We start from the raw sequence: 115343 nt of genomic DNA on the forward strand, positions 1-115343 counted from the left end.
TGATATCTACGACCCAGATGTGATCACCGAATTCGCCAAAAAAGTGCGTGATGAAGAATCACTCGAGCTACTGGTTTGTTTAACCGTTGCCGATATCTGTGCGACTAACCCTGAGCTATGGAACAGTTGGAAACGAACCCTGTTAGCTGAGCTGTTCCACTCAACGCAGCGAGCACTGCGCCGCGGCTTGGAAAACCCTGTCGATGTCAGAGACCGTATTCGTCACAACCAACAAATGGCATCAGCACTGCTGCGTAAAGAAGGCTTCACCGCTCGTGAGATTGAAGTGTTGTGGCAACGCTTTAAGGCCGATTATTTCTTGCGTCACACACATAAACAAATCGCTTGGCACTGTGAGCACTTACTTCGCCTAGAAGACCCAAGCCAACCGTTAGTGCTGATCAGTAAGAAAGCGACGCGCGGTGGCACAGAAGTGTTCGTTTATTGTAAAGACCAAGCAGCACTGTTTGCGACCGTGGTTGCCGAACTCGACAGACGTAACTTTAACGTTCATGACGCGCAGGTCATGGTTAGCAAAGATGGTCATGTTTTGGATACCTTTATCGTACTAGACCAGCACGGCGAAGCGATTGATGAAGCAAGACACAAAGCCGTTGCTAAACATCTGACTCATGTATTGACTGATGGCCGCCCGACTAAGATTAAGACGCGTCGCACGCCACGTAACTTGCAACACTTTAAGGTCAAAACCTTAGTTGAGTTCCTACCAACCAAGAGCAAGAAACGTACCTTGATGGAGTTAAGAGCTCTTGATACGCCGGGGTTATTGGCTCAAGTCGGTGCAACCTTTGCGGAGCTAGACATCAACTTGCACGGTGCCAAAATCACCACCATAGGTGAGCGAGCAGAGGATCTGTTTATTCTGACCAGTGAAGCGGGAGGAAGGCTGTCTGAAGAACAAGAACAGGCACTAAGAGAACGATTAACCGAGCACGTTTCTGAACTCGCACCTTAGAAAGCGAATTCAGTCTAAAAACAGGTTTAATAACCAAATAAGTGTGGGCAAAGATAGAGAGCGATCTTGCCCACAACTTACAATCAATTCACAGGTATCAACTATCTAGCTCGTCGTTAGGCTGCTACATTGATCAAGTCAATTACATAAAAGTATTACATTCATAACCTAGAGGTCGCTTATGTATCCAAACCTCACTGGCTTAGGTATCCACGAACCTAAACAGATTGAACGTTACTCCCTTCGCCAAGAAGCGCACAAAGATATCCTGAAGATTTACTTTCGTAAGCAGAAAGGGGAACTGTTCGCGAAAAGCGTTAAATTTAAGTACCCACGACAAGTAAAAAGTGTGCTTGTTAGCGGTGGCAATAATCAATACAAAGAAGTGACAGAGATTAACCGCAACCTCACTCTTGTGATTGATGAACTCAACAAAATCACCAAACCGACGCCAACGGCTGAGGTGGATGTGAAGCAGAAGATCCTTACCGACTTACGCCATCTAGAGAAAGTGGTATCAAGCAAGATCGCTGAGATCGAAGCTGATCTAGAAAAGCTAAAATGATCCCGCGACTAACTATTACTGTTAACTAACCAACATTAGTTATGCCGTTAAGGTTATACAGATACAAAAAGGGCTGATATCACTATCAGCCCTTTGTTTTTTATTCTATTTTCTCTATTCACTTAGACTGGAGATTGCCTAAACACGCGAGACTTACTTAGACAAGCAAGTTTGAGCATCGATTAAGTTAGTATCCCACTCAAAAGTTTCAAGCAACCTTAACCACGTTTCATCTAGGTTAGCCTTCATCACTAACTCCTTCTTTGTAAAAGGGTGGATGAAGCGTAGCTCAGAAGCATGCAGTAACAAACGGTGAGAGTCTAAATCATCACGAAACAGTCGGTTATGCTTACCATCACCATGCGAAGTATCACCCACGATTGGGTGTCTTAGGTGAGCCATATGACGACGCAACTGATGCTTGCGACCTGTCTTTGGCATCATCTCAACCAAGCAATAACGACTGGTTGGGAAGCGGCCTGTTGAATACGGCACTTCAACTTTCGCTAACGGCTCGTAAACGGTAATAGCCTCTTGGGGTTCTTTATCTTCTTTCACGAACTTGTCTGCGATCTTATCCAACTCGACCTTGAGTGCGTAGTCGAGCGTATCGCCCTCTTCTATCCAGCCACGCACAATCGCATGATAAGTCTTTTGCATCTCATGGTTGGCGAACATCGGCATGACTTCAGAGGCAACCTCACTCGACAATGCAAACACCAAAACACCGGATGTAGGTCGGTCTAAACGATGCAAAGGAAATACATGCTGACCAATTTGGTCACGCAGTGTTTGCATAACAAATTGAGTCTCGTGTTTATCCAACCATGAGCGATGTACTAGCATACCTGCAGGCTTATTCACCGCGACAAAATACTCATCTTGATAAATGATCTCTAACATTACGCGCATACCTCATCAATGCTCAGAATCGTCACTAGCAGTTCGACTTTGTCTGCCTCATTTTTCCACACTTCACCAAAATAAGGATGGATAGCAAAGCCTTTCGGTAGGCTCATTTGGGCATCCATCATTGCGTTGATCTTAACGATAAAGATCCACTGCAACCACTCTTCCGGTTGTAACGAATCAATCCCGAAAGGTTCAACGCTCGCCAGAGCTTCATCCGAAGGCGGAAGCGTGCTCCATAGCGAACATTGGCGCATTTGTTCTTCTAGTTGTTGAAGTAAAAGAGGTAACTTTGTGGCTGCTGTCATTTTTCACCAAGTTATTTATCTAGTGACCTTGAAATTGGGGCATAGAGTACCATCTATTTAGGAAAGAAAGTTAGGAGCTTTATTACTATGGAAACGATTCACACGCTCACTCAGTTACTAAAGAATAGCGGTTGCCAGTACGATATCTACGACCTAGGTCGCCGTATTCAGAAGATCGACAACACCTTATTCTCTGATGTTGAGCAAGGGAAACAGCCGTACCCATTTCCACTTCAGAAACAAGCTCACTTAGCGATTAGTTACTGGAACGAACACAAGCAACCTTGGATCTGGTTCCTAAAATTCAAACTGGACGAAAGAGGCCTATTACATCAAGGTGATGTCGGCAATTTCCTTAAGTTTGTTATCGAAGCGATGGGCACACGTTTGAACGGTGAGATCAGCGAAGAGCAACAACAAAAGCTGTCAAACAACCCATATACCTTCAAGCCTTCAGAAGACAAAATGGCCGTGTTCCATAGCCAAGTAAGAGCAGGTTTAGACCTTGCAACGAGCCAATACTACGAACACGCTCAACACTACTTCACAGGCGATCTAGGCTGGGACAACTGGAAAACCGTTGGCCTACAAGGCATCACTGATATGTGTGCTCGTTTAGGCAGCCAACAAAATGGTGTCGCGATTCGCAAAGCATTGAATAAGCTGCCTTCAGAACCTCTATACGCGACTCTCGGGGCGCTTGAGCATACGCAAATCAATGACAAGCTCGCTCAACGCTTACAAGAAATGGCAGAGAATGAGATTAACAGTCAAGAGCCAGATCTGTTCTTACTGTCAGCACTGGTACGTGCCCTTTCTGGCGCAGAGCAAAGCACAACCAACGCCGTAATTAACCAAGTTCTGGCTAGCCCGCGCTTAAGCCACCAAGAAGTATTGATTGGTTTGGCTGGTCGCAGCTGGCACGCACTGCAAGATCCTGCGATTGCTGAGCAGTTCTTGCTGCGTCTCGCACAAACGGGCAACCAAAACTTGTTCAATCAGTTATTTGCAGATTTAGTGATGATTCCGACACTGAGAATGGTATTTTTACCATTATTGAACTCGAACCCATCACCAGAACTCGCCAATGCACTTGTAGAATTACAACAAGCGGCTAAGTCGCAATAGATACCAGACAGAACAGCTCAGTAGCTCATAACAAAAAGCTCAAATCACGAACGGAATAGAGAGATAAAAGGAAGTATGGATTAAATGATAGATAACTTATTGGCTATTTTGATGCTGTGCTTCTTTTGCTTTCTGTTTTGGCAACAGCGCAGGCAATCCGAGCTTGCGAAAGCTGCCATTGCGAGAAAATGTAAAGAGCTCGACTTACAGCTATTAAGTGTTGCCTTTAGTGGTCATAAACTTAAGATGCGCCATGAGCTCACCACCATTTGGCGCTGGCACACCGTGTATCAATTTGAGTTTTCAGCGTTAGGTGATGACCTGTACCAAGGGAAACTGACCATGGTGGGCTTCCGTTCTATGCGGTTTGAGCTACAGCCTCATAGAATGTAACATCGCAATACGCGGTATAACTATATTCATGATAAGGGCCAAACTGATCTTGTTTGGTCTCTTTAAATGCAAAGCCTAACTTTTCAAGTAACTTAATTGATGGGTTATGACCAACATTAACGGTCGCGACAACATTCGTTAGGTGTTCTTCAAAACAAACCAAACTAAAGAAAGGTTTTAGCACTTCACTAGCAAGGCCTTGATTCCAAAACTCCTTGTCCAGAATAAATCCCAGTTCATGCTTCCCTTCTTCAGACGAAACAAACAAATGCCCGAGGTATTCGCGGGTTTGGTTGTGGATAATGGCTCGGCAAAAACCAACGTTGTCGTTCAGTATTTCTTGAAATAGGTGTTTTGCAGAGGCAATAGAATGCGGCCCGTTCATTTCAGCACGATTGATGGGGCAGCAATTCAACTTGATAAAGTCATGTTCTAACTGCTCGGTATAAGGTACCAACAGCGTTCTTGAGGTTGCTATCGTCATAAAACACTCCTTGTGTTGACCATTAGCAGAAAAGCAGATGTCGCGTGCTTAGATAAAAGCTCCTGAATTAAAGAGAGCCCCTAGATAGAGAAAAAGCCTTAGGAAAAGAAAAGCCCCGACACCGAAGTGTCAGGGCTAGGGTCTTACTCGCAGCAGTCCGGCTACTAATTAATGCTCCATGCATCATCCATAATAGTGGCTGTAATCCTTCAGCTCTTTCCTTTACTTCGCCGTCCTAGCGGTGTCCAATCATCCTGAAAGCTAACAATCCTAGTTAGCGCACATCACTTGTTCCGTGAGCGGTGTCCTTTACATCGTCCTGATGCTAATCCAACCCTTTAATCCTAAAGGTGTCCATTGTCATTCCGTTGCAGCTAACTTCCTGTTAACTGACTGTATCCCTACAATGTCCTTACGCTCCATGCTTGATCACTCAATCCTAAGTAACCAAATCTTCATCCTGAAGATAACCAAATCCTTGGTGCTTTCCTGTTCCGTGTCAGAATCCTTCCGACAAGGTTTAATTTACGCGATTTAGGATTTCGGACAATAGATTTGCATCACATTTTGAATTCAAGAAAGTTGTTAATTATATGAAACAATTAAAATTCAACAACTTAACCATGTGCACATCAATCTCTCTAGCGATGTATTCGTGTTATCTCACAACCTTTGTAAGAGATCTCTCACAAGCCATGGGCGGTTTTATGATTCGCTATCATTCACCAGAGCGAGTAAAATGACTAAAGACTAAAAATGGAGATCAACATGCTGACAAAAGATGTTTCTGAAGAGTTGAAATCAGTGCTTGAAGGACTGCAAGCGCAAGGGAAAGAGCCGACAGTTGCTTTAGTTAAGGCTCGTATGAGCACATCCGTTCCGATGCCCGCTTTAATCACGACCATCAAGAGCTGGAAAAGCGCAAATCGTGTTCCTAAAGTTGAAGTCGCGACACAAGAAGAGCCAGCACTTGATCGTGTTAGCCAACTGGAAAAGCAAATCCTTGAACTCACTGCTCGCGTTGCCATGCTTGAAGCTAAACTAACTGATCAATAAGGCAACTGAGCAATAAGTTGACCGATAAATAAGCTAACAGAGAAATAGAACACTATGAAGATATGGGTTGATGCGGACGCTTGTCCAAAGGTTATCCGAGAAACAATCGTACGCGCAGCTGAGCGCACAGGGGTTGAATGTACCTTTGTGGCAAACCATCTGGTTCCCGTTCCTAAACGCAATAACATTCACTCAATTCAAGTGCCAAGCGGGTTTGATATTGCTGATGATGAAATCGTAAAGCGCACTGAACCCGGCGATCTTGTGATTACATCCGATATCCCTCTGGCTGACGAAGTGATCACTAAAGGTGGGCAAGCACTCAGCTCTCGTGGTGAGCTTTACACCAAAGAGACCATTAAAGCGCGTCTGAACATTCGTGACTTTATGGATACCATGCGCTCAAGTGGCATCCAAACGGGTGGACCAAGTGCCCTTTCTCAAACCGACCGTCGTGAGTTCGCAAACCACTTAGATAGAATTCTAGCCAAACGCTAGCTGGCTCATCCGAGCTTAACCTAGTTCTATCTCTCCATAAAAAATCAAAAAACCTGCAAACAATGCAGGTTTTTTTAATATCAATTAGAAGAAGGTTTCCCCTACTCTACAACTAAGGCGTGTAGTACGTTGCAGCGCCTGGACCTACTGGTAGACCGAATACGAATACCCATAGGTAGAACAAGATGCTCCAACCAAACATGAATACCATTGAGTAAGGCAACATTGTCGCGATCAGTGTACCGATACCTAGGTTCTTCATGTAGCGAGTTGCTACGGCAAGGATAAGACCGAAGTAGCTCATCATTGGTGTAATGATGTTGGTTGTTGAATCACCGATACGGTAAGCCGCTTGAATCGTTTCAGGTGCGTAGCCTACTAGCATTAGCATTGGAACGAAGATTGGCGCTGTTACTGCCCACTGTGCAGAAGCTGAACCGATCATCAGGTTAATGAAACCACACATTAGGATGAATGCGAAGAACAACATTGGACCCGTTAGGCCGATATCCTGAAGGAATGTTGCGCCGCCTACAGCAACCACTTGACCAAAGTTCGTCCACTTAAAGAAAGCAACAAACTGTGCAGCAAAGAATACAAGAACGATGTACATGCCCATTGAAGACATCGACGTTGCCATTGCATTAATCACATCACGGTCATTCTTCATTGAACCGGTAATTTTGCCGTAAACAAAACCAGGAATAGCAAAGAATACAAAGATAAACGCGACGATACTTTTCAGGAATGGAGAGCCTGAAATCGTGCCCGCCTCTGAACGTAGAACACCGTCAGCAGGAACAACAGTCCAAGCTAAAAGCGCACTCACGATTAATACAGCGACACCCGCCAATCTAAGGCCTTTCTTCTCAATAGCAGTAAGCTTACCCATTGAGTCATTTGAAAGATCTTCAGACGCGTCTTCGACATTGTATTTACCCAGTTTAGGTTCAACAATCTTCTCTGTTACCAATGCGCCGGCAATCGAGATAAAGAAGGTCGAAATAAACATGAAGTACCAGTTTGATTCAGGGCCAACAGAGTAAGATGGATCAAGCATTTGTGCTGCTGTTTCTGTGATACCAGAAAGCAGTGGATCAACCGTACCGATAAGTAGATTTGCAGAATAACCACCAGATACACCAGCAAATGCTGCCGCTAGACCTGCTAATGGGTGACGACCCAATGAGTGGAAAAGCATTGCTGCAAGAGGGATAAGTACTACGTAACCCAGCTCTGAAGCCGTGTTAGAGATAATACCGGCAAATACCACGGTTACAGTAACCATGCGCTGAGATGCGCCCATTACCATGCCGCGCATTGCCGCAGATAATAGACCTGAGTGCTCAGCAATCGCAACACCTAGCATTGCAACAAGTACAGTACCAAGTGGCGCAAAGCCAACAAAGTTCGAAACTAGATTCGTTACGATGAGTTGTAAGCCTTCAGCATTAAGTAAGCTTACAACGTGGATCATACCATCAGCAGCACGACCACTAGCACCTTCAGGGCGAGGGTCCATGACAGACACTTCAAAGTAACCAGCAATACCTGAAGAAACTAGGATTGCGACACAGAAGATAGCAAAAAGAGTGATTGGGTGGGGTAAAAGGTTCCCCAAATATTCAACGCTGTCTAAAAAGCGTGTGAAAATAGGTTTTTTTGGTGCGTTGTTTTTTATTGAAGCAGATGAACTCATCTGTTCCCTCCTTGTGTAGTGATTCCTGTGCAATTGTGACAAAGATGTTCAAATTGCCAGCGAAGGGTACGCGACAAAAATATCAATTAGAAATTCAAAATGTTACAAAGTGTGTAACAAACGACGACTTTTAACTCTATTTGAACAATTAATTAGCAAATAAATCTATATTAAACACAAAAACTAGATTTATAATTTACAACAACGCATTCACTAGAAATATAACTCACAATATAACCCATTGATTCACTTGAAAATAAAATACATCGTACGTTAAATACACACTCGATATCCGGTTAAGTTCCTCTCGAAGGAAAAGAAAAACAGACAAATGAATGAAGTTTGACTTTCCCCTCGTTTTTACACACATGTCACATCATATTGACGGTTATTTTTGAACCGCTTTAAATCTTGGATTGGATTTACAGATCACATAGTGACGCCCTCTACGCTTAACTATCTGGCAATCAGGGTGACGGCTTTTCGCACTTTTAAGTGATTTAACAACTTTCATTATTTAGCTCCCTTACCTAATTGACCAAAACGACGAGTGAAGTTCGCAACGCGTCCCTCTTTATGTAGCACTCGTTGTTTGCCCGTATAGAAAGGATGCGACTTTGGCGACACCTCAATCGTGAAGTAAGGGCAAGTATTGCCGACTTCCCATTCGATAGTACGGTCTGTTTTTAGCGTTGAGCCGATTAAGAAGTACTCATCGACACTGGTGTCATGAAAAACCACGGGACGGTAATCTGGATGGATATTCGGTTTCATTGTATTCCCCTTAAATAACCAACTTGATATGTTATAACACTACAAGTGACAATTGTTATCAAAAGAAAAACAAGCGATTTTATGATATTTTTCCGTCTTAATCGTAATCAGAGAACACCCAACTATGTACACAATTGAACCTGTTGGCTTTATTGAGTCTCCTTATAAAGAGAAGTTCGCTGTGCCAAGGCAGCCCAGGTTGGTACCCACATCCACCTCAAGAGTCAGATTGGTTGATGCAGCAAACTGCCTTGAGTCTGTTCGTGATATAGAGCAATTTAGCCATGTTTGGTTACTATTTCTGTTCGACAAGAACCTTGAAGCAGGCTGGAAACCAACTGTGAGGCCACCTCGCCTTGGCGGGAATGAACGTATTGGTGTATTCGCGTCACGTGCCACATTCAGACCAAATGGAATTGGCATGTCTGCGGTTGAACTAAAAGGTGTGTCTCAAGAGAAAGGACAGACTTGGTTGGATCTCGGCAGCGTCGACTTAGTAGACGGTACACCGATCATCGACATCAAGCCTTATATCCCCTATTCAGATTCGATTCCGGATGCATTGGGAGGGTTTGCCGCCGATGAACCAGAAGTGCTCGACGTTAACTTTTCGCAGCAAGCGCAAAGTAAGCTCGCAAGCCATCCACAAGCGCGCCATATCATTCAGGTGATCAAAGAAGTATTAGGCCAAGATCCGCGACCTGCCTATAAAAAAGGCAAGCCTGACAACAAGGAATATGCGGTAAATTTGTTCAATCTTAACGTGAAATTCGTGGTTGAAACGCTTTTCATCAATGTAACTGACATTGAACGCTTTTGAGATCCCAAATAGGCTGATATTATATGCGGCTATATCAGATTTGCTGTGGTTACGAACGACAGCAAGTTTTCTTTTATCAATGATGAAACGGATACCATAGAATGCGTACCAGTAACTACCTTCTTTCTACTCTGAAAGAGACTCCAAACGACGCAGAAGTTATCAGCCACCAGCTGATGCTACGTGCAGGTATGATCCGTAAGCTAGCTTCAGGTTTATATACTTGGCTACCTACTGGTCTACGTGTACTGCGTAAAGTCGAAAATATCGTTCGCCAAGAGATCGATAATGCAGGTGCCGTTGAAATCTTGATGCCCGTAGTTCAACCGTTTGAGCTTTGGGAAGAGACTGGCCGTTCTGAAAAGATGGGGCCTGAGCTACTTCGTTTCACAGACCGTCACTCTCGTCCATTTGTTCTTAGCCCAACAGCTGAAGAAGTGGTAACGAGTCTAGTACGTAACGAGATCAGCTCTTACAAACAGCTACCTCTAAATCTGTACCAAATCCAGACTAAATTCCGTGATGAGCGCCGCCCTCGTTTTGGCGTAATGCGTGCACGTGAATTCTCTATGATGGATGCGTACAGCTTTGATATCGACAAAGAAGGCTTAGAAAAGTCTTACCAAGCGATGCACGATGCTTACTGTAAAGCATTCGACCGTATGGGCCTTGAATACCGTCCAGTATTGGCAGACTCTGGCGCAATCGGCGGCAGCGGCTCTCAAGAGTTCCACGTTCTTGCTGAAAGCGGCGAAGACCTAATCGCATTCTCAACTGAGTCAGATTACGCAGCAAACATCGAAAAAGCAGAAGCACTTGCTCCTACTGAAGATGCAGCAGCACCAACTCAAGAGATGGAACTGGTTGATACACCAAATGCGAAAACTATCGCAGAATTGGTAGAGCAACACGGTCTAGCAATCGAGAAGACTGTTAAGACTCTATTCGTTAAAGCATCTGATGAAGTAGAAGCAGATATCATTGCTCTAATCATCCGTGGTGACCACGAGCTTAACGAAGTGAAAGCAGAAAACCTTCCACAGGTTGCTTCTCCATTAGAGATGGCTTCTGAAGAAGAAATCCGCGCACTTGTTGGTGCAGGTCCTGGTTCACTTGGACCTGTTGGCCTAGAGCTACCATTCATCGTTGACCGCTCTGTTGCTGTAATGAGCGACTTTGGCGCTGGTGCAAACGTAGATGGTAAGCACTACTTCGGCATCAACTGGGGTCGTGACGTTGAGCTTGCTCAAGTTGAAGATCTACGTAACGTTGTTGAAGGCGACCTTAGCCCATGTGGTCAAGGTACTATTCAGCTTAAGCGTGGTATCGAAGTGGGTCACATCTTCCAACTAGGTAATACTTACTCTAAAGCAATGAACTGTAACGTGCTTGGTCCTGATGGTAAGAGCGTAATCCTAGAGATGGGTTGTTACGGTATCGGTGTTTCACGTGTTGTTGCATCTGCTATCGAGCAAAACCACGATAAATTCGGTATCACTTGGCCAGACGCACTAGCGCCGTTCCAAGTTGCTATCGTACCAATGAACATGCACAAATCTGAGCGCGTTAAAGAAGCAGCTGAGAAGCTATACGCTGAATTAACAGCTATGGGTATCGAAGTTTTATTCGATGACCGTAAAGAGCGCCCTGGTGTTATGTTTAAAGATATCGAGCTTGTGGGTATCCCTCACACTATCGTTATCGGCGATCGCAGCATGGACGAAGGTAACTTCGAATACAAAAACCGTCGTACTGGTGATAAAGAAGCTATCGCAATGGACACGGTTATCGAGCACCTTAAGGCTCAACTAGCTTAGTAATCCGATTACTGACTAGATAAACATTGAAAGGCTGCCGTTAGGTGGCCTTTTTTGTGCCTGTCATTTCGCTTCAAACTCCCTTCTATTTATCAGTAGAGTAAATAACGTAAGTTAATCCCCTGTTCATCTTTAAATCCGTATATTGGTGTCATCAACTTTTTGGACATGCTCACCATTGGAGGTATCGATGGATATCAAAAGCTTACTGAACCAAGCACTTAAATCAGATCTCGTAAAACAAGGTACTCAGCAACTTTCACAAGGGTCTTCAAGTTTAAGTGGCCTTTCTCAAGGCAGCAATAGCAAGAGTAGCAGTAAAAGTACACTCGGAGCCTTCGGTGCAGGCGCAGTTGGCGGAGGACTGTTAGGTGCGTTAATGGGCTCTAAGAAGACTAAGAAAATGGGTAAGAAAGCGGCTGGGATTGGCAGCGCAGCAGCACTGGGCGCTTTGGCTTATAAAGTCTACAACGACTACCAGTCCAAACAAGGCCAGACACCTAACGCCGAACAGGCTCAGTTTGATGAAAATGATGCAAACCACAGCGTGCTGATTCTACGATCGATAATTGCCGCGTCTAAAGCTGATGGCCATGTTGATGAAGAAGAGATGGCTAAGATAGAGCAAGCCGTCGAGAATATGGGCGCTGATTATCAACTGACTAAATTGGTCTCTGAAGAACTGCATAAGCCACTCGACCCAAGCGAAATCGCTCAACTGGCAACGTCACCTCAACAGGCGAGTGAGATCTACTTAGCCTCTTTGATTGTGGCCGACGAACAGAATTTCATGGAAAAGGCGTACCTGAAAGAGCTCGCGAAACAGCTCAATCTTGCTGATGAAGTCACCTATCAACTTGAACAACAAGTCTCTGGCTAATCGGCAAGTACCAAACGAAGCCGTAAAGAACGGCCTAAGCAGCGAGCTAACCAAGTGAGATATTGAGCAAGGACAAACTAACTCTGAACTTAATCAGATCCACTTTGTTTTTGCTTATCTCTATGTGTATATTGAGATCAGTTATCATTTGGTTAGGTATAAAAATGAAAGTATACGATTGTTGTGATTTGGTGCGTGAACTGTATTCTCAAATTGGCAGTGGCGACCAAGGCTATATCCCTAAAGCGATCACCTGCGCAGTAAAAACATTGAATGACCTTGCTGCCGATGAGTCTCTTCCTAAAGAAGCTCGTGAACGTGCAGCCTTTGCCGCTGCTAACTTACTGATTTCAGATTTCGAGGACTAATATGAACCTCGCTAACTTTGAAAAAATGGATCCAGTGATGTTGATGAGCATCGTCAACATGAAGCTTCGTGACGACTTCGGCGGTGATTTAGATCGAGTGGTCAACTTCTACGAGATCGACAAAGCAGCATTGATCGCAAAGCTCGCGTCTGCTGGTTTTGAGTATCTTCCAGAAGCTAAACAGTTTCGATAGTCGTTAAAAAAATCTTCCTATTTAAAGGCCAACCTCTGTGTTGGTCTTTTTTTGTTGGTGATACGTAACAAGTAAACATGCAGTAAACCCGTTATAAATTATCTGTCTGCACCTATACTTTTATATCTTAGAGTCAACGAACGCGCCTTGAACCAAAGCGTATTGTTGTATAGGCTACCCAAACTAGCATATAAAACTCATCACCCAACTTGATGATAGTGAAGGATTAACAATGAAAAGACTCGGACTTTTAGCCGTTATCGCAGCCGCACTCACCGCAGGTTGCGCTTCAAATACTCAGCAAGACAACTTTCGCGAAGCCTCTTTTGAGCTGTGTAATACTGAAGTCGATATTTACTCTGTAAGCCATGATGAACGAGTTCGTATCGTCTGCTCTGATGGCTCTAAATTCGCTCTGAAAAGCGAAGATACACTAGAAGTGATGCGTGACATCAACATCGACTACTGCGATGGCGAAGGCCTAGGTAAGTTCAGTGAAAGCCGCCACTACTACTCTTTCAAGTGTAAGTCAGGCACCCTACTTAGCATCAAAAAGTAGAATCGACACAATCAAAGAACAAAGGGTTAATGTGAAAGCATTAGCCCTTTTTAGTACCCGCTTCTCTTCACTCTCATTCGCTGATCACCAGACACAAAAAAGGCTCCTATTAAGGAGCCTCTAGTATCATCGTTTTTCAAAGTAGTTGTTTGAAATTCTAGGAGAGCACGCGGAGCTTACGAATGTAAGTGAGCATGCTCGACAACGAAGTTCAAATCACTACGAAGAAAAATTAAGCATAAACAGGTAGACGCTTACAGATTTCTAATACTTTTGCTTTAGTCGCTTCGATAACAGACTCATCACCCATGTTATCTAGGATGTCACAGATCCAACCTGCTAGCTCTTTCGCGTCTGCTTCTGAGAAACCGCGACGAGTGATAGAAGGAGAACCGATACGGATACCTGAAGTAACGAATGGGCTACGTGGGTCGTTTGGTACTGAGTTCTTGTTTACAGTGATGTTTGCTGCACCTAGTGCTGCATCTGCTTCTTTACCTGTGATGTCTTTGTTGATTAGGTCAACTAGGAACAGGTGGTTCTCTGTAGAACCTGAAACGATGTTGTAACCACGAGCTAGGAATTCAGCAACCATTGCTTTTGCGTTAGCAACAACGCGTGCTTGGTATTCTTTGAACTCTGGCTCTAGAGCTTCTTTGAACGCTACTGCTTTACCAGCGATAACGTGCATTAGAGGACCACCTTGGCCGCCTGGGAATACTGCTGAGTTCAGCTTCTTGTAAAGATCTTCGCCTTCGTTAGAAAGGATTAGACCACCACGAGGACCCGCAAGCGTTTTGTGCGTCGTTGTAGTTACTACGTGAGCGTGTGGCACTGGGTTCGGGTAAACGCCTGCAGCGATTAGACCTGCTACGTGAGCCATATCTACGAACAGGTAAGCACCTACTTTGTCAGCGATTTCACGCATGCGCTTCCAATCACAGATTTGAGAGTAAGCAGAGAAACCACCGATGATCATCTTAGGCTTGTTCTCGATAGCCAGCTTTTCCATCTCTTCGTAATCGATTTGACCCGCTTCATCGATACCGTAAGGGATGATGTTGTAAAGCTTACCAGAGAAGTTTACTGGAGAACCGTGAGTTAGGTGACCACCGTGTGCTAGGCTCATACCTAGAACCGTATCGCCTGCATTTAGTAGTGCCATGTATACAGCGTTATTTGCTTGAGAACCTGAGTGAGGCTGTACGTTTGCGTACTCTGCACCAAATAGTTCACATGCACGTTCAATTGCTAGAGTTTCAACTTTGTCTACGTACTCACAACCACCGTAGTAACGCTTGCCTGGGTAGCCTTCAGCGTATTTGTTTGTTAGCTGAGAACCTTGAGCTTCCATTACACGTGGGCTTGTGTAGTTTTCTGAAGCGATAAGTTCGATATGCTCTTCCTGACGAAGAGTTTCTTCTTGGATAGCTGCGAATAGATCCGCATCGTAATCAGCAATGTTCATGTCACGCTTAAGCATCTGTATCTCCTGACTCAGATTGTACTGAAAGTTTCAAAAAAACCACACAACGACCGAAAGCAAACGTTTCCGTCACCGTTTTGATGTGACGCATTCTACATAATTTGATCTAGGTCATAAAGAGCTAATTGCAATTTTATCATGCAGTTTTTTCATAATCACAAATAAGATTCATCATGGTTATTTGGCTTATCCAACCAAAGATGGCGCTTACTGTCAATTTTACGCTTTACACCCTGTAAAACGCAGATTACATAGGTTTACCTTAATTTTGCCCCTCAAGCTACCGAAAGCTAAGGTTTTTCTCTACTATGCACGCCTTTATTGGTTAGGTAATTATAAAAACGATGGAAAAACACTCACGTAAAGAAGATTGGGTAGCGATTCTCACTGGCACGTTTTTAGTGGCGTTAGGCGTCTTCTTTTTACAGTCAGCGAACCTGCTTACCGGGGGCACTACTGGCTTGGCTCTGCTTTTGAGTCAATTCTTGCCTGTAACCTTTGGTATTTTGTACTTTGTTGCCAATTGTCCATTCTATTTATTAGCATGGAAACGATTCGGCCGTAGCTTTGCTATTAGCAGTGCGATTTCTGGTGCTTTAGTGTCTGTGTTTGCCGATCATTTATACTTAGTTATCTCGCTAGAAGTTCATAACGAGATCTATTGTGCTGTTGCCGGCGGCTTACTAATGGGCTTAGGTATGCTAATCCTATTCCGTCACCGCTCAAGTCTGGGTGGCTTCAACGTACTGTGCTTGTTTATCCAAGACCGCTACGGTATCTCGGTAGGTAAAACACAAATGGGTATTGATGCATGTATTCTGTTTGCATCGTTCTTCTTCGTATCACCTTGGGTGATTGCCGTTTCTGTATTAGGCACCGCAGTATTGAACATCGTATTGGCAATGAACCACAAACCAACTCGCTACTCGGTGAATTACGCGTCTTAGAGTTCATTACCTGCTCTGTCGTTGCTGGCACTCGATGCTCAAACTTCTCGCAAGTAGACTCGAGGCACGATATTCCAGCCATCACTAAAACAAAAAAGGCTTTGGGGAGCACTCCAAAGCCTTTGTAGAAGCCCAATCCTTTAAGGGGAATAAGAATCAAGCTTCTTAAAATGAAACAAGGTTAACCTTCAATCAAGAGAATACGAGTCTCGTAAGGACGTAAGACTTGATGATGTAATGCAACTGAAGTGTTCGCTTGTTGATAGTTAGACAACAGACTCTTCGCCTTAGTCATATCAAAACGTTCCGGTAAAACGCACTCCGCCTCTTCACCATAATAGTTGTTAATACACAGCAAGGTTTGCCCTTCGTTCTCACGTGCATATGCAAAAATGGATGAGTGATCAGGCAATAGATCTTGATAGCTGCCATCTGTAATCACTGGCACTTGTTTACGTAACTCAATCAAACTCTTATAGAAATAGAAAACAGAGTCTTTGTCTTCCAGTGCTTGCTCAGCGTTAATCCCAGGGTAATTATTCGCTACATCAAGCCATGGCTGAGCTTGTGAGAACCCTGCGTAAGGCTCACTGTTCCATTGCATTGGTGTACGAGAGTTATCACGAGACTTCTGCGCCAAAATCGCCATCATATCTTCATGAGCCACACCATCACGGTTCACCATGATGTCGTACATATTGGTACTCTCAACATCACGATACTGGCTAATTTCAGTATAGCTAGGGTTAGTCATGCCAATCTCTTCACCTTGATAGATATAAGGTGTGCCCTGCATCATGTGGACAGAAGCGGCGAGCATCTTGGCTGATTCAACTCGATATTGCTGATCGTTACCTAAGCGACTCACCACTCTTGGTTGGTCGTGGTTACACCAGAATAGTGCGCCCCACCCTTTGCCATTCAATCCCGTTTGCCAGTGGTTAAAGATCGATTTGAGCTGTAAGAAATCAAACGGCGCATTGGTCCACTTCTCACCATTGGTGTAATCGACCTTAAGGTGGTGGAAGTTAAACACCATCGATAGCTCACTGTTATCAACGTTTGAGTATTGCTGGCAGTGTTCCAACGTGGTTGAAGACATCTCGCCTACGGTCACGCTGCCGTACTTCTGAAATACGGCTTCGCTGATCTCTTTCAGGTATTCGTGTACACGTGGACCATCGGTATAGAAACGACGGCCATCACCGATATCATCATTAGGAAAGTCTTGCTGCTTCGAAATCAGGTTGATCACATCCAAGCGGAAACCATCAACGCCCTTTTCTGCCCAAAAGCTGATAACGTCTTTCACTTCTTCACGTACAACCGGGTTCTCCCAGTTGAGGTCAGCCTGTTCTTTGGCGAATAAGTGTAGGAAGTATTGCCCAGTCGCCTCATCTAGTTCCCACGCATTACCACCGAACTTAGACTGCCAGTTAGTTGGTGCTTGACCATCTACGGGATCTTTCCAAATATAGTAATCGCGGTAAGAGCTGTTTTTGTCGCCCAAAGCAGATTGAAACCATGCATGCTCTGTCGAGGTGTGGTTTACCACGATATCCATCACGATACGGATACCACGTTGGTGCGCTTCAGACAGTAATAAGTCGAAGTCTTCCATGGTGCCGAATTGAGGATTAATCGCGTAGTAGTCTGAGATATCGTAACCATTATCGATCATAGGAGATGCGTAAACCGGGGTTAGCCAAATCGCATCGACACTCAAATGTTTGAGGTAATCCAGTTTCGAAATGATCCCTTTGATGTCGCCAGTACCTTTACTGCCACTGTCACAAAAGCTCTTTGGGTAGATTTGATAGATGGTTGCGGTTTTCCACCAACTTTCATCATGCTCAGTCATCGCCATCTCTAACACTCACTTACCAGAAAATATAAAATAAAAACCACCATGCAAATCATGGTCGAATAGCCGTTATAACTAAAAGAAAAAGCTATAACTAAGAGAAAAAGCGATGGCTCACTTTGGAGTCATCGCTTATTTAATGCATTACGCGTTGGCGGTTTCTAGCTCGCCTTTCATCTGTGCTCGTTTATAGAAGAACAGTGTTAACGTGACGGGTAGTACAATCGCCACCAGCATCGCAATTAAGTAAACAGACCAATATTGCGGTTGAATCGATAAGATACCCGGCAAGCCACCAACACCGATACCATTCGCCATCACACCTGCACTACCACAGATTGCAGCCGCTGCAGCACTGCCGATCATTGCGCTCAGCATTGGGAATTTGTATTTAAGGTTGATGCCGTACATCGCAGGCTCCGTCACACCTAAGTAGGCAGAGATTGCAGCTGGAACCGAGATGTCTCGTTCACCTTCGCGTTTACTTAAGATAATGATGCCAACAACCGCTGAAGCTTGTGCAATGTTTGATAGTGCAATCAAAGGCCAAATTGGTGTCCCGCCTAAGTCTTGCATCAGTTGCAGATCCACCGCGTTGGTGGTGTGGTGAATACCCGTGATAACCAAAGGTGCGTATAGGAAACCAAAAACCACTGAACCAAGAATCGCAAAATCACCTGTCATTGCAGCTTTAGCCGCGAATGCCACACCATCGCCTAACATACGACCGAATGGGCCAATGAAAGCGTGCGCTAGAATCACAGACAAAATAATCGATACAAATGGCACAACCACTAGGTACAAGTAAGCAGGGACGATACGCTTAAGATTGGTTTCAATGAACGCCAAAGCCACACCCGCTAACATCGCTGGGATCACCTGAGCCTGATAACCGACCTTCTCTATCACGAACAGCCCAAAATCCCATACCTCAGGTACCGATTTACCTATCATGTATGCGTTCATGAGTTGTGGTGAAACTAAGGTCACACCGAGCGTGATACCCAAAATAGGGGTTCCGCCAAGCTTCTTAACCGTAGCCCAACACACGCCAACCGGTAGGAAGAAGAAAATAGCTTCGCCGATCAACCATAAGAAAGAGTGAACGGTTGCCCAGAATTGACTGATTTCAACGAGGGTTTTGCCGTCGAACATGCGAATGTCGCCAATCACATTACGGAAACCAAGAATCAAACCACCTGTAATGATGGCAGGCAGCAGTGGTACGAAAATTTCGGCTAAATGGGAGATACCACGCTCAAGGAAGTTCATGTTTTGACGAGCAGCCAGCTTCGCCTCATCTTTTGATGATGCCTCTTTACCTGTCTGTTCAATCAGAAGTGCGTACACTTCATCAACTTCAGTGCCAATCACAACTTGGAATTGGCCTGCATTAGTAAAACAGCCTTTTACTAGCTTCAGTTTTTCGAGTTCAGCTTTGTTGGCCTGCTCTGTATCGTTCAATACAAAACGCAGTCGAGTCAGACAGTGGCTGACACTCGCAATGTTTTCTTTACCACCGACTAACTCGATAAGACGCGCAACGTCTTGCTTCGCTATCTTACTCATACTACCCCACCCTGGTTTCATTCAATTACTAATCTAAACCATGCAAGCTATAATCACTCAGACTTAGACTTATGGGAACATTCCCAATTACGGTTATTATAATGCCCGTATGAATGATAAATTAAAATGGGAACAATCCCATTAATTGAAAGAGATCACACTCTAATTTTAATCTAAGCCGTTCAATTTCGCTTAATTGAGTGGATTATAGAATAGGAGATTGCGTATGATGAGAGATCTCTGAATTGCCTAAAAGCTGAGAGATCAATAGATTAGCAGCCAACTTACCTGCAGATTGGTAACCAGGATCAATGCTAAATACTCGTGGGAATAAGAAAGAGAGAAGATCATTACCACCAACGCCAGTGACGACCACATCTTCACGTTGTAGTTCTTGCAGACGCTTGATTACACCAAGAGCCAGCGTATCACTGGCACAAACGATCGCTTGAGTCGCGGGAGTTAACACCTCATCCACCAGCTGATAAGCACTTTCGTGATGAAGTTGACCAGTACGATAGTTTGCCACTGAACCTGTGTTTTCACACCAATCGAGATAAGCCTTAAGACGCAGTTCACCGGTTGATTTATCACTAGGATCAACCCCGATAAAGCCAACGTCAGAGATCCCTTGATCCGATAAATGCACCAACGCACTATTGATCACCTGTTGGTTATCATAGTTAATCGACGTCACGTTCTCGGTATCCAGAGCAATCACCACCGCTTTGTGTTCCCAAGCTTCGATTGCCGGAATATCGCAGTCAGTAAAACCAAATACAATAATGCCATCAACGTTACGACGCTTTAGAACTTGCAGGTGCTCATTGGCTTTATCTCTATCAAGTTGGCTTTCCATGATCACGACATCGTAATCCGCTCGATACAACTCGGCCAGCATCGTGCTAACGGCTTTGTTTTCAGAGGGAGAGTCCAAACGAGAGATAATCACGCCGATGACTTTTTGGCTGCCACCGCGCATCGATTGCGCAGACTTTGAAGGCGTGTACCCAGATTCTTGAATTACTCTTTCTACCCTTTCACGGGTTTCAGGTTTCACTTTTGGATCATTGGTCAGAACGCGTGATACGGTTGACTTACCAACACCGGACAGCTTTGCAATATCAAGAATAGTGAGTTTTTTGCTCATAAAAAGTCTAACGTTAAAGGGAAGAGAAGAAAAAGTGAGGGTAGATTCCCTCACTTAACTGTTTGTAAATACTAGCAGTTCTTACTATGACTTACTTTTGGCAATTTCGATAGACTACGCGACCAAGTTCTAGACGCGCATTGTCACCTTTCGTGCGCAAAGTGATGCTGTTAATCATCTCTGAAGTGCCATCATCTAAGATGTATTTGGTTCCTGAGCCCGCTGGAACTTGAGTCAGGCGGTATTCATTATCAGGCAAGCGTAGTACCGCTTTTTCATTATCAAGGTAAGACACATCAAACGAGACGTCAGACTCACATTGATAAGTCGCGAATTGATCATTCGATGTTGCGCTATCAGTCTCAGGGGCTGCTGATTTAGAGCACCCAACCAATGCTACTGTACATAGAGATGCTACCAACATAGCTTTCATACTTCGTTCCTCATCTTTATATAGTCAACGACACTTAGCCTATTCACAGGTTCGAACAAACCTAATGTAAGTGCCTAATGATAGGTCCATACCTTAGTGATAAATAAAACGTTTAGCCTTTTAAGAAAGCGGGTACGTCTTTAATGCTATCAAGTACCACGCTAGCCAACGCTTCACCTTTTTCAGTGATGGGTTTACCCGTTCTTACCAAGACTTTAGTACCAACACCTGCTGCTTCTGCAGCCATCATGTCTTCCGCTTTATCGCCGATCATGACCGAGTTAGCCATATCAATCTTCAGAAAGTCACGAGCAGAAATGAACATGCCTGGCTTTGGCTTACGACATTCACAATCTTGCTTGTAGTCACCAATACCGTGCTCAGCGTGGTGAGGACAGTAATAAATGCCATCGAGCTCGACACCATTATCAACAAAGTTCCAATCCATCCACTGCGTTAAAGAAAGAAAACGGTCTTCACTAAACATGCCGCGAGCAATACCAGATTGGTTGGTCACTAGCACCAATAAATAACCCATATCTTTAAACGCTTTCGCCGCTTCAAACACACCATCGATGTATTCAAAGTCATGCTCATCATGTACGTAGCCGTGATCAACGTTAATCACTCCATCACGATCTAAAAAAACAGCAGGTTTAGACAAAATTTTGTTCTCTATCAACTCTCTATTAATCATTAATTATTACACGCTTTATTTGCTTCATCACTATCTATTTAGTTTTGCGTTCGTTAACGATTTGTTTCTAGCTTAGCCATACAATCGACGTTTAGCCGTCTAGACGTAAAAATATCTATTGACTTAGATCATAGAACACCATAGCATCGTCTGTAAATCGAGCGAGCTATCGACATATTATTCTGTTCTACCTGCACGGGTTTCTCTATGATTAAAGTGAATCAAGTCAACAAGGTTTTTTATCAAGGCACTAAAGAAATCAATGCCTTAATTGATATCAACCTCCACATTCCTCAAGGTCAAATCTTTGGAGTCATCGGCTCTTCTGGTGCAGGCAAAAGTACCCTGATCCGTTGTGTAAATATGTTGGAAGCTCCGACCTCTGGTGAAGTGATTGTTGACGGTATCGACCTAACAAAACTCAGCAAATCAGAACTTAGCGAAGCGCGCCGTAACATCGGCATGATATTCCAGCACTTCAACCTGCTGTCTTCTCGTACTGTATTTAACAATGTAGCACTGCCTCTAGAACTTGCTGGTAAAGATAAAGCGATTATTGAAGCGAAAGTCAGCGAGTTACTTGAACTGGTTGGCCTTGCTGATAAGCGTGACACCTACCCGGCAAACCTAAGTGGTGGTCAAAAGCAGCGTGTGGCGATTGCTCGCGCACTGGCCTCTGACCCGAAAGTACTGCTATGTGATGAAGCCACCAGCGCATTGGATCCAGCAACAACTCAATCTATCCTTGAGCTGCTGCGTGAAATCAACCGCAAGCTGAACATCACTATCCTGCTTATTACACACGAGATGGATGTGGTTAAAAGCATTTGTCACGAGGTTGCGATCATTGGCGGCGGTGAATTGGTAGAGAAAGGTACAGTCGGTGACATCTTTGCTCATCCGAAGACAGAGCTAGCGCATCAGTTTATTCGCTCAACGTTGGATCTGACGATCCCTGAAGATTACCAAGCACGTTTGCAAGAGACTCGCGTAAACAGCAGCTACCCGCTGGTGCGTCTTGAGTTTACTGGTGCAACGGTTGATGCTCCGCTAATGACGCAAATCGCACGTAAATTCAATATCGATGTCAGCATCTTAAGTTCTGACCTTGATTACGCCGGTGGCGTGAAGTTCGGCATGATGGTCGCTGAACTGTTCGGTAATGAAGCAGATGATAATGCTGCTATCCAATTCCTACGCGACAACAATGTAAAAGTAGAGGTGCTTGGTTATGTCCTTTAGTTTCAACGAGATTGCTGACTGGATCAGCCTTAACGGTAACCTTCTATTAGGCGCAACAGGCGAAACGCTTTACATGGTTGCTGTTGCAGGCATTGTTGGCTTCGCGGTCGGTATTCCACTAGGCGTGATTCTGCATACGACTAAAAAAGGTGGCCTGTTAGAGAACACCAAAGTAAACAAGATTCTAGGTGCGATTGTGAACGTGGGTCGTTCAGTACCTTTCTTAGTTTTGATGGTTGCGATTATTCCACTGACTAAGATGCTGATTGGTACTTTCATCGGTACAACAGCAGCGATTGTTCCACTGACGATTGGCGCTATCCCATTCGTGGCTCGACTTATCGAAAGTGCACTACTTGAAGTACCAACAGGTCTAGTGGAAGCGGCCCAATCAATGGGCGCAACACCAACACAAATCATCAATAAGGTTCTGCTTCCAGAAGCACTACCGACTATCATCAACTCAGTAACGATTACGCTAGTGACTCTGGTGAGCTACTCAGCAATGGCCGGTACTGTAGGCGGTGGTGGCCTAGGTGATGTCGCGATTCGTTACGGATTCCACCGCTACGATGTGACCATCATGGCTGTGACAGTAGTGATGTTGATTGTGCTGGTACAAATTATTCAATCAATCGGTGATTCATTAGTTCGCCGCGTTGACCACAGATAAAGACTCACACATAAAGAGTAGAGTCGTCTGAACCTAATTAAATAGATTTATTAAAAGGAGATTATTATGAAATTTAACCTTAAAGGTTTACTAACTATCGCAGCAGCAGCTTCAGCGCTAGTTCTAGCAGGTTGTGGCGATAAAGAAGTGGATACTTCTAAAGTAAAAGTTGGCGTAATGGCAGGTGCAGAAGCGCAAGTTGCTGAAGTGGCAGCTAAAGTAGCGAAAGAGAAATACGGCCTAGACGTTGAACTGGTTACTTTCACGGATTACGTAACACCAAACGCAGCTCTAGATGATGGTTCTATCGACATCAACGCATTCCAACACGCACCGTACCTAGATCAGCAAGTGGCTGACCGTGGCTACAAGCTAACTATCGCTGGTAACACGTTTGTTTACCCAATTGCGGGTTACTCTAAAGAAGTGAAATCGGTAGACGAAATCCAAGACGGTGCTCGTATTGCTGTACCAAACGACCCTACAAACCTAGGTCGCTCTCTACTTCTTCTTGAGCAACAAGGTCTTCTTGAACTTCGTGAAGGCGCAGGTCTTCTAGCTACAGTTCGCGACATCGTGGGTAACCCTAAGAACCTAACGATTGTTGAACTAGACGCAGCTCAACTGCCACGTTCTCTTGATGATGTTGCTCTATCTATCATCAACACAACTTACGCGAGCTCTATCAACCTGACTCCACAAAAAGATGGCGTATTCGTTGAAGACAAAGATTCTCCTTACGTAAACCTAATCGTTTCTCGTGAAGACAACCTAAACGCTGAAAACGTACAAAACTTCGTTAAAGCTTACCAAACTGAAGAAGTGTACAACGCAGCTTCTGACATCTTCCAAGGTGGCGTCGTTAAAGGTTGGTAATCAACTAAACGACAGCACTGTATAGATACCCGAAGGGGCTGACATAACGTCAGCCCCTTTTTTAATGATAAAGATTTGCTAGAAAGTAAAGCATCTCAGATTTAAGCGAAACAAAGTCGATTACTTCAGGTGATCCCAAGAGATGTTTGACACCAATCGGCAGTCATCACACTTGAAATAGAAAATATCGTGGATAGGCGCATCTAGCAGCCATTCACCACCACATTGCGGGCATTTGCGCTCTTTTTCATCTTTCAGGCTGATCCCACCGACACGGTATAAGTAATAGTAGGTTGGAACCTTAGTCAGATACTCAATGCGCCCTCTTAGACCCCAACCGCGTTTAAACAGCACACTCTTCGTGTCACTGATCTCGGTTAGCGTTGCATGTTCCGCGCGACAACCACCACCCATTTGTACTTCATCACAGGCTTGCCATTCGGTCTGCCATTTCAACACGGCTTTATGGTCGCCATTGAAGGTAGGTGGATTGCGATACAAAGGGATTGGTAGCAAGCTATCGCCACTACGCAGCGGTGAACAGGTGTGCACGAATGTCGTGTATAACACCTGCCAGCTTGGTGTTTCATCTTCTGCCACTTCTTCTGAGTTCAGATCTCGACCTAGCAAACGCATTTTAGGCGCTAGTAGGCTCGCGTTAGACAAGCGATCAAAACACACTTTCACAAAGTCTGAGTGATTCCGCGGGTGCAAGCTATCTTGCTCCGGGCACACAACGCGAACATAGAATTCCCCATCGCCCATCACGATTGGGAACTCACGACCTAACACTTGTCCGTTATAACGAAGTGCATCCATTAAGCCATTAACCGCCTTGTCGACAGCGCTTACCGTTGTGTTATCAAAACACTCAAATTGAAGTTCTAGTACGTACATCTATTTATACCGCTGGTTGTAGCTTTTCTAAAAATTCTGCCAATGTCTCGGCGAGCACATCACGATTTTTGGTACCTAAGCGCTCCAAAATCACGTTACCCGTTAGGTTACAGATAGAGATAACATCCAGCTCAGCATCGGTCGCGGCAATGAAAACCGTTGGTTTTAGCTTCAAGCGACGCTGAGTTACTAGGTGACCCAAAATGTTTTCTTGTAGGCATTCGAAGTCTTCATCACTCCAAATCTGTAACAGAGTCAATTCGTTACCATCGAAAGTTGCGTTCATATCTGCGCTGAATTGTGCGCCGTAGAAAGTTTTGATGTCTTCATGCAGAGTCAACTCAATACCGGTTTCAACGTTGGTGAAATCCGCGAATTGCTCACGTGGATAGTGCTTCCACAACACGGCATCGCCACTCTTTTCTTCTACGCATGGCGATTCGATGTCCACCAACTCCTCATTACGAGGTAAGCTTTGGTGTTTCTGCTTCCACGCGTCAACGTATCGCTGACTAAAAGAAAGTAGTGCGTCTTGAGCACGTTGAGTCATGAAAATCTCCTAAACACAAAATAATAAATAGAATCCGAGCCCTTTCCGCGCCGATTAAGCGATGACTTAATGACAGGGTAAGGGGGATTCAGTAAAATCGACCCCATTCTAATCGAATTTGAAACGAAAGTATGAGCAAATATTCTGACGCAAAAGAGCTAGCGGGTTTAACCCTTGGCCAAAAAACTGAGTACTCTAACCAATACGATGCAAGTTTATTGCAGCCAGTACCTCGTAGCCTTAATCGCGATGATCTTGCGCTAAACGGCGAGCTGCCTTTTGTTGGTCATGATATTTGGACGATGTACGAGCTTTCGTGGCTAAACACCAATGGTCTACCACAAGTAGCGGTGGGCGAAGTTTTCATCCCAGCCACCAGCCAAAATTTAATTGAATCAAAATCTTTCAAGCTGTACCTAAACAGCTATAACCAGACTCAATTTGAAAACTGGGATCAAGTAACCGAGCGCCTGACCCAAGATTTGTCTGCATGTGCAGGCGAACCTGTGATTGTGAATGTAAACTCAGTAACCGACTACACGAACCAACCTATCGTGACGATGGAGGGTGACTGTATCGACAACCAAGATATCCAAATCACTAGCTATGATTTTGAAGCGTCGCTGCTTGAAGGCGCTGCTGGCGAACAAGACGTTGAAGAAACACTGCACAGCCACCTATTGAAGTCGAACTGTTTGATCACCAATCAACCGGATTGGGGCAGCGTTGAGATCGCATATTCTGGTAAGCAAATTGACCGTGAAGCTCTGCTACGCTATTTAGTTTCTTTCCGTGAGCACAATGAATTCCACGAACAATGTGTTGAGCGTATCTTCACTGACATCATGAAATACTGTGCACCTTCGAAGCTAACTGTGTTCGCACGTTACACACGTCGTGGTGGTCTGGATATCAACCCATACCGTTCAACAGAGCAAGATAGACCAAGCCACAATAAGCGTATGGCTCGCCAATAATCAGGCGAGAACCACCCACACTTATTTGAACCTACCAAATCTTTAAAGGGACATTGAAATGCGTTGGTTATACGTTGTTAGTCTATTTATTTTAAGCTTAAGCACATCGGTCAATGCGTCGGTTTATTCGTCGGCGCTACTCAATGAAGCCAATAATTTGGTTGAGATCGATCCGAGCCAAGCAAAACAAATGGCCAACAGCTACCTAACGCTGCGTGTCCTTTCTGATCAACGCGAGAAAAGCCCTTCAGCTATTTCTCGCGAAGAGACAGACTCCTCGATTCGAACACCAAACAGCAGTATCGATGCGTATAAGATCTTAGCCAAAGCGGAATACAACCTTGGCAATATGCGTATTGCGATTCAGCACATCGACAAAGCCTCCGAGCTAGCGCAAACCTATAAGCTTGATTACCTAAAAATAGATCTTCAGATCCTAAAAGTTCGCTTACTTTGGCTGAGTGATAGAAAATCAGCCAAAGCAAAATCAGAGCTCACTAACATTGAAACAAATCTAGAGTCGGTGAATAAAACCTTACGCTTAACGGAAGGCATTACCTATCGCTTGATCATGTTGAAAGCCGACATCGCCTCTTACGACAACAAGATCGATGAAGCCGAAAAGTTCTATCAAGAAGCCAAAACCTATCTCGATCAACGTTACTCTGAAAAAGTCACCATCGACTACCATATCTCCGTCGGCGAGTTTTATCTGACTCACAAAGAGTACAACCACGCGTTATCCGAGTTGTTGTATGGCTACTGGAAATCAGTAGAGGGCAATCTAAGTTCACGTTTGGCCAAGGTCAACCGCCTACTTGCGCAGCTTTTCTTTGAGCGCCAAGTGTTGGATAAAGCGTTAGAACACCTATCTCAAGCCGCTGATTTCTATGACAACTTTGAAAACTCGCCTGTCTTAGCACAAGTGCTTAAGAAAATGGGGGATGTGTACTTCTATCAAGGGAAATATAACCTTGCCTTGGTACACTTCTTCAACGTTCTTGATCACGAAAGCACTGACCGAGATATCCACCAAGTCATTGATATCCGACTAAGTCTATCGGCGACCTACTTACGCCTTTATAACTACCCTCTAGCAGAACAGTACCTAACCCGTGCCCTTGAGCTGCTGGAATATACCGACATTCCAAAGCTGGAAGGCCGTGCTGCACTGTTATCTGCAGGGTTAGCGTATCACCTACAAGAAAGCGAAGACGTGATAAAGCATGCGACACGTGCACTTGAGATCTCACGCCAGATAGAGAACATGCGCCTTTCACAACGCTCGTACTACTTACTTTCTTTGGGTTATGAACAGGCAGGTCGTCCACAGCAAGCATTGGCAAACCTCAAGCAATACAACAGCCTTGTCTCTCTAGAGCAGCAAAAACTCAACCGTGTTGGCGAAGACGCGTTCCGTCAACAGAAAGAATTTGCCGAACAAACCCTGCACTACGCAGGCCAAGCGCAAGAGCTAGAAAAGTACAAACTAGAGCATCGCAAGTTCCAGAAAATATCGTTCGCCCTATTCTTGTTCAGTATTATCTTGTTCTTCTTTGTGCTTCGCCGTGGCTACCTCATTCAAACCTTAGCCAAAGAAGTCGACTCACTACGAACAGACCTGTTTACGCACTCACGATCTAAGCTCCCGAACCTCAGAATGCTGAATGCCAAGCTGTCCAATTCGCTAGAACAAACCAGCCAGACCTTCGAACAGTGGCAACTTGGCGAATTGATTCATGAGCCACTCAACGACCGCTTACGCTTCGTGATGATTGATTTACCGTTCTTACGCAATATGTACACGCAGAACGGTTACAAAGCCGGTCTAGAACTGGAAGACGCTTTCGGTGAATTCCTAAAATCTAAGCTTGAAGGCCCAGCTCGTGTCTACCACTTCTCGGATGCGAACCTGCTTTATATCGAGCCAAACGCGGACCGTGATTTGTCGCCTGAGGACATGTTCAGAAAGATTCAGTCTTGGGTGAATGACTTCGAAACAGAGCGAAACATCAACCGAACGGTCCGTATGGGCATCGCTGACTACCCATTCTTGCCACGCGCTTACACCGCAATTAACGATCAAGAGCTGCTCGACGTATTGTTGATGTCGACCAATCTCGCCCGTGAGATCAGTCTCAAAGAGCGCAGTAGCCAATGGGTCTATCTAAAAGCTATCGATAATGCACCAGCAGCGAGCCTTGCAACTGGTAACATAAGAGAAGCGTGTAAACATGCGATTAATCAAGGGTTAATAAAAATACAATCCTCGTACCAGAATGAGGACAACATCAAAAAAATGCTAAAAGATGACTGATTTGCGAGCGGTTAAGAGCAGCAAGTCGTGACCTTATTTTTAGTTTTGTTATTATCGATGTAACGGAATTTCATCAAAATGATCGAGATCGGTCTACGCGGCGCTAATAAATACATCTATGGGCATTCTTGAAAAAGACATTCAGGCGCAACTCCACCAGCTGAAATCTCAGTTGGAGCAGGTCCGTTTGACGCAAAGAGACACCTCGTTCAAGTTTATTAGAGAACAGAAAGTTCTAAAGCGTATCGTCACGTCTTTAAGTGATGCATGTGTTGGTAGTAACAGCCATTTAGATGAAAACCTCATTGCCCTTAGGGAAGAGCTAGAAAAGCAAAAAGACATTAGCTCAATGATCCCAAAACTGGCAGTATTAGAAAGGATGCTTAAGCAGAAAACGTTGGCTATGGATAAACAGAACGGGTATCTGGACGATAGCATTAAGCACAGTGGGGAAACGCTGCAGCGCATAACTGGCCTTCCAGCACAGCTCAAACGCGACCTACGAAACTTACTTAGCTTCTCCGAATGCAATGGCAGTCAGAAAGTCGACCACGCCATGAAACTTCTCGGTATTTATGAGCGTGCCATAAAGATTATGGCGAATAACTCACGCACTCATTTTGCCGACGTTACGCATTCTCCGGAACAAGAACTCCTTTCCGACCTATCAAACGAATTACAACATCTGATCACTGAACTCGATTTCGAGGGTGAATCGGGTGATTTGCTTACCGATATTCGAGCGAAACTGCTACTGGGTGTTTCCACACAAAATCTGCTTGAGCTGACACTTCAGATCCTCAAACTGGTAATTGAAGGCACCAACCTAGAGCGTAAGAAGTCTGAACAATTCATCGATCAGCTTAATTCTTCTTTAGCGTCCAGCATCAAAACGGCAGACCAAAATGCCGACCAGAGCCAGAGCTACTTTGAGCGCCGACAAGGTCTAAACTCTGAGTTAAATGAACTAGTCACTAGAAGCCAAAGCTCGGTAGATAAAGCGAAAGATATTGATAGTTTAAAGCTGTCGATTAATCCGCTACTCAGTGAAATCGCCTCTCTTTCGGAAAGGCTGAACCACGCAGAGCAAAAAGAACAAGCTCTGATAGAGAGAATGAGTTACGGAAAGACTCAGTTAGATTCACTCTATGAAGTGACGCAAGATTACCGTAAGCGCTTGGAAGATCAGGCTCAGCGTATGCTGCTTGATCCTCTAACCAAGGTTTACAATCGCACTGCCTTTACTGATCGCTTAGAGCTTGAGTATCGCCGCTGGATCCGCGCTCAACACTCGCTACGCGTAGTACTGCTCGACATCGACAACTTCAAAGCAATTAACGATAGCTTTGGTTACACCGCGGGCGACAAAGCACTCAAGATCATCGCAAGAACTATTACCAAAGAAGCAGGCACCACCGATACTGTGGCACGTTTTTCAGGTGAAGAGTTTGTGTTATTGCTGCCAGAGCAAACCGATGAATATTGCCATCAGGTGATTCAGAACATTCAAACTCAAGTAAGCCGCCTGCCCTTTAAATTCCGTGACCAGCAAATCACGATCACTTTATGCGCGGCAAGTACTCAGTTTAAAGAGTCAGATACACCTGAAGAAGTGCTAGAGCGACTCAATAAGACTCTAAATAAAGCAAAACAACGCGGTACCAACCAACTTGTTTGGCACTAGGCCAGCCCTAGATTTAATTTATTTCATTTTTTCAAATACTTATCACATACCATTTCCCTCAATGTTTGCTAAGCTAATGATTAACATTCGCTTAACAAGCATTCATGGCAAGCAACGCTGTCGTATCCGTTTCGTCTGGTTAACTCTCTCCTACCTTTAACCAAACACTTTCAACGTTTGCTTCTCACTCTCGAGCCAGAGGGTCACTTCAACGTCCCCTGCTCTTTTCAACAAGGAGGCACTATGATCACTCATATCAGCCCTGCCGGTAGCATGGATTTACTCTCTCAACTTGAGGTTGAGCGTCTTAAGAAAACCGCGTCTAGTGATCTGTACCAACTGTATCGCAACTGTACGTTAGCGGTCCTGAACTCGGGTAGCCATACCGACAACTCCAAAGAGCTACTCGACAAGTATCAATCGTTTGATGTTGAGGTAGTGCGACGTGAGCGTGGTATTAAGCTCGAACTAAGCAACCCACCAGAGCATGCCTTTGTCGATGGTGAAATCATCAAGGGTATTCAAGAGCACCTATTTTCAGTGCTGCGTGACATTGTTTACGTCAACATGCACTTAGCCGATAACCAAAGGCTCAACCTGACTAATGCCACTCACATTACTAACCTTGTGTTTGGTATCTTGAGAAATGCAGGTGCGTTGACGCCAGGCATCGAGCCTAACCTGATTGTATGTTGGGGTGGTCACTCAATTAATGCCACTGAATACCAGTACACTCGCGAAGTGGGTAATGAACTGGGCCTACGTGAGCTGAACATCTGTACCGGTTGTGGACCGGGTGCGATGGAAGGGCCAATGAAAGGCGCGGCTATTGGTCACGCTAAGCAACGTTATACTGATCATCGTTACTTAGGGCTGACAGAGCCTTCAATCATTGCCGCTGAGCCACCAAACCCGATAGTAAACGAACTGGTGATCATGCCAGATATCGAGAAGCGTCTTGAGGCATTCGTTCGTATGGCGCATGGCATCATCATTTTCCCAGGCGGCCCCGGCACGGCGGAAGAGCTGCTGTACATCTTAGGGATCATGATGCACCCGAATAACGCCGAACAACCAATGCCGATTGTCCTAACTGGCTCGAAAGAGAGTGAGGCTTACTTCCGCTCAATCGATAAGTTCATTGGGGAAACTCTAGGGCCTGATGCGCAGAAACATTACGAGATCGTGATTGATGACCCAGCACGCGCTGCGAAAATCATGAAACAAGCGATGCCAGATGTGCGTTCTCACCGTAAAGAGACCGGTGATGCCTACAGCTACAACTGGTCACTGCATATTGAGCCTGAGTTCCAACTGCCATTCGACCCAACACACGAATCTATGGCGGCGCTTGATCTTCATATGGACCAAAAAACAGAAAGCCTAGCCGCTAATTTACGTAAAGCGTTCTCAGGCATTGTGGCTGGTAACGTCAAAGCAGAGGGTATTCTGGAGATCGAGAAGCACGGCCCATTCCTAATTGATGGCGACAAAGAGCTAATGACCAAGATGGACCAACTGCTGAATGACTTTGTTGAGCAACATCGAATGAAGTTACCGGGAGGGACCGACTACGTGCCTTGCTATAAAATCGCCTCACGTGATTAAGGCGTTTACGTTACCAACGTTTCAACTCACCAAGTGATACGTTACTATAAGGGGCTAGCAGCCCCTTTTTTATTGCCTATTTAGTGGAAACTTATGTCTATCCATCTTGTTATTATCGATGCCTTAAACCTCATCCGACGCGTGCACTCTGTTCAGCCGGATCCAACCGATATAGCAAGAACCATTACCACCACAATTCGCACTCTCAATAAGATTCTGAATGAATCAAAGCCCACCCACATCATCGCGGTATTTGATCACCATTTACAAGACCGTGGCTGGCGCGCAGATGTGCTTCCTGCTTATAAGCAGAATCGTAAACCGATGCCAGAACCATTGATGAAAGGCCTTGATGCTATTCAACAAGCTTGGTGGGAGTTAGGCATTGATTCACTGCTGTCTGATGGCGATGAAGCGGATGATCTCGTCGCAACACTGGCAAAGAAAGTGGCTGACCACGGAGAAACCGTCACCATCGTCTCGACGGATAAGGGCTACTGCCAACTGTTGTCACCAACGCTTCAGATCCGAGATTACTTCCAGCACCGCTGGTTAGATAAACCCTTTATCGAAGCTGAGTTTGGCGTTAAACCTGAACAACTGGCGGATTACTGGGGATTAACGGGCGTAAGCTCAAGCCAAGTACCGGGCATCCCAGGTATCGGGCCAAAAGCAGCCAAAGAGATATTGACCACTTACCCAGATATCGAAGCGGCCTATCAAGCAGAAGATCTGCCGAAAAAATATCGTAAGAAGTTCGACGAACACATCGAATCCGCTCGTGTATGTAAGCAAGTATCGGCACTCAAAACCGATATTGATTTAGGGTTCAACCTGCAAGATATTCGTTACGAAGCAAACGCTTAAGTCGCTGTGACTCGATAATATTGATACAAAAAATGCCCCTTAAAGGAGCATTTTTTATCACTGACACACTAACGTAAATATTAGTGCGGTGAGATGTTTGAAAGCGCCTGAATGTGGACCGTGATCTCTTCGCGATCGTGGTAAAGGTGCTTAGCCTGCATCTTGAACTTCACTTTATTCTCAATCAGGAACACTTTTAGGTTCTCGATATCTTGCAGTACTTCATCGTAACGGCCTTTCATAGGCAGTTTAAGGTTGAACAGTGCTTCTTTCGCCCAGCCTTTGATGATCCACTCACCCATAAGGTGAGCAACACGAGCTGGCTTCTCAACCATGTCACAGATAATCCAAGTTACGTTCTTACGGTCTGGTTCAAACTTAAAGCCATCCACCATGTGGTGCTTAATTTGACCTGTTTCCATTAGGCTGTCTGCCATCATGCCGTTATCAACACAGTGAACGAACATCGAGCGCTTAACCAATTGGTAAGTCCAACCACCTGGACATGCACCTAAATCAACACCCCACATACCTGGAGCCAAACGCTCGTCCCACTCATCACGAGGGATGAATACGTGGAATGCTTCTTCTAGCTTCAATGTAGAACGGCTTGGCGCATCTGATGGGAACTTCAGACGAGGGATACCCATAAAGAACTGGGAGTTGTTCGTTGGGTAAGAGTAACCAACAAAACAGTGGCCCGGAGCGATGAAGCATAAATGAAGCACAGGCTTCTTAGCGTTATCTTTCGCTGTCATCAGGCCTTTACCACGCATCGCTTGACGCATCGGCACGGTAAATTTACGGCAGAACTTCAAAAGCTCTTTTGCTTCGTTAGTATCTGGCGTTTCAATACGGATATCACCACAACGAGGGAAACCTTCTTTCTCAGAAAGCGCCTCAAGAATTGGAGAAATACGGTCATCGGTTGGCAGGTCTTTAATTTCAACAGCCACTGCCAACATTTGACGAGCAAAGATCAGTGATTGGAAATCGATCTCTTTGATCAACTTGTCCGCTTCACCTGCTTGGTAACATTCAAACAATACAAAACCTGTATTGTTCTTTAGGCGAGGAAAACCAAACACTTCCAGTTGTGTTGCCTTGTCTTGAATTTCGCCAGCACATTCTTTTTCAAAACCAGAGCGACAATAAAGTAGTACGTGTTTCACTGAGTTACCTCTTTTATATTCAAAGCAGCGAAGGAGAAGACTCCCCAACCAATGATAAATAGTAGACCACCAAACGGAGTGATAGGGCCAAACCATTTTATTCCTGTCAGTGCCAAGCCATAAAGGCTGCCACTAAAACAAAGGATGCCGATGATAAAGCAAATTGCCGCAATGAAAAAATATTTTTGTGATTTAGCGCCAAGTTTCATCTGCAGCAGAGCGCCACACGCCAATATCGCTAGAGTATGGATAAATTGGTACTGAACACCCGTCTCAAACACGCCTAGCAGATATTCAGACAAGATAGCTTTCAAACCGTGAGCTGCAAAGGCGCCAAGCATCACAGCAACCGCACCAGAGATGCCAGCAAACGTGAGTAAATACTTACTTCTCATTGAGTACCTCTTTGATAAACGCTGATAACTTCTCAACGGTTAACGCAATATTCTGCTGCTCGGTGTAACCAGAACTCTTACGAGGTTTAAAGCTGTGGTCGCCATCGGGAATAAATTCAACACGAATAGAATCAGACAGATCAAAATCAGCAAACTCTTCACGCTTACCAAAGGTATCGCGCTCACCTTGTAAAATGAGGCATGGCTTTGCTAACTCAGCCAGATGCTCACCTTTGTATTTCTCGGGTTTACCTGATGGGTGGAAAGGAAAGCCTAAACACGCCATTGCGGCCACCTTATCAAGTTCAGACAAATGGCTCGCCATACGCCCTCCCATCGACTTACCACCAATCACAAGCTTATCGACATCAACCTGCTCAATAATCTCTTGATAGGCTTCAAGTAGCTTAGGCGCTCTGTCAGGTGGACGACGCTTACCATCTTCAGCACGTTTAATCATGTAAGGGAAGTTGAAACGAATCACTCGTATCCCTTTAAAGGCTAACCCTTTGGCTACCGACTGCATGAACTCATGCTCCATGCCTGCGCCAGCACCATGGGCAAAGATAAAGGTGATGGGATTGTCTTCACCATCAATGATGACGTTATTCATCGAGTAAGTCCTCTTGTTCACTTTGCGCTTTCGCTAGCATCCAGTCGCGGAAGGTAGCAATACGACCCATGTCGGCTTGTTTCTCATGACAAACCACATAGAAGGCGTTCTTACTCACCAACACTTCATCAAAAGGCGCAATCAAACGACCCGCTTCGATTTCAGGCTGCGCCAACACGTTGTTACCCAGAGCAATGCCCTGGCCGTGAGCCGCTGCCTGCAGCACCATGGTTGAGTGACTGAAGATAGGGCCGTGATTAACGTTTACCCCATCGATGCCATTTTGCTTAGCGAACTGTTTCCAATCCTTTCGAGAAGTATCATGCAATAGCGTATGACATGCTAAATCACTGAGAGATTCTAATGGTTTTACTCCTAGCAGCACGGAAGGTGAGCAAAGAGGGATCAAGTATTCTTGGTAAAGCTTATCGGCTCTAAGCCCCGACCAATTACCTCGGCCATAATAGATAGCGACGTCTACATCATCGGTTAGCGAGCCTTCATCCATATCAACGGCTTTGATTCTTACATCAATATCAGGCTCTTGCTGATTAAAGTCAGCGAGCCTTGGTACCAACCATTGAATAGCAAAACTCGGCGGTAAACTGATGGTCAATGCGCCCTTCTCACTTCGCTCCAGCACTTTGTCTGTCGCTTCTGCTAGTGATGTGAAAATATCTTTGATATCTAAGAAGTAGCTTTGACCTTCTTCAGTTAGCAGCAAAGAGCGGTTTCTTCGGCGAAACAGCTTCAAAGATAAGAATTCTTCAAGCGCTTTGATCTGATGACTGACTGCCGCTTGAGTAACAAACAACTCTTCTGCAGCACGCGTAAAACTCAAGTGTCGAGCTGCAGCTTCAAACACTCTTAGCGAGTTTAATGGGGGTAATCGACGAGACATAGTTACTCTCTAAATAAGCATTAGTTTTTTTTATCTGAAACATTATAATTTGTCCATTGCCTAGCAGCCAGAGAAATTCTATATTTCATCCCGCAGCAGCTAGCCTGAACGGCTTGATTCTCTCTAGAATCAATTGGCTTAGCTCCTGCGATGTTGTGTTTGCAAACTCGTTCTTTTCGAGTTGGGTAGAGTTCTACCAAATGTTTTGTTGCAGTTTATACTGAAACGAGGCATGTACTTCCTGTATTTATTTTGACCTGTCTGTCAAATTTGTTTACACCGCCTTATGGGCGGTGTTTTTTTATGTGCAAAGAAATGTAACAACAAGTTTATCAATAGCTGTGCTAATTAATCTTTATTATTTTTCATCGCCAATCACAGAATCAGACACCCACTCAAATAATCAACTGAACACATACAAATAGCACCATTGAGTTGCACTAAAAAGTAACAGAATACTTCAAGATACTCACACTTCTTCGGTACTTATAAACCCGTTTAGAACACACTCTTTCTATCAATCAAAAATTTCAAAGCTGAGCATGACGATAGCACGCCCAAACTCACGCCTCTGTCTGACTACTGTAAATCATTCACAATAGAAAATAAAAAAGCCGCTTACTTTTCAGTAAACGGCTTTGCAAAATGATTAACGCTTGGTCAACACACCACTATGGGCGGTAAACCTTAACGTTATGGAAGCCCTGCTCTTGTAGGTAAAGTGCCTGTAGACGGCTCATTACACCACGGTCACAGTACAGCAAGTACTCTTTCGCTTGGTCTAGGTCGCCAAACTGAGTCGAAAGCTTGAAGAATGGGATGTGTTTAATTTCAACACCCTCGATCTCTAATGGGCTTTCGTCTTCTTCTTCTGGGCTACGGATATCAAGAACGATAGCGTGCTCAGCAACAGCTTGAACTTGTTCAACTTCAGGCGCTTGCTCTTGGCTCTCTTTCTCGATGTCACGGATATCCATAACACGAGCGTTCTCGATCACTTGATCCAGCACTTCAAAGTTAAACTTAGCTTCTTCTGCTTCCAGTTTGCCTTTCTTCGCTTTCACTGTTGGCTTCTTAGAAATAACACCACAGTACTCAGGCATTACCTTAGCGAAGTCTTCAGTACCGATGATACGAGAAAGGTCGATGATGTCTTCTTTATCCCAGTTGATCAGTGGACGAAGGATCAAAGTGTCCGTCACGTTGTCGATATGACGCAGGTTAGTTAGCGTTTGGCTAGAAACCTGACCAAGAGCTTCACCCGTTACTAGTGCTTCGATACCGAAACGCTCTGCAACCATACCACCAGCACGCATGAACATACGCTTAAGAACAACGCCCATTTGGCCATCTTCAACGTTCTCAAGGATTTCAGCAACCACAGGTTCAAAGTCTACAGAAATGAACTTCACCTTTGCAGATGAGCCGTATTTATTCCATAGGTAGTGAGCCACTTGTTTAACACCAATCTCGTGCGCTGGGCCACCAAGGTTGAAGAAACAGTAGTGAACCTTAGAGCCGCGTTTGATGTGCAGGTAGCTTGAAACACCAGAATCAAAGCCGCCAGAGATCAAGCTCAGTAGATCTTCTTGAGTACCAAGAGGGAAGCCACCGAGGCCTTTGTGACGAGCTAGAACTTGGTTTAGCTTGTCGTTAACCACTTCAACCTTAACGGTTACATCAGGGTTCTTAAGTCGAACTTTCGCTGACTCAACTGCTTGGTTTAGACCGCCGCCTACGTAGCGCTCAAGTTCAATAGAGGTAAAGTCATGCTTACCACGACGCTTAGCACGTACAGAGAAAGTCTTGCCTTCAATGTCAGCACGGCTGCGTTCTAGTACTTGCTCGTAAATATCGTGCAAGTCTTTGAATTCAGACTGTTGAACTTCAAGAGAGTGGTGAATACCTGGAGTGTGAGTCAGAGCCTCTAACACTTCTGCGTAGTACTGGTCACTCTCAGACGTCACTTCAATATGATCGCGACGGTTGAATACCGCAACACTTTCACAGCGACGTTGAATAACGTTACGAATGTTGCACTCTAGAATCCTTGTGAAGCGCTTACGCACCGATTCACTTTTTACAAAAATTTCCGGATGGGGCTTAACAATAAATTTCATAGTACTTTCACAACATTAATGTTCAAAATTTTGAAAACGCTCATCGCCAAGTAAATTAGAGAATTTACACAGCACTTGAAGCAAGAATAGATCATATCTAAATCTAAGGGCGCGAATTATACATGAGAAAGTGAAGCAAGGAAAAGAGTGCTTGCTGTAACACCATCATTAAACCGCTTGTTATTAACAGTAGCAGGTTTCGAAACGACATAAATGCCGCAGAGAGAACCATTGAAGACCAGCAAACAAAAAGCCCAACCTCATTATAAGGTTGGGCTTTCGATGCTATCTGCATGCTACCGTGTGTACACGTATCGGCTATTCATTAATAACAGGCACTTCGTCACTGTAAAGCGGCTCGCCCTGCATGATGCTGATTTCAACGCGGCGGTTGAGGCTACGTTGCCATTCAGTATCGTTCGGCTCGACTGGCTCGGTATCCGCCATGCCGCGTACTCTCAAGCGTTGATGAGAGAAACCACGCACCTTTTCCATCTCTTGAGCAACAGACACTGCTCGCTGTGATGACAAGTCCCAATTAGATCGATAAAGCTCGGAATCAAGACGTTGATTATCGGTGTGCCCTGAGATTCGAACGATACCCGGAACATCTTTCACCAACTCAGCAACCTGTCTCACCAAAGGTCGGAACTTAGGCTGTAGGAAAGCAGAACCCGATGGGAATGCACCCTTCTCACGAATTCGAATCACAATCTGCTGGCCAAGGTTTTCAACTTCAATCGCGCCTTGGTCTATCTCTCGCTCCAACGCCTTCTTGATGCTTTCCATCAAGGTTTCCATCTCTTGCGATTGAGCTTCAGCTTGTTGTTGCTGTTGGTCTGACTCAGAGTTTTGATTGTCGTGAGTCGAAACCTCTGGCGACTTGCCTCCGGTCATCTTGCCTTGATCACGCATGGTACCGCCAGCACGCTCAGATTCACCTTCATGAAACTCAAGCGTTTGCTGCGTAATATCAATCGTCTGCTGCATGATCACATCAATCGGTGTCGGCTCTGGACGACCAGGTCGAAACTCTTGTGCAATGATGCTGGTGCCTTTAGGAATGTCTTTCACTTCCAAGCGGTTTTGTACACCAAACGCAAATTTCATCGAGCCAGCGATCTGTTTGAACTTCAGTACGTCCATCTCAGAGAATGAGAGCAGCAGTACGAAGAAACACATCAGCAGTGACATCAAGTCAGCAAATGTCCCCATCCATTGAGGCAATCCCGGAGGAGGACATTTACATGGATTTTCTTCATCCATCTTCAACTCCTCTTACGCAGGTTCACCATCAATCGTACGCTTACCTTCGTTTAGGTAGCTCTTCAGGTAACCATCGATTACTCGTGGGTTCTGACCATCTTGAATCGCGAGTACGCCATCCATAACCAAACGACGGTTGAGTGTCTCTTGGTCACGACGCAGCGCAAGCTTGTCGGCAATTGGGAAGAACACCATGTTCGAAAGAATCGCACCATATAGGGTGGTTAAAAGTGCCACCGCCATCGCAGGGCCGATCGCTTTTGGATCATCCATGTTAGAAAGCATGGCAACCAAGCCAACCAAGGTACCAATCATACCCATCGCGGGTGCTACATCACCAAATGCAGAGAACACCTTCGCGCCCTGCTCATGACGCTCTGTGGTTAATGCGATGTCTTTTTGCAGTGCAGCACGAACTACATCTCCATCATGGCCATCCACCAAAAGATCGATGCCCTTTTGCATGAAACTGTTGTTAATTTCCATCTCTTCCAGTGCTAAAAAACCACCTTTACGAGCCGCATCAGCCATCTCTACAACTTTCGCAATAAGATCTTCAGGCTCATCCGCTTTAAACATAAAAGCTTTGCCGGCAATCTTAGTCGCGCCAAAGAACTGTCCCATGGTGAACTTCATCAGAACAACAAACGTTGAACCACCAACCACGATCAATATGGATGTCGTGTCATAGAACATCCCGAGGCTTCCACCTAGGATCATTGCCATGATTACAAAGGCAAATCCACCAATCAAACCTATTAGGGTTGCTAAATCCACTGAGCACTCCTCATGCTTTTTTGTAGCTCTATGTCGACGATAATCTTTTTATCGGCAAGACTATAAGATCTTTTAGTAAATTCTTGGCCTAAGTATCACACTTTTGCTTTTTGTATCACAACTATTACCCGCTTCCCCGTTCTCGAGCAGTCATAAACTCGATAAAGGTGAGGTTATTAGATGAAAGTGGCTTCAAGCCTCTTAAAAACGAACTTTCTAGCAAAATTTATTGGTTACATTTGACCATCTCAACGCCCTAAGGTAACGTTCGTTCATCTTTCCAAACGCAGATTTATTATGGCTACTAAGAAACCTGAAAATATGAGCTTTGAAGCGGCAATCGAAGAGCTCGACGGCTTGGTTGATCAACTAGAAAACGGTGATCTAGCTTTAGATGATGCGCTGAAAAAATTTGAACGAGGTATCTCCCTCGCTCGTGCCGGTCAAAGCAAACTAAACGATGCTGAACAGCGTGTTAGCATCCTACTGCAAAATGATGAAAACGCAGAACTTAGTGACTTTAACCCACAACCAGAATAACGAATTGTATGAGATCCCCTATGATCGAGACTTTATTGTCTTATCAGGCACGTAATAACGAGCAACTGAACCTTTGGCTTGATCGCCTGCCACACCAAAATCAGAACCTGATCAACGCAATGCGTTATGGGTTACTTTTAGGCGGCAAGCGCGCGCGTCCATTTCTTGTCTATATTACAGGGGAGATGCTCGGTTGCACCGCTGAAGAACTCGACACTCCAGCTTCTGCAGTCGAATGTATTCATGCCTACTCTCTGATTCACGACGACCTGCCAGCAATGGACGACGACGAACTGCGTCGTGGCCATCAGACCTGTCACATCAAATTCGATGAAGCGACCGCCATTTTAACGGGCGATGCCCTACAAACTCTCGCATTTACTATACTTGCGGAAGGTACATTAAGTGCTGACGGTGAAAGCAATCGCGTTCGAATGATTCAACGCCTAGCCGAAGCCTCTGGTGCACAAGGTATGTGCATTGGACAAGCACTTGATATTGAAGCTGAAAACCGCTCTGTCACGCTAGAAGAGTTAGAAGAAGTTCACCGCAATAAAACGGGCGCGCTAATGAAATGTGCGATTCGTTTAGGTGCTCTGGCTGCTGGCGAAAAAGCGTTTGAAGTGATGCCTCAATTAGATAAGTACGCCGATGCAATCGGGTTAGCCTTCCAAGTTCAGGATGATATTTTAGATATCATTAGCGATACCGAAACTTTGGGTAAACCACAGGGCTCTGACCAAGATTTGAACAAAAGCACCTACCCTTCTTTGTTAGGTTTAGAGGGCGCTCAAGAAAAAGCGCAAACTCTGCTTCAGGAAGCGCTTCAAGCTTTGGCTGCAATCCCATACAATACCCAGTCACTCGAAGAGTTCGCCCGATACGTCATCGAGCGCAAGAACTAAGACAATAAGCGCGCATTACCTATGACTCTTGATATATCAAAGTACCCAACTCTTGCTTTGGCTGATAAGCCAGAGGATTTGCGTCTACTTCCAAAAGAGACGCTTACACAGCTTTGTGATGAATTACGTACCTATCTTCTTAACTCGGTGAGCCAGTCAAGTGGTCACTTAGCGTCAGGCTTAGGTACAGTAGAGCTGACAGTTGCTCTGCACTATGTGTACAACACGCCTTTTGACCAGTTGGTTTGGGATGTTGGTCACCAAGCATACCCGCACAAAATTCTTACAGGTCGTCGCGACCGCTTGTCGACTATCCGTCAAAAAGATGGACTGCACCCATTCCCATGGCGTCAAGAGAGCGAATACGACACCCTTTCTGTTGGTCACTCTTCAACGTCGATCAGTGCTGCACTTGGTATGGCTATCAGTGCGAAGAAAGAAGGCAAGAACCGTAAAGTCGTGAGTGTGATTGGTGATGGCGCGATTACAGCAGGTATGGCATTTGAAGCCATGAACCATGCGGGCGATATTCACAATGACATGCTGGTTATCCTGAACGATAACGAGATGTCGATCTCTGAAAACGTAGGTGCGCTAAACAACCACCTAGCTCAAGTTCTTTCTGGCAGTCTTTACACGTCAATTCGTGAGGGCGGCAAGAAAGTGCTATCAGGCGTTCCGCCGATTAAAGAGCTGGTTCGTCGTACAGAAGAACATCTAAAAGGCATGGTAGTCCCTGGCACCATGTTCGAAGAGTTAGGCTTTAACTACATTGGCCCAATTGATGGTCACGATGTCAATGAGCTGATTAAAACGCTTAAGAACATGAGAGACCTTAAAGGTCCTCAGTTCCTGCATATCATGACTAAGAAAGGCAAAGGCTACGAGCCAGCTGAGAAAGATCCAATCGGTTACCACGGCGTACCGAAATTCGATCCAGCACACTCAAGTCTGCCTAAGAGCACCAGCTCTAAACCAACGTTCTCTAAGATTTTTGGCGACTTCCTGTGTGATATGGCCGCGCAAGATCCTAAGCTGATGGCGATCACGCCTGCAATGCGTGAAGGCTCTGGCATGGTGCGTTTCTCGAAAGAGTACCCAGAACAATACTTCGACGTAGCGATTGCTGAGCAGCATGCTGTGACCCTAGCAACCGGTATGGCGATTGCGGGTGATAAGCCGATAGTCGCTATCTACTCGACGTTCCTACAACGTGGTTACGATCAACTGATCCACGATGTGGCTATCATGGACTTACCGGTCATGTTCGCTATCGACCGTGCTGGTCTTGTCGGCGCTGATGGTCAAACACACCAAGGTGCGTTCGACTTAAGCTTTATGCGTTGTATTCCAAACATGGTGATCATGGCGCCAAGCGACGAAAACGAATGTCGCCAAATGCTTTACACTGGCCACCAGCATACAGGTCCAAGTGCCGTTCGTTACCCTCGCGGTAATGGTATGGGTACTGAGATACAAAATAAATTTACCGCGCTTGAGATTGGTAAAGGTCGTATGGTTCGCGAAAGCGAAAAAACAAAAGATGGCTCGAAAGTCGCTATCTTAAGCTTTGGTACTTTCCTTGAGAGTGCACTTCAAGCCGCTGACGTCATCGATGCGACAGTTGCAGATATGCGCTTTGTGAAACCACTCGATGAAGCTCTGATCAAACAACTTGCTGCTGACCACGATGTACTGGTAACTATCGAAGAGAATGCGATTGCAGGTGGTGCGGGCGCAGGTGTGATTGAGTTCTTGATGCAAGAGAAACTGCTGATGCCAGTATTGAACCTTGGCCTACCAGACAAGTTCATTGCTCAAGGTACGCAAGGCGAACTGCATGAAGAGCTTGGTTTGGACGCGAAAGGCATTGAGAAGTCTATCACTGACTATCTTGCCAAGTAGCTTTAATACGTAAGCTCGTAAGCTCCGCAAACAAAAAAGGTTGGCCCTAGGGTCAACCTTTTTAGTATCTGCTAATTAGTTTGGTGTATCGCCAACTAAACCTTAGCCCTTCAGTTAACTCACACTAACCAACCTGCGAAATGTGCCACGGCATACAACGAAATAGCCGCCATAATACCCGCTACAATATCGTCAATCATGATACCCAAGCCGCCGTGAATTCGCGCATCTAGCCAACCAATCGGCCAAGGTTTTACCATGTCAAAGAAGCGGAAAAGCACAAAACCAGTCAGAAGCCATTTCCAGTCATCGGCAGGGATATTCAGCATAGGCACTAAGCTCATGGTGATCCAAAAGCCCGCAAACTCATCCCAAACGATAGAACCGTGGTCATGCACGCCCATATCATCAGACGTTACTTGGCAGATCTTAATACCAATAATGCAGCTTACCACCACCACGGCAACGTAAGCAGGAAACGGTAGCTGAACCAACAATAGGTACAACGGAATTGACGCAAGCGTGCCCATTGTGCCGGGAATAATAGGCGATAAGCCACTGCCAAAACCCGTTGCTAAGAAATGCCAAGGATTTTTAAGAGAAATAAGAGAAAGTGGGTTTGTCATCAATTAACCTTAAAGTGATCGTAACCAGTTAAGTTCCAGCTTAGTGGTTCACCATTATTGTGTAATTCAAAATATTCTACAGGTCTTATCTGGCCAATGCAGGTGACTTTTGTACCAGTGTGTGACAAAGCACTTTCCAGCGACCCTTTATTCTCTTCTGGTACAGTAAAGCACAGTTCGTACTCTTCACCACTCGTTAGCGCATATTGCTGAGCTGAAGTGATATCAGGAGCGAACTGACGTAACTCTGGAGAGATAGGCAGCGTGCTTACATCAATACTCGCGCCAACTTGAGAACGCTTAAGGATATGTTTTAAATCAGCAATAACGCCATCAGAGATATCAATCGCAGATGAAGCAAGGTTCACTAGAGCCTGACCCGCCAACACTCGTGGGGCGCTCACATAATGTCTCTCTTCAAGCTCAGCAGCATAGGGCTTCGCTCTGTTCTGCTCAGGGTTAAGTAACACTTCTAAGCCAGCTTTGCTGTCACCTAGATTACCTGTTACGTAAATCCAGTCGCCCACTTTCGCGCCATCTCTGCGCAGCGCTCGTCCTTCAGGAACAAAGCCCTGTACCGTCAGTGTCAGGCTTAGTGGACCTTTGGTTGTGTCGCCACCAATTAACTGAATACCAAAGTAGTCTGCGAGTTTAAAAAAGGAGTCACAGAAGGGAGCAAGCCATGCTTCATCGATTTCAGGCATGGTTAAAGCAAAAGACACCCAAGCAGGCGTCGCGCCCATTGCAGCAAGGTCACTGATATTGGAAGCCAACGCTTTGTGTGCCACCCAAGCCGGATTCGCCTCAGCTAAGAAATGGGTACCAGCAACTAAGGTGTCCGTGCTGATCGCTATCTCAACATTGCCCGGCGCTTTGACCAAAGCACAATCATCGCCAGCAGCTAGAAGAACGTCTTTACGTTGTGGTTGTCGATTTACAAAATATTTTTCAATCAGGTTAAATTCGCCAGACATCACATGCCCTATCTTTAGTCTCATAAAAATCGCCGTAATTATGGATATTACAGAAATTTAGTTACAAAAAAGGCCAGCATAAAAGCTGACCTTTAGATTCAATATACGAACGTCTTATTTCTTACGAACGTGCGGTGCAGCTTTATCAAGCACACCGTTAACAAACTTATGGCTGTCTTCTGCTGCAAATACTTTTGCAAGCTCGATAGCTTCGTTGATAACCACTTTGTATGGTACATCTTCGCGACGAGTCATCTCGTACATAGCTAAACGTAGAAGCGCTAGTTCCATCAGATCCAGATCTTGCATAGGGCGAGATACGAATGGACGAAGCTTGCTATCAAGTTCCATGTGGCTAAGAGCAACACCAGTTAGTAGGTCGCGGAAGTATGCAACGTCTGTTTCTGGCATAGCAAGAGCAGGCTCTGCAGCATGATGCTCTTCTTCATCATACTTACCACCAGATAAGAACTGTTCTTCAACGGTAGCAATATTTTCTTTAGTAATTTGCCAAGAATAAATTGCTTGTAGAGCAAATTGACGTGCGTTACGACGTGCGGCTGGTTTCACACTGGCCCCCATTAGGAATCGATTTCAGAAAGAACGTTGATCATCTCAAGTGCGCTAAGTGCTGCTTCTGCACCCTTATTACCAGCCTTGGTTCCTGCGCGTTCAATAGCTTGATCGATCGTATCAACAGTAAGAACACCAAACGCTACTGGAAGAGAATATTCCAGAGACACTTGTGCCAAACCTTTATTACATTCACTACAAACATAGTCAAAGTGAGGTGTACCGCCACGAATTACTGTACCAAGAGATACAATCGCATCGAACTTACCTGTTTTTGCAACGCGCTGCGCTACAAGTGGAAGTTCTACTGCACCAGGGCAACGAACAACAGTGATGTTGTCTTCGCTTACTTGTCCATGACGCTTTAAAGTATCGATTGCACCAGAAAGTAAACTTTCGTTAATAAAACTGTTGAAACGAGCAATAACGATAGCAATTTTTGCATTTGGCGCTGGGAAGCCACCCTCGATCACTTTCATAAGCCTTCCTTTAACTATTTTCATCAAGTGAGAATCGCCGGATTCTAGCACAAAACTGTGAGCAATATCTAATGGTAATTTAGAAGAACAGACACCGGCAATGTAAAGATGATAATGCAGCGCTGATCCCAAGCATATAGGAACAGCGAGTAACCAAGTTTGTGTGTTGAACACGTTTTGAGTCGGACTTGGCTACTTTGCTCTTTTGGCAAGATTTATCACCAAAAGAGCCACTGAAATCATCGGTAAATTATGTTGCTACAAACGGAGAAACGTCTGCTTGCTAACGCATGGTTTATTCGCAAACGTACTCAACAACGTTAAGGCCAAAACCACCCAATGCGTGGTAACGCTTAGTGCTTGAAGAAAGCAGACGCATATCGTGCACACCTAGATCTTGAAGAATCTGAGAACCGACACCAACACGACGCGAGGTACCCTGCTTCTTCGCCATAGTTGGCTGCTCGTTCTTGTCTTGCGCTTCGAATGTCTTCACTTTGTGAATCAAAGAATCAGACGACTCTTCGTTGCCAAGAATAACCAACACACCGCCTTCGTCGCCAATACGCTTCATCGCTTTATCTAGCGACCAGCTGCGTTCAGTACCACGGTCTGAATGAAGCAGATCGGTGAACGTGTCATGCAGGTGAACACGTACCAAAGGAGCACCTTCAGATAGGTCGCCTTTTTGCATCGCGTAGTGGATCTGGTTATCAATTGTATCGCGGTAAGTCACCAGCTCGAAATCACCAAACTCTGTTGGTAAATGGCATTGTGCTACACGCTCAATCGTTGTTTCTGTATTGTTGCGGTATTCAATCAAGTCAGCAATCGTGCCTAGCTTGATGTCGTGTTTTTCAGCAAACACTTCAAGGTCAGGGCGACGAGCCATAGTACCGTCGTCGTTAAGGATCTCAACGATAACCGATGCTGGCTCGCAGCCTGCAAGACGTGCTAAATCACAACCTGCTTCTGTGTGTCCTGCGCGAGTCAGAACACCGCCATCTTGCGCTGTCAGTGGGAAAATATGACCAGGTTGAACAAGATCAGCCGCTTTCGCATCTTTCGCCACTGCCGCTTGAACCGTCACTGCACGGTCTGATGCAGAGATACCCGTTGTTACGCCCTCTGCCGCTTCAATCGAAACAGTAAAGTTAGTGGTGTACTGTGCGTTGTTATCTTGAACCATAGGCGCTAGACCCATGCGGTTTGAACGCTCTTTGGTTAGCGTCAGACAAATTAAACCACGGCCGTACATCGCCATGAAGTTAATCGCTTCTGGCGTCACATGTTCTGCTGCCATGATCAGATCGCCTTCATTTTCGCGATCTTCATCATCCATCAGGATAACCATTTTTCCTAGGCGAATGTCTTCAATAATTTCTTGAGGAGTACTAATTGGCATTGTTCTATATCCTTTGAAATGGTTCTGCTTCCTAGAACCGACACTATTTAAACCTGATGATATTGCTTCGCTTTACAAAGTCTCGCTTAACGCACTTTGTATCAACGGTTAGGCAAAACCATTCTGCTGTAAGAATTCCATCGTTAATCGAGATTCAGGCTCAGATTCTTGTTGCTGACCTTGCAGTAAACGCTCCATGTAACGTGCTAATACATCAACTTCTAGATTCACTTTACGACCGACATTGAATTGGTCGATGGTGGTTTCTGAAGAAGTATGAGGAACGATAGTCAGCTTGAATGCGTTCTTACGTAAATCGTTCACAGTCAGGCTAATGCCATCAACTGTTACTGAGCCTTTTTGAGCCACGTATTTTGAGATTTCTGCTGGCATTTCTACCCAGAATTCAATCGCACGGCCAACTTGGTTACGTTCAACAATCTCACCCACGCCATCAACGTGACCAGACACTATATGTCCACCGAAACGCGTGGTTGGTAACATTGCTTTCTCAAGGTTAACTTTATCGCCCGCTTGGTAATCGACAAAACCCGTTTTTTTCAGGGTCTCAAGCGAAAGATCTGCACTGTAGCTGTGGTCGTTATATTCAACAACTGTCAAACACACACCATTGGTAGCGATACTGTCGCCTAACTTAACGTCAGCCATATCAAGCTTACCAACATTAACCGTTACGGTGATGTCTTCTCCGCGGGGAGTGATTGCACTCAATGTACCTACGGCTTCTACAATTCCTGTAAACATTTTAAAACTCTTTTTGTTGTCAACGACACGTATGCAGTTGGAGTAACTATTTCCACTGTGGTTTCGTTACTATCTGTTTCGAAATACGGGTTTCGCAACGATGCGAATATCCACACCAACCTGTCGAACATCTTTAATTTCTAGGTCAATAACGTCAGACATTGAAGTGAGCCCTAATGCACCCATCAAACCTCGTCCGTCACTGCCCATAAGTTTAGGTGCTAAATAAAAGATTAGCTCATCCACCAGCTGCTCTTCAATCAAGCTTTTTGCCAATGTTGCGCCCGCTTCGACCCAAATATGGTCGATATGATTGGCAGGTAATTGACGCATCAGATCGTGCAAATCGAGCTGACCTGCATCTGTGGTTGCGACTTCAATATCAGCAGATGCTTCGGCAACTCTCAACACCGATGTTGGAGTCTGGAATAACTTGAGTTCAGGACGCAGTTGGTTTTGACGATCAAGAATCACGCGAATCGGCTGACGCAGCTCGTCTTCAGCGTAATGACCTTTGATACTGCTTGGCAACTCTGCCCAACGAACATTCAACGACGCGTTGTCTTCAATCACCGTCTGGCTAGTTGACAACACAGCGCCTGATTTTGCTCGGTAGTTCTGAACATCACGACGTGCTTCTGGCGATGTGATCCACTGGCTTTGGCCATTTTCCAATGCCGTTTGCCCATCAAGGCTAGCGGCCATCTTTAACTGAACGAATGGCATGCCAGTTTGCATACGCTTGATAAATGCAGGGTTCAAGTCGAGAGCGTCTTGCTCTAGCAAACCGATTTCAACCTCAATACCCGCATCGCGTAGCATTTTGATACCACGACCTGCGACTTTTGGGTTTGGGTCCTGCATGGCACAAATCACTTTGGCTACTTGAGCCTTAATCAAACCTTCAGCACAAGGCGGCGTTCGACCGTAATGAGAACAAGGCTCTAGCGTGACATAAGCCGTCGCACCTTTTGCTTTGTCGCCTGCCATTCGCATGGCATGTACTTCAGCATGAGGTTCGCCAGCTTTGGCATGAAAACCTTCACCAACGATCTGACCGTCGGTTTGTACAATGACACAACCCACATTAGGGTTTGGCGCAGTAGTGTAAATGCCGCGTTTTGCTAACTGAATAGCACGCGACATCATTTGAAAATCTAGGGGAGTAAAGTTTGACATGATTGAGGAGTTAATCCTCTAATTTAGCGATTTCTTCGCCAAACTCTCGGATGTCTTCAAAGCTGCGGTAAACAGAGGCAAAACGAATGTACGCCACTTTATCCAATTCTTTCAATTGGCCCATCACAAGATTACCAATCATCTCGCTTGGTACTTCACGCTCACCAGTTGCACGGAGTTGTGACTTAATCGTACTGATCGCAAGTTCAATCGCGTCAGCACTCACTGGGCGTTTTTCTAGGGCGCGCTGTACACCACCCACCATTTTATCTTCATTAAATGGTTCGCGGTTTCCATTCGACTTTATGACTTTAGGCATCACAAGTTCTGCCGATTCGAACGTAGTAAAACGTTCACTACATGCAAGGCATTGACGGCGACGACGAACCTGATGGCCATCGGCTACCAGTCTTGAATCGATTACTTTAGTGTCGTTCTCTGAACAAAAAGGACAATGCATATCACCTCCAAATAATTGAATATCAGTGTAACGGAATTGCCAAACGTTAGGAAAGAAAAAGGGCCAATTAAGGCCCTTTTGTGTGGTGATTCATTGATTATTGCTACTCGACCGCCATTTCAAAAATGAGCTGAGGAGTAAAATTAACGACCAGCGTTAACCGCGGACTAAATAGTTCGCTTTACCTACCCATTTGTAGCTTGTCAGCTCTTCTAAGCCCATTGGGCCGCGAGCATGCAATTTCTGAGTAGACACGGCAACTTCAGCACCTAAACCAAACTGTGCTCCATCAGTGAAACGTGTTGATGCATTCACATAAACCGCTGCAGAACCAACAGAGTTAATGAAACGCTCTGAGCTCTCTAAGCTATTGGTCATGATCGCATCTGAATGACTCGCGTTGTGTACACGCATGTGGTCAATCGCTTCTGCCACATCCGCTACCACTTTCACGCCTAGCGTGTAGCTTAGCCATTCAGTGTCAAAGTCGCCTTCAACCGCATCACGTTGGTCTTCAAAACCCGCTAGCAGCGATTTTGCACTGGTATCAGCAACTAAGGTTACCTTGCCGGCTAAACGCTGTTTCAGCTTAGTTAGGAAAGCTTCAGCAACCGCTTCATGCACTAGCAGTGTATCTAACGAGTTACACGCCGATGGACGTTGAACTTTTGAGTTTTCGACCACATCGACAGATTTCTCAAGATCAGCGCTTTCATCAACGAAGATATGGCTGATACCAAAGCCGCCGATGATTACTGGGATGGTGCTGTTCTCTTTACACATCTTGTGCAGACCAGCGCCGCCACGAGGAATGATCATATCCACGTAGTCGTCCAGTTTAAGCAGTTGAGAAACGAGTTCACGATCAGGCTTCTCGATGTACTGAACAGAAGCGGCTGGAAGCTCCGCTTTCTCTAATGCAGACTGGATAACCTTAACCAGTTCCATGTTCGAGAAAAACGTCTCTTTACCACCACGTAGAATGCTTGCGTTACCTGTCTTCAGACACAGAGCTGCAATATCGATGGTTACGTTCGGACGCGCTTCATAGATAACACCCACCACACCAAGTGGCACGCGGCGGCGAGACAGTGACATACCGTTTTCTAGTACTTTGCTGTCAATTTCGCTGCCAACTGGGTCATTCAGGCTAATCACGTTACGAACATCGTTAGCGATACCGGTTAAGCGCTCTTCGTTAAGAAGTAGACGATCGAGCAGTGCGTCAGTTAAACCCGCTTCACGACCCAGTTCGATGTCTTTCGCGTTCGCTTCTAAAATCGTTGTTGCGTTTGCTTCTAGCTCATCAGCGATAATCGCCAATGCTTTATTCTTTTGCGCCGTAGATGCGGTCGCTAGGTGGAAAGCAGCGTCTTTTGCTGCGATACCCATGTTAGTTAAATCCACGTTTAACTCTCCCTAAATTCTGTCTGTCTTTGGATGCAAAAAGGTGATTCACCTTATCATCACGAGCTACTCTTGGATTACAACTAGGTCGTCACGGTGAATGACTTCTGACCCATAATCGTATCCAAGGATGTCGCCAATATCTTTACTGTGCTTGCCTGCAATTTTTGCTAGGTCTTGGCTTGAATAACTGGCGATACCACGCGCAATTACTTTGCCTTTGCTGTCTGTGACTTGGGTAACTTCACCACGAGAGAATTCGCCTTTAACTCGAACAACCCCTTTCGCCAACAAGCTGCTGCCTTTGGTGTTGACTGCGTTTACTGCGCCGTCGTCAACCACGATGTCACCTGCTGAAGCAGGGCCCGCTAAAATCCAGCGTTTACGGTTTTCAAGCGCTTCCGCTAAAGGCAAGAAACGTGTGCCTTGTGGGTTATCACTCAGTGAATCAAACACCACATTTTCAGCACTGCCCGCAGCAATAATCACTTCGATGCCTGCGCGACGAGCAATGTCAGCCGCCTGCAGTTTTGTCGCCATGCCGCCAGTACCCAACGTAGTACCGCTGCCACCTGCGATCTTACGCAGCGTGTCATCAATGGTTTTCACTTCTTTGATGAGCTCAGCATTTGGATCTTTACGAGGGTCAGCCGTAAACAGGCCTTTTTGGTCTGTTAGTAGCAAAAGCTTATCAGCACCGCACAAAATACCCACTAAGGCCGACAAGTTATCATTGTCGCCCACTTTAATTTCGTTGGTTGCTACTGCGTCGTTTTCGTTTACTACCGGAATAATATCGTGCTCAACCAGTGCGTTGATCGTGTCACGTGCATTAAGAAAACGCTCGCGATCATCGAGATCAGCACGAGTCAGTAGCATCTGGCCAATCTTAAGGCCATAGATAGCAAACAAAGACTCCCAAACTTGAATCAACTGACTTTGCCCAACTGCCGCAAGCAACTGTTTGCTCGCCATTGAGTTGGGAAGTGCGGGGTAACCAAGGTGCTCACGTCCTGCTGCAATTGCACCAGACGAAACCATAACCACAGAGTGGCCTTGTTTTTTTAATTCAGCACATTGACGAACCAGCTCAACCATATGAGCGCGGTCTAATGCCAATGTTCCACCAGTTAAGACACTGGTACCCAGTTTAACAACGACAGTTTTACGCTGTGTTGTTGTCCCGCTTTGATGATTTGTTGTCATGAAGTCTTTTATGGATAAAACAAATAAGAGGTGATGTTTTAGCAATCAAAAGGGGAATTCACAAGCAGAAAAGGTGCGAAATCGCACCTTTTTGCTTTATATAGAAGAGTAACCTTTAAAATTAGACGAATTCGACAGACTCTTCGTCTAATTGGATACTGATTTCAAACTTACTTTGAAGTTCATCAACCAGTTTCTTGTGGAAGGCTTCTTGAGTTCGAGAGACCTCAGCGACCGCCTTTTTAGGTAACGGCAAAGAATCCCAGTTACCATCGATGTTGTACTTGCCGATATTGTACTTCGCCGAATATCCCTCTTCCGACTTATCCAATTCCAGCCACCAGCCCCAGAACTCGCGTTCTTCTGGTGATTTTTTATCGTTCACACATACAGACAAGCAATCAAAGATATAGTGGCCTTCTTCTGATTGCGGTTCCCTTAAGTAAGGCCCGATCGCCTTTAAAACATTCAACAAGCGGTAATGCGTAGGTTGTTGTGTCACTTCTGACATATTGAATCTCCATTTTCAATGTTAAGAATGACGTTACTCAGACTGTTATACGTAGAAACTACGCATTTGGATTTTATAAATGACCTCTGAGTATCAGGTACTTAGTTTGTACATTTTTCATGCTTAACTAATTTAGGAGAAATGTCATCTAAATAATTCATCCTCAAGCCACTTTATCGCCAATTCGAGGGATTGCTCATAACCTTGTGTAATTGACTTAGCTTTGATTTTCTTCGCTTTTCCGTAATCACTGTAAATAGCAACCAGTTGATTATCCATTGGCGGTGAAACCGGGTCGCCTTCCAGAGCCAATGCCAAGATAGGAACACTGGTTTTACTGTTTGACAGCAAACCTTGTACCTTGAGTGACCACGCCATCAACTGCCCAGAAAGGCTATTGATATCGACCGCCCCTTTACCAAGGCGCGAAGCCAACACATCTAGATGCATTTTAGGCATCTGCTTAAGTTTGTCTGCATGAACAAAGATATCGTGAATTGGCGCGCCTAAAGAAATACACGCTTTAATCTTATGTTGCTCGAGGAAAGATAATCTCACCATCGCATTGCCACCGAAGCGGAAACCAAACAAGCCGACTTTGTGGTGATCGACCCATGGGATGTTAGGCAATTCATTCAGCACTGCTTGGTGAAGACAAGATGAGTCTTCTGTTAACGGCCAATGTGCACTGTGCCCTATTGATGGCATGTCTACCGTTAACATAGCAATGTTCTTAGGTGCTAAATAATCCCTAAACAGGCGCCACATATCGGTTTGCAAGCTATCTAGACCCGCGCTGACAATTACAACCGGTTGTGGTTTATCTGTCTTGGTTAGATGCAAGTTCGCTTTGATCTTCTTGTTTTGGTATGGAATATCAATCTGCTTGACGATCAACTTAGTGTGCTTGATCGCTTCAGAATACGCTGCGTTGGCCAACACTTGAGCCTGAGCTGCCAAGTTGTCGTTCTTGAGGTGTGGGTAACCCGCAATACTGAAGCACAACGATGCGGAAAATAGCTCTTCAGCCATCTCTTCACCATTCTTCTCATTAGAACGATTTTGATGCTGCATACCCAGCTTGGTCCATTCGTATGCCCAGTTACCACTTCGGTAACCCATGACCGTATCAAGCCACTCATCGGTTGTACGAGAGTTATCTGATGACGCGATGCGAGCCAATACCGCTTCCTGCTCTATTGGATTAACGCCTTGCCATACCCACTGAAGACGTCTTAGGTTTCGATACCATGATGAGTTTTGCTGTTCACGTTTCTCATCCAATAGCGCTTCAGAGCTTGGCATGTATTGTGTCAACATTGAGGTCTCTTTCGCTTGCTTGTGCTTTACAAACAAAGTTTCCGAAAGGTTCGAGCTCGTTTCTTCTGGTTCAGACATTGGGATACTTAATAAGAAATGGTTGTCACTAATAATATAAAAAAAAATGACCCTATAAAGGGTCATTTCTCAAAAAACTAAGTTTACGCTTATTTTGACTTGCGATTTACTGGCTCTACGTAGCTTAGGCTAGTATCCCAAGGTTGCTCAATCCATGTGTCTTGAGCGATATCAACAATGTACTCGTCTAGCAAATCAGCGCCAGATGGTTTTGCACATACAGCGATCAGTTTCGCTTTAGGGTACATTTCGCGAAGCTTACGTGCAGTGTCACCACTATCAACCAAGTCTTCAACGATTAGGAAGCCTTCGCCGTCACCTTCAGGTGCTTTAACTACTGTCATATCACGTTGGTGATCGTGGTCGTAGCTAGAAATACAAATCGTATCTACGTGACGAATACCTAGCTCACGAGCCAAGATTGCACCAGGAACCAAACCACCACGGCTTACTGCCCAGATGCCTTTCCACTGCTCTGCTGGCATTTGCTTTTCAGCAAGTTGACGGCAGTAAGTCTGCATGTTGTCCCAAGTGATAACGAATTTGTTGCTCATAGTATAAAACCTAATAATTTTGTCATGTTATTAGAGGCTATTTCAAACATAGCCTCTTCAGCGATTAAGCAGAAATCTAGACGATTAAGCGAAAATGTATTTAAGAATAAAGATAGCCGACATTACCCACACAGCAGGTGAAACGTCGCGACCTTTACCACTTAGCAGCTTAATTGCAGCGTAAGCGATGAAACCTAGTGAGATACCCTCAGCGATAGAGTACGTCAGCGGCATAAGCAGACATGTTACCACGACTGGTGCTGCTTCCGTAAGATCACGCCAATCAATGCCAACTAGGCCAGACATCATCAGAATTGCTACATAGAAAAGTGCACCTGATGTTGCGTAAGCCGGAATCATACCTGCAAGTGGCGAGAAGAAAAGAGCCAGTAGGAATAAGATACCAACAACAACAGCCGTTAGACCGGTACGGCCGCCTTCAGCAACACCCGCAACACTCTCAACATAAGAAGTAGTATTTGATGTACCTAGCAGTGCACCAATAGATGTTGCTGTAGAGTCAGCAAGCAGTGCTTTGTTCAAGCGAGGTAGTTTGCCGTCTTCTTTGATTAGGTTTGCTTTCGTTGCAACACCAACCAGAGTACCCGCTGTATCGAACAAATCGACGAACAAGAACGCGAATACCACTGAAATCATACCGATTTCAAATACAGCAGAGAAATCAAGCTGCATGAATGTAGGAGCAAGGCTTGGTGGTGTAGACATGATGCCGCCGTATTGAACGTCACCAATAACAATGCCAAGAGCTGTGATAGCTAGAATCGCAATCATTACTGCCCCTTTCACGCCACGGTGAACAAGAGCAATCGTTAGGAAGAAACCAAGTGAGCCTAGGATAGGAGCAATCGCGGTAATGTCGCCCAGTGAGACTTTAGTTGCTGGGTTAGAAACAACGATGCCTGCATTGCTAAGCGCAATAAACGCTAGGAAAAGACCGATACCTGCAGAGATACCAACACGCAGAGACATAGGGATCGAGTTGATAATCCATTCACGGATCTTAAAGATGCTTAAGAAGATGAAGATTACGCCTGATACGAAAACCGCTGCCAGAGCAACTTGCCACGTATAACCCATACCCATTACAACAGCGTAGGTAAAGAATGCGTTCAAACCCATGCCTGGAGCTTGAGCAATTGGGTAGTTAGCAACAAAGCCCATGATGAAACAGCCAATAGCAGCCGCTAAACAGGTTGCTACAAATACAGCGCCATGGTCCATACCAGCATCAGCTAGAATCATTGGGTTTACAAAAATGATGTAAGCCATTGTTAGGAAGGTTGTTAGACCTGCGATGATTTCAGTGCGCACATTGGTGCCATTTTCACTGAGTTTGAATAGCTTTTCGAACATTATCGAATCCTATAAGGGTAAAAAGTAAACGGTTGCGTAATCGATTGGCTGTGGATTATAAAGTTATCAAATAACAAATTCCAGATAGAATTAAGGCTCTAATCGATATTTATCAGAATGCCGTATGAAACAAAGCGATTAAAAATGAAGATATCATCGATAAATAACCATTAAAAACAAACAATTAACAACAATAGACTCACTAAAACTAGTTGGTTGTTTTTTCTACCATCGGTTATTTTCATTGATAATCTAGCCAGTAAATTCTGAATTCAAACTCACAATAGTTATGTATTTTTCAACAGGATCAGTAATAAGGCGCAAATTGATATTTCGGCGTTTAAAAAACAACCACGCAGAACAGCAAGGAAAGTGACAAGCGAAAGCGGTTTGGAAAAGTAGCAGGCAAAAAAAACGCCACTCAAAACTGAGTGGCGGTAGAATCTGTCAACCAAAAGGGCTGTAAAAGAATTCCAATATATAGGGGTGAACAAAACTGTTCGAGTTACATGCTTACGGTATTAGTAACCAAAGCTTGTAGGGTATGCAAAGTTGCTAGTGTAAACAGAGCTGTTAATCCAGAACATTGCAGATGGTAAACCTTTCATAACTATCACCTTAATAAATCAATAAAAAACGAATTTGATTTCTCGGTTCCTTGGAGGCGATAAAACGGACTCATCCTTTGAGCATTTACTCTTCATCTCAGAAGTTGGTTATTAATATACCCTAAAGAAAAAAGATTACAAGTATTTTTTGCTATACGTCACATTTTTGGCTATTTACGGTTATTTTACAAACTTATTTTGTAATAAAACTACAAAATAGAATTAAACAAACGTTTGCCTGCTCCATTTATAAGCATCAAGGCGCTTAGCTGTGATCAGATGGACAAGATCGCTTTCAAAATTTGAGCTATTTGAGGTTTAGAACCGCTACTCGTCAAAACGCTCAAGTGGTATGCTGTTGCCATCAAAACAGACCCATATTTTAGATTTTTGTTCTAGGTTTTTCCCCATACAAAACCTAAATATATGGTTATTAAATAAAAAAGGAGTCATCCGTGTCTGAATTCCATTCTGAGATCAGTAAATTATCCCCTACCCCTATCTGGCAGTTCTTCGATAAGATTTGCTCAATCCCACACCCTTCTAAGCATGAAGAAGAGCTTGCTCAATACATTATTGCTTGGGCAACAGAGCAAGGCCTAGATGTACGTCGTGACCCAACGGGTAACGTATTCATCAAAAAGCCAGCAACGGCGGGTATGGAAAACAAAAAAGGTGTAGTGCTACAAGCTCACATCGATATGGTTCCACAAAAGAACGAAGACACAGTTCATGACTTTGCTAAAGATCCAATTCAACCATACATTGATGGTGAGTGGGTTACAGCTAAAGGCACAACGCTTGGCGCTGATAACGGCATGGGCATGGCTTCTTGCCTAGCGGTTCTTGCTTCAAACGAAATCCAGCACGGCCCTATCGAAGTTCTACTAACAGTAGATGAAGAAGCAGGCATGACTGGTGCTTTCGGTCTTGAAGCGGGTTGGTTAGAAGGCGATATCCTTCTTAACACCGATTCAGAGCAAGAAGGCGAAGTGTACATGGGTTGTGCTGGCGGTATCGACGGCGCAATGACATTTGAAATTGCTCGTAATGCGATTCCAGCTGACTTCGTAACACGTAAGCTAACGCTAAAAGGCCTAAAAGGCGGTCACTCTGGTTGTGACATCCACACAGGTCGTGCAAACGCAAACAAACTGCTTGCTCGCTTCCTAGCGGGTCACGCAAAAGAGCTAGACCTTCGCATCGTCGAATTCAAAGGTGGTAGCCTTCGTAACGCGATCCCTCGTGAAGGTTTCGTAACGGTTGCTGTTCCTGCGGCAAACCAAGAAAAACTGGCTTCACTATACAACTACTACACTGAGCTGCTTTCAACAGAGCTAGGTAAAGTAGAAGACAGCATCGTGACTTTCAATGAAGAAGCTTCTGTAGAAATGGGCGCACTTGCGTCAGCAGACCAAGCTCGCTTTATCGCGGCACTTAACGCATGTCCAAACGGCGTGATTCGTATGAGTGACGAGGTTGAAGGTGTTGTGGAAACGTCTCTAAACGTAGGTGTTATCACAACAGAAGAGAACTCAATCACAGTACTTTGCCTGATCCGCTCTCTTATCGATTCAGGTCGTAGCCAAGTAGAAAGCATGCTTCACTCTGTTGCTGAACTAGCAGGCGCTAACATCGCGTTCTCTGGTGCTTACCCAGGTTGGAAACCAGACGCAGATTCAGAAATCATGCATATCTTCCGTGACATGTACGAAGGTATCTACGGTCACAAGCCAAACATCATGGTTATCCATGCTGGTCTTGAGTGTGGTCTATTCAAAGAACCTTACCCGAACATGGATATGGTTTCTTTCGGCCCAACCATCAAGTTTCCGCACTCTCCTGATGAGAAAGTGAAGATCGACACCGTTGAGCTATTCTGGAACCAAATGGTTGCATTGCTTGAAGCGATCCCAGAAAAAGCTTAATTCGATAAGCTATGTTTGTTCAGTAAATGGTGTTTTACAGTAAACACCGTTTATCTGAGACAAAATAAAACAGGTACTCAATGAGTACCTGTTTTTGTATCTAATCTTTGTAGCTACTACTTGTGACTAAATAAACAATTAAGCGCGTGAAGCCGCGTAGCTTTCTAGCTCATCAATTGAAGTTTGTGCCACAACTTCGCCATCGATGAAGTACGTCACCATCTCGCCATCACGAACACCGATTAACGTCGCACGCTCACCAGACTGGTAAGTAATGTCCATTTGGATCGTGTTTTCATCAATCTGCTGCATTTGACCTTTTTCGATCACATCTGCACTCGTGATAGGACCCACTGGCGCTTCCGTTAGAGACGGATCAAGTTGGTGGTTGATGTCTAGGTAAGTATCAGTCTTAGTATCAAAGATGTGCGGAGCACCTGTTAGTGGGTTGCTACCAGTCCAGAACTCTAGTGAGTTGAATACTATGTAATCGGCAGCAACTGTTAGACCGTATGCAGGTGCAAGTAGAATGTTCAAACCACCACGAGCGTAACGGTTATCAACAGCCTTGATGTTGAACTTCATTAGGTAACCCGTTACTGCGTTGCTACCAACACAGCCAGATAAAGCAACAGATACCACCGCTAGTGCTACAACTTTTGAAATTGTTTTTTTCATTTTGATCTCAATATTTGAATTTGGCCGCCAAAAAATGGCGGTGGATAATACCAACGAACTGAATGACAAATATCAGCTCTAAGTTAATGTATTGTCATAAAATTCAAAATTTTAAACACCCTTCAATTAGCCAGATAAAAAACTGAAACCAATTCAGAAGCCCCTTCATAAAAAACTTTTGTCGTCACCGTAAAGCGATTGATTCGTACTAAAAATCAACGATTGCTACATTCCGTGTTAACGAATTATCACCATGTTGAGAACAACCTAAATGGCAAGACTAAAACCTAATCAACCATTCGAATTACTTGGTTATACTGTTCAGCCAGGACAGCGAATGGAGATTGAACTGCAAGCGGCTCAGCTTTACACGCATTCTCCACTTTCGATCCCGATTGAAATTATTCACGGTCGCCAAGCAGGCCCAACACTGATGGTAAATGCGGCTATCCACGGCGATGAGCTAAACGGTGTTGAGATTGCACGACAACTGACCAATGCGATTGATCCAAAGAAACTGAAAGGGACATTAATTGTTGTGCCTATCGTTAACGTATTTGGCTTTATCCATAAATCTCGTTACCTACCAGACCGTCGTGACCTAAACCGTTGCTTCCCTGGCAGTGAGAAAGGATCGTTAACATCACGTATCGCTTACACCTTCTTTGAGAACGTGGCAAAGCACTGTGATTACATTCTGGATCTACACACGGGCGCGATTCACCGTACCAATCTGCCACAGATTCGTGCAAACCTATCGAACCCTGAGACACTGCGCATCGCAAAAGCGTTCGCAACACCCGTGATTATTGATTCTCCACTGCGCGACGGTTCACTGCGTAGCGAAGCGGAAAAACTGGGTATTCCTGTATTAACTTACGAAGGTGGTGAAGCGCTGCGTTTTGATCACCTCGCGATTCGTGCGGGTTACCTTGGCGTGCATCAAGTGATGAAAGAAATCGGCATGCTGCGCCCTAACCGTAAGAAGTTACCAGAGCCAGTATTGAGTAAATCCACCAGCTGGATCCGCGCTGAATCAGACGGTATTTTGCGTAACATGGTAAGACTTGGCGAACAGGTTGAAGCAGGACAAACCCTTGCTTACATCAGCTCTCCATTGGGTCACCAAGAAGGCCAAGTGATCACAACCAAAGGCGGTATCGTGATTGGTCAGCAAACTCTGCCTTTGGTCAACGAAGGTGATGCTGTGTTCCACATCGCTTACTTCAAGCAAGACGATGAAGAAGTAGGACAATCAGTAGAAAGCTACATTGAAGAAGTGGCAGAAGACGATTGGCTAACTGCACTGAATAACTGATCAGACAATGCTTAACAGTTTAAGAGCTCGACGTTAAAAGCGAGAAGCCAAACCGAGCTCTTAAACACAATAAAACAGAACTCCACAAACTAAAAAGCCCCAAAACACTTTTAACTCGAAAGAAAAAAGTTGTATCGGGGCTTTTTTTTCACAAATCCCTTATCTTAAAATTAAGGGATCTATAAATTAGTCATGCACTGAATTATTCAGCGTCTTGTTGCTCTTCTGCACGAGCTTTAGCGCGCGCTTCACGTGCTTGCTCAGCTTTAAGCTCTTTAGTGTGACGTAGTTCGTCACGCTCTTTACGTTGCTCTGATTTACGCTCGTTACGTTCAGCTTGGTTAGCGATGAAAGATGCTAGCTCTTTCTCTGCCCACTCTTGTGCTAGAGCTTCAGTTTCGAAACCAGACTCACGCTTAGATACTGTAGTGCTGCGAGACGTTACTTGACGAGTAATCTCTGCACACCAACCGTTGCGTTTTTCTGTAAGGCGGATATCAAATTTTTTGTTCTTAGACATGTTCTATTTTTTCCTAAGGGAGATCATTAAGGGATCGGTCAACTTTGATAACTCCATCTAAGTGAGCATCTTTTAACACCATCCCTTGGTAAGCGCGGTATTAGAGCACAAATCAATGAATATTGCTGCAAATATTTGCAGCGGATCACACTCCAATGCTGCAAATCGTTTGCGCCTAATTTCAATCGGTTCATAACTCTCGGTTCACCATCAACTTCTATCCTATTTTATCGATAACAATGAAATGAACTATGCTCAAACAGAGATAAATGAAAGAGATACCTGCTTGCTCAGGTTTATAGACTCTACTGTCTCACCTACTCCGCTCATAATTAAAATAGCTAAGGAGTTGCTATGGATAGCTTCATCAAAAATTTACCCAAAGTTGAGCTACACTTACATATAGAAGGCACATTAGAGCCAGAGCTGATGTTCCAACTCGCCAAGCGTAATAACCTGTCGATTCCCTTTGAGACCCCAGACCAAGTTCGAGACGCGTACCAGTTCCACAATCTTCAATCCTTTCTCGATATCTATTACCAAGGTGCAAACGTACTGATTCATGAACAAGATTTCTACGACCTGACGTGGGCTTATCTGTTGAAGTGTCAGCAAGATAATGTGGTTCATACTGAGATCTTCTTCGACCCTCAGACTCACACTGAACGCGGCATTGACTTTGAAGTCATCGTTGGCGGGATTACTCGAGCTTTGAATCAAGTGGAGCAAGAGCTTGGTATCAGCAGCCAACTGATCATGTGCTTTCTGCGTCATCTCGATGAAGACAGCGCTTTTGAAACACTCAAACAAGCCCTTCCTTATAAAGATAAGATCATTGCCGTTGGGTTAGATTCATCAGAACAGGGCAATCCACCAGAGAAGTTTAAACATGTATTCCAAGAAGCGATCAACAAAGGCTTTCTGACTGTCGCGCACGCCGGAGAAGAAGGCCCAGCACAAAATATTAGCGACGCACTGAGCTTGCTAGGCATTACCCGAATTGATCATGGCGTTCGCTGTGTAGAAGATGAAGAGTTGATGGAACAGCTAATAGCAAAACGTACACCACTGACCGTCTGCCCGCTGTCGAATACCAAGCTCAAGGTGTTTGAGACCATGCAAGAGCACAACATCGTCGAGTTGCTGAGAAAAGGGCTGTGCGTCACCATCAATTCCGATGATCCGGCTTACTTCGGCGGCTATATGAATGATAACTTCCTCGCCGTCGCCAATGCTCACCCAGTGACCAAAAACGAATTGGCGCAGTTCAGTATTAATGCCATCGAAGCCAGTTTTATCTCGCCTCACGCCAAGGAAGATCTCATCACACAGGTACGCCAATACCTTGCTGCGAGTACTTAATGAGTTATCAAGATCAAAAAGGGAAGCTCTGAGCTTCCCTATCTATATCAATAGATAACTAATTGGCTTAGCCCGGGTGACCATCCACTCTTGGCGTTAACAGCATCATCCCAAATTTCCAGATAAATAGACCGAACGCTAACGTCCATAAACCCGCGCTGATATTGACCATCTCAAATAAATACGCCGGGAAGAATGTCACACCTAAACTACGAACGAGTGCCGCGATAAATATAGCCGAGAACGCCAAAGCCATACTTGGCCCTTTATAGATAGCACGGCCAGTATGTCCCATTGTCACGCGCGTGATCATCGCCAGAATTAACCCACTCAAACCGCCAATCGCAAACAGGTGCAGCATGTTATGGCTCGCGAACGGGTTATCTAGCAAACCGCGTAACAGCAAGCTGAGAGGGATACATAGGTAAGCCGCATGCAGCGACCACACCAAGGGTTCTGATAGTGTTGTCCAAGGCTTCCAGCGGATAAAGCGCACCAACTGTGTCACACCTGCAAATACCATCAACTCATTGCCGACTTGAGCAAAGGTCAATGGGAAGAAGCTCAACACAAATAAGCCAACCAAAGGTAGATTGGCTAACCATTCCAACCAAACCAAGGGCTGCGCTTTTTCGAAATCAAAACGACGCGCTGTGAAGAATGGGATTACTCGCCCACCCATCACTGATAAGAGCAAGGTAAACCACCACAACATGGCCTGCCAAACTGCAGACGATGGAAATGGAGGCATTCCCTTAATGGTCGCGTAACTAGCAGAGTTCGCCACGATAGCCAATATAAACAGCGGCACAAAAAACAGGTTCTTCCAGCCTTTCGACTTCACGACTCGAAAACCAATTTCGTAGGCGGCGAAGATTAAGAACAGCGCCTCAACCGACGAGATCAGCCATAACGGAGCGGGGGTCCAAAACAGAATACGAGGTGCGAGCCAAAAGCCCACAAGAATTGCCAACCGATAGTGCTTGGTTCCATTGACACCCGTCCAGGTTTGCACGGCAGTGAGCACAAAGCCGACAACAATCGCCATCGAAAAACCAAACAGCATCTCATGCACGTGCCACCACAGTGCGGGAACTTTTAAAATCTCAGGTTGACCGTTTTGGAACATGATGACCCAAGCTACAATCGCAATCACGGCATAGAGACTGCCTAAAAAGAAGAAAGGTCGAAAGCCTAAACGCAGGTAGGCTGGAATCGCGTCTTCTACACTTTTATCTGTGATATTTAACAAACTCGCTCCTAATTCTCAGATAAGCGGCCAAGGTATTACCTAAACCAAATTTTGTATGCATCAAATCCGATGCAATATGCAGATCACATTGCATGAAACGCGCCAATTAGATAAAACCAGTAAAAACAGCGACTCACGAGATTCAATAGCCAATAAATAAGTCAAAAAAACACAACCAAAAGAGTCATAAAGACATATACATGTATAAATAGAAACTTACTGACTTTTGGTATCTCGCCACATATAGTAAGACTAGACTTAAATGGAACAACTCAGACAAGGAATGCGATGTATATTTTTGGTTATGGCAGTTTAATCAACTCATCTTCACGCCAGCTTACCGGTCAGACAGGGCAAGCGATCCCTGCGATTGTTCATGGCTTGATTCGCCATTGGAGCAAGATCGATGACAGCTATGTCTTATCCCCTTTGATCGTCAATCTCGGCGAAGGACAAGTGAATGGTGTGTTGCTTGAGGTGGATGATATTGCACTGGCTGAGTTTGATCGCCGTGAGCGTGGTTATCACCGTATCGAATTAAAGGCCTCTCAGATAGAAAGCCAAGATGAATTCAAACAGGATCAACCGATCTGGGTTTACATCAAAGACGAGATTGAAGCACCTTGCGAAAACAGCCCTATCGTTCAAACCTACGTCGATACTGTATTAGCAGGATGTTTAGAGGTGTCTGAAAGCTTTGCGGCGCACTTCGTTAAACACACACAAGGTTGGCATCACCCATTAGAAAATGATCGCCACCAGCCTAAATACGGCAACCTTGCTGGGGTTTCCGATCACCATCACAGTGTGATTGATGGCTTGATACTAACTGTACGCAGCTAGTTGATTTAGGTTGGTGAACACATAGGCTCACCAACCTAAAGCGAGCTTAAACGACACGAATACCTGCTGGCATAGCACGTTCAGGGGTTAGCAATACACTTTCAGATTCATCTTCCGTTTCTGCACATAGCAACATGCACTCAGAAGTGTGGCCTCTCATCTTCGCCTTCGCTAGATTGCACAAAACAACAACTTGCTTACCCATCAACTCCTCTTCTGTGTAGTAAGGAACTAGGCTGGTCACCGTTTGTAGCGTCTTGTCACCAACATCCACTTGCACGATGTACAGCTTGTCGGCGTTTTCATGACGAACAACCTCAATGATCTTACCCACACGCATTTCTAACTTAGCAAAGTCACCATAAGAGACAGTATCCATTTCTCACTTCCTATATTGATTTGTTTTCACTCATTAAATCATTTACTAAAATTAAGTAAAATGTAAATGTTTACACTAGCATTAAGCCTAATAATTACAAGCGGTAAAGATCTCATTACTGGAAGTAAAATGAGAGTTTCGTTGCCTTACTATCATTGTCGGTGTTAAATAGATGCAGCAATGTATAGAGGTTAAAAATGGCAACAATTAAAGATGTAGCAAAGGAAGCTGGTGTTTCTGTTGCAACCGTATCTCGAGTGATCAACAAGTCTCCCAAGGCGAGTACAAGCTCGGTAGAGTCTGTAACTAAAGCGATGTCTAAACTCGGCTATCGCCCGAATGCCAATGCTCGAGCGCTGGTAAGCCAAAGCACGAACACTGTTGGTGTATTGGTCGGTGACATCTCCGATCCCTTTTTTGGCACGCTGGTTAAGGCTGTCGACAATGTCGCTCGTGAGAACGGAAAACATATCCTTGTCGGTAATGGCTCGCACGATCGTGAAGAAGAGAGACAAGCGATTGAATTGCTGATTAACAGCCGTTGTGACGCCCTGGTGATCCACTCTAAAGGCCTCACCGACGAAGAACTGATTGCCTATGCAAAAGAGGTCAAAGGCTTAGTACTGATCAACCGTTATATTGCTGAGATTGCCAACCACTGTATTTTCTTAGACAACAAAAAAGGTGCGTATCTTGCGACGGAATATCTGATCCGCCATGGCCATAAGAACATTGCCTGTATCGCCTCATCGCATAGCATTGAAGATGCCGATGAGCGTATCCAAGGTTACTTAGCGGCACTCTCAGATTACAAAATAGCGCTCTCTGACAGCTATATTGAATACTCAGCGCCGACCAGTGACGGTGGCGAATACGCCATGACTAACCTTCTGACTAAGTCACTGCCAATCACTGGCATTGTGGCGTACAACGATTACATGGCAGCTGGTGCTTTGTCTGTCCTTGATGAAAACGGTATTCAAGCGCCAGACAAAATGTCGATCATCGGTTTCGATGATGGTTTGATTGCCCGCTATGTTCATCCAAAGCTCACCACTATTCGCTACCCGATTCAGATGATGGCAGAGAAAGCGACACGACTCGCGTTGCACTTAGCCAAAGGTGAAAACACCTCAACTGAACCAATGATGTTCTCTCCAACTCTGGTACGCCGTAATTCGGTAGAGAAAGTCTAGGTTCTGGTCGACTCATCAAGCAATAAACAAAAAAAAGCCCTAACAGAATCGCTTCTGTTAGGGCTTTCCTACCTTACTCAGATACTCAACAATCGCGCTTAATAAACCGCACTCTTGTTGAGCGCCACTTTTGCTCATCCCCCAAGAACAACGCGATAATTCACATCGTCCTATTCACAAACAAAAGATATTGACGTAACCGCTTTGAGCTAGAGCGTACTAGTTTGAAGAATCCCCCGAAAATTCAAACTGGTAACAGGTACTGTAGTTATATTCTTGTTCAGGCTTGAGAATACAACTGTCCTGCTTCCACTCTGGGTGGTTAGGAGAGTCAGGTAAGAACTGGGTTTCTAGCGCCAAACCAGCGTAGTCTTCATAGCTGCCACCACTTCGGTTTGGTGTGCCACCAAGCCAGTTTCCGGTGTATAGCTGCATCGCAGGTTTGGTTGAAAATACTTTTAGTGTGACGAGCGCATCCGGTGAGGTTACGGTCGCGGCGCATTGAGTGCGTTTGCAGCCATCAGCCAATAAGAAAGAGTGGTCGTAACCCTTTGCTGCTTTCTGCTGTTCATCGCCCAACAAACGCTCTGAGATCATCATAGGCTGATTGAAGTCAAAGCTGGTCGATTTCACTGATTTAAGGTTACCTAACGGAATACCCACCGAATTGGTCGGTAAGAACTGATTAGCATTGATACTGACAATGTGTGACAAACAATCGTGTCCAGCTTCAGCGCCAAGTAGATTGAAGTACGCATGATTCGTTAGGTTGACTACAGTCGGCTTGTCTGTGGTTGCAGAGTAATTAATGGAAACTCGATTGTCTTCGGTGATGTCATAACGCACCGACACATTCAAATTCCCCGGAAATCCTTGGTCGCCATCAGGAGACTCAAGAGTAAACACCACTGACGTTTCGGTTTGCTCGGCAATATTCCAACGGCGTTTATCAAACCCGTTCGGGCCACCATGTAAGGTATTGCCCGCTTGGTTGGTTTCCAGCTTGTAATTCTGACCATCAATTTTGAAACGACCATTAGCAATGCGGTTAGCATAACGGCCAACAGTTGTGCCCATATAGCTGGCTTGTTTATCGAAGTTCTCCATTGAGTTAACACCCAACAAAACTTCTCTTTTGTTTCCTTTTACTGGCAGGATACAGCTCAACCATGTTGCACCAATATCCATGAATGTCACTTGCATGCCATGCGTATTTGATAGCGTCACTAACTGAGCGGGTTGGCCATCATAGGCAGGAGTCTGCGTCATGGATTGATGCAGGTTTTGCTCTTGTGTCATTCTAAATTCCTTCTAGTGCCAGTAAAAAGCCTCTACCTGAAGTAAAGGCTTTAGCATTTGGCCTACCATGATCTTTTTACTTGGTAAGCTCTATATTAAATCTCGAAGCCGTTAGATTACTTCAACTAAGCCTGCTCCGTCTTTCGCTTGGCACACATAAATAGATTCTTTTAGACCCGTCGCCGCTTGATATTTCTGCTCAACGGTTGTTTTGATTTCATCAACCAATGCAGGTGGAACCAATGCCACAATACAACCACCGAAACCACCGCCAGTCATACGCACGCCACCTTGTTCACCGATCACTTCTTTGACCATATCAACCAGCGCATCAATCTCTTTCACCGTGATTTCAAAATCATCACGCATTGATGCATGCGATTCAGCCATCAACTCGCCCATACGCTTCATATCATGAGTGCGTAGAGCTTGAGCCGCTTCAACAGTACGGTCATTTTCAGTAATCACGTGACGAGCACGTTTCGCGACCATTTCATCCAATTCAGACTCTTTCGCTTTGAATTGCTCAATGGTCACATCACGAAGTGCCGGAACACCAAAGATGCGCGCCGCTTCTTCACACTGTTCACGACGTGTGTTGTATTCGCTGTCGACTAAGCCGCGTTTCTTGTTTGAGTTAATGATAACCACAGCCATATCTTCTGGCATTGAAACCGCTTGAGTCTCTAGGCTACGACAATCCAAAAGCATCGCGTGGTTTGCGCGACCTTCTGCAGAGATCATTTGGTCCATGATGCCGCAGTTACAGCCCACAAATTCGTTTTCGGCCTGCTGACCATTTAGCGCCACTTCAGCTTGGCTGATCTCTAGGTTATAAAGCACCTTGAATGTTTGACCAATCACCACTTCCAGCGCCGCAGAAGAACTTAAACCTGCACCTTGAGGCACGTTGCCCGTTACAGAGATGTCTGCACCTGTAAATTCAAAGCCGCGACCTTTTAAGCACTTCACCACACCACGAATGTAGTTAGCCCACATCTTGTCTTGTTGGAATGTGATCTCTTGAGTTAAATCGAACTCATCGACTGCATTACCGTAGTCCACTGATACTACGCGAACAATGTTGTCGTCACGCTTAGCCGCGGCGACTACCGTTTGGTAGTTAATGGCACACGGTAGAACAAAACCATCGTTGTAGTCGGTGTGCTCGCCGATCAGGTTCACACGACCTGGTGCTTGGATAATATGAGTCGCTTGGTAACCAAGGACTTGCTCAAAAGATGCTTTCACGTTTTGGATTAGGTCAGACATAAGTAAACTCTCTGGTTAAACTCTTTGTTCAATTGGTTATGGCCCCTTCACGGCACCACTTTAATTCTTTTAGATTCCCTATCTCATTCGTCTCTCACGGTAGGGAATGACAACATCAGCCTTTCACCTGCCGTCATTCCAGAATCGAGGGACGAGATATCAGGAATCTCACTCGTTATCTACGAAACAGGCTATTCCTGATCTTTATAGTGAACGTCACTCAAATCACGAAGACGCTGCGCCGCTTGTTCTGCAGTTAAATCACGCTGAGACTCAGCCAACATTTCGTAGCCCACCATGAACTTACGAACCGATGCGCTGCGTAGTAGCGGCGGGTAGAACAATGCATGCAGTTGCCAGTGATCGATGTCCGTACCTTCTTCGAAGAACGGCGCATAGTGCCAGCCCATTGAGTAAGGGAATGAGCACTGGAACAAGTTGTCGTAACGACTAGTCAGCTTCTTAATCGCAAGCGCTAGATCATCACGTTGTTCGTCAGTCAGTTCGCTCATACGGCGGATGTGTGTTTTTGGTAGCAACATGGTTTCAAATGGCCACGCAGCCCAATAAGGCACCACAGCGATCCAATGTTCAGTTTCAACCACAGTGCGAGAGCCGTCTTTCATTTCAGATTCAACGTAATCCACTAAAAGATTCGAACCTTGTTGTTCAAAGTACTCTTTTAACAGTTTCTCTTTGCGTTCAATCTCGTTGGGCAAAAAGCTGTTTGCCCAGATCTGACCGTGTGGGTGTGGCTGAGAACAGCCCATGGTCTCGCCTTTGTTTTCAAACGCTTGAACCCATAGGTAGTCTTTACCTAGCTCTTCAATCTGTTCATTCCATGTGTCGATAACACCGCGAATCTTGTTTACTGGTAACTCTGGCAGCGTTTTGCTGTGGTCCGGAGAAAAACAGATCACGCGGCTCAACCCGCGAACACCTTGAGTCTTGAATAGAGGGTTTTCAGACTCTGGAGCGTCAGGCGAATCGGGCATCAAGGCCGCGAAATCATTACTGAATACGTAAGTGCCGTCGTAATCTGGGTTTTCGTCGCCCGAGATACGCGTATTGGTTGGGCACAAGAAACACTCTTTCTCGTACGCAGGAAGCTGCGCGGTCGATGGTTTTTCATCTTGGCCACTCCAAGGACGCTTTGCTCGGTGCGGTGATACTAAGATCCACTGACCCGTTAATGGGTTATAACGACGGTGCGGATGGTCTACTGGGTTAAATTCAACTTTTGACATGTTTAGATTGCTCTCAAATTTTGTGTCTTGGTCAATTCACCAAGATGAATAATTCTTCTACAAGGAGATTCCCTATCACGCTCGTGCCTCGCTGTAGGGAATGACGTGTAATCTCGTTGTGCTATTTGTGCAAAGGCCACCACTTCATAGCCTTATGCTCATCCGTCATTCCAGAATCGAGGTACGAGATATCTGGAATCTCTCTTTTCTTATCTCTGCATTCCCCAATGAAATTGGAGTTGCAGCTAGGCAGCAAGCTTTCCAATATCCATGAGCATAGATCTTCTATGTGATTGGAATTGGTGAGCGCAGCTAACAACGCTGCGGCTTCAATTACGAAGGGGAATAACCGTTAGGATTGTTCGACTGCCACTTCCATGTATCCGCAGTCATCTCCATCACGCTACGCGTCGCCTTCCAGCCAAGCTCGCGCTCTGCTTTTTCAGTACTTGCCCAACATTCGGCAATGTCACCTGCGCGGCGTGGGCAAAGTTCATAAGGAACCGGTTTGCCCGATGCTTGTGCGAAGGCTTCAACCATCTCGAGTACACTTGAGCCTTTGCCCGTACCTAGGTTGTAAATGTGTAAGCCCGCTTTCTCGCCAACCACTTTTAGTGCTGCGACGTGACCGTCCGCTAAATCCATTACATGAATATAGTCACGAACGCCTGTGCCATCGACTGTTGGGTAATCGTTTCCAAAAACAGCCAGTTTTTCACGGCGACCGACGGCTACTTGAGCAATAAACGGCATTAAATTATTTGGGATACCTTGTGGGTCTTCACCCATAGTGCCCGATGGATGTGCGCCAACTGGATTGAAGTAACGCAGTAAAGTGACGCTCCAGTCGTTCTCCGCGTTGAACAGATCGCTCAAGCACTCTTCCACCATATATTTGCTGAGACCATAAGGGTTAGTTGTCGCGCCAGTTGGTGAAGTTTCAGTAATCGGCACTACGTCCGGGTCACCGTAAACGGTAGCCGAAGAACTAAATACGATGCTTTTCACGCCCGCTTTCTTCATGCTTCGAGCTAACACCAGTGAACCATTGACGTTGTTATCGTAATATTCCAAAGGCTTAGCCACCGACTCCCCTACCGCTTTCAGGCCAGCAAAGTGAATCACGGCTTGGATATCGTTTTCTGAAAACACGCTATCTAGAAAAGATTGATCACGAATGTCGCCAAGATAAAACGTTGGGCGCTTGCCAGTTAACGACTCGATTCGTTCCAGCACTAGCTCTTTGCTGTTGCAAAGGTTATCAACAATGATCGGCTCCATACCTGCCTGTATCATTTGAATGCATGTATGACTTCCGATGTAACCCATGCCGCCCGTAACCAGTACTTTCACAATCAACCTCTCTTTGTCGTCATTCGTGGGCTAACTCGAACTGACATTCAGCTCAGTAGCACCGTATGTCAGAAATAGTAGCAGCCATTTTGACTATAATTCTGTGATCAAAACCACGAAGTGTAAACGTTTACACTAACTTTCATCATTGGTACTGTTCATGACATAGAGGAAATGTATAGCTGCCAACCTCTAATTCATTGAATTTTAATAAGATAATTATAGATAGTTAGATTTGAGACATCACAGATGAGTTGAGCATTTATTTTACTAAAAGTTAATGCAATGACGTCCAGTTTGATTACAATAGGTCTGTAGAATAAAGAGGTGCATTGCTTTTTTACTAAATACCAATTTCAAAGCAGCGCAATGTTCCAATAACAGGAAGTGAGTATGGCAACGTTAAAAGATATCGCGACTGAAGCGAATGTATCATTGGCTACAGTTTCAAGGGTTCTCAATGAAGATCCAACATTAAGCGTCAAGGAAGAGACCAAGAGGCGTATCTTTGAAATTGCAGAGAAGTTGGAATACAAAACCAGCAGCTCACGAAAAACCGTTAGCAGTAAAAAACAAAACCATCACTTCCTAGCACTGTATAACTACAAGCAAGAAGCTGAGGTTAACGACCCTTACTACCTATCGATTCGCCACGGGATTGAAACCCAATGCGAAAAGATGGAAGTTAAGCTAACCAACTGTTATGAAAGTAAAATACAGATCAACTCAGCGCCGATAACAGGTGTTTTGTTGGTGGGAAGAATGACACCAGAGGTTATCGAGCAAGCTAAAAAGCTGAGCGATAATATCTGTTATGTCGATTTTACCGATCACTCAGAACCTTATGACTCTGTCGATATCGACCTGGCTTTGATCAGCAAAGAGATCACCAATTTCTTTATCAACCAAGGCTATGAGCGCATCGGCTTTATTGGTGGCCAAGACGACGTCAACACCCCTGATATTCGTGAAGTCGCTTTTGCTGAATATGGTGGCCTCAAAAATGTTGTCAGTGAGCAAGACATCTACCGTGGTGACTTCTCTAGCTCTTCAGGTTACAAGCTTGCAAAACAGATGCTCGCGACGGGCAACTACCCTAAAGCCATGTTTATTGCGTCAGATTCCATCGCAATTGGCGTTTTACGAGCAGTTCATGAGCACGGATTAAACATTCCTGAAGATATTGCGCTGATCAGTGTAAACGACATCCCAACAGCTAAATTTACCTTCCCATCTTTATCAACTGTTCGTATTCACTCTGAACTAATGGGAATTCAAGGCGTTAACCTGCTGATCGAGAAAGTACGCGACGGCCGAACCATCCCACTACGCGTCTATGTACCAAGCAAACTCAAGCTGCGCGATACAACAAAATAATTAAACATATCAAGTAGATAAGTAAAGGCTGCCTTTGTTGAAGGTGGCCTTTTTTGTGCCCGTCACATACATCAATCGACACATATCCCCCTCCTTGACCTGCTACATAAATCAACCAATAGCATTCTTTTAAGTGGATCACACAGCACCGTAAAAAGACCATAAAAAACGTGATGAAGTTAAAGTAAAACGTTTTCACCATTTTCATTTAGTAAAACTTTTACTAATAATTACCTCAATCCAAAAATACTCGTATTCACTACGACCCAATTACGCATAAGAACGTCGGTCAGCAAACTGCATTCAGACCGAGAGAGAGGCAACGTGAACAACTGGGAAAACTTCCTGAACTTACATGAGAACCGTATGGCACCGCGTGCATACTTCTTCTCGTACGCATCAGAAAAAAACGCAAAAACGTTTCAGCGTGAACTGAGCAGCCACTTCCAACTATTGAGTGGCCAATGGAATTTCAGCTATTTCACCAATCCGCTATTGGTCCCTGAAGAGTTCTATTCTCAGGAAATGAGCGACTGGGGAAACATCACGGTTCCAAACATGTGGCAAATGGAAGGCCACGGCGATCTTCAATACACAGATGAAGGTTTCCCATTCCCAATTGATGTGCCTTTCGTACCATCAGACAACCCAACCGGCGCATACCAACGCTCTTTCTTCCTTGGCGAAAGCTGGGACGAGAAACAAACCATCATCAAATTTGATGGCGTTGAAACTTACTTCGAAGTTTACGTAAACGGCGAGTACGTGGGCTTCAGCAAAGGCAGCCGCCTAACCGCTGAGTTCGATATCTCTAGCCAGGTAAAAGCAGGCAACAACCTACTTTCTATTCGAGTGATGCAGTGGGCCGACTCTACCTACATTGAAGACCAAGACATGTGGTGGACGGGCGGTATCTTCCGTGACGTTTACCTAGTAGGTAAAGAACAACTGCACGTTCAAGACGTTACCGTTCGCACTGACTTCGACGACGCTTACCAAAGCGCGACCCTTTCGTGCAACGTTGCTCTAGAAAACCTAGCAGCAGCGACTAACGCAACTCTTGAGTACGCATTGCTTGATGGCAGCCAAGTTATCTCCCAAGGCTCATTAGATAACTTAACTGTTCCTAACCAACAGACTGGCGGCAATGCGAACACTCAATTCTCTATCGATGTCGTGAACCCTGTTCAATGGAATGCTGAAAACCCATACCTTTACCAACTGTTGCTGACGCTAAAAGACACAGACGGCGAAGTGCTAGAAGTGATTCCACAGCGCGTTGGTTTCCGAGACATTAAAGTTCGCGATGGTCTGTTCTACATCAACAACAAATACGTGATGCTGCATGGTGTAAACCGTCACGACAACGACCACCTGAAAGGTCGTGCTGTGGGCATGGATCGCGTTGAGAAAGACTTGGTGTTGATGAAGCAACACAACATCAACTCAGTACGTACTGCGCACTACCCGAATGACCCACGTTTCTACGAACTGTGTGACATCTACGGCCTGTTCGTGATGGGTGAAACCGATGTCGAAACTCACGGCTTTGCTAACGTTGGCGACCTAAGCCGCATCACTAACGATGCAGCATGGGAAGCGGTGTTTGTTGAACGTATCGAACGTCATATCCACGCTCAAAAGAACCACCCTTCTATCATCATGTGGTCTTTAGGTAACGAATCAGGCTACGGCTGCAATATCCGCTCTATGTACGATGCGGCAAAAGCGATTGATGACACCCGCTTGGTTCACTATGAAGAAGACCGCGATGCTGAAGTGGTCGACATCATTTCAACCATGTACTCACGTGCTCAACTGATGAATGCCTTCGGTGAATTCCCACACGAAAAACCACGCATTATCTGTGAATACGCACACGCAATGGGTAATGGCCCAGGTGGCTTAACCGAATACCAAAACGTGTTCTACAAGCACGATGCGATTCAAGGTCACTATGTTTGGGAATGGTGTGACCACGGCATTCTAGCGCGTGATGAAGCAGGCACAGAGTTCTACAAATACGGCGGTGACTACGGTGACTACCCGAACAACTACAACTTCTGCATGGACGGTTTGATCTACCCAGACCAAACACCAGGCCCAGGCTTGAAAGAGTACAAGCAAGTGATTGCCCCTGTGAAGCTTCGCGATTTCGATGCACAAACGGGCACCTTCACAGTAGACAACAAGCTTTGGTTCTCAAACATCGATGACTACACCATCACTGCGGAAATCCGCGCTGAGGGTGAAACCATTGCCGTACAACACATCAAGGTTGAAGAACTGGCTGAGAACTCTAGCCGCGAACTGACACTTAACTTGCCACAGCTTGATAAGCGCGAAGTGTTTGTCAACTTTACGGTGCGCAAAGATTCTCGTACTTCATACAGCGAGGCGAACCACGACATCGCGGTTTACCAGTTCCAAGTGAAAGAGAACACAGCACAACTTGAAGCCTTCACTAACAACAATGCGACGGCACTGAATGTTGAAGAGTCTCGCTTAGCTTACCTAATCAAAGGCCACAACTTTGCTCTGAATTTCTCAAAAGTGAACGGCAAGCTGACGTCATGGTTAGTGAATGGCGAGGAGCTGATTAAGTCTGAGCCTAAGCTGAACTTCTTCAAGCCAATGATCGATAACCATAAGCAAGAGCACGATGGTTACTGGGAACCTGCACACCTGCAGATCATGCAGGAACATTTCCGTAGCATTGACCTTGAATGCGTGAACGTTGAACAGGTAAACGGCAAGGTAGAGATCACGACCACCAGCATCATTGCTCCACCGGTATTCGATTTCGGCATGCGCTGTGAATATCGCTACCAGATCAGTGCTGAAGGTCAGCTAAACGTTGAACTGAGCGGCGAGCGTTACGGTGATTACCCTCACGTGATTCCAGTGATTGGTTTCGATATGGGTATCAACGGCGACTTCGACCAAGTTCAATACTACGGCCGCGGTCCTGAAGAGAACTACCAAGACAGCAAGCAAGCCAACATGATTGATGTTTACCAATCAACCGTGGCTGACATGTTCGAGAACTACCCGTTCCCACAAAACAACGGCAACCGCCAACACGTTCGTTGGGCTGCGCTTTCAAGCCGTGCGGGTAATGGTATTGCAGTAAAACCACAGCAAGAAATCAACTTCAGCGCATGGTTCTACACCAACCAAAACCTACATCAAGCACAGCACACGATTGAACTAGAGAAGAGTGGCTACATCACCCTAAACCTAGACCACCAAGTGATGGGCCTAGGCTCAAACTCTTGGGGCAGCGAAGTGTTGGATTCTTACCGCGTGTACATGGATGAGTTCCGCTACGGCTTAACTCTGATTCCATTCCAAGCAGGCGATTGCGACGCACAACACCTAATCAATCACAACTTTGGTGATGAGTTCTTCACGGCGAATACGCCAACAACTCAACCACAACAGAACGAGGCATAAGCGATGATCGTTTTAGACAACCTAGAGCAATTTAAAGTCGTTTACCGCGACGGTCGTAAATGGCAACGCTGTGTAGAAGCGATTGAAAACATCGGCAACATCAAAGATGGCGTGATGTATTCGATTGGTGACTCACTGGCTTACATGATTGAAGACGGTGTGGCTCGTAACACAGAAAACTTCACCGGCAACCGTCGTTACTTTGATGTGCACTACTACTTGGAAGGTCGTGAAACGGTTGAGTTTGCTGATAAGTCTCAACTTGAACAGACCCAAGCTTACAGCGATGAAACCGACCGTGAACACCTACTGGGTAACGGTGAAACTCGTGAGTTATCTGAAAGCCAAGTGGCGATCTTTGATAACAGCAAAGCTTACCGCTTCCACGGTGATAACCGAGTTCGCAAGGTGGTGCTGAAAGTGACCATTGAAGACGGTTACTTCCTTAATAAGTAAGCAATAACCCTATTAACTCACAGCGCGTTTGAGCCTTGCCGTTCAAGGCTCAAATAGACTGAACAAAACCTCTGTGCTTCTTCCCTACAAAGAAGCATAGGGAAATAACGACTATAATTATGTGATTCCCTGGAGGACACTATGTCTGAATCTGTACGCGGTAAGTTAGGCAAATTTGCCCTACTCTCCATGACATTTGCAGCGGTATTTAACGTTCGCAACATCGTAAACAACAACATCGAATTGGGATTGAGTTCAGCCCCTATCTTTTTGCTCGCTACCCTTATTTACTTCATTCCATTCGTGTTCATCATTGCTGAATTCGTATCTGCAAATAAAAATTCTGAGTCAGGCATGTACGACTGGCTTAAAAAACCGCTAGGCTCAAAAGCAGCCTACCTAGGTTCGTTCCTATACTGGTTCGTAAACCTTTTCTGGTTTGTATCTCTGCTACCAAACGTAATCGCTTATGCGTCTTACGCGATGTTGGGCTATGAATACGCCTTCTCGCCAGTCGTCACATCGGCTATCTCGATTGCTCTGTTTGCAGCAGCGACACACATCTCAACCAAAGGCGCGAGCTGGCTAGGTAAGATTGCCGAGATCGTGGCCTACGGCGTATTCGCCCTGTTTGCAATCTACGTTATCGGCGCACTAATGGCACTGGGCGGCAACCATGAGCCAGTAGAACCAATCACGCTTGAAGCAATGACACCGACCATCAACTGGGCAACGCTAGGTATCATGTGTTGGATCTTCCAAGCAGCCGGTGGTGCAGAAACCGCAGCCGCTTACCTAAACGATGTTAAGGGCGGTCACAAGTCTTTCATCAAGGTTATCATTGGTGCAGGTATCGCAATCGGCGCAATGTACGCAGTGGGCTCTCTTCTAGTAAACGTATTCGTTGCTCGTGATGAACTGACCTACGCTGGCGGCATGGTTGAAATCTTCACAGGTATGGCGAACTACTTCGACATTTCACAATCTCTAACGGGTCGCTTCGTCGGTATTATCCTATTCGTTGCTATGTTCGGTTCGATGATGATGTGGACAGCAGCTCCAGTAAAAATTCACTTCTCTGAAATCCCTAAAGGTGTTTACGGCGAGAAGACAACAGAGCTTAACGAACACGGCGTGCCAGTACGTGCAGCTTGGTGGCAGTTCGCGTTTGTATTCGTGATGCTTGTGGTGAACGGCTTCGGCTCTGAATCTGTACAAGACATGATGAATACAGCAATCAATCTAACAGCAGGTACCGCAATGCTACCGCCAATCTTCATCATGGTGGCCTACTTTGTATTCCGCTTGAAACACGACGACACACCGCGTGATTTCCGCATGGGTACTCGAGTTCAAGGTATGGCAGTAGTATCGGTACTGATTGGTATCTTCATTGTGAGCATGACAGCATCGGCATTCCCGACAGGTGTTGACCTTGTTCAAGCCTTCTTCATCAACGTCTTCATGACAGCGGTATTCTCTGGTATCGCATGGTGGTGGATCTCTCGCTTTGAAAAGAAGCAAGCAGGTAAAGAAGCAAAGCTAGAAACGGCTAAGCAGTCGTAATCCAGAATCTATACATCTAGTTAAAAGCGCCTTAATTGGCGCTTTTTTTGTTTTAAATCAGATGATTAAAATAAAAACCCCAAAAATAAAAACGGCGTTCCGTCAAGGTTTCAGTTCACGAAAAACACCAATTAATAGGTAATAAAACTCAAATAAAAACCAAGGTAAAACATTAACTAAATTTATTTACTCAAGGTCACATATTTGATCAATTTCGATTAACTTCCCGCCGCTTAATCTTTAATCTTCTTGCTGAAGAGACAAACTGATTCATATAAAGAAAGCGACAAAAAAGCCCCTACACGCCTTATAAATCGTCGCTCATGAAACAAGCAATCTCTTCAATGAACTTCTTAATCTTTAACTCTTTGTTTTGGTAATAAGTTTACTGAAATACCAAAGAAAAAAAATCCCAAAGAAGTCCGATCGTAAATCTATAAAAACAACAATGAGCCAACCCTGACAAAACAAAGCGGGTGTTTGCCAAACCAACATAACAATAAAAGTGCGGCCTAGAGCTTCCCTCTCTAGGACCAAGTTATAACGATCATCAACGTGATTCACCGGAGAACATCATGTCCGAAAATAAACGCAGTACGATAGGCAAATTTGCCCTACTGTCTATGACCTTCGCGGCGGTATACAGCTTCAATAACATCATTAATAACAACATCGAGATCGGCCTTTCCTCGGCTCCGATGTTCTTTCTAGCAACCATCTTTTACTTTGTGCCATTTTGTTTGATCGTTGCAGAGTTTGTGTCACTGAATAAAGACTCTGAAGCGGGTGTTTACTCTTGGGTTAAAAGCTCTCTAGGCGGCCGCTGGGCGTTTATTTCAGCTTACACCTACTGGTTTGTTAACCTGTTCTTCTTCACCTCTCTGCTCCCTAGAATCATCGCTTACGCGTCGTATGCGTTCTTAGGTTTTGAGTACATATTCACGCCAATGACCACCGCGATTCTGAGTACCATTTTGTTTGCGGTCGCGACTCATATCTCGAACAACGGCGCGAAATTACTGGGCCCTATCACTTCACTAACATCCTCACTGATGCTGCTGTTAACGATGTCTTACATCTTGTTATCTGGCGGTGCTTTGGTAGGCGGTATCGAGCCAGCTGACCCAATCACCATTGAAGCCATGACACCAAGCTTCAACTGGGCATTCCTTGGCGTAATCACTTGGATCTTCATGGCGGCAGGCGGTGCAGAATCGGTCGCGGTTTACGTTAATGACATCAAAGGCGGTCACAAGTCTTTCGTTAAAGTCATCATCATCGCGGGTATCTTCATCGGCGCGCTTTACTCGGTAGGGTCTGTGTTAGCGAACGTGTTTGTTTCGCGTGAAGAGCTTAAATTCACAGGCGGCTCAGTTCAGGTATTTGAAGGGCTAGCAAGACACTTTGGCCTGTCTGAAATCTTGATGAACCGTTTCGTTGGTGTGGTTTCATTCACGGCGATGCTGGGCTCGCTACTAATGTGGACAGCAACACCGGTTAAGATTTTCTTCTCTGAAATCCCTAAAGGTATCTTCGGTGAGAAAACCGTCGCGCTTAACAAGCAAGGCGTTCCAGAGCGTGCGGCATGGGTTCAGTTCTTCATCGTGATTCCACTGATGTTCATCCCAACGTTGGCGTCTGACACAGTGCAAGACTTGATGAGCACCATCATCAACATGACTGCAGCAGCATCGATGTTGCCACCGCTATTCATCATGATCGCGTACCTTAATTTACGTTTGAAGTTGGATCACTTACCTCGTGATTTCAGAATGGGCTCACGTATGACAGGCATTACCGTGGTCTCGATTCTGATCGGCATTTTCACTGTTGGCTTCTTTGCGTCAACCTTCCCAACAGGTGCTGACATCATGACCATCATCTTCTACAACGTGGGCGGGATTGTTATCTTCCTTGGCTACGCGTGGTGGAAGTACGGAAAATATGAAAAAAGCTTATCTCCAGAAGAGAAAAAACTAGAAGCAAAACCTGAACCGGCGAACGCTTAGTTTACCCTGCACTCTGATTTAAACTTCGGGCACTCTGACTTAAACTTCAGGCACTCACATTTGGTGAGTGCCTTTTTATTTGTCGGTACATTTCCACTAACCATCTCGATTAAATCAAAGCCATTCAAGAATCAAAACATTCGAACCAACAATCTAACCACCCATCAAACAATTCACCTCCCGAATACTTACAACCCTAGCCATACCTCTGCAAATTCAACTGAAAGTCAAAATAAAAAAAGTAAATATTTACTAAAAATAGATCACACTTTTAAACTTAATTAATTTTAAACATCAAAATTATCATTAATATTGGTTTTGCGATCGTAAGTAACCTGACCAATACGCCTTGAAGAGCACCCCATATTAGAAGTCAGAACTGCTTGCGAACCTTCATTTATAACCCCGACACAGAAGTGATTAAAATGAAAAATAGTTTTACTAAAAACACTCTTATTACAAGCTGTATTCTTGCTGCCTTAAGTACCACTGCCCACGCGGAAGAGTCCGCAGCAAACCACAGTGATACTCTGCCCCCTCAGACAGAAACTGAAACCCTATTTAACTTTTATGGTGAGCTTGGCCTTGGTGGTCACGTGGCACTCGAAGGTGATGATAAAGGCCGCTACGCAGACGGTACTTACATTGAAGCTGGCTTGGCTATCGAGCACGGTAATTGGTTTGGTCTTGCTTATATGGAAGGCTGGACAGTACAAGCCGACGACGAAGGCAATGCTTGGGCAACGGGCCACGGCTGGGGCGGCTTTGAAGGTGGTTTCAACCGCTTTTACGCTGGCTACCGCACAGATAACAAAACAGAATTCATGATTGGTCGTATGGACTCTTCATTAGATGACGTTCAATGGTGGGGTGACCCTACGGTTGAATACGGCTACGCGATCTCAAACACGCGAGACGTGCACCTTGGTGTGAAGATTCAAAACCTAGAAGGCAAGCTTCGCTACAGCGTTTCTTTCGCGCCAGAGTCTGACTTCTCGGAAGACGATGCTCTTGTTCACTTCGGTAAATACGACAGCTTCGCAGACCAATGGAAAGATAAGAACGCCATGGTCAATGGTTACCTTCAATACGATCTGACCGACGACTTAACCCTAATGGGTGGTGGTGAAGTTCGTAACAACGATGGTGGTGAACTATTGCTATTGGGTGCTGAGTACAAAAACTTCGCCACTCGTGTTTGGCACGATACAGATAAAGGCAACCAAGAGTCTTTCGGTAGCGAGTCTGGTATTCAAACCAGTGCATGGTACGAAGCGGCACAAGGCGTTTACCTATCTGCAGCCTACAACTACGCAAACTTTGACGGTGACAATGGCGACAAAGAAATCACCTCTTACATCAATGCTGGCGTTTGGTATGAATACGGCAACGGCGCGTTTGCGACTGCTTTCGATAGCCGCTTTGGCGTAGGCAGCGACACTGAAATCGGCGACGCTCAGGTGTTCGCAATGCAATACTTCTACTGGTAATAACAGGAATTGATCATGAAACTGAATAAATCATTCGCAGCTCTCGCTATCGGTGCAGCCCTTGTCGTTACTGGTTGTGCTTCAAACTCAATCTCTGGCTCAGGCTCAGGCTCAGGCTCAGGCTCTGACACAGAGCAACTGCAAGCCAACGAATTTAAGAACGTTATCGACCGTACTGGCTCACCTGAATACATGCGTGACTACGACTTCGATGACCACCAACGCTTTAACCCATTCTTCGACCTAGGTGCATGGCACGGTCATCTGCTGCCAGACAGTTCAGAAGGCATGGGCGGATTCCCAGGTACAGCACTGCTTACCGAAGAATATATCAACTTCATAGCTGATAACTTCGACCGCCTAAGCGTGTTCAAAGACGGCAAAAAAGTGGCTTTCACTATGGAAGCTTATAGCCTACCGGGCGCATTGGTTCAGACGCTAAAATCTGACGATGTGACCGTAGAAATGACGATGCGTTTTGCTTCAAACCGTACCTCTCTGCTAGAAACAAAAATCACTACCGACTCACCGGTTGAATTAGTGTGGGATGGTGAACTGCTAGAAAAGACGCACGCCAAAGAAGGCGTGGCACAAACCGACAAAACAATCGCTGAAACTTACCCTGAGTATGACCGTCAAATCGTCGCAACCGACGATGGCCTAAAGGTGACCTTCGGTAAGGTTCGTTCGACATGGGATCTACTGACTTCTGGTGAGTCTGAATACCAAGTTCACAAGTCGATTCCAACGAAAACCACGGTTGATGGTTTAGCGTTTACTTCAACGGCAAACATTGAAGCATCGACGACTATCTACACCACATACTCGCATGTTCTAACGGCAGAAGAAGCGCAAGCGGAACAGCCTGAAATCAAAAAGATCATGGCAAACCCTACCGACTTCTTAGCCGCATCAGCAGAACGTTGGGAAGGCTATCTTGAGATGGGTTTAACCAACCCGAACGCGACACCAGAGCAAGAGCGTGTTGCGGTTAAAGCGATGGAAACCCTAAACGGTAACTGGCGTGGCGCTGCAGGTGCGATGGAGTTTGACTCTGTGACACCATCCGTGACGGCGCGTTGGTTCTCGGGCAACCAAACTTGGCCTTGGGACACATGGAAGCAAGCCTACGCAATGGCTCACTTCAACCCAGATGTAGCGAAAGATAACATCCGCGCGATGTTCGCTTACCAAATTCAGGCTGACGATGCCGTTCGTCCTTGGGATGAAGGCTACGTGCCCGATCTACTCGCTTACAACCTAAGTCCAGAACGTGGCGGCGATGGCGGTAACTGGAATGAGCGTAATACCAAACCAAGCCTAGCAGCATGGGCAGTAATGGAAGTCTATAAGACCACCAGCGATGAAGCTTGGCTCGAAGAGATGTATCCAAAGCTAGTGGCATACCACGATTGGTGGCTGCGCAACCGTGACAACAACGGCAACGGCGTACCTGAATACGGCGCAGCACGCGATAAAGCACACAACACGCCTGAAGGTGAAATGTACTTCACCGTGGTTCGTGGCGATAAGCACGAGACAGTTATAGGCCAAGCTGCACTGGATAAAGTGATTGCTGAAGGTAACTACGATTACATCGAAAGCCCAGCACAAACTGCCGCGTCTTGGGAGTCGGGTCGTGATGATGCAGCCGCATTTGGTTTCATCGATAAAGACCAGCTAGACGCGTATGTAGCGAATGGCGGCAAGCGCAGCGATTGGGATGTTGAGTTCGCTCAAAACCGCGCTGAAGATGGCACGCTACTGGGCTACTCACTACTGCAAGAATCTGTCGACCAAGCAAGCTATATGTACAGCGATAACAAGTACTTAGCAGAAATGACTGACATTCTTGGTAAAGACGCAGAAGCGAAAGAGTTCCGTGAAAAGGCTGAACACCTATCGAACTACATCAACACCTGTATGTTCGACGAAGGCACTAACTTCTTCTACGACATTCGTATCGAAGACAAACCACTAGCCAACGGCTGTGCAGGCAAACCGATTGTAGAGCGTGGTAAAGGCCCTGAGGGTTGGTCACCACTGTTCAACGGTGCAGCAACACAAGCTCACGCTGATGCCGTGGTCTCTGTGATGAAAGATACCTCAGAGTTCAACACCTACGTTCCACTGGGCACAGCAGCGCTTTCTAGCCCAGCATTTGGCCCAGATATTTACTGGCGTGGACGTGTATGGGTAGACCAGTTCTACTTCGGCCTAAAAGGTATGGACAGCTACGGCTACCGTGACGATGCGATTGAAATGGCAGGCGCATTCTTCGACCACGCCGATGGCTTGGTGCAAGACGGTCCTATCCGTGAGAACTACAACCCATTGAACGGTGAACAACAAGGCGCACCAAACTTCTCTTGGAGTGCGGCTCACCTGTACATGCTGTACAACGATTTCTTTACTGACGCAGAGTAAATCAAACCTATACCTGTCTTCTGGAATTCAATGAAAAGATAACCTCATAAATTTCCAGCTTTGGCACTCAGTATCTCGCTGAGTGCCTTTTTTATACTTGAAGCCAAATAAGCGAAAAAAAACAATCATTTAGATCATTTGGCCTACTATGATCCTTTTACTCAATTCGCTGCACGTTAGCCTTTATCACCACAATGGAAGCGCACCTGATAATGGTAATGCTCTTTCAATAATTTGAATTCATCATGGACACTTGGCGTCCACGAGTCATCACCGCCAACCCCCATATGGAAGCCATCGACATAAACAAACAGCTGTTCTTGTTCGGTTAAGTCACAAGTATGTTTTGCCTTCTGTAGCTGCTGTAACCCAAAACGACTGACTGAGAAATGGAAGTCTCCTTGCAATTCGAATGCACCCACTTTTGCCTCACGAACATCACAACGTAAGCCGCAATCAGAAGGGAAAATATACGGGGTATGCATTTGTTCAATACTTTGCTGATATAGCCCCATATGTGCGGACATCTTTCGATCTGGGTAGTTTTCGTGTGGCCCACGACCAAACCATTCCACCCCATCAGGCACATGCTTCAAAGCAAACTCAAATCCGACTCGTGGCAGAGACGGCAAACCTTTCGCCGCTTGAACATCCACATCTAATTTGACCTCACCATCGGCAAATAATTGGTATTGCCAAGTCGACAACAAACGAACCTGATCTTCCACCGTGTGGGCAATTCTTGCAGTCACCGACACCCTATTTTTCTGAGTGATGGATGAAAATTCGATGCACTCTGGAGTGAGCCTATCTAACCTCATCGCCTGCCAGCGTGCGATCCATGAATTGGGGTCTACACGGTTTGCTTCACTGACACCGATATCGTTGTCTAATGGTGCACGATAAAAGTTATCTCGAAGGCCACTAGCAAGTTGTTCCACCCCTTTGATTTTCCAGCTTTCTAATGTCCCAGACAATCTGTCGAACTCTACTTGATAAGCATCACCAATCACCGTCAGCAGCATATCGGTTTCAGTCACTTTCGGTGGGTATTGTGAAAGGTTAGCATCCAACATCAATTGCGGTTGAGTCGGTAAGCTAAGCTGTTCAATCGCCGTCACATGACCTTTATCCGCCCATGCAGTATTGGTGTTTAATACCACTTCGAGATTAAGGTAATTAAGTACGTTGGCCGTCTTCGGAATAGTTACACCATCAAGCTCAATCTGCACACTGGATTGAGCTTCAACAAACAGTTCAATACTGCCATGACATTGAACAATTCCATCTTGAGTTATATTCCAATTAAGCGTTTCGACAGACTCTGAATCAAATAAATACTCACTAGCAATCTCAATCACCAGTGGTGATGCAGAAACCAGCTTGAATTGATAAAACTGCTGTGCTTTTTTCACTTCATGTAGCGTTGGGTGCACCGTCCTGTCTGGGAATACCAAACCATTAATGCAGAACTGGCGATCATTAATCTCGTCGCCGAAATCACCACCATAGCCCCAATATTGTTTGCCGCTCGAATCGGTTTTGGTGATCCCTTGATCGACCCAATCCCAGATAAATCCGCCCTGTAATCTTGGGTTGTCTCTAAACGCCTGCCAGTATTTATCAAAGCTACCGAGACTGTTCCCCATTGCATGGGCGTACTCACAGAGAATAAGAGGACGATGCTCGTTTGGTAGAGCGATAGCTTTACGAATACCCACGCGAGGTGTCACCTCAGGTTGACTCTCAACCACAGGTAAATCCCAATCAACCCGCGCATACATAGGACATAAAATGTCTGTCGCTGCTGTATCTGCCCCGCCACCTTCATACTGAACGGGACGTGTTGGATCAGTTTGTTTCACCCATTGATACATCGCATGGTGATTGCGACCAATACCCGATTCATTACCCAGCGACCAAATGATCACGCTGGCGTGGTTTTTATCGCGCTCCACCAGCCTTGTCATTCGCCTCATGTACGCATTCAACCATGACGCATCATCGGATAAACGGCACATCGGAAATTGACCATGAGTTTCCACATTCGCTTCATCAACCAGATACAGACCATACTCATCACATAGTTCATACCACAATGGATGATTCGGATAATGAGCGGTTCTAACGGCATTGAAGTTATTTTGTTTGAGCAGTTTGATGTCTTGAATCATCCCCTCTCGAGTCATGGTGTGCCCCAATTCAGGGTGATGTTCATGACGATTGACGCCACGAATCAGCAACGGTTTTCCGTTAACTTTTAGCAAACTATCGGTAATTTCAACACTTCGAAAGCCGACATCGTAAGCCTCACAATCGATTAGCTCGTCATGTTCATCGAGCAATGACACCACACAGCGATATAAGTAGGGTGACTCGGCACTCCACTTGTTCGGGTTCACCACTGAAATGCGGTGTTCTGCGACTTCAGACCACGGCCCTTTTTCATCGACATAACGCTCACCAAAACCCACGATTTGAGGTTCGAAAACCAACTGTCCTTGAGCATCATAAAGTTCAGCTTTCAGCTTATAGCAGCTTTCTACATCATTGCTGTGCTTGGTTATTTGCGTAGAAATATTTAAAACCGCATCGCGATAGCAAGCATCTAGCTGAGTATCAATACCAACATCCTCGATTGCGACCTTGGGCTTTCTCAATAAAGTCACATCACGGAATATGCCGCTGAGCCACCACATGTCTTGGTCTTCAAGATAAGAACCATCAGACCAACGCAGCACCATCACTACCAGCGTGTTCTCGCCCGCTTGCAAGTATTCAGACACGTCAAATTCAGCCGGTAATCGACTGTCTTGCGAATAGCCAACCCACTTGCCGTTGCACCACAAATGAAATGCAGAATTCACGCCGTCGAAGGTCAGCCTATGGGTATCTAATAACTCCGGTTCCGTGCAGTTAAAACGCGTTCGGTAGAGCCCTGTCGGATTATCGCTAGGGACGAAGGGAGGGTTATCAGCGAAAGGATATTTCACATTGGTATAGATCGGTTTATCAAAGCCTTGCATCTGCCAGTTGCTTGGCACTGAAATCGACTTCCATGAAGAATCATCAAAATGTTCCGATACTACCTCTTCGCAAACCAACTCTGGTGAATCGAACAGCTGAAACTTCCAAGTCCCATTGAGAGACATAGTGCTCGACGAGTTCTTCGTCATAGCCTCAACCAACGAGGTGTAACTATTTAAAGGAGCATGAGCCTCAACAACATTATGATGGGTGATATGTTGATTTTCCCACTCACGGGCAGAGATGATTTGAGAGAAAGTTCTCATGACGTGTTCCTTACCAAAAGCCGTTTAACGTGAACCATTGCAAGTGATGCTCAGCGCCTCATTGCGTTCAAACATTACGAACGCCAACTAAACAGCTCTTGCAATAATCCCTTAAGAGAAGAAAAAAAGCCGCAGCCAGAACAGCTGCGGCTATTGAAATGTTACTTAAAGGTACGCTTGCTCACTTTATCGAGTTTTTTCAATATTTTATCGATTCGTTCAGGGTGAACCATAAACTCTTGGAAGCCTTTCATGCCTTCTTTTGCCATCGCAGGGTCGGTGTCTCGGTCATAGAATTGAGCCGTACCATCACTGGATGCCAACATCGCGACGCCTTTGTCTAAGAACGGGTCAGACTTCGCCTTAGCTTTGTTGTTGGTTGGGATCTGTAATAGCATCTCATTGATCAGCTGCTGGTTTTCAGCGCGAGCAACAAACTCTAGGAACTTACGAGCATCTTCTTTGTTTTTCGCTTTTGAAGGTATGTGCAGCGTATCCATTGGCGCATCTTCAGACATAGGAATACTTGGGTCGATCACCGGGAACTGGAAGAAATCCATCTTGCCATCTAACTCAGCAGGGAAGTTAGGCGTGATGAAGTTCCCCATCAGGTACATAGCCGCTTTACCGTTGTACAAGAAAGGTTGAGCTTCTTGCCATGAATAAGACGCGTGGTTTTCTAGGAAGTAACCAGGTTCAACTAACTCCGCCCAATTAGCGAAGGTTTTCTTCACTCGCTCATCAGAGTAAGGCACTTTGCCTTCCATTAACTGAATATGAAAATCCAAGCCGTTAGTACGCATGTTGATATAATCAAACCAACCAGCAGCAGTCCAAAGGTACTTGGTACCAATCGCAAACGGCGCTACACCATTTTCTTTAAGTGTTGCAGACGCAGATTTCAAATCTTCCCACGTTTTCGGCTCCGCAATTCCATATTGCTCAAAGATGTCTTTGCGGTAGTAGATACCCCATTGATAATACGTGTACGGCACACCAAACTGCTTGCCTTGTACTGTCATCGCAGGCGCGGCAGCCGCAAAGTCTTGCTTCATGTTGTTGTCAGCCCAAATATCACTGACATCCTCAAACAGGCCACGGTCAACAAAGGCTTTCATTCGGTTGCCCGCATACCAAAAAACCACATCCGGCGGGGAAGTGACCAACCAATTACGAATCGTTGTTTTATACGACTCGTGATCGTACAAGTTGTACTTCACCGTAATATCTGGGTTTTCTTTTTCAAAGCGGTTAATGATCTCACCCCACGCCTCTTTTGGCGCAGGATCAGAAGCATCTGAGTTGATAACGAGTGTCCCTGCAAACGATGTTGCAGACATGGAGGCAGCGAGCACTGCACTGGCAGCGATATGTTTCACGTATTTCATATTGAGGTCCTTGTTATGGAGCTAAGCTCTCTAAGTCCAATTCTTATTGTTTTATCTCGTAGGGTTGTTCGTGTTTTAGTTTCTCTTTAATGATTCATCCATTTGGGATATCGATAGCAATAACGATTTAAAGCCGTCGCTATTGCTAGATTCGTGTATCGATTCTTATCTCGTGATTTACCCTTTAGTCGCACCCAATGTCAGGCCTGCGATAAAGTGCTTTTGCATGGTAAAGAACAGCACTACCGGTGGGATAGCCGCGACCACTGCACCCGCCGACATAAACTGCCAAGACGCCAGCCATTGGCCTTGAAGTGAGCTCAAACCCGCAGTTACAGGACGAACGTCATCACTCTGAACCAGAACTAGAGCCCAGAAGAAATCGTTCCAAATAAAGGTAAACACCAATACGGCTAACGCCGCTAAAGCAGGGCGAACCAGAGGGAGTACGACATGCCAGAATATTTTCCATTCACTCACCCCTTCAACACGCGCTGCTTCGATCAGGGCATCAGGGATCCCGACAATAAAGTTACGCATGAACAAGGTACAAAAACCGGCTTGGAAAGCGATATGGAAAAAAATCAATGCCCAGTGAGTGTCGTATAAACCGAGTCCAATCGTTAAATCACGGACTGGAATCATCAAAATTTGGAACGGAACAAAGTTACCCGCGATAAACATCGCAAAAATCCACACATTGGCTTTGAAGTTGTATTTAGCCAAGGCATAACCAGCCAGCGTAGATAACGCCACGGCACCAGCAACCGCTGGCAATGTGATGATCAAACTATTGATGAGGTACTGCCCCATCGACGTCGAGGTAAATACTTGAGTGTAGTTTTCAATGAACTGAATCTCACTCGGCCAGCCCCAGTAGTTACCTTTGTTGATGTCTTCCATCGAACGAATCGAGGTCATCATTACGGCGATAAGTGGTAATAACCACATCACGATCGAGATAGGTAACGCGACTCGATAGCTGATATTAGTAAAGCGACCGGCTTTTTGAATTGGTTGCGGAAACATTATTTTTCACTCCTTAACATGCGCCACAAGAAGTAAGCGATATAGATATCCATAATCAGAAATAGCACCACAGAGACCGCTGCACCATAACCCATTCGATAGTTAAAAATAGACTCTTCATACATCTGGTACGCAAGTACTGTCGAGCTGCCCCAAGGGCCGCCTGCCGTCATGGTCGCCACTAAATCAAATGAACGCAGAGCACCAATCACGGTGACAACCACGGCGATAAAAGTCGCCGGTCTTAACTGTGGAAGCACCACATACCACAACATGCGCCACTTCTTTGCACCATCAAGTCGAGCCGCTTCTAACTGCTCAGGATCGAGGTTATTCAGCCCCGTTAAATATAAGATCATGCAATAAGAGATCTGAGGCCATAAGCCGGCAGCGATGATTCCATAGGTCACATAGTCTTCATCAGCAAGTATCGAAATTGGCTCGAAGCCAAGCGACCCGAGTGCAATATTGAAAAGGCCAAAAGAGGGGTCATAGAACCAAGCAAATACGAGGCCTACCACCACTTGAGAAATAACGAATGGGAAGAAAAACAGAGATTTTACGACACGAATGCCTTTCACTTGTTGGTTGAGGAAAAGGGCAATCGCCAAGCCACAGGGTGGCGCAAGCATAAAGAAGATCAACCAAAGAAAGTTATTCGTTAACGAAGTATAAAAAGCATCTGAGTCAAAAAGCTCACGATAGTTCTCAAGCCCCACCCACTCCTTTTCACCTAATCCATCCCACTCAAAGAAGCTCAGCCAAATACTGTCCAAGATGGGATAGATAACATAGAGAGAGAAGATAGCGATGGCTGGTGCCAAGAACAGCCAAGGCGAGACCTTGGAACTGATGCGCCTTTTCTTCTTCGCTGATGGGGTGCGATTTTCTGGGTATATCGTTTTCACAGATTGCTCCATTTCCCAAAATTCCTTGTATTAAAAGCTTGGTTTACTACTTGGTTAACTTCCATCTGAATTTATAAATCCTAATCAGTAGCTCAGCATTTATAATGATTACGTTCAAATATTAGGCTTATTGATAACATTACGCACAGTTATGTTTTATTTATGTAAACGTTTTCACAAAAATCAGTATAGATCGCGGGATTTATATGACGATGATCAATAAATCATGCGAGGCACCTAACAAATTTCTGATGAAAGCGTATGTTTTAAAGGCAAAGAGATGTAGTCCAACGAAGCAAGGAGAGAGCATGGCTGATATCAGCTTAAAAAAGGTCATCAAACGATATGGTGATATACAGACCATCCATGGTGTTGATCTAGAAATAAATAATGGCGAATTCGTCGTATTCGTTGGACCATCAGGTTGCGGAAAATCAACCCTCTTACGCTTAGTTGCTGGCTTAGAAGAAATCACTGAAGGCGAGATTCATATTGGAGACGATCTTGTTAACGATGTCGATCCTGCTGAGCGTGGTGTCGCTATGGTATTTCAATCCTACGCACTCTACCCACACATGACCGTGGAAGAAAACATGGGCTTTGGCCTCAAAATGAATGGCGTAGCGAAGGAAGTCGTTGAAAAGCAAGTCACCAGTGCGGCAAAAACACTCCAATTAGAGCCTTTATTGAAGCGTAAACCGAAAGAACTGTCAGGTGGGCAGCGTCAACGTGTCGCTATCGGTCGAGCAATAGTTCGTAACCCTCGCGTATTCTTATTCGATGAACCGCTCTCGAACCTCGATGCTGAACTTCGTGTCGATATGCGCTTACAAATCGCCAAATTGCACCAAGATCTGCAAAATACCATGATTTACGTCACGCACGATCAAGTCGAAGCCATGACGCTTGCAGACAAGATCGTGGTATTGAGAGATGGTCGTGTTGAACAAGTCGGTTCTCCACTCGATCTATACCACTCTCCACAAAATGAATTTGTGGCTGGCTTTATTGGCTCACCGAAAATGAATTTCTTACCGTGTGTTGTTAACAGCACCTCAGAAACGCACGCCCAACTCGCCGTTAACGGTGTCAGCCAAATCACCCTTCCCTTACCAAGCGATGGATTAAAAGAGGGACAAAGTATCACGCTGGGCATTCGACCTGAACATTTAGAGATTAACAGTGGCTCTGATATCACCATTGAATTTCAAAGTGAAGTGGTCGAGCGACTAGGGAACAGCACTTATATGTTTGGCCAGTCTTGTGGCGTGGATAGCTTTAAGGTGCACCTACCAGGAGACCAAGAGGTCACTCGATACCAATCACTTGAGCTGAGTTTCTCCTCAAAAGATTGCCACCTATTCGATGATCGAGGGCAACGAATTAACTAGACTTTAAAACGGTAGAGCTAGCTCGATGTCGCTAGCTTTGCCACTTTTCAAACTCACTTTCCGGTCGTTTCAAGCAATCACTTGCTTCCATTCTGATCCTCTTAATAGCTTATGAAATCTTACTCAAAAATTTCATCACTCTCACTGAAATATTGGGTTCTGAAGACTTATTCGAATTTTATTTATCCTTATTAGCCTTCCGGACATTAATTTGATAGTCGTTTACTAAATAATAGCTAAACTATAGTGTCGCCTACCCCTTTTTTGAGAAAACCTAAATGCCTAATGCTGATTCCACCCTAAACAAACGTATGGGAATCGTTGCGCTCACCTGGCCAATTTTTATCGAAGTTCTTTTAAGAACCGCACTCAACACCAGTGATGTATTCATGTTATCGGGATACTCGGACAAAGCCGTGTCTGCCGTTGGTGTTATTTCTCAGATATCCTTTTTCCTGATCATTGTCTCGACCATGGTCAGCAGTGGTACGGGTATTCTAATCGCGCAATACAATGGTGCTTCCCGCACTCAAGAGAGCGCTCACGTGGGTGTAGCAAGTATCATTCTGGCCATTATTGCCGGTGTGCTACTGAGTGTGATTGCCGTTCTTGTTGCTGAATATTTTATCCCGCTTTATCAACTCGAACCTCAAGTCGAACAGTACGCGCAAGAATACCTGTTCATCAGTGGTGCTCTCACCTTCAATGTAACCATAGGTGTGGTTCTCACCACTATTTTGCGCAGTCATGGCTATTCAAAGTCACCGATGGTGATCAATATGATTGCAGGTGTCATCAACGTATTCGGTAACTACTGTGCCTTATATCAACCTTTTGGTTTGCCTGTATACGGCGTGCAAGGGGTTGCGACCGCGACCGTCATTAGCCAAGTAATCGGAATGTTGATCTTGATTGGTGTGGTCAGAAGCAAAGGGATTTATCTACCAGTGAAGCAGTTTAAATCTGTGCCGAAAGCCATCTATCAAAAAATCATGAAGATCGGCTCGATGAACGCTGGAGAAGTGCTCTCTTATAACATGGCTCAGATCAGCATTACCTTCTTTGTAGTGCAGATGGGTACGTCTTCACTGGCTGCGTTTACTTACGCACAAAACATCGCTCGCCTCTCTTTTGCGTTTGCACTGGCAATTGGTCAAGGCAGCCAAATCCAAACAGGCTATTACATTGGTAAGGGGTGGATCGACGAGATTACCAAGCGCGTGCAACGTTACTTTGTGGTTGGCTTTATCGCGTCAACCGCGATCACCTGCATGGTGTATGTGTTCCGTTTCGAAATTCTCGATCTGTTCACGCAAGATCCAGAGATCATTGCGCTAACGGCGGCACTGATTGCAGGTTCCATCATTCTTGAAGCTGGACGAGTATTTAACCTTATCTTTATCTCTTGTCTAAAGGCTGCTGGCGACATTAAATTCCCGATCAAAATGGGCATTCTCAGCATGTGGGGCATTGGGGTTGCCATGAGCTATTTGCTTGGCGTGCATTGGGGTTATGGCGTATTGGGTGCTTGGATGGCAATCGCGATGGACGAATGGTTCCGTGGAATCATCATGGCCTATCGCTGGCGAGCTAAGAAATGGACTCGATTCTCTTTTTAGACTTTTTAGCCTTCCATTTATCTTCACAAGATCGAAAAACGCCGCTCCTATTTCCAAAGAGCGGCGTTTTCGTTTTTAATTACCCGAACTCATCTACGCGGTCGCAAGTGCTTTCTTTCGCTTTGCTAGTCGTCCAAAAATACCGAGCAACATAACAATGCCACACACGCCATAAACTTGCATGATGGTTGGATCGTCCGATACAAAACCCACATCCGAGAACATAACGTAAGCACCAAGCACCATGTAAAGAATAATAGCCGAAGCCTCGAAACGGAACTCCCAAGGTGTCACATCAATATTCTCATTGACTGGCATCACGTACTCAGACTCACGCGGCATAAAGTAACCAATGATGAACATCAACGCGGTACATACCACGAACAGAATCGCTAATTGATGTAGGAAGTGAATCGGAGTTTTGAACACCAACTGCATTGCAGCGTAAGAACTTACAAACACCACCAACGCCACTTTCGCCGCTACAGCTGGTACACGTTTAGAGATATAGCCGACAAACACGATAGTGAAGATTGGCACACTGAAGAAACCTGCCACCATTTGTAGATATTGGAACAAACCTTCTGGTGCGTACATGATGAATGGTGCGATACATACCGAGATAATCGCAATCACGACACCAAAAATACGCCCTTTACCCACTAGCTCTTCATCGGTTTTACCTTGTCCGAATAGCGGCTTATACACGTTCAATGCAAACAGAGTCGTTGAGCTGTTCAACACACCATTAAAGGTACTCAAAATCGCACCAAACATCACCGCAACGAAGAAGCCCACTAGCGGCTTAGGCAAAACTTCATTAACTAAACGGGTGTACATGGTGTCTGGATTACCCGCATCAGCGCCAAACATATGGAAAGCAATGATACCCGGAATGATCAAAAACAGCGGAGAGATGACCTTAATCGCACCGGCAAGGATTACACCTTTCTGACCTTCTTTCAGGTTCTTAGCACCCAATGCGCGTTGAATGATAGATTGGTCAGTACCCCAGTAATACAAGTTCACCAAAAGCAGACCTGTGAACAATGTTGAGAACGGCAGTGGATCGGTTTCTGTACCCACCGATTGAAGCTTCTCTGGCGCGGCATAAAGCAGAATATCTAAGCCAGCACCGAAACTCCCCTCGCCCAACACCATTAAACCAAATACAGGGATCATCATGCCGCCGACAATCAAGCCTACACCATTAATGGTATCTGCAATTACAACCGCCTTTAGGCCACCATAAATCGCGTAAAAGAAGCCAAGTAGACCAATCGTCGCCGAAATCAGTGCAATTGAACTAAACTCTGAAATATTTAGCAGGGCCTGAACATCGAAGATTTCACCCAAAACAACAGCGCCCGCGTAAAGTGTGGTAGGCAAAATGTTGATCACGTATTGGCACAAGAAAAGTAACGTCACAAACTTCTTCACCGACATGTCGTAGCGGCTCTCTAAGAAATCAGGAATGGTGGTGATACCTTGTTTCAAATAACGAGGAACTAACATTAAAGCAATAATCACCAAGGTGACACCAGAAGCCACTTCCCAACCCATGACACTCATGTTGTGGGTGTAAGATTGTGCGCTCATGCCCACGAAACTGGTGGCACTCAAGTTCGTTAAGATAAGTGAGCTGGCAATTAAGCCACCGGTTAAGCTTCTTCCGCCAAGAAAGAAACCATCTTGTGAGGTGTTTTTGTCATTTTTCACTTTGTTGTAGGTAAACGCGACTACAAACCCAGTAAATAACAAAAATGACAACAGAACGGTAATAGACATTTTGTTTTCCTTAAGTTGAGTTATTGCGGCAGCAATACCTCGCTGCCGATTATAATTTTTATATTTAGATTTTTATTTGTAGGGGTACTCAGAGTCAGAGATTCACATCTTTTTTAGATGCACAATCAAGGCAGACTCTGGGTCGAGAATAGGTAAGGTCAATCCAATCTCTTTGAGGTTATCGCCGCTTAAAGTCAGAGTTTTATCTAACCATTGAGGGCGTTGCTTCATGAGCTGGAAACTGGTTTGTGGCATCTCCACTAACTTCACTTGATACAGCGCACTGTCTTCCACGCAGCTAATACGAAGTGGTGATGGCAGAGCGTATTCAGGCATGGCCAACTGACACACGGTGATCAGCATTTCATCATCATTCTGCACCCCATAGATGTTCTGGTTTTTGTCCGCGGGATCCATGCGGAAACTACGACCTGAGTGCAAAATATGGCGGAACTGCTTATGCAGAGAGATGTAGTGAGAGAAAGCTTGCTTCTCTTGTTGCGACTCTTTAACCGGGTCAAGTTCAACGCCCATGTGCCCCATCAAAGCGGTGACACCACGCATATTGATACTGTGACGACGATTGGTTGAATGGCACTCAGCAGGGCCAATGTGCGCACCCATAACTTCTGGTGGGAAGAAGTAGCTCATGCCTTTTTGAATGGCTTGTCGTTCCAATGCATCGTTACAATCGGATGCCCAGAATCGATGTGTTCTTTTAAGGATTTCAAAATCAATGCGACCACCGCCTGATGAGCAAGATTCAATCTCGACCTTAGGGTGTGCTTGATTCAGTTGATCAACGAGACGATACAAGGCTTGAGTTTGACCATGCACCGCCGCCTTACCTTGGTGGCCCGGCTGAACTAATTCACGGTTCATATCCCACTTAAAGTAGCCGATATTGTACGTAGTCAGAAGCGTATCAAGGCGAGAGAACAAGTAGTCAAAACACGCTTCATTCTGCAAGTCTAAAACATACTGCCAACGACCAGAGGGTTGATGATAACCTTGCAAACCAAGCACCCAATCAGGGTGGTTACGGTATAGGTTTGAGTCTTGGCTGACCATCTCAGGTTCAACCCACAACCCGAACTCCATCCCCTGTTGGTTAACGTGTTCAATCACAGGTTCTAAGCCATTTGGGTATTTCACTTCATCGAGGTACCAATCGCCTAATGCCGTTCGTTCACCATCACGACCAATAAACCAACCATCATCAATAATGAATCGTTCAACACCCATCGCGCTGGCTTCCGTTGCCATCCGCATAATGTATTCCGGTTTATGGTCGAAGTAGATACCCTCCCAAGTATTCAAGTGCACTGGGCGAGGTTTATCGGTAGGGAATTGAATAATGTTGTCACGAACAAACTGCTGAAAACGTTGAGCAATACCGTTCAAACCAGAATTGCTGTAACAGCCATAGAGCCAAGGTGTCTGGTAAGTTGCCTCTGGTTCTAGAATCGATTCACCCGCTAGCAATAACTCTCCCGCTTGTACAAAGCGGCGGCCATCACTACGTACATCAGCGCGCATTTGGTGGTTACCACTCCAACCTAAATGGAAGCCCCACACCAAGCCGTTCTGCTCTGAGAACCCTTGAGTGCCTGCAAACATGCCAGGGAAGTTTTCATGTGAAGTACGACCGCGACGGTTCTCTTGCATGAAGCCGCCGTGTTCAAAACGCTGACGTTGCGTTTGGAACTCATGACACCAACGGCCATGGAACGTCATAAGCTCGTTAGCATGATTCGGCAATGGCAGCGTTGAAGAAAGCTTGTTCAAGTAGTATTTATTGCTGCCTTTATTGGTGACGGTTACACGCTTTTGGACGACGTCAGATTCGAAATCCAGCTTAATCTCTACCTTAAGGTTCAGTTGAGCAACCTTGTCTTCAAGGAAAAAACACGCCTCTTGATCTTGAGCATCGTAACGAACGGTCTTAAAGACAGGAGCCCAATCACGCCCTTCTCTGTGACCTTCAATGCCTGGAGCGTTAAAGTGTCCACTGCCTAACTCAGGGCAAAGAGAAAGTGGCACATCCACATCAAGTCGAGCTTGAGAAATCGGTCTTTCTGTCGAAAGCAGAAGATCTTCATCAATACTTGCGATCTTTGCCCCCCAATGCAAAACCTCTGGAACACGCCCTGATTTAATGATCAAACTATGGTTTTTACTCTTTAAGTGAATAAATTCGTTCATTACTAATCTCTATTGTTTTCGTAAACATAATATAGAAATAATAGTGAACCCATCACGCCAGATTAGTATCCAAAACCCACAAAATCGTGATGTAAATTGGCTTTAATATTCGAAAAATTTGCACAAGATCGACTGTTTCCGGAAACATTTTTAATGTTTTAAAAGACATTTATTTGAGAGTGAGCAGAGTTTAGTTTGGTAAATTTCGGTAGGATTATTTCACTCTAAAATATTCGATGAGCAGAGCGATGAGTATCACCTTCAAAGACGTAGCAAAACTGGCAGGGGTATCTACCCAGACAGTATCTCGAGTAACCAATGGCTCACAAGACGTCGCGGAATCCACCCGCAACAAGGTTAACGCCGCCATAAAGCAACTGGGTTATGTACCCAATAAAGGTGCTCAAATGCTCAGTCGAGCCAAGTCCACCAGCGTTGGTTTAGTCACGCTCGATATGGCACTGCATGGCGCAGCAATGATCGCCAATGGCGTGCGAATGCAGGCTCATGATATGGGTTATGGCGTCGCTTTCTCTGTTGTTTCCGAGCCTAATCTCGCGAACACCCGTGAGGCTATTCGTGAACTGATGGCTCAACAGGTCGACAGCATCATTCTCAATGTGCCTTTAAAGAGTGCAGACGCCGAATTGCTGGTAGAACAATATCAACACTTGAACCTCATCTTCATTGATGTCCCTTCTAACAGCCAAGTTAACTATATATGCGGCGATCACGCCGAGGGCGCAAAGCTGGCGGCTCAGCATCTTATTGAAAATGGTCGCTCTGAATACTTGTTGATCAGCGGGCCTAACGAATCCAGTGCCTCACAAATCCGTCTTCAGAGTTGGTTGGGTGTGCTATCAGATGCAAACTGTCAGGTACAGTTTCAACATCAAGGAAACTGGCAAGCGGAAAGTGGCTACCTTGGCATTCGAGACGCCGTTGCGAAACAAATCCCATTTGATGCTGTGTTGGTCGCCAGTGATCAAATGGCATTAGGGGTTTTACGCGCACTGCAAGAACTGCAGATTCCAGTCCCTGACAAGGTTGCGGTCGTCGGCTTTGATGGCATCGAGGACAGTGCGTTTTTTAATCCACCACTGACCACCATCAAACAAGACTTCACCACGATTGGTCGACAAGCTGTGGTACTTGCAGAGAAGCTCAACGCTAACTCACAAGATGCTTTACTGCAGCACCATATCGAAACTGCATTACTCCCAAGAGAAAGCAGCCAACCTAAGGTGACGGCTCACTATGAAAAACAAGAGATCGAGCAACTGCTGAAAAGAATTCAGACCCTTTTGCCAGAATCGACATAAAAGAAAAAGCGCTAGGGGGAGCTAGCGCTTTAAGACCAACTAAGTCCGTTTAGCCTGGTAGTTTTTTAAGCTATATCATGAGGATATAACCAATTTTTTTACTTAGGTAAATCAAAAAGCCTATTCTTTACGACTGCCTTGAGTCGTAAATTAAGTATAGTCGGGTTCTTATAATAAACCGGATTTTTCTAAAATTAATTCATATGAATTTGACGATTAACCGACACAATAAACTATTCGGAAATCACAGATGAGATCGCATTAGTAATCAACTTTCTAAGTAGTTTATTTTTATCATCTAAATGCTTTGCCTTTCTATAAACAAGCTGGATATCAAAATCTGGAACATCAATAGGTGGCTTCACAGCTAGTAAGGTTTCTTCACTATCAATATCCTTGCGCACGACTAGCTTGGGGACAATACACAATAGTTCTCTGCCACGAATGAGTCGTTTAACAGTTAAAAAGTTACTGGAAGATATCGCGACTTTCCGGCTTAAGCCGAGTTCACCTAAACGAGTGTCCACTCCCGTCTTTAAAGCCCCTGCAGGGGAAACAAGCGCGTGCTCGACAGCAACAAATTGTTCTAGCGACATCGGCTCCTCAATAGATAGAACCGATTGATCAAGTAAACAAACATGTTGCTCCGTATACAAATGCTTTGTTCGATATTGCTTTGGTACCTCACCAAAGCTGCCTATCGTCATATCAAGCTTGGCATCGTCAAAGACTTGCTGATAGTTAGATCGATTTACGTTGAACAACGCAATTTGAGAATCAGGAGAGGACTGTTTAATGAGATCAAACAACACTGGAGCAAACATCTGCTCGGCATAATCGGTAAGACCAATCTTCCAACTGCCTTTGTAAGTTGTTGCATCAAATGATTTAGAGAGTAGTACTTCAGATTGAATGGTATTGAGCAAGGCATCGACAGTACTGGATAATTCAATCGCTCTATCCGTTGCTTCCATCTTGCTACCTACCCGCTCAAACAGAGGATCATCAAACAACTTTCGAAGTCGTTGAAGGCTATGACTCATTGCAGACTGACTGACATAACAGCGCTCAGCCGCTTTACTTACACTGTTCGTTTTGTATAACGCTTGCAGAGCTATCAATAAGTTAAGATCGATACCTTTCCAGTTAAAATCAGCCATCCAGAAGAACCTATTTCATTAATAGTTATAATTAAAACAATTAATTTGAATCATAGTGCAAGTCACCATAAATTACGCTAAACATTTATCTGGAATCGATCATGCTTTCAATTTTTAAAACATTTTTCTGGCTTGGCTGGATTAGCTTTGGTGGGCCAGCTGCGCACATTGGCTACTTCCGTAAAACCTTTGTTGAGAAGCTTAATTGGCTATCTGATGAAGAGTACGGGCAAATTGTCGCGCTTAGTCAATTTCTACCCGGCCCAGGTTCAAGCCAAGTTGGCTTTGCGGTTGGCTACAAAAGAGGTGGCTTAACGGGTGCGATTGCAGCGTTTATCGGCTTTACTTCCCCGTCTGTCATCTTAATGTTGATATTAGCTTTGGTGAGCAATCAACTATTGGAAGCACCTCTGTTTAATTCAATCATTCACGGTTTGAAGCTACTCGCAGTGGTGGTGGTTGCTGATGCCACATTTGGCATGTACAAAAACTTTTGCCAATCGAAAGTCGCGACCGCTTTATGTGTCATGACTGCCGTGGTTCTCCTGTTGCTTCCTGGGATCTGGCCACAAATCTTGGTACTTCTATTTGCCGCAATCATTGGCAGCAAGTTTTTGACCTCACAAGACATCAAAACGGTTCCATCAACACACAAGATCTCCATAACACCGCTCGTTATTTTTGTTGCGCTGTTGGTTGGCCTTCCTCTGTTCAGTGCATACTCTCAAGGTATTGAAGTATTTGGTCTGTTCTATCAAGCTGGCAGCTTAGTATTCGGTGGCGGTCACGTGGTACTTCCGTTGCTACAAAATGGTATTGGTGACCAACTGTCTCAAGATGCCTTCTTAACAGGTTATGCAGCAGCACAGGCAGTACCAGGGCCTATGTTTACACTTGCGACTTACTTAGGTTATGTATTGATGCCATCGGCACCGATCACAGGCGCACTACTCGCAACGATTGCTGTGTTCTTGCCGGGCTTCTTATTACTATTAGGTGTGTTGAAAAACTGGCAAGCAATTGCGAGTAAACCTTTGGTGGCTGGCGCTCTTACTGGTGTGAATGCGGCGGTTGTCGGTTTATTGTTGGCAGCGCTATATCAACCGATCTTCACAAGCGCAGTGAGCAATGGTTTAGACTTCGCTTTGATCATTGTTGGCGTGTGGCTACTAAAAACAATGAAGATGCCAATCGTATGGATGGTAGCTCTGTTTATTGCAATAGGGTTTGGACTCGGAGTTATTTAATATAATGCCCACTAATTCTAATTAGTGGGCATTATAATTTTCGGATTATGCGACCGTTGAGATAGTGGTTATTCTTCTATCTGTGTAGAGGCTGGACTGGCATCGTCTTGGTTAAAAGACTCTGGGGGAATATACACATCAGCACGTCTGTTTTGAGCTCTACCTTGAGAAGTTCTGTTACTTGCGATTGGCTCAGACTCACCCAATGATTTCAGGGTCATTTTCTCTTTTTCAACACCGTAAGTGAAAAGCTGTTTAGAAGTGCTTTGAGCTCGATCTAGCCCCAACCCTTGGTTGTAAGCTTCACTGCCCACCCAATCGGTATGGCCTTCAACCGTCACTAAGTAGTCATTGTCTGCGAGATGTTTTGCCACATCAACAAGCACTTCACGAGCAAGAGGGGTCAGATAATAACGATCAAAGGCGAAGTTAACACGAGCAACAAGCTGCCCTTTGTCACTATCAAAGCTAGCAATACCAAGGTTTGATATATAAGTGAGACAATCACTTGGATCAGTGATCAACTGTGAGCGCTTAAGAAGCTCCCACTTGAGAGCTGGATCATGACTTCCCTCATGAATTTGCCAATAGCCATCACGATGACTAGCCACCCCTTGAACTTCACCAATTTCGATGGTGTGAGAATACTCTGAAAAAGTATTCCCACAATATTCTACTACCTGATCACTAATCTCCTGCCCATAACTAGAGAAAGAAACAAGCATACCTATTGCTAGCATTGTATTTTTCATCTTTACTCACCCATATAGTCTCGATACACCAGTACCTCGAGATCCTTTCTCAATTAAATTTTGAATACGTTCAATCAATTCTTCGCGACTACGTACATCGATAATATCTTCATCAGGATTTAAGACACACTTCTGAAATCCATTTTGTTTAGTCGCATCAAAATCAACACCTATAACACCTATATACAGGCTGCCATCCTCAGATTGAAAGTGCTCTCTTGCAGCATTGCACATATTGGCATCAACTAAGTCGGGTAAAATACTCGTATATGGATATTCTTGACCATCACTCAAAATAATCATAATTTTGACTCTTTGACTGTATTCATCAATCTCCTGCTGACTAGCCGAATTACTTGGCATACCATCATTAAGTACTTGAAGCCCTCTTAAAATACCTTGATATGAAGCCGTATTGCCTCCTGAATTCATATCCTGCATTTCTTCAATCAAATCAGAATCACTGGTAAGAGGAATAACATAGTGACCTATGCCATTAGTCATCGTCATTGAGCTATTGTAAATAACATTAGTATCCGCTCTAAAGTCAAATTTTAAATCTGTATTATCTCTTTTATAGTTAAACATATCATCAACAGATTTCTGATAATCTATATACTCTGGTATTTCAAGACGTCTAGATTTAATATTTAAAACATCCAACACTCTCTTAGCTTGTTTGTGCTGATTATTATTCCCAATATTAGGGCAATCAAATATATCATCGGCACAATCTTCGACTTCACTTAATGTTCTTTTTGACCAAAAACGCCAATTGACTTTTTCATACGTTTTAGAGGAAACAGAAGAGTGGTAATCACTTCTATACCTCAACTGACTTCCTGAGAATAAATTGTTATTAATTTTATCCTGAACTCTGAGGTTAAAAGGAACAATCGCTAGACGGTTAAGCACTGTAGAATCACCTTCACGCACAACCAAAATATTATCAGCAAGATCTGAAACAGCTAGTTTGAGAGTTTGAATCTTTGTATTTACATCACCACTTGCCCCACTCCAATCCCGATTCATTGATCCTGAAAAGTCAGTGACTAGCACAATGTCTACTAATTTATCACCTAGATAGTAAGGATATTTCGCGGCGAGCGCTGAGCCTGCAAGCTTTTGATTTTCATCGAATGAGGGAATTAAATTACTCGCAAACCACGAATTATGGGTAGTCACTGCTGCAACTTCATATTGAATTTTCTCGGTATCATCATTCGCCGCAGTTGGCTCCTCATAAGTCCTTACTGTCGTGATATCTATATGCTCGATACTACGCACATAATCATCAACATATCGAGTCGCTAAAGCATCTGCTTCATTCGATTTATCATCAATTGTTATTGCAAGGGCAGCAGCTTGTGCAGCATCTCTCAAACGACTTGTTTCTTGTATATATCGAGTTCCCTCGAGTGCAAAAACTGACACGCCTAACAAAGGTATTAACGTCAGTCCAAGCCAAATTGCGGCAATACCTCTCTGACGATGAGGACCGCGATTAAATGTATTTGGGTTTATCATATCTACCTCCCAACCATCACCGAACTCGATGAAATGGTTATTTCTGATAAATTAGCAATCCCCAACAAACGTGCAAACCAAGATGAATTACTTTCACATAATGACACTTGGTAAAGAGGGAAAGAGACTCCGTTCTCTACAGGAACCAAAGCCTCTTTCGATGAAATTAATGGTACATTACAACCTAAGTTGTTGAACTGGTCACTTTCGAATGAATCAATATTTGCAGCAGAGCCATCGTGCATAGCTTCAACTCTCAGCGCTACGCTTTCTGGAGCTGTGTTTAGCAGACGAGCGGCAATAATGACCATTTCATCTCTATCATCACCAGTTAAGATGACATTTTCATCATAATATCGAGTGCGCTCTTTCATTACGTTAACCAGAGCAAAACTCACTCGGTCGAGTTTTGCTCTAACCAATAACTTATGACTCACGTCACTCATAAAATAAAATATGGCTATAACGACAAATAAAATGAGTGCTAACTCAACGGTAAAGGCGCCACGCTGCAGTGTTGAGTTGCGTTTTTTTCGAAAGCCTCCATTGTTTGTTAATTCCGATATGTTCATCTAACACTCTCCCAACCCTCGTGCTCGAGAGTAAGTAACACTGAAGATGAAATTATTTCAGAATTTCCACCAAGCAAAGGTAAAATAGGTTCATATTGATAACTCAATGATATTTCGGCAAAGGAATATCCCGAATCATCAATCAGCATATCGGCATCATTAAGATAATTATCAGATAAAAGATCCTCATAGCTCACATAATATTTACCTGCCATTGAAAAGTTATCAACAGGCGTCAGTGAAGACCATAATTTACTTTCATCATTCATCACGTTGAAAAAGCTGGTATTATAACTGGTGTATGAATCATCTCCCTGAAAAACAGTCGTTGACCTAACCGATTCTCTGAGCGCAAACTCAACCAAATTTGAGACGTAAATCCGATACGCCATTTCGAATATCATTACCGTCGCCGTGATGAGAATGATGATGCCTAAAGCCACCTCGACGGTTAGAGACCCCTTAGCATACTTGACTATTCTTCTCATATTGAACTCCCAGCGCCTGAAGATAGGCGTCTAGACATGGTTGTAACTTCATTGATTGAATAACTACTACCTAAAACATCACTGGCTTGTTTAACATGACCTAACTTAATCAAAGCAATAGCTAAATTTGCCTGAACTTTTTTATTTTTAGGATCAGACAAGTACAATGGAAGTAATAAATCAATCACTTCTTGATATCTTCCATCAGCAAACTTAATCAATGCCAAATTATTCTTTATCGCAGTATCATTGTAGCCTTTGATTCTGGCATTATTAAAATATTTCTCGGCTAACTCATAATCTCCATTCATGCAGTGAGATATCCCCAATAGAACATCTACTTCTGCCGTATTATTTCCCAACTCAATAGAACGTAGATAAGACTCTACCGCCAAAGCATCGTTATGATCTGCATTGTAAACTTGACCTCGTAATTGAGATAACTCCCAATTAACAACTTTCAAGCCTAAAAGATAATCACTATAAAACCTTGCTGATTCAATATCACCCTTATCAAAATAAACTTTAGCTAGCTCCTGCATAGAAACTGTATCGTTGGGTGATTCTTCAAGCTTACCTTTATAATAGGTAACTAAACCATCATAATTACCCACTCGCTCCATGCTATCAACTTTATCGTCTAGACTTAGTTCAGGTTGACTTGAAACGCAACCGGCTAACAACATCAATAAAAGAGTAAAAATAAAATATCCAACCCTCATAATACGCTCCTAAATAAGACCCATTTGAACAAATCCAGGTGCTAAAATTAAGACAACGATAGGCATCATAATAAGTAAAATCAAAGGTATACTCATTTTAGCGGAGAGTTTACCCATCTTTTCCTCAACGGTAAGCAACTGCATTTTACGCATATCCTCAGCTAAATCAGATAAGATCATGGAAATAGAAGACCCGTATTGAATATTTTGAATAATAGTCAAAACAAAGCTCGACATTTCAGGGGAAGGAACGCGTTCAGACAAGTTGTATAAAGCTTTATCGATACCCTGAATCTTGCCAAAGTCTGACGTTTTTTTTATCTGATAGCATAAATCACGATCAAAGGTTTCTAGTTCCTTTGACAAGTAGGCAAAAGATGCCTCTATTGTCATGCCGGTCTGCACACAAACAGACATCATATCTAGTAAATAGGGAAGATTTATCGAAATCTTTCTGACAACCGCCTTTTGCTTTAAACTTAAGATAAGATCAGGGAGGAGTACAGCAGTGATCACACTAACAACCACTAATATAAACTCAGTTTCTATAGCAATGTCCGCTATCCAAACAAAGAATAAGAGAACCGCGAAAAATAAAACTTTAATTGGAAAATAATAAATAGCCAGTTGAGGGCTGTGAATACCAGCATCTCTAATTTTTTGCTCGAGTTCACCTCTGTGCTCTTTACCAAACTTGACAATGAACGAATTAATCCTAGAGGTTTTATGTCTTTTATGTGTTGTACTTAAAAGCATCTCTATTCTTTTTTCTTTCTTCAGGCCAACTAACATATTCATTATTAGATACAAACCTAAAGCCACCGAAATTAGTAGGATAATAGTATTCATAATCTTACCCTTTTAACAAGAACCCATACGATAAATAGTCCTAACAACTCACTACCTAACACATAATAAAGTATCCATTGTCCTTCTGGGTCATGTAGAATAAATTGAATATTATCTGGATTCACAAAATTTAGCATAATAGCAAAACACAACGGTATAGCTGCCACTATTTTGGCTGATATTCTCGCTTCAGACGTCATCGCCATTTTTTTTCTTTCCATTGCACGTGCATCGACTAACACTCTAATCAGCCTAGCTAACACTCCCTTAAGTTGGCCTCCACGATTCAGATTGGCTCTTATTGCAATCGTAAAAAAAATGTATTCTGGGTAGGGAAAAACCTCACAAGATCGTTTTAAAACATCCTCAGAACTTTCACCTAGACGAAGTCGGTCACCCATTAACTTAAATTCACGTCCAACTTCACCATCCATATTCCCCCCAACAAATACAAATGCCTGCATCAAACTTTCACCAGCAGTCACCGCACTCATTAATATATTCAGTGCATCAGGAAATGTCCGCTGAAATATTTTTCTCCTCACAGTTTTCAGTCTGAAGTAACCGAATAATAACAAACACAAGATTGAAGCTGCCAGAATAAACACTGAACGAATGTAAAAAAAATGATACACAATATAATAAGATATCGCAGTACTAAAAATGACATAAAGCAATATAATAAGCTTAGATCTTGAACCTAATATCCCTATAGTTGGATGTATATCTCTTCGAATGTTTCTCCAACTCGCCTTAGGGAGCAGTCCACTTATATCAATAACTGAAATATCATCTTCTTTTTGCGCATTTTTCAATTCTGGAAAATAATCAACCACTTTTGATTTTTTATCATCAAAGAGTAAAAATATAGCAATTCCAAATAAAATAAAAGAGATCCAAATGATCATGTCCCTACCCCTTTAAAGGATTCCATCAGTTCATTATATAAACCGAAAAAGTGGGCTTTTCGTACCAAGTGGGATCGCTGCATGATACCTTCTGTAACAAACTTGCCTTTTACATTCTCACCATAATTGACTTCATCATATTGGAAGGAAAATATCTCTTCCATGACAACACTATCCCCTTCAATTCCGACAATTTCTGAGATGCTTGTTACTTTTCGAGAGCCATCTCGTAAACGGTTCACTTGCACAACCAGTTCAATTGAGCTGACGATAGCCTTACGAATAGCATCCAATGGCTGGTTTAAGTTTGCCATCATAATCATAGATTCGACTCGGCTGATAGCATCTCTTGGTGTATTAGCATGTAGGGTAGACATAGACCCTTCGTGACCGGTGTTCATCGCCTGCAGCATCTCAAACGCTTCTGAACCACGACACTCACCAAGAATAATGCGATCAGGTCGCATACGAAGCGCGTTAATCACCAAATCTCGCTGCGTCACGAGACCTGTACTTTCAATACTCTTAGTTCGCGTTTCAAGTCGAACTAAATTAGGCTGTTGAAGCCGAAGTTCAGCAGCGTCTTCTATTGTTATCACCCTCTCATCATCACTAATATAATGTGATAAAGCATTGAGTAACGTTGTTTTACCTGAACCTGTACCACCAGAAATCAAAATATTTAACCGACAACGAGAAGCAATCGATAGCGCCCTTGCCATATCTAAAGACATAGAATTAAATTCGACCAAAGATTCCATCGTGATATTTTGCTCACGGAACTTACGAATAGAAATCGTCGTACCATCTAAAGCAATCGGAGGAATAACGATATTTACTCGGCTACCATCTTCGAGTCGGGCATCCACTGTAGGGGATAGCTCATCAACTCGGCGACCAACTCGAGAAGCGATTTGTTTAGCAATATTGAGAAGTTGGTCTTCATTGACAAAAGTAATATCTGAACGTTCCAATTTACCGTACTTTTCATAAAATACTTCATTTGGGCCATTAACAAGTATGTCAGTTATCGAAAAGTCTTCAACAAGCGGTTGAATAGGTCCTAATCCAAATAGCTCATCTAGCATACTTTTAACAATACTTGACCGCATCATTGCCGTTACTGGACGCTCATTATTGCTAGAAAGTACATCAACAGCACTTCTAACTTGTCCCTCTAAATCATTGCGATTCATGGTTTGAATCGCTTCGACATCAAGCGCTTCAAAAATCTGAGTGCGAAAAGATATATATAGCTCTTTAGTTGTGCTCATCGTGCCACCAGTCTATTTAACCAACCCTGATGTTTTTGCACTGATTGACCATTTATTAAGTTTGATAGGTCCTCAATTGTTTTACGAATACTTTTCTCATGTTTATGTGCTCGCTTACCTTCTACAATTAAATGAGACAGCCTTTTACAATAAGGCATATCAATATCAACTTTTGATTCAAGGTATTTTGTTATATCACTTTGTCCAATAACGAATGTACTCTCTGGTCTATGATGGTTGGCCAGAGTAATTATTCGAGTTCGACGACTTTGTGACACTTGATTTTGTTCGAGTGCTGATAGCAATGCACGTGCATTTCTTACTGATGAAACGGAAGGTTCTAGGACAACGATGATTACATCATAAATTTCTATTAATGCATGTGGGGTAATTTTAAAGTCGATACTTCCAGAAAAATCCTCGATAATAAAATTAGCACTTCTATTTAATAGTTCACATAATGTTTGATTATAATCATAAATGAATTTTTGGTCTTGCTCTCCTTGCAATGACAGCAGTCTAAAATTTTTCCTCACTTGCGTTAAATAACTTAACGCTCCGTCATTATCTAATTCATGAATTGGGACAGAATATTCATCAATCAATCTAGATTGAAAATTTTCCAAACCAATTAACACATCGATATTTGAGTCACTGTATTGGTGATCGACTAATATTGTATCAATACTTTGCGTAGATAACATTGAACTCAACTCAGTGGAAATCAGAGAAGTACCAACCCCACCTTTACTACCCACAACAGCAACGCGCTTTGCCTTACGCTTTTCACTCACACCAGAAAAAGATTCTAAATTTGCTTGAACATTTAGTATAAAGTCAGAAAATTCAAACTTATTAATAGGCCAATATAGATAGTAAAATCCCATTTCTTTTAATTCACGAAGCTTAACTATAGAGTCCTGCTGTCCTATAATGATCAGCCCTTTTCGGGTAGGAAGATGACTAGCGAAATTTTGAGCATCGTCCGCCATTGTTTCTGAGTTACATAACTCCAGTAAAACAATGTTTGATTTTTGTTCTTCATAAAACTTTTTATTTACATCCGTGTTTTTAATAAATTGTGGTTCATCCCAACCTTCAAATTGAAACATTTCTTTTACGAGATCAACACACTCCTGCGATTGATACACTAATACGCAATCAGATGGACCATTATTAATGCCTGACAAATCTTCCGAAGCTGCGGACTCTTTCATTGTTTTAACTAAATCAAACATTATAATCCCTCCACGAGCCTTTCCTTGTGAATAACCTGCCCCACTCTTGCCGCTTCCACAAAACAGTTTTGGCTTACATCAACACCTTCTACAGAAGCAAACTTACACTTTTCCTGCAATAGAGAGTGGTAGATCACTGTAATTTTAAGATCTTTGTCTAATTCGATATTTTTATGCACACTGAACGACTCAGCAGACAGTGGTAACTTTTCAAATTCATTCACAACATTGTCAATCAAATTTTTTGAATTTCTATTCCTATACTCAAATTTATAAGAGGCTCCGGGATCTATATCGTTAACTTTAGCGATAAGATTACTTAACTGCTCTTTGGTTTCAGGAATAGATTTGACACTAAATTTATAGATATGAGTCTCTGGGTAGACTAAGTATTCACTACCTTTGCCATTAAGATAACGCTCCGTGCAACCCGAGATAAGAAACATCATGACCACTATTACAATTAATTTCTTCATTGTATAAATCCTCCTTGAGATAACAGTTCAATTGTAGGATCACTACCACTGTTTGCTTCAGCTGGAGAATCGATATTGAGCCAACGATGAAATGTAGAAGTCTTATGCATTTGAGGCAGCTGTACCTTCTTACTTTTTATTGGTTGAACCAAATTCACTGTCGCGACAATTAACAATTCGGTTCTTCTTCTATCTGTCGAAGATTTTCTAAATGCCGCGCCTAAAATTGGAATATCACCGAGTAGGGGGGTTTTCTGTAACTCTTCCAAGTCAGAGCTGCTCATTAGCCCGCCCAGTACGAAACTGTCACCATCACCCAACTCGATCGTCGTCATGGCTCTACGCGTTGCCAATTGTGGAACCTCAATGCCTGCCGCTCGAATATACCGCTCGACTTCGCTCACTTCGGGAAGCAACTGCATACGAATACGCTCTTCGCTCATCACATTGGCCGTCAAACTCAAACGAACACCGAACTCTTTAAACGTAATGTTTATATTATTGTTCGTGGTTACGATTACGGGAATTTCCCCACCGACTAAGAAGCTCGCGGACTCACCGGAAATAACGGTCAGATTTGGTTCTGCTAAAATTTGCGCGACATTTTCATTGCCCAATGCTGTAATAACAGTTGTAAGGTCAGCAGCGTCGAACTGTTGGAATAGAAATTCTCCGACACCAGCCCCCACGCTTGACCAATCAACACCGACTGTCTGCGCAAAATTTTCAGTTACTTGAGCGACCGAGATTTTGACATTAACCTGTTGCGCTGTTGCGACCTCAAGTAGCTCTAAAATCCCATCCCAAGTCATATTTCTAGCAAAAATCATATCTTGTGGTTCTGGAATATCGATAAGATCGGTTTCTATTTCAAGCAATCGAGTGGCTTCATACCTTGCTACTTTCTCACGCCCCAGCAGGGTTGCGACCATCCGATATATATCATCACGCTGCTGGTTAGAATCAACCACACCGCTTACCGCAACTTGCATTCCGACGGACTCTAGCTTAATGTCTAGCTTTGGATAATGGAGTTTAATCTGGCGACGAACTTGGCTCAGATCCACATCGACGATGATTTTCTCGGACAATAGTAATTTATTGTTTTTGCCATAGATTTCGAGTCGCGCTTGCCCCACTTCTTTTGCAAAAACGACAATTGTTTTTTCATCGATAACATTATAATCGGCTATATCTGGTGCGCTAATAAACACTGTTGTGATCGTTTCATTGAGAGAGATATGCTGTCCTTCAAATTGAGTAATGTATCGCTGTGAAGCGAATACCATTGAGTTTATCAACAGCAGATTCATCACTAATACCCATCTCGTTATCTTTGCTGTTATACCCATTACAGTTCGCCCCCTTGAACGGTCTGACGTCTTGAACCTCTTAACTCCGACACTCCACTATAATTTTCAATAACATTTCTAACGTCAGCATCAATCGGAACTTCATAGCTATTACTGCGATACACCTCCAAGTGCATCGTTTTTTCAGCAAGCGACACTCTTGCAATATCTACCGGATCAATCTCAATAATGACAACAGCTTGCCCGGTTTCCTCACCTGCGGATGCCGCCGGCTGAAACGTAGAATCGAGATTACCATCATCACCTTTGCTGCCACTCGACGTACCGAGCACCTTAGCTCGCTTAAGAAGCAAATTAGCATTAACACCATTAAAGCCAATACGTCTATCAAGGTCACCGGACAGATTTTCCACCGGCGAGCTTATTGATAACACATCAACATAAATTCCAGGTCTTATATAATCTAATATTAGGTTAGTACTGCTGACTAATAGTGGGTAAGGCTCTTTACCTTCTGATATAAGCAAATCAATATATCCAGGAGAACCTTTTTTATTTTGGTATTCGGGTAAAACCAAATCACCTTGGGATAAATTTCTATTAAGTAATGTGGCTGGAGAAAAATCTAAATTTACATCAGCCTTAATCCCTTCCCCAATGGCCAAACTCTTAAGAATTTGCTCTCTCTTAACCAAAGAAGCATCGATCGGTTTCCCCTTAACGAGTTGGATGTTTGCTCGCCAGACCTGAACGTATTCTTCAGTTTTTTCAACCGTAGGTTCACTCGTCTTATTTAGGTTCTGATATATTCCATAACCGCCGATTGCAACAGCTGCTACAGCAACAAACAGACTGAGACTTTTTTTCATACAAAACCTCCTGTTACAACATTTTTGAAAATGACCAGAGCAAAACCACTACAGATCGCAACGCCATATGGAATACCTTCATTCGTCGGTTTTAAAGTGCTTAATCCATCCCAAATATTGGAACCATATTTCCCACAAAAATGAAGTAGTAGATAAGTAACAGAAATAACTCCACCAATCAAAATCACCAATATAGTGGCTACAAACATATCGTTCGCTGGTATCGCTAAAGAGAAAGCCCAAATAAGCTTAACATCGCCCCCACCAATAAAATTTGCTAACCAAAAACTAATAAGAACGACACCTAAAACAAAAACAATCAATATCTTACTAAAATCTGAGGTCGTAAACCCTAAAGTAAAAGAAGCTATCGCAATAATTACGACATATAAATTAGGTATTTCTCTCTCCGTTATATCTTTAAAACATATTATCAAACTAAAGAAAATAAGAGTAATAAATGCGGATATATATAACATAATTTACTCTCATAAAAATTTACAAGTAACACTTTATCAAATGAAGTTATTAGCTACCTAATGTCAAATTTCGGTAATATTAGGTAGCTAATCAAACCTAAAATTAGTCGCCAAGGCTAAGATTTGTTTTAATAGTTGCAAACGACGTTTCCAAAGTGTCTACAAAACTAGTCGCATCTGTATAAAAAACTGCGATTAACATGGTTGCCATTGCAACAGCGATTAACCCATATTCAATCGCGGTAACGCCTTTTTCATCATTTTTAAGGTTATTCAAATAATTGAGCATATTTACGTAAAGTTTAGTAATCATGATGCCATCCTTTTTTCATGCTTCTAGTGCAAAGCAATTAGATCTTAGTAATCAGATCACTTTCTCACATTCGTTTACTATCGGTTTCCCCGATATCAAAACCAAAAATACACGCGATTTAAAAGTGGTTATTTTTTCATATTACTTATCTAATTAATTTTAAGGGATTTAGCTTCTAAATTAATATTTATTCTTGAAAATTAAGTTCATTGCACCCAAAGTTAAAATGTGATCTACATCACACTTTAATTTCAAATAGTGCCAATTCAGATTATTAGTATTAGCCTAATACTTACGGTGCAAAGCCTGTAGGAGGGAGATATGAGGCTCACTTTAGACAATTTAATCTCATTTCATACTGTTGCCTCTGAAGGTTCGTTCAGTTGTGCTGCGAGGAAACTAGGTAAATCGCAATCAACGATAAGTGGAGCGATAAAAAATCTAGAACAAGATTTAGGATATTTTCTTTTTGATAGAGGTGGTCACACCGTATCATTAACCGATAAAGGAAAAAAAATATATGCGCTAACCACACCAATAATAAGCAAACACAAAGAGTTAAGTAACATTGCTAAAAATCTATCAAATTCAAATTTAACAAAAATAAAAGTAGGTATTGACCTACTAATGCTAAATTCAAATGTAAGAAATGCTCTTATTGAATTTTCTGAGGAGTTTCCAGAAGTTGAGATAAACGTTGTAACAAAACCAAGCTATATTTTAGGTGATTATATCAATCGTAAGAAAATTGATATCGCGATAGGAAACCCCTATCACAAAACCATCTATAACTTTAATATAGAAGAATTATTTTTAGTTAATTGCATTTGGGTGGCGAGTAAAGAAGTCGTTCAAAACTCAAAATTCAATTCAAAAAACAATCGATTGTTATTGCTTGATGGATATAAAGATATTATTGATTATTCCATCATTTCAAGCCATAACATTTGGGTATTGGATGATATTAGTACTATCCTTGAACTCTGTAGCGCAGGGAAAGGGATAGCCCTTCTTCCACAGCATATCATTGAAACCAAAACAGTAATGAACAAATTAATAAAAATACCCAGTGATACTCAATTGTTTGGTAAACAAATATATGCGTCCATGATCTGGCCATTGCACAGTGAGTTTGGAAAATATCATCAGTGGATTCATAACAGACTAAGAAGTACCTATCACCTATGAAACATGAACAACAGCTCTATTAAAATATGAAGTATCTCTGTCTTTCAGCTTCATTGATATTAATTAGTTTTAATAGTGAGATCTCAGCGAAAGTGACTTATATGAGAGACTCGATAAACTCTTATGAAGAACTGCAAGAAAATCAAAGATTGCAGCGAATTGTGGTTCCGAAAAGCAAAAGAATACACGAAATACGAGCTTCCAAAACCGATCCACCCGT

106 protein-coding genes (2 of these 106 cut by a window edge) are annotated in these 115343 nt (G+C 44.3%); 42 read left to right on the forward strand and 64 right to left on the reverse strand.

Translation table 11 applies throughout. The features are described 5' to 3' along the window. On the forward strand, window positions 1-976 hold the end of the coding sequence (glnD, locus tag AB4161_RS15545; protein ID WP_017060744.1) for a bifunctional uridylyltransferase/uridylyl-removing protein GlnD. The gene continues 1646 nt to the left of window position 1, outside the view; 976 of the gene's 2622 nt are visible here — the last part of the coding sequence; the start codon falls outside the window, past its left edge; its stop codon occupies window positions 974-976. A gap of 181 nt (window positions 977-1157) precedes the next feature. Next, window positions 1158-1541, forward strand: a complete 384-nt coding sequence (locus tag AB4161_RS15550) for a DUF3461 family protein (RefSeq protein ID WP_004734354.1) — start codon at window positions 1158-1160, stop codon at window positions 1539-1541. 153 nt (window positions 1542-1694) lie between these two features. On the opposite strand, the gene truC is transcribed toward AB4161_RS15550, so the two are convergent. Both truC and AB4161_RS15560 read right to left on the reverse strand, forming a co-directional pair. After that, a complete protein-coding gene (gene truC / locus AB4161_RS15555) occupies window positions 1695-2444 on the reverse strand; it encodes a tRNA pseudouridine(65) synthase TruC (protein ID WP_372083581.1) in 750 nt (249 codons plus the stop codon). Continuing rightward, window positions 2444-2758, reverse strand: a complete 315-nt coding sequence (locus tag AB4161_RS15560; protein ID WP_372083582.1) for a YqcC family protein — start codon at window positions 2756-2758, stop codon at window positions 2444-2446. The genes truC and AB4161_RS15560 overlap by 1 nt, the downstream gene beginning before the upstream one ends. An 87-nt stretch (window positions 2759-2845) precedes the next feature. On the opposite strand from AB4161_RS15560, the gene AB4161_RS15565 reads away from it, so the two are divergent. Together AB4161_RS15565 and AB4161_RS15570 are read left to right on the forward strand one after the other, a co-directional pair. Continuing rightward, window positions 2846-3886: a DUF3549 family protein gene (locus AB4161_RS15565; protein ID WP_017060747.1), complete on the forward strand. Its 1041-nt coding sequence runs from the start codon at window positions 2846-2848 to the stop codon at window positions 3884-3886. 84 nt (window positions 3887-3970) lie between these two features. Beyond that, window positions 3971-4279 carry a DUF3301 domain-containing protein gene (locus AB4161_RS15570; protein WP_017060748.1) on the forward strand — a complete coding sequence of 103 codons (309 nt, stop codon included), beginning with the start codon at window positions 3971-3973 and terminating at the stop codon, window positions 4277-4279. Here the strand turns inward: AB4161_RS15570 and AB4161_RS15575 are convergent. Continuing rightward, window positions 4245-4763 carry a GNAT family N-acetyltransferase gene (locus AB4161_RS15575; protein WP_017060749.1) on the reverse strand — a complete coding sequence of 173 codons (519 nt, stop codon included), beginning with the start codon at window positions 4761-4763 and terminating at the stop codon, window positions 4245-4247. The genes AB4161_RS15570 and AB4161_RS15575 overlap by 35 nt on opposite strands. 768 nt (window positions 4764-5531) lie before the next feature. On the opposite strand from AB4161_RS15575, the gene AB4161_RS15580 reads away from it, so the two are divergent. Then, a complete protein-coding gene (locus AB4161_RS15580; protein ID WP_017069390.1) occupies window positions 5532-5819 on the forward strand; it encodes a hypothetical protein in 288 nt (95 codons plus the stop codon). 54 nt (window positions 5820-5873) lie between these two features. Next, the gene (locus AB4161_RS15585) at window positions 5874-6317 is read left to right on the forward strand and encodes a YaiI/YqxD family protein (RefSeq protein WP_017063355.1); all 444 of its coding nucleotides are present in this window, start codon (window positions 5874-5876) and stop codon (window positions 6315-6317) included. Between the two features lie 112 nt (window positions 6318-6429). Here AB4161_RS15585 and AB4161_RS15590 read toward each other — a convergent pair whose 3' ends face one another. The 3 genes from AB4161_RS15590 to AB4161_RS15600 form a co-directional block, all read right to left on the reverse strand. Next, entirely contained in the window at window positions 6430-8016 is a 1587-nt protein-coding gene (locus AB4161_RS15590; RefSeq protein WP_010436458.1) for an AbgT family transporter, read from the reverse strand. Window positions 8017-8404: 388 nt separating this feature from the next. Then, entirely contained in the window at window positions 8405-8530 is a 126-nt protein-coding gene (gene ykgO, locus AB4161_RS15595; RefSeq protein ID WP_010436457.1) for a type B 50S ribosomal protein L36, read from the reverse strand. After that, complete coding sequence (locus tag AB4161_RS15600) at window positions 8530-8790, reverse strand: type B 50S ribosomal protein L31 (RefSeq protein ID WP_136982694.1); 261 nt, start codon at window positions 8788-8790, stop codon at window positions 8530-8532. The genes ykgO and AB4161_RS15600 overlap by 1 nt, the downstream gene beginning before the upstream one ends. A 124-nt stretch (window positions 8791-8914) precedes the next feature. Here AB4161_RS15600 and tsaA point away from each other — a divergent pair, with 124 nt between their 5' ends. The 6 genes from tsaA to AB4161_RS15630 all read left to right on the forward strand — a co-directional run bounded on the left by tsaA (window position 8915) and on the right by AB4161_RS15630 (window position 13427). After that, entirely contained in the window at window positions 8915-9610 is a 696-nt protein-coding gene (gene tsaA, locus AB4161_RS15605) for a tRNA (N6-threonylcarbamoyladenosine(37)-N6)-methyltransferase TrmO (protein WP_017063354.1), read from the forward strand. Window positions 9611-9711: 101 nt separating this feature from the next. Further along, entirely contained in the window at window positions 9712-11427 is a 1716-nt protein-coding gene (locus tag AB4161_RS15610; protein WP_060982540.1) for a proline--tRNA ligase, read from the forward strand. A 190-nt stretch (window positions 11428-11617) separates the two neighbouring features. Next, on the forward strand, window positions 11618-12307 hold the full coding sequence (locus tag AB4161_RS15615) for a tellurite resistance TerB family protein (protein WP_372083583.1): 690 nt from the start codon (window positions 11618-11620) through the stop codon (window positions 12305-12307). 164 nt (window positions 12308-12471) lie between these two features. Beyond that, the gene (locus AB4161_RS15620) at window positions 12472-12675 is read left to right on the forward strand and encodes a YaeP family protein (protein WP_008222923.1); all 204 of its coding nucleotides are present in this window, start codon (window positions 12472-12474) and stop codon (window positions 12673-12675) included. Between the two features lies 1 nt (window position 12676). After that, a complete protein-coding gene (locus AB4161_RS15625; protein WP_004738555.1) occupies window positions 12677-12868 on the forward strand; it encodes a DUF4250 domain-containing protein in 192 nt (63 codons plus the stop codon). Window positions 12869-13100: 232 nt separating this feature from the next. After that, complete coding sequence (locus AB4161_RS15630; protein WP_239849349.1) at window positions 13101-13427, forward strand: hypothetical protein; 327 nt, start codon at window positions 13101-13103, stop codon at window positions 13425-13427. A gap of 232 nt (window positions 13428-13659) precedes the next feature. Here AB4161_RS15630 and glyA read toward each other — a convergent pair whose 3' ends face one another. Next, window positions 13660-14910: a serine hydroxymethyltransferase gene (glyA, locus tag AB4161_RS15635; RefSeq protein ID WP_017066387.1), complete on the reverse strand. Its 1251-nt coding sequence runs from the start codon at window positions 14908-14910 to the stop codon at window positions 13660-13662. Between the two features lie 347 nt (window positions 14911-15257). Between glyA and AB4161_RS15640 the strand changes: the two genes are divergently transcribed. Continuing rightward, window positions 15258-15860 (forward strand): YitT family protein, encoded by a 603-nt coding sequence (locus tag AB4161_RS15640; RefSeq protein WP_017060757.1) that lies wholly within the window; start codon window positions 15258-15260, stop codon window positions 15858-15860. 181 nt (window positions 15861-16041) lie between these two features. Here AB4161_RS15640 and treC read toward each other — a convergent pair whose 3' ends face one another. From treC to gmhB, 5 genes are all read right to left on the reverse strand, one after another. Then, complete coding sequence (treC, locus tag AB4161_RS15645) at window positions 16042-17727, reverse strand: alpha,alpha-phosphotrehalase (protein WP_029235475.1); 1686 nt, start codon at window positions 17725-17727, stop codon at window positions 16042-16044. 141 nt (window positions 17728-17868) lie between these two features. Continuing rightward, on the reverse strand, window positions 17869-19293 hold the full coding sequence (gene treB / locus AB4161_RS15650) for a PTS trehalose transporter subunit IIBC (RefSeq protein WP_102319954.1): 1425 nt from the start codon (window positions 19291-19293) through the stop codon (window positions 17869-17871). A gap of 205 nt (window positions 19294-19498) precedes the next feature. Continuing rightward, complete coding sequence (gene treR / locus AB4161_RS15655) at window positions 19499-20443, reverse strand: trehalose operon repressor TreR (RefSeq protein WP_017060760.1); 945 nt, start codon at window positions 20441-20443, stop codon at window positions 19499-19501. 91 nt (window positions 20444-20534) lie between these two features. Next, window positions 20535-20876 (reverse strand): MliC family protein, encoded by a 342-nt coding sequence (locus AB4161_RS15660; RefSeq protein WP_017060761.1) that lies wholly within the window; start codon window positions 20874-20876, stop codon window positions 20535-20537. Between the two features lie 112 nt (window positions 20877-20988). Beyond that, window positions 20989-21573, reverse strand: coding sequence for a D-glycero-beta-D-manno-heptose 1,7-bisphosphate 7-phosphatase (gene gmhB / locus AB4161_RS15665; RefSeq protein WP_017060762.1), 585 nt, complete (start codon window positions 21571-21573; stop codon window positions 20989-20991). Window positions 21574-21780: 207 nt separating this feature from the next. Here gmhB and metN point away from each other — a divergent pair, with 207 nt between their 5' ends. The 3 genes from metN to AB4161_RS15680 all read left to right on the forward strand — a co-directional run bounded on the left by metN (window position 21781) and on the right by AB4161_RS15680 (window position 24364). Next, the gene (gene metN / locus AB4161_RS15670) at window positions 21781-22815 is read left to right on the forward strand and encodes a methionine ABC transporter ATP-binding protein MetN (protein WP_017060763.1); all 1035 of its coding nucleotides are present in this window, start codon (window positions 21781-21783) and stop codon (window positions 22813-22815) included. Then, complete coding sequence (locus AB4161_RS15675) at window positions 22805-23488, forward strand: methionine ABC transporter permease (protein ID WP_017060764.1); 684 nt, start codon at window positions 22805-22807, stop codon at window positions 23486-23488. Before metN ends, AB4161_RS15675 begins: the two co-directional genes overlap by 11 nt. Window positions 23489-23554: 66 nt before the next feature. Continuing rightward, window positions 23555-24364: a MetQ/NlpA family lipoprotein gene (locus tag AB4161_RS15680; protein WP_017060765.1), complete on the forward strand. Its 810-nt coding sequence runs from the start codon at window positions 23555-23557 to the stop codon at window positions 24362-24364. A gap of 120 nt (window positions 24365-24484) precedes the next feature. Here the strand turns inward: AB4161_RS15680 and AB4161_RS15685 are convergent, their stop codons facing one another. Both AB4161_RS15685 and syd read right to left on the reverse strand, forming a co-directional pair. Then, on the reverse strand, window positions 24485-25261 hold the full coding sequence (locus AB4161_RS15685) for a Zn-ribbon-containing protein (RefSeq protein WP_017060766.1): 777 nt from the start codon (window positions 25259-25261) through the stop codon (window positions 24485-24487). 4 nt (window positions 25262-25265) lie between these two features. Further along, the gene (gene syd, locus AB4161_RS15690) at window positions 25266-25811 is read right to left on the reverse strand and encodes a SecY-interacting protein (RefSeq protein ID WP_017069494.1); all 546 of its coding nucleotides are present in this window, start codon (window positions 25809-25811) and stop codon (window positions 25266-25268) included. 131 nt (window positions 25812-25942) lie between these two features. Here syd and queF point away from each other — a divergent pair, with 131 nt between their 5' ends. From queF to xni, 5 genes are all read left to right on the forward strand, one after another. Further along, window positions 25943-26788 (forward strand): NADPH-dependent 7-cyano-7-deazaguanine reductase QueF, encoded by an 846-nt coding sequence (gene queF, locus AB4161_RS15695; RefSeq protein WP_065584006.1) that lies wholly within the window; start codon window positions 25943-25945, stop codon window positions 26786-26788. 58 nt (window positions 26789-26846) lie between these two features. Beyond that, a complete protein-coding gene (locus AB4161_RS15700) occupies window positions 26847-29105 on the forward strand; it encodes a tetratricopeptide repeat protein (RefSeq protein ID WP_065584007.1) in 2259 nt (752 codons plus the stop codon). A gap of 118 nt (window positions 29106-29223) precedes the next feature. Next, complete coding sequence (locus tag AB4161_RS15705; protein WP_372083584.1) at window positions 29224-30789, forward strand: GGDEF domain-containing protein; 1566 nt, start codon at window positions 29224-29226, stop codon at window positions 30787-30789. A gap of 243 nt (window positions 30790-31032) precedes the next feature. Further along, window positions 31033-32397, forward strand: coding sequence for a nucleotide 5'-monophosphate nucleosidase PpnN (gene ppnN, locus AB4161_RS15710; RefSeq protein ID WP_372083585.1), 1365 nt, complete (start codon window positions 31033-31035; stop codon window positions 32395-32397). 93 nt (window positions 32398-32490) lie between these two features. Continuing rightward, window positions 32491-33264, forward strand: coding sequence for a flap endonuclease Xni (gene xni, locus AB4161_RS15715; RefSeq protein WP_017069498.1), 774 nt, complete (start codon window positions 32491-32493; stop codon window positions 33262-33264). A gap of 80 nt (window positions 33265-33344) precedes the next feature. Here the strand turns inward: xni and rlmM are convergent, their stop codons facing one another. The 7 genes from rlmM to pomA form a co-directional block, all read right to left on the reverse strand. After that, window positions 33345-34436, reverse strand: coding sequence for a 23S rRNA (cytidine(2498)-2'-O)-methyltransferase RlmM (gene rlmM / locus AB4161_RS15720; protein ID WP_017070491.1), 1092 nt, complete (start codon window positions 34434-34436; stop codon window positions 33345-33347). Beyond that, entirely contained in the window at window positions 34433-34831 is a 399-nt protein-coding gene (locus tag AB4161_RS15725) for a DUF423 domain-containing protein (RefSeq protein ID WP_102319950.1), read from the reverse strand. The genes rlmM and AB4161_RS15725 overlap by 4 nt, the downstream gene beginning before the upstream one ends. Next, window positions 34821-35444, reverse strand: coding sequence for an alpha/beta fold hydrolase (locus AB4161_RS15730; RefSeq protein ID WP_372083586.1), 624 nt, complete (start codon window positions 35442-35444; stop codon window positions 34821-34823). Before AB4161_RS15730 ends, AB4161_RS15725 begins: the two co-directional genes overlap by 11 nt. Continuing rightward, entirely contained in the window at window positions 35437-36345 is a 909-nt protein-coding gene (locus tag AB4161_RS15735; protein ID WP_012604639.1) for a transcriptional regulator GcvA, read from the reverse strand. Before AB4161_RS15735 ends, AB4161_RS15730 begins: the two co-directional genes overlap by 8 nt. Before the next feature lie 671 nt (window positions 36346-37016). After that, entirely contained in the window at window positions 37017-38465 is a 1449-nt protein-coding gene (gene thiI, locus AB4161_RS15740) for a tRNA uracil 4-sulfurtransferase ThiI (RefSeq protein WP_372083587.1), read from the reverse strand. A 318-nt stretch (window positions 38466-38783) separates the two neighbouring features. Continuing rightward, a complete protein-coding gene (locus AB4161_RS15745) occupies window positions 38784-39731 on the reverse strand; it encodes a flagellar motor protein MotB (protein ID WP_017060777.1) in 948 nt (315 codons plus the stop codon). 12 nt (window positions 39732-39743) lie between these two features. Continuing rightward, window positions 39744-40508 carry a flagellar motor protein PomA gene (gene pomA, locus AB4161_RS15750; protein WP_017060778.1) on the reverse strand — a complete coding sequence of 255 codons (765 nt, stop codon included), beginning with the start codon at window positions 40506-40508 and terminating at the stop codon, window positions 39744-39746. A gap of 297 nt (window positions 40509-40805) precedes the next feature. On the opposite strand from pomA, the gene xseB reads away from it, so the two are divergent. The 3 genes from xseB to dxs are packed head-to-tail and all read left to right on the forward strand — an operon-like array spanning window position 40806 to window position 43858. Beyond that, complete coding sequence (gene xseB / locus AB4161_RS15755; protein WP_004734405.1) at window positions 40806-41048, forward strand: exodeoxyribonuclease VII small subunit; 243 nt, start codon at window positions 40806-40808, stop codon at window positions 41046-41048. Window positions 41049-41068: 20 nt separating this feature from the next. Then, a complete protein-coding gene (gene ispA, locus AB4161_RS15760; protein WP_017070489.1) occupies window positions 41069-41953 on the forward strand; it encodes a (2E,6E)-farnesyl diphosphate synthase in 885 nt (294 codons plus the stop codon). 21 nt (window positions 41954-41974) lie between these two features. After that, window positions 41975-43858 carry a 1-deoxy-D-xylulose-5-phosphate synthase gene (gene dxs, locus AB4161_RS15765; RefSeq protein WP_372083589.1) on the forward strand — a complete coding sequence of 628 codons (1884 nt, stop codon included), beginning with the start codon at window positions 41975-41977 and terminating at the stop codon, window positions 43856-43858. Between the two features lie 119 nt (window positions 43859-43977). On the opposite strand, the gene pgpA is transcribed toward dxs, so the two are convergent. The 14 genes from pgpA to AB4161_RS15835 all read right to left on the reverse strand — a co-directional run bounded on the left by pgpA (window position 43978) and on the right by AB4161_RS15835 (window position 56769). Next, complete coding sequence (gene pgpA, locus AB4161_RS15770) at window positions 43978-44484, reverse strand: phosphatidylglycerophosphatase A (protein WP_017060782.1); 507 nt, start codon at window positions 44482-44484, stop codon at window positions 43978-43980. Continuing rightward, window positions 44484-45458, reverse strand: a complete 975-nt coding sequence (gene thiL, locus AB4161_RS15775; protein ID WP_017066823.1) for a thiamine-phosphate kinase — start codon at window positions 45456-45458, stop codon at window positions 44484-44486. Before thiL ends, pgpA begins: the two co-directional genes overlap by 1 nt. A gap of 114 nt (window positions 45459-45572) precedes the next feature. Next, entirely contained in the window at window positions 45573-46040 is a 468-nt protein-coding gene (nusB, locus tag AB4161_RS15780) for a transcription antitermination factor NusB (RefSeq protein WP_004734399.1), read from the reverse strand. After that, the gene (gene ribE / locus AB4161_RS15785; RefSeq protein ID WP_004741508.1) at window positions 46040-46510 is read right to left on the reverse strand and encodes a 6,7-dimethyl-8-ribityllumazine synthase; all 471 of its coding nucleotides are present in this window, start codon (window positions 46508-46510) and stop codon (window positions 46040-46042) included. Before ribE ends, nusB begins: the two co-directional genes overlap by 1 nt. A 295-nt stretch (window positions 46511-46805) precedes the next feature. Beyond that, window positions 46806-47915 (reverse strand): bifunctional 3,4-dihydroxy-2-butanone-4-phosphate synthase/GTP cyclohydrolase II, encoded by a 1110-nt coding sequence (ribBA, locus tag AB4161_RS15790; protein WP_017060784.1) that lies wholly within the window; start codon window positions 47913-47915, stop codon window positions 46806-46808. A gap of 108 nt (window positions 47916-48023) precedes the next feature. After that, window positions 48024-48680: a riboflavin synthase gene (locus AB4161_RS15795; protein ID WP_010436361.1), complete on the reverse strand. Its 657-nt coding sequence runs from the start codon at window positions 48678-48680 to the stop codon at window positions 48024-48026. Between the two features lie 69 nt (window positions 48681-48749). Further along, window positions 48750-49829 carry a bifunctional diaminohydroxyphosphoribosylaminopyrimidine deaminase/5-amino-6-(5-phosphoribosylamino)uracil reductase RibD gene (ribD, locus tag AB4161_RS15800; protein WP_372083591.1) on the reverse strand — a complete coding sequence of 360 codons (1080 nt, stop codon included), beginning with the start codon at window positions 49827-49829 and terminating at the stop codon, window positions 48750-48752. Between the two features lie 40 nt (window positions 49830-49869). Further along, window positions 49870-50319, reverse strand: a complete 450-nt coding sequence (gene nrdR, locus AB4161_RS15805; RefSeq protein WP_004734394.1) for a transcriptional regulator NrdR — start codon at window positions 50317-50319, stop codon at window positions 49870-49872. A gap of 156 nt (window positions 50320-50475) precedes the next feature. After that, window positions 50476-51726, reverse strand: a complete 1251-nt coding sequence (locus AB4161_RS15810; RefSeq protein WP_017060786.1) for a glutamate-5-semialdehyde dehydrogenase — start codon at window positions 51724-51726, stop codon at window positions 50476-50478. A 66-nt stretch (window positions 51727-51792) separates the two neighbouring features. Beyond that, window positions 51793-52977: a glutamate 5-kinase gene (gene proB / locus AB4161_RS15815; RefSeq protein WP_012604650.1), complete on the reverse strand. Its 1185-nt coding sequence runs from the start codon at window positions 52975-52977 to the stop codon at window positions 51793-51795. 76 nt (window positions 52978-53053) lie between these two features. Further along, window positions 53054-53443: a sigma factor-binding protein Crl gene (crl, locus tag AB4161_RS15820; protein WP_017060787.1), complete on the reverse strand. Its 390-nt coding sequence runs from the start codon at window positions 53441-53443 to the stop codon at window positions 53054-53056. A gap of 144 nt (window positions 53444-53587) precedes the next feature. Continuing rightward, a complete protein-coding gene (gene frsA, locus AB4161_RS15825) occupies window positions 53588-54841 on the reverse strand; it encodes an esterase FrsA (RefSeq protein ID WP_017060788.1) in 1254 nt (417 codons plus the stop codon). Between the two features lie 89 nt (window positions 54842-54930). Further along, entirely contained in the window at window positions 54931-55395 is a 465-nt protein-coding gene (tet(34), locus tag AB4161_RS15830; RefSeq protein ID WP_009847475.1) for an oxytetracycline resistance phosphoribosyltransferase domain-containing protein Tet(34), read from the reverse strand. An 84-nt stretch (window positions 55396-55479) separates the two neighbouring features. Beyond that, window positions 55480-56769 carry an NCS2 family permease gene (locus AB4161_RS15835; protein WP_017060789.1) on the reverse strand — a complete coding sequence of 430 codons (1290 nt, stop codon included), beginning with the start codon at window positions 56767-56769 and terminating at the stop codon, window positions 55480-55482. Window positions 56770-57832: 1063 nt separating this feature from the next. Between AB4161_RS15835 and AB4161_RS15840 the strand changes: the two genes are divergently transcribed. Next, on the forward strand, window positions 57833-59305 hold the full coding sequence (locus AB4161_RS15840) for an aminoacyl-histidine dipeptidase (RefSeq protein ID WP_372083593.1): 1473 nt from the start codon (window positions 57833-57835) through the stop codon (window positions 59303-59305). A 138-nt stretch (window positions 59306-59443) separates the two neighbouring features. On the opposite strand, the gene AB4161_RS15845 is transcribed toward AB4161_RS15840, so the two are convergent. Then, the gene (locus tag AB4161_RS15845) at window positions 59444-59983 is read right to left on the reverse strand and encodes a DUF3332 family protein (RefSeq protein ID WP_017069508.1); all 540 of its coding nucleotides are present in this window, start codon (window positions 59981-59983) and stop codon (window positions 59444-59446) included. A gap of 271 nt (window positions 59984-60254) precedes the next feature. Between AB4161_RS15845 and AB4161_RS15850 the strand changes: the two genes are divergently transcribed. Beyond that, window positions 60255-61301, forward strand: coding sequence for a succinylglutamate desuccinylase/aspartoacylase family protein (locus AB4161_RS15850; RefSeq protein ID WP_017060792.1), 1047 nt, complete (start codon window positions 60255-60257; stop codon window positions 61299-61301). Window positions 61302-61503: 202 nt separating this feature from the next. Here the strand turns inward: AB4161_RS15850 and AB4161_RS15855 are convergent, their stop codons facing one another. Beyond that, window positions 61504-61821 (reverse strand): DUF3622 domain-containing protein, encoded by a 318-nt coding sequence (locus AB4161_RS15855; protein ID WP_017069509.1) that lies wholly within the window; start codon window positions 61819-61821, stop codon window positions 61504-61506. A gap of 354 nt (window positions 61822-62175) precedes the next feature. Here AB4161_RS15855 and AB4161_RS15860 point away from each other — a divergent pair, with 354 nt between their 5' ends. Further along, window positions 62176-63183, forward strand: coding sequence for an adenosine deaminase (locus AB4161_RS15860; protein ID WP_372083595.1), 1008 nt, complete (start codon window positions 62176-62178; stop codon window positions 63181-63183). Between the two features lie 67 nt (window positions 63184-63250). Here AB4161_RS15860 and AB4161_RS15865 read toward each other — a convergent pair whose 3' ends face one another. After that, the gene (locus AB4161_RS15865) at window positions 63251-64435 is read right to left on the reverse strand and encodes an NnrS family protein (protein WP_372083597.1); all 1185 of its coding nucleotides are present in this window, start codon (window positions 64433-64435) and stop codon (window positions 63251-63253) included. 288 nt (window positions 64436-64723) lie between these two features. Between AB4161_RS15865 and AB4161_RS15870 the strand changes: the two genes are divergently transcribed. Beyond that, window positions 64724-65278, forward strand: coding sequence for a gamma-glutamylcyclotransferase family protein (locus tag AB4161_RS15870; RefSeq protein ID WP_017060795.1), 555 nt, complete (start codon window positions 64724-64726; stop codon window positions 65276-65278). Window positions 65279-65324: 46 nt separating this feature from the next. Here the strand turns inward: AB4161_RS15870 and AB4161_RS15875 are convergent, their stop codons facing one another. Further along, the gene (locus AB4161_RS15875) at window positions 65325-65657 is read right to left on the reverse strand and encodes a tRNA-binding protein (RefSeq protein ID WP_017060796.1); all 333 of its coding nucleotides are present in this window, start codon (window positions 65655-65657) and stop codon (window positions 65325-65327) included. A gap of 197 nt (window positions 65658-65854) precedes the next feature. On the opposite strand from AB4161_RS15875, the gene AB4161_RS15880 reads away from it, so the two are divergent. Continuing rightward, window positions 65855-66853, forward strand: coding sequence for a substrate-binding domain-containing protein (locus AB4161_RS15880; protein ID WP_372054926.1), 999 nt, complete (start codon window positions 65855-65857; stop codon window positions 66851-66853). A 219-nt stretch (window positions 66854-67072) separates the two neighbouring features. Here AB4161_RS15880 and galM read toward each other — a convergent pair whose 3' ends face one another. From galM to galE, 4 genes are all read right to left on the reverse strand, one after another. Continuing rightward, complete coding sequence (galM, locus tag AB4161_RS15885) at window positions 67073-68152, reverse strand: galactose-1-epimerase (RefSeq protein ID WP_372054924.1); 1080 nt, start codon at window positions 68150-68152, stop codon at window positions 67073-67075. Between the two features lie 111 nt (window positions 68153-68263). After that, the gene (gene galK / locus AB4161_RS15890) at window positions 68264-69424 is read right to left on the reverse strand and encodes a galactokinase (protein WP_017060799.1); all 1161 of its coding nucleotides are present in this window, start codon (window positions 69422-69424) and stop codon (window positions 68264-68266) included. A 191-nt stretch (window positions 69425-69615) separates the two neighbouring features. Next, window positions 69616-70671, reverse strand: coding sequence for a UDP-glucose--hexose-1-phosphate uridylyltransferase (locus AB4161_RS15895; RefSeq protein WP_065584017.1), 1056 nt, complete (start codon window positions 70669-70671; stop codon window positions 69616-69618). Window positions 70672-71004: 333 nt separating this feature from the next. Continuing rightward, a complete protein-coding gene (galE, locus tag AB4161_RS15900; RefSeq protein ID WP_372083599.1) occupies window positions 71005-72024 on the reverse strand; it encodes a UDP-glucose 4-epimerase GalE in 1020 nt (339 codons plus the stop codon). A 393-nt stretch (window positions 72025-72417) separates the two neighbouring features. On the opposite strand from galE, the gene ebgR reads away from it, so the two are divergent. The 7 genes from ebgR (at window position 72418) to ygjK (ending at window position 84805) form a co-directional block, all read left to right on the forward strand. Then, window positions 72418-73401: a transcriptional regulator EbgR gene (gene ebgR / locus AB4161_RS15905; RefSeq protein ID WP_048615549.1), complete on the forward strand. Its 984-nt coding sequence runs from the start codon at window positions 72418-72420 to the stop codon at window positions 73399-73401. A 324-nt stretch (window positions 73402-73725) separates the two neighbouring features. Further along, the gene (ebgA, locus tag AB4161_RS15910; protein WP_372083600.1) at window positions 73726-76857 is read left to right on the forward strand and encodes a beta-galactosidase subunit alpha; all 3132 of its coding nucleotides are present in this window, start codon (window positions 73726-73728) and stop codon (window positions 76855-76857) included. Window positions 76858-76860: 3 nt separating this feature from the next. After that, window positions 76861-77313, forward strand: coding sequence for a beta-galactosidase subunit beta (locus tag AB4161_RS15915; protein ID WP_372083601.1), 453 nt, complete (start codon window positions 76861-76863; stop codon window positions 77311-77313). A gap of 141 nt (window positions 77314-77454) precedes the next feature. Beyond that, a complete protein-coding gene (locus tag AB4161_RS15920) occupies window positions 77455-78879 on the forward strand; it encodes an amino acid permease (protein ID WP_017063320.1) in 1425 nt (474 codons plus the stop codon). A 575-nt stretch (window positions 78880-79454) separates the two neighbouring features. Further along, window positions 79455-80888 carry an amino acid permease gene (locus AB4161_RS15925; RefSeq protein ID WP_102331954.1) on the forward strand — a complete coding sequence of 478 codons (1434 nt, stop codon included), beginning with the start codon at window positions 79455-79457 and terminating at the stop codon, window positions 80886-80888. Between the two features lie 425 nt (window positions 80889-81313). Beyond that, window positions 81314-82378, forward strand: a complete 1065-nt coding sequence (ygjJ, locus tag AB4161_RS15930) for a protein YgjJ (RefSeq protein ID WP_108179957.1) — start codon at window positions 81314-81316, stop codon at window positions 82376-82378. A gap of 15 nt (window positions 82379-82393) precedes the next feature. Continuing rightward, window positions 82394-84805 carry an alpha-glucosidase gene (gene ygjK, locus AB4161_RS15935; RefSeq protein ID WP_372083602.1) on the forward strand — a complete coding sequence of 804 codons (2412 nt, stop codon included), beginning with the start codon at window positions 82394-82396 and terminating at the stop codon, window positions 84803-84805. Window positions 84806-84981: 176 nt separating this feature from the next. Here the strand turns inward: ygjK and AB4161_RS15940 are convergent, their stop codons facing one another. The 4 genes from AB4161_RS15940 to AB4161_RS15955 form a co-directional block, all read right to left on the reverse strand. Next, window positions 84982-88098, reverse strand: a complete 3117-nt coding sequence (locus AB4161_RS15940; protein WP_372083603.1) for a beta-galactosidase — start codon at window positions 88096-88098, stop codon at window positions 84982-84984. 161 nt (window positions 88099-88259) lie between these two features. Beyond that, window positions 88260-89486, reverse strand: coding sequence for an ABC transporter substrate-binding protein (locus tag AB4161_RS15945; RefSeq protein ID WP_050619979.1), 1227 nt, complete (start codon window positions 89484-89486; stop codon window positions 88260-88262). Between the two features lie 177 nt (window positions 89487-89663). Further along, the gene (locus tag AB4161_RS15950; RefSeq protein ID WP_050644910.1) at window positions 89664-90515 is read right to left on the reverse strand and encodes a carbohydrate ABC transporter permease; all 852 of its coding nucleotides are present in this window, start codon (window positions 90513-90515) and stop codon (window positions 89664-89666) included. Further along, window positions 90515-91435, reverse strand: a complete 921-nt coding sequence (locus AB4161_RS15955; protein WP_050619981.1) for a carbohydrate ABC transporter permease — start codon at window positions 91433-91435, stop codon at window positions 90515-90517. Before AB4161_RS15955 ends, AB4161_RS15950 begins: the two co-directional genes overlap by 1 nt. 296 nt (window positions 91436-91731) lie before the next feature. On the opposite strand from AB4161_RS15955, the gene AB4161_RS15960 reads away from it, so the two are divergent. Together AB4161_RS15960 and AB4161_RS15965 are read left to right on the forward strand one after the other, a co-directional pair. Next, window positions 91732-92814 (forward strand): ABC transporter ATP-binding protein, encoded by a 1083-nt coding sequence (locus AB4161_RS15960; RefSeq protein ID WP_136973744.1) that lies wholly within the window; start codon window positions 91732-91734, stop codon window positions 92812-92814. Window positions 92815-93092: 278 nt separating this feature from the next. Further along, window positions 93093-94433: an MATE family efflux transporter gene (locus tag AB4161_RS15965; protein WP_017060807.1), complete on the forward strand. Its 1341-nt coding sequence runs from the start codon at window positions 93093-93095 to the stop codon at window positions 94431-94433. 93 nt (window positions 94434-94526) lie between these two features. Here the strand turns inward: AB4161_RS15965 and AB4161_RS15970 are convergent, their stop codons facing one another. Both AB4161_RS15970 and AB4161_RS15975 read right to left on the reverse strand, forming a co-directional pair. Further along, a complete protein-coding gene (locus AB4161_RS15970; protein WP_102319935.1) occupies window positions 94527-96221 on the reverse strand; it encodes a solute:sodium symporter family transporter in 1695 nt (564 codons plus the stop codon). Window positions 96222-96323: 102 nt separating this feature from the next. Then, window positions 96324-98426 (reverse strand): alpha-galactosidase, encoded by a 2103-nt coding sequence (locus AB4161_RS15975; protein WP_102398350.1) that lies wholly within the window; start codon window positions 98424-98426, stop codon window positions 96324-96326. Between the two features lie 248 nt (window positions 98427-98674). On the opposite strand from AB4161_RS15975, the gene AB4161_RS15980 reads away from it, so the two are divergent. Then, the gene (locus AB4161_RS15980) at window positions 98675-99748 is read left to right on the forward strand and encodes a LacI family DNA-binding transcriptional regulator (protein ID WP_102398363.1); all 1074 of its coding nucleotides are present in this window, start codon (window positions 98675-98677) and stop codon (window positions 99746-99748) included. Window positions 99749-99981: 233 nt separating this feature from the next. Here AB4161_RS15980 and AB4161_RS15985 read toward each other — a convergent pair whose 3' ends face one another. Next, a complete protein-coding gene (locus AB4161_RS15985; protein WP_372083604.1) occupies window positions 99982-100908 on the reverse strand; it encodes a LysR family transcriptional regulator in 927 nt (308 codons plus the stop codon). A gap of 101 nt (window positions 100909-101009) precedes the next feature. Here AB4161_RS15985 and chrA point away from each other — a divergent pair, with 101 nt between their 5' ends. Continuing rightward, entirely contained in the window at window positions 101010-102155 is a 1146-nt protein-coding gene (chrA, locus tag AB4161_RS15990) for a chromate efflux transporter (protein WP_372083605.1), read from the forward strand. A 68-nt stretch (window positions 102156-102223) separates the two neighbouring features. Here chrA and AB4161_RS15995 read toward each other — a convergent pair whose 3' ends face one another. From AB4161_RS15995 to AB4161_RS16060, 14 genes are all read right to left on the reverse strand, one after another. After that, window positions 102224-102907, reverse strand: coding sequence for an OmpA family protein (locus AB4161_RS15995; RefSeq protein ID WP_372083606.1), 684 nt, complete (start codon window positions 102905-102907; stop codon window positions 102224-102226). Window positions 102908-102913: 6 nt separating this feature from the next. Continuing rightward, window positions 102914-104434 (reverse strand): TadE/TadG family protein, encoded by a 1521-nt coding sequence (locus AB4161_RS16000; RefSeq protein ID WP_372083607.1) that lies wholly within the window; start codon window positions 104432-104434, stop codon window positions 102914-102916. 2 nt (window positions 104435-104436) lie between these two features. Further along, complete coding sequence (gene tadF / locus AB4161_RS16005) at window positions 104437-105006, reverse strand: tight adherence pilus pseudopilin TadF (RefSeq protein WP_372083608.1); 570 nt, start codon at window positions 105004-105006, stop codon at window positions 104437-104439. Then, complete coding sequence (locus AB4161_RS16010) at window positions 105003-105494, reverse strand: TadE family protein (protein WP_372083609.1); 492 nt, start codon at window positions 105492-105494, stop codon at window positions 105003-105005. The genes tadF and AB4161_RS16010 overlap by 4 nt, the downstream gene beginning before the upstream one ends. Continuing rightward, the gene (locus AB4161_RS16015) at window positions 105491-106216 is read right to left on the reverse strand and encodes a tetratricopeptide repeat protein (RefSeq protein WP_372083610.1); all 726 of its coding nucleotides are present in this window, start codon (window positions 106214-106216) and stop codon (window positions 105491-105493) included. Before AB4161_RS16015 ends, AB4161_RS16010 begins: the two co-directional genes overlap by 4 nt. A gap of 9 nt (window positions 106217-106225) precedes the next feature. Further along, window positions 106226-107065, reverse strand: a complete 840-nt coding sequence (locus tag AB4161_RS16020; RefSeq protein WP_372083611.1) for a type II secretion system F family protein — start codon at window positions 107063-107065, stop codon at window positions 106226-106228. Next, a complete protein-coding gene (locus AB4161_RS16025; protein WP_372083618.1) occupies window positions 107062-107970 on the reverse strand; it encodes a type II secretion system F family protein in 909 nt (302 codons plus the stop codon). Before AB4161_RS16025 ends, AB4161_RS16020 begins: the two co-directional genes overlap by 4 nt. Next, window positions 107970-109247, reverse strand: coding sequence for a CpaF family protein (locus tag AB4161_RS16030; protein ID WP_102428928.1), 1278 nt, complete (start codon window positions 109245-109247; stop codon window positions 107970-107972). Before AB4161_RS16030 ends, AB4161_RS16025 begins: the two co-directional genes overlap by 1 nt. Next, window positions 109244-110485, reverse strand: coding sequence for a CpaE family protein (locus AB4161_RS16035; protein ID WP_372083612.1), 1242 nt, complete (start codon window positions 110483-110485; stop codon window positions 109244-109246). Before AB4161_RS16035 ends, AB4161_RS16030 begins: the two co-directional genes overlap by 4 nt. Then, window positions 110485-110961, reverse strand: a complete 477-nt coding sequence (locus tag AB4161_RS16040) for a hypothetical protein (RefSeq protein ID WP_372083613.1) — start codon at window positions 110959-110961, stop codon at window positions 110485-110487. Before AB4161_RS16040 ends, AB4161_RS16035 begins: the two co-directional genes overlap by 1 nt. Continuing rightward, on the reverse strand, window positions 110958-112274 hold the full coding sequence (locus tag AB4161_RS16045; RefSeq protein ID WP_372083619.1) for a type II and III secretion system protein family protein: 1317 nt from the start codon (window positions 112272-112274) through the stop codon (window positions 110958-110960). Before AB4161_RS16045 ends, AB4161_RS16040 begins: the two co-directional genes overlap by 4 nt. A 38-nt stretch (window positions 112275-112312) precedes the next feature. Continuing rightward, complete coding sequence (locus AB4161_RS16050; RefSeq protein WP_017060821.1) at window positions 112313-113143, reverse strand: hypothetical protein; 831 nt, start codon at window positions 113141-113143, stop codon at window positions 112313-112315. Continuing rightward, complete coding sequence (locus tag AB4161_RS16055) at window positions 113140-113622, reverse strand: prepilin peptidase (RefSeq protein ID WP_372083614.1); 483 nt, start codon at window positions 113620-113622, stop codon at window positions 113140-113142. Before AB4161_RS16055 ends, AB4161_RS16050 begins: the two co-directional genes overlap by 4 nt. Window positions 113623-113725: 103 nt before the next feature. Continuing rightward, on the reverse strand, window positions 113726-113935 hold the full coding sequence (locus tag AB4161_RS16060; protein WP_372083615.1) for a Flp family type IVb pilin: 210 nt from the start codon (window positions 113933-113935) through the stop codon (window positions 113726-113728). 321 nt (window positions 113936-114256) lie between these two features. On the opposite strand from AB4161_RS16060, the gene AB4161_RS16065 reads away from it, so the two are divergent. Next, on the forward strand, window positions 114257-115123 hold the full coding sequence (locus AB4161_RS16065; RefSeq protein ID WP_017060824.1) for a LysR family transcriptional regulator: 867 nt from the start codon (window positions 114257-114259) through the stop codon (window positions 115121-115123). A gap of 101 nt (window positions 115124-115224) precedes the next feature. Continuing rightward, window positions 115225-115343, forward strand: the start of a protein-coding gene (locus AB4161_RS16070; protein WP_157939983.1) for a transglycosylase SLT domain-containing protein. Its footprint extends 568 nt past the window's final position; the window shows 119 of its 687 coding nt (coding positions 1-119); it begins with the start codon at window positions 115225-115227; its stop codon lies off the right edge, out of view.

This window comes from Vibrio sp. 10N.286.51.E5 (assembly GCF_041469125.1).
In the GTDB taxonomy this organism is placed as follows: domain Bacteria; phylum Pseudomonadota; class Gammaproteobacteria; order Enterobacterales; family Vibrionaceae; genus Vibrio; species Vibrio crassostreae_C.

What these genes read in the sequence shown, in the direction of transcription:
- AB4161_RS15550 (WP_004734354.1), top strand. Translation starts at nt 1,158, where the DNA reads ATGTATCCAAACCTCACTGGCTTAGGTATCCACGAACCTAAACAGATT.
- truC (WP_372083581.1), bottom strand. Translation starts at nt 2,444, where the DNA reads ATGTTAGAGATCATTTATCAAGATGAGTATTTTGTCGCGGTGAATAAG.
- AB4161_RS15560 (WP_372083582.1), bottom strand. Translation starts at nt 2,758, where the DNA reads ATGACAGCAGCCACAAAGTTACCTCTTTTACTTCAACAACTAGAAGAA.
- AB4161_RS15565 (WP_017060747.1), top strand. Translation starts at nt 2,846, where the DNA reads ATGGAAACGATTCACACGCTCACTCAGTTACTAAAGAATAGCGGTTGC.
- AB4161_RS15570 (WP_017060748.1), top strand. Translation starts at nt 3,971, where the DNA reads ATGATAGATAACTTATTGGCTATTTTGATGCTGTGCTTCTTTTGCTTT.
- AB4161_RS15575 (WP_017060749.1), bottom strand. Translation starts at nt 4,763, where the DNA reads ATGACGATAGCAACCTCAAGAACGCTGTTGGTACCTTATACCGAGCAG.
- AB4161_RS15580 (WP_017069390.1), top strand. Translation starts at nt 5,532, where the DNA reads ATGCTGACAAAAGATGTTTCTGAAGAGTTGAAATCAGTGCTTGAAGGA.
- AB4161_RS15585 (WP_017063355.1), top strand. Translation starts at nt 5,874, where the DNA reads ATGAAGATATGGGTTGATGCGGACGCTTGTCCAAAGGTTATCCGAGAA.
- AB4161_RS15590 (WP_010436458.1), bottom strand. Translation starts at nt 8,016, where the DNA reads ATGAGTTCATCTGCTTCAATAAAAAACAACGCACCAAAAAAACCTATT.
- ykgO (WP_010436457.1), bottom strand. Translation starts at nt 8,530, where the DNA reads ATGAAAGTTGTTAAATCACTTAAAAGTGCGAAAAGCCGTCACCCTGAT.
- AB4161_RS15600 (WP_136982694.1), bottom strand. Translation starts at nt 8,790, where the DNA reads ATGAAACCGAATATCCATCCAGATTACCGTCCCGTGGTTTTTCATGAC.
- tsaA (WP_017063354.1), top strand. Translation starts at nt 8,915, where the DNA reads ATGTACACAATTGAACCTGTTGGCTTTATTGAGTCTCCTTATAAAGAG.
- AB4161_RS15610 (WP_060982540.1), top strand. Translation starts at nt 9,712, where the DNA reads ATGCGTACCAGTAACTACCTTCTTTCTACTCTGAAAGAGACTCCAAAC.
- AB4161_RS15615 (WP_372083583.1), top strand. Translation starts at nt 11,618, where the DNA reads ATGGATATCAAAAGCTTACTGAACCAAGCACTTAAATCAGATCTCGTA.
- AB4161_RS15620 (WP_008222923.1), top strand. Translation starts at nt 12,472, where the DNA reads ATGAAAGTATACGATTGTTGTGATTTGGTGCGTGAACTGTATTCTCAA.
- AB4161_RS15625 (WP_004738555.1), top strand. Translation starts at nt 12,677, where the DNA reads ATGAACCTCGCTAACTTTGAAAAAATGGATCCAGTGATGTTGATGAGC.
- AB4161_RS15630 (WP_239849349.1), top strand. Translation starts at nt 13,101, where the DNA reads ATGAAAAGACTCGGACTTTTAGCCGTTATCGCAGCCGCACTCACCGCA.
- glyA (WP_017066387.1), bottom strand. Translation starts at nt 14,910, where the DNA reads ATGCTTAAGCGTGACATGAACATTGCTGATTACGATGCGGATCTATTC.
- AB4161_RS15640 (WP_017060757.1), top strand. Translation starts at nt 15,258, where the DNA reads ATGGAAAAACACTCACGTAAAGAAGATTGGGTAGCGATTCTCACTGGC.
- treC (WP_029235475.1), bottom strand. Translation starts at nt 17,727, where the DNA reads ATGGCGATGACTGAGCATGATGAAAGTTGGTGGAAAACCGCAACCATC.
- treB (WP_102319954.1), bottom strand. Translation starts at nt 19,293, where the DNA reads ATGAGTAAGATAGCGAAGCAAGACGTTGCGCGTCTTATCGAGTTAGTC.
- treR (WP_017060760.1), bottom strand. Translation starts at nt 20,443, where the DNA reads ATGAGCAAAAAACTCACTATTCTTGATATTGCAAAGCTGTCCGGTGTT.
- AB4161_RS15660 (WP_017060761.1), bottom strand. Translation starts at nt 20,876, where the DNA reads ATGAAAGCTATGTTGGTAGCATCTCTATGTACAGTAGCATTGGTTGGG.
- gmhB (WP_017060762.1), bottom strand. Translation starts at nt 21,573, where the DNA reads ATGATTAATAGAGAGTTGATAGAGAACAAAATTTTGTCTAAACCTGCT.
- metN (WP_017060763.1), top strand. Translation starts at nt 21,781, where the DNA reads ATGATTAAAGTGAATCAAGTCAACAAGGTTTTTTATCAAGGCACTAAA.
- AB4161_RS15675 (WP_017060764.1), top strand. Translation starts at nt 22,805, where the DNA reads ATGTCCTTTAGTTTCAACGAGATTGCTGACTGGATCAGCCTTAACGGT.
- AB4161_RS15680 (WP_017060765.1), top strand. Translation starts at nt 23,555, where the DNA reads ATGAAATTTAACCTTAAAGGTTTACTAACTATCGCAGCAGCAGCTTCA.
- AB4161_RS15685 (WP_017060766.1), bottom strand. Translation starts at nt 25,261, where the DNA reads ATGTACGTACTAGAACTTCAATTTGAGTGTTTTGATAACACAACGGTA.
- syd (WP_017069494.1), bottom strand. Translation starts at nt 25,811, where the DNA reads ATGACTCAACGTGCTCAAGACGCACTACTTTCTTTTAGTCAGCGATAC.
- queF (WP_065584006.1), top strand. Translation starts at nt 25,943, where the DNA reads ATGAGCAAATATTCTGACGCAAAAGAGCTAGCGGGTTTAACCCTTGGC.
- AB4161_RS15700 (WP_065584007.1), top strand. Translation starts at nt 26,847, where the DNA reads ATGCGTTGGTTATACGTTGTTAGTCTATTTATTTTAAGCTTAAGCACA.
- AB4161_RS15705 (WP_372083584.1), top strand. Translation starts at nt 29,224, where the DNA reads ATGGGCATTCTTGAAAAAGACATTCAGGCGCAACTCCACCAGCTGAAA.
- ppnN (WP_372083585.1), top strand. Translation starts at nt 31,033, where the DNA reads ATGATCACTCATATCAGCCCTGCCGGTAGCATGGATTTACTCTCTCAA.
- xni (WP_017069498.1), top strand. Translation starts at nt 32,491, where the DNA reads ATGTCTATCCATCTTGTTATTATCGATGCCTTAAACCTCATCCGACGC.
- AB4161_RS15725 (WP_102319950.1), bottom strand. Translation starts at nt 34,831, where the DNA reads ATGAGAAGTAAGTATTTACTCACGTTTGCTGGCATCTCTGGTGCGGTT.
- AB4161_RS15730 (WP_372083586.1), bottom strand. Translation starts at nt 35,444, where the DNA reads ATGAATAACGTCATCATTGATGGTGAAGACAATCCCATCACCTTTATC.
- AB4161_RS15735 (WP_012604639.1), bottom strand. Translation starts at nt 36,345, where the DNA reads ATGTCTCGTCGATTACCCCCATTAAACTCGCTAAGAGTGTTTGAAGCT.
- thiI (WP_372083587.1), bottom strand. Translation starts at nt 38,465, where the DNA reads ATGAAATTTATTGTTAAGCCCCATCCGGAAATTTTTGTAAAAAGTGAA.
- AB4161_RS15745 (WP_017060777.1), bottom strand. Translation starts at nt 39,731, where the DNA reads ATGGATGAAGAAAATCCATGTAAATGTCCTCCTCCGGGATTGCCTCAA.
- xseB (WP_004734405.1), top strand. Translation starts at nt 40,806, where the DNA reads ATGGCTACTAAGAAACCTGAAAATATGAGCTTTGAAGCGGCAATCGAA.
- ispA (WP_017070489.1), top strand. Translation starts at nt 41,069, where the DNA reads ATGATCGAGACTTTATTGTCTTATCAGGCACGTAATAACGAGCAACTG.
- dxs (WP_372083589.1), top strand. Translation starts at nt 41,975, where the DNA reads ATGACTCTTGATATATCAAAGTACCCAACTCTTGCTTTGGCTGATAAG.
- pgpA (WP_017060782.1), bottom strand. Translation starts at nt 44,484, where the DNA reads ATGACAAACCCACTTTCTCTTATTTCTCTTAAAAATCCTTGGCATTTC.
- thiL (WP_017066823.1), bottom strand. Translation starts at nt 45,458, where the DNA reads ATGTCTGGCGAATTTAACCTGATTGAAAAATATTTTGTAAATCGACAA.
- nusB (WP_004734399.1), bottom strand. Translation starts at nt 46,040, where the DNA reads ATGGGGGCCAGTGTGAAACCAGCCGCACGTCGTAACGCACGTCAATTT.
- ribE (WP_004741508.1), bottom strand. Translation starts at nt 46,510, where the DNA reads ATGAAAGTGATCGAGGGTGGCTTCCCAGCGCCAAATGCAAAAATTGCT.
- ribBA (WP_017060784.1), bottom strand. Translation starts at nt 47,915, where the DNA reads ATGCCAATTAGTACTCCTCAAGAAATTATTGAAGACATTCGCCTAGGA.
- AB4161_RS15795 (WP_010436361.1), bottom strand. Translation starts at nt 48,680, where the DNA reads ATGTTTACAGGAATTGTAGAAGCCGTAGGTACATTGAGTGCAATCACT.
- ribD (WP_372083591.1), bottom strand. Translation starts at nt 49,829, where the DNA reads ATGATGTCGCGTGCTATTCAGTTAGCAAAACGCGGCATTTACACTACT.
- nrdR (WP_004734394.1), bottom strand. Translation starts at nt 50,319, where the DNA reads ATGCATTGTCCTTTTTGTTCAGAGAACGACACTAAAGTAATCGATTCA.
- crl (WP_017060787.1), bottom strand. Translation starts at nt 53,443, where the DNA reads ATGTCAGAAGTGACACAACAACCTACGCATTACCGCTTGTTGAATGTT.
- frsA (WP_017060788.1), bottom strand. Translation starts at nt 54,841, where the DNA reads ATGTCTGAACCAGAAGAAACGAGCTCGAACCTTTCGGAAACTTTGTTT.
- AB4161_RS15835 (WP_017060789.1), bottom strand. Translation starts at nt 56,769, where the DNA reads ATGTTCGAAAAGCTATTCAAACTCAGTGAAAATGGCACCAATGTGCGC.
- AB4161_RS15845 (WP_017069508.1), bottom strand. Translation starts at nt 59,983, where the DNA reads ATGAAAAAAACAATTTCAAAAGTTGTAGCACTAGCGGTGGTATCTGTT.
- AB4161_RS15850 (WP_017060792.1), top strand. Translation starts at nt 60,255, where the DNA reads ATGGCAAGACTAAAACCTAATCAACCATTCGAATTACTTGGTTATACT.
- AB4161_RS15855 (WP_017069509.1), bottom strand. Translation starts at nt 61,821, where the DNA reads ATGTCTAAGAACAAAAAATTTGATATCCGCCTTACAGAAAAACGCAAC.
- AB4161_RS15860 (WP_372083595.1), top strand. Translation starts at nt 62,176, where the DNA reads ATGGATAGCTTCATCAAAAATTTACCCAAAGTTGAGCTACACTTACAT.
- AB4161_RS15870 (WP_017060795.1), top strand. Translation starts at nt 64,724, where the DNA reads ATGTATATTTTTGGTTATGGCAGTTTAATCAACTCATCTTCACGCCAG.
- AB4161_RS15875 (WP_017060796.1), bottom strand. Translation starts at nt 65,657, where the DNA reads ATGGATACTGTCTCTTATGGTGACTTTGCTAAGTTAGAAATGCGTGTG.
- AB4161_RS15880 (WP_372054926.1), top strand. Translation starts at nt 65,855, where the DNA reads ATGGCAACAATTAAAGATGTAGCAAAGGAAGCTGGTGTTTCTGTTGCA.
- galM (WP_372054924.1), bottom strand. Translation starts at nt 68,152, where the DNA reads ATGACACAAGAGCAAAACCTGCATCAATCCATGACGCAGACTCCTGCC.
- galK (WP_017060799.1), bottom strand. Translation starts at nt 69,424, where the DNA reads ATGTCTGACCTAATCCAAAACGTGAAAGCATCTTTTGAGCAAGTCCTT.
- AB4161_RS15895 (WP_065584017.1), bottom strand. Translation starts at nt 70,671, where the DNA reads ATGTCAAAAGTTGAATTTAACCCAGTAGACCATCCGCACCGTCGTTAT.
- ebgR (WP_048615549.1), top strand. Translation starts at nt 72,418, where the DNA reads ATGGCAACGTTAAAAGATATCGCGACTGAAGCGAATGTATCATTGGCT.
- AB4161_RS15915 (WP_372083601.1), top strand. Translation starts at nt 76,861, where the DNA reads ATGATCGTTTTAGACAACCTAGAGCAATTTAAAGTCGTTTACCGCGAC.
- AB4161_RS15920 (WP_017063320.1), top strand. Translation starts at nt 77,455, where the DNA reads ATGTCTGAATCTGTACGCGGTAAGTTAGGCAAATTTGCCCTACTCTCC.
- AB4161_RS15925 (WP_102331954.1), top strand. Translation starts at nt 79,455, where the DNA reads ATGTCCGAAAATAAACGCAGTACGATAGGCAAATTTGCCCTACTGTCT.
- ygjJ (WP_108179957.1), top strand. Translation starts at nt 81,314, where the DNA reads ATGAAAAATAGTTTTACTAAAAACACTCTTATTACAAGCTGTATTCTT.
- ygjK (WP_372083602.1), top strand. Translation starts at nt 82,394, where the DNA reads ATGAAACTGAATAAATCATTCGCAGCTCTCGCTATCGGTGCAGCCCTT.
- AB4161_RS15940 (WP_372083603.1), bottom strand. Translation starts at nt 88,098, where the DNA reads ATGAGAACTTTCTCTCAAATCATCTCTGCCCGTGAGTGGGAAAATCAA.
- AB4161_RS15945 (WP_050619979.1), bottom strand. Translation starts at nt 89,486, where the DNA reads ATGAAATACGTGAAACATATCGCTGCCAGTGCAGTGCTCGCTGCCTCC.
- AB4161_RS15950 (WP_050644910.1), bottom strand. Translation starts at nt 90,515, where the DNA reads ATGTTTCCGCAACCAATTCAAAAAGCCGGTCGCTTTACTAATATCAGC.
- AB4161_RS15955 (WP_050619981.1), bottom strand. Translation starts at nt 91,435, where the DNA reads ATGGAGCAATCTGTGAAAACGATATACCCAGAAAATCGCACCCCATCA.
- AB4161_RS15960 (WP_136973744.1), top strand. Translation starts at nt 91,732, where the DNA reads ATGGCTGATATCAGCTTAAAAAAGGTCATCAAACGATATGGTGATATA.
- AB4161_RS15965 (WP_017060807.1), top strand. Translation starts at nt 93,093, where the DNA reads ATGCCTAATGCTGATTCCACCCTAAACAAACGTATGGGAATCGTTGCG.
- AB4161_RS15970 (WP_102319935.1), bottom strand. Translation starts at nt 96,221, where the DNA reads ATGTCTATTACCGTTCTGTTGTCATTTTTGTTATTTACTGGGTTTGTA.
- AB4161_RS15975 (WP_102398350.1), bottom strand. Translation starts at nt 98,426, where the DNA reads ATGAACGAATTTATTCACTTAAAGAGTAAAAACCATAGTTTGATCATT.
- AB4161_RS15980 (WP_102398363.1), top strand. Translation starts at nt 98,675, where the DNA reads ATGAGTATCACCTTCAAAGACGTAGCAAAACTGGCAGGGGTATCTACC.
- AB4161_RS15985 (WP_372083604.1), bottom strand. Translation starts at nt 100,908, where the DNA reads ATGGCTGATTTTAACTGGAAAGGTATCGATCTTAACTTATTGATAGCT.
- chrA (WP_372083605.1), top strand. Translation starts at nt 101,010, where the DNA reads ATGCTTTCAATTTTTAAAACATTTTTCTGGCTTGGCTGGATTAGCTTT.
- AB4161_RS15995 (WP_372083606.1), bottom strand. Translation starts at nt 102,907, where the DNA reads ATGAAAAATACAATGCTAGCAATAGGTATGCTTGTTTCTTTCTCTAGT.
- AB4161_RS16000 (WP_372083607.1), bottom strand. Translation starts at nt 104,434, where the DNA reads ATGATAAACCCAAATACATTTAATCGCGGTCCTCATCGTCAGAGAGGT.
- tadF (WP_372083608.1), bottom strand. Translation starts at nt 105,006, where the DNA reads ATGAACATATCGGAATTAACAAACAATGGAGGCTTTCGAAAAAAACGC.
- AB4161_RS16010 (WP_372083609.1), bottom strand. Translation starts at nt 105,494, where the DNA reads ATGAGAAGAATAGTCAAGTATGCTAAGGGGTCTCTAACCGTCGAGGTG.
- AB4161_RS16015 (WP_372083610.1), bottom strand. Translation starts at nt 106,216, where the DNA reads ATGAGGGTTGGATATTTTATTTTTACTCTTTTATTGATGTTGTTAGCC.
- AB4161_RS16020 (WP_372083611.1), bottom strand. Translation starts at nt 107,065, where the DNA reads ATGAATACTATTATCCTACTAATTTCGGTGGCTTTAGGTTTGTATCTA.
- AB4161_RS16030 (WP_102428928.1), bottom strand. Translation starts at nt 109,247, where the DNA reads ATGAGCACAACTAAAGAGCTATATATATCTTTTCGCACTCAGATTTTT.
- AB4161_RS16035 (WP_372083612.1), bottom strand. Translation starts at nt 110,485, where the DNA reads ATGTTTGATTTAGTTAAAACAATGAAAGAGTCCGCAGCTTCGGAAGAT.
- AB4161_RS16040 (WP_372083613.1), bottom strand. Translation starts at nt 110,961, where the DNA reads ATGAAGAAATTAATTGTAATAGTGGTCATGATGTTTCTTATCTCGGGT.
- AB4161_RS16045 (WP_372083619.1), bottom strand. Translation starts at nt 112,274, where the DNA reads ATGAATCTGCTGTTGATAAACTCAATGGTATTCGCTTCACAGCGATAC.
- AB4161_RS16050 (WP_017060821.1), bottom strand. Translation starts at nt 113,143, where the DNA reads ATGAAAAAAAGTCTCAGTCTGTTTGTTGCTGTAGCAGCTGTTGCAATC.
- AB4161_RS16055 (WP_372083614.1), bottom strand. Translation starts at nt 113,622, where the DNA reads ATGTTATATATATCCGCATTTATTACTCTTATTTTCTTTAGTTTGATA.
- AB4161_RS16060 (WP_372083615.1), bottom strand. Translation starts at nt 113,935, where the DNA reads ATGATTACTAAACTTTACGTAAATATGCTCAATTATTTGAATAACCTT.
- AB4161_RS16065 (WP_017060824.1), top strand. Translation starts at nt 114,257, where the DNA reads ATGAGGCTCACTTTAGACAATTTAATCTCATTTCATACTGTTGCCTCT.